Annotated in this window: 102 protein-coding genes and 1 riboswitch (2 of these 103 running past the window's edge); of the genes, 48 read left to right on the top strand and 54 right to left on the bottom strand. The window is 72.9% G+C overall.

The features are described 5' to 3' along the window. The 5 genes from OIU81_RS18880 to OIU81_RS18860 form a co-directional block, all read left to right on the top strand. On the top strand, positions 1-118 hold the end of the coding sequence (locus OIU81_RS18880; protein ID WP_189096586.1) for a WXG100 family type VII secretion target. The gene continues 182 nt to the left of window position 1, outside the view; 118 of the gene's 300 nt are visible here — the last part of the coding sequence; the start codon falls outside the window, past its left edge; the stop codon is at positions 116-118. 75 nt (positions 119-193) lie between these two features. Further along, the gene (locus OIU81_RS18875; protein WP_329149420.1) at positions 194-508 is read left to right on the top strand and encodes a hypothetical protein; all 315 of its coding nucleotides are present in this window, start codon (positions 194-196) and stop codon (positions 506-508) included. Between the two features lie 31 nt (positions 509-539). After that, positions 540-1,265, top strand: coding sequence for a hypothetical protein (locus OIU81_RS18870; RefSeq protein ID WP_329149418.1), 726 nt, complete (start codon positions 540-542; stop codon positions 1,263-1,265). Between the two features lie 10 nt (positions 1,266-1,275). Beyond that, positions 1,276-5,844 (top strand): DUF6531 domain-containing protein, encoded by a 4,569-nt coding sequence (locus OIU81_RS18865; protein WP_329149414.1) that lies wholly within the window; start codon positions 1,276-1,278, stop codon positions 5,842-5,844. A gap of 26 nt (positions 5,845-5,870) precedes the next feature. Beyond that, entirely contained in the window at positions 5,871-6,407 is a 537-nt protein-coding gene (locus OIU81_RS18860) for an SMI1/KNR4 family protein (RefSeq protein ID WP_329149413.1), read from the top strand. A gap of 114 nt (positions 6,408-6,521) precedes the next feature. Here OIU81_RS18860 and OIU81_RS18855 read toward each other — a convergent pair whose 3' ends face one another. Further along, the gene (locus tag OIU81_RS18855; protein WP_329155220.1) at positions 6,522-10,907 is read right to left on the bottom strand and encodes an FtsK/SpoIIIE domain-containing protein; all 4,386 of its coding nucleotides are present in this window, start codon (positions 10,905-10,907) and stop codon (positions 6,522-6,524) included. A gap of 282 nt (positions 10,908-11,189) precedes the next feature. Between OIU81_RS18855 and OIU81_RS18850 the strand changes: the two genes are divergently transcribed. Continuing rightward, positions 11,190-12,131, top strand: coding sequence for a hypothetical protein (locus OIU81_RS18850; RefSeq protein WP_329149411.1), 942 nt, complete (start codon positions 11,190-11,192; stop codon positions 12,129-12,131). Positions 12,132-12,134: 3 nt separating this feature from the next. On the opposite strand, the gene OIU81_RS18845 is transcribed toward OIU81_RS18850, so the two are convergent. Then, the gene (locus tag OIU81_RS18845) at positions 12,135-12,719 is read right to left on the bottom strand and encodes a sigma-70 family RNA polymerase sigma factor (protein WP_329149409.1); all 585 of its coding nucleotides are present in this window, start codon (positions 12,717-12,719) and stop codon (positions 12,135-12,137) included. A 148-nt stretch (positions 12,720-12,867) separates the two neighbouring features. Then, on the bottom strand, positions 12,868-13,647 hold the full coding sequence (locus OIU81_RS18840) for a LamG domain-containing protein (protein ID WP_329149407.1): 780 nt from the start codon (positions 13,645-13,647) through the stop codon (positions 12,868-12,870). 400 nt (positions 13,648-14,047) lie between these two features. Here OIU81_RS18840 and OIU81_RS18835 point away from each other — a divergent pair, with 400 nt between their 5' ends. From OIU81_RS18835 to OIU81_RS18815, 5 genes are all read left to right on the top strand, one after another. Next, positions 14,048-14,395, top strand: coding sequence for a PadR family transcriptional regulator (locus tag OIU81_RS18835; RefSeq protein ID WP_329149405.1), 348 nt, complete (start codon positions 14,048-14,050; stop codon positions 14,393-14,395). Then, a complete protein-coding gene (locus OIU81_RS18830) occupies positions 14,392-15,108 on the top strand; it encodes a hypothetical protein (protein ID WP_329149403.1) in 717 nt (238 codons plus the stop codon). Before OIU81_RS18835 ends, OIU81_RS18830 begins: the two co-directional genes overlap by 4 nt. 229 nt (positions 15,109-15,337) lie before the next feature. Beyond that, complete coding sequence (locus OIU81_RS18825; protein ID WP_329149401.1) at positions 15,338-15,976, top strand: hypothetical protein; 639 nt, start codon at positions 15,338-15,340, stop codon at positions 15,974-15,976. 149 nt (positions 15,977-16,125) lie between these two features. Next, positions 16,126-16,575 carry an SRPBCC family protein gene (locus tag OIU81_RS18820; RefSeq protein WP_329149399.1) on the top strand — a complete coding sequence of 150 codons (450 nt, stop codon included), beginning with the start codon at positions 16,126-16,128 and terminating at the stop codon, positions 16,573-16,575. A 1,002-nt stretch (positions 16,576-17,577) separates the two neighbouring features. Beyond that, entirely contained in the window at positions 17,578-18,063 is a 486-nt protein-coding gene (locus OIU81_RS18815) for a hypothetical protein (RefSeq protein ID WP_329149397.1), read from the top strand. Between the two features lie 113 nt (positions 18,064-18,176). Here the strand turns inward: OIU81_RS18815 and OIU81_RS18810 are convergent, their stop codons facing one another. Beyond that, the gene (locus OIU81_RS18810) at positions 18,177-19,145 is read right to left on the bottom strand and encodes a squalene/phytoene synthase family protein (RefSeq protein ID WP_329149395.1); all 969 of its coding nucleotides are present in this window, start codon (positions 19,143-19,145) and stop codon (positions 18,177-18,179) included. A gap of 279 nt (positions 19,146-19,424) precedes the next feature. Between OIU81_RS18810 and OIU81_RS18805 the strand changes: the two genes are divergently transcribed. Both OIU81_RS18805 and OIU81_RS18800 read left to right on the top strand, forming a co-directional pair. After that, positions 19,425-20,165 carry an aminoglycoside 3'-phosphotransferase gene (locus tag OIU81_RS18805; protein WP_329331147.1) on the top strand — a complete coding sequence of 247 codons (741 nt, stop codon included), beginning with the start codon at positions 19,425-19,427 and terminating at the stop codon, positions 20,163-20,165. A 631-nt stretch (positions 20,166-20,796) separates the two neighbouring features. Then, on the top strand, positions 20,797-21,027 hold the full coding sequence (locus OIU81_RS18800; protein WP_329149392.1) for a hypothetical protein: 231 nt from the start codon (positions 20,797-20,799) through the stop codon (positions 21,025-21,027). Between the two features lie 158 nt (positions 21,028-21,185). On the opposite strand, the gene OIU81_RS18795 is transcribed toward OIU81_RS18800, so the two are convergent. The 4 genes from OIU81_RS18795 to OIU81_RS18780 form a co-directional block, all read right to left on the bottom strand. Continuing rightward, entirely contained in the window at positions 21,186-21,839 is a 654-nt protein-coding gene (locus tag OIU81_RS18795; protein WP_329149390.1) for a DUF3558 family protein, read from the bottom strand. A gap of 5 nt (positions 21,840-21,844) precedes the next feature. Next, a complete protein-coding gene (locus tag OIU81_RS18790) occupies positions 21,845-22,327 on the bottom strand; it encodes a hypothetical protein (protein WP_329149389.1) in 483 nt (160 codons plus the stop codon). 98 nt (positions 22,328-22,425) lie between these two features. Beyond that, positions 22,426-24,084 (bottom strand): hypothetical protein, encoded by a 1,659-nt coding sequence (locus tag OIU81_RS18785; protein WP_329149387.1) that lies wholly within the window; start codon positions 24,082-24,084, stop codon positions 22,426-22,428. Positions 24,085-24,297: 213 nt separating this feature from the next. Then, positions 24,298-24,819 carry a DUF5994 family protein gene (locus OIU81_RS18780; protein ID WP_329149385.1) on the bottom strand — a complete coding sequence of 174 codons (522 nt, stop codon included), beginning with the start codon at positions 24,817-24,819 and terminating at the stop codon, positions 24,298-24,300. A gap of 432 nt (positions 24,820-25,251) precedes the next feature. Between OIU81_RS18780 and OIU81_RS18775 the strand changes: the two genes are divergently transcribed. From OIU81_RS18775 to OIU81_RS18765, 3 genes are all read left to right on the top strand, one after another. After that, positions 25,252-25,485 carry a hypothetical protein gene (locus OIU81_RS18775; RefSeq protein WP_329149383.1) on the top strand — a complete coding sequence of 78 codons (234 nt, stop codon included), beginning with the start codon at positions 25,252-25,254 and terminating at the stop codon, positions 25,483-25,485. Further along, a complete protein-coding gene (locus OIU81_RS18770) occupies positions 25,482-25,745 on the top strand; it encodes a hypothetical protein (protein WP_329149380.1) in 264 nt (87 codons plus the stop codon). Before OIU81_RS18775 ends, OIU81_RS18770 begins: the two co-directional genes overlap by 4 nt. 101 nt (positions 25,746-25,846) lie before the next feature. Next, positions 25,847-26,125: a hypothetical protein gene (locus OIU81_RS18765; protein WP_329149378.1), complete on the top strand. Its 279-nt coding sequence runs from the start codon at positions 25,847-25,849 to the stop codon at positions 26,123-26,125. Positions 26,126-26,200: 75 nt separating this feature from the next. Here the strand turns inward: OIU81_RS18765 and OIU81_RS18760 are convergent, their stop codons facing one another. The 3 genes from OIU81_RS18760 to OIU81_RS18750 all read right to left on the bottom strand — a co-directional run bounded on the left by OIU81_RS18760 (position 26,201) and on the right by OIU81_RS18750 (position 28,713). After that, a complete protein-coding gene (locus tag OIU81_RS18760; protein WP_329149376.1) occupies positions 26,201-26,482 on the bottom strand; it encodes an SCO5918 family protein in 282 nt (93 codons plus the stop codon). 94 nt (positions 26,483-26,576) lie between these two features. After that, positions 26,577-28,112 (bottom strand): DEAD/DEAH box helicase, encoded by a 1,536-nt coding sequence (locus OIU81_RS18755; protein WP_329149374.1) that lies wholly within the window; start codon positions 28,110-28,112, stop codon positions 26,577-26,579. 397 nt (positions 28,113-28,509) lie between these two features. Then, positions 28,510-28,713: a cold-shock protein gene (locus OIU81_RS18750; RefSeq protein ID WP_006604579.1), complete on the bottom strand. Its 204-nt coding sequence runs from the start codon at positions 28,711-28,713 to the stop codon at positions 28,510-28,512. A 580-nt stretch (positions 28,714-29,293) separates the two neighbouring features. On the opposite strand from OIU81_RS18750, the gene OIU81_RS18745 reads away from it, so the two are divergent. Together OIU81_RS18745 and OIU81_RS18740 are read left to right on the top strand one after the other, a co-directional pair. After that, entirely contained in the window at positions 29,294-29,641 is a 348-nt protein-coding gene (locus OIU81_RS18745) for a MerR family transcriptional regulator (protein ID WP_329149367.1), read from the top strand. Between the two features lie 826 nt (positions 29,642-30,467). After that, positions 30,468-31,367 (top strand): SCO2400 family protein, encoded by a 900-nt coding sequence (locus tag OIU81_RS18740; protein WP_443074008.1) that lies wholly within the window; start codon positions 30,468-30,470, stop codon positions 31,365-31,367. A gap of 177 nt (positions 31,368-31,544) precedes the next feature. Here OIU81_RS18740 and OIU81_RS18735 read toward each other — a convergent pair whose 3' ends face one another. From OIU81_RS18735 to OIU81_RS18710, 6 genes are all read right to left on the bottom strand, one after another. Continuing rightward, positions 31,545-33,086: a protein kinase domain-containing protein gene (locus OIU81_RS18735; protein ID WP_329149364.1), complete on the bottom strand. Its 1,542-nt coding sequence runs from the start codon at positions 33,084-33,086 to the stop codon at positions 31,545-31,547. A gap of 119 nt (positions 33,087-33,205) precedes the next feature. Then, complete coding sequence (locus OIU81_RS18730; protein WP_329149362.1) at positions 33,206-34,465, bottom strand: cytochrome P450; 1,260 nt, start codon at positions 34,463-34,465, stop codon at positions 33,206-33,208. Between the two features lie 64 nt (positions 34,466-34,529). Then, complete coding sequence (locus OIU81_RS18725) at positions 34,530-35,327, bottom strand: ABC transporter permease (RefSeq protein ID WP_329149360.1); 798 nt, start codon at positions 35,325-35,327, stop codon at positions 34,530-34,532. Beyond that, positions 35,324-36,313: an ATP-binding cassette domain-containing protein gene (locus tag OIU81_RS18720; protein ID WP_329149358.1), complete on the bottom strand. Its 990-nt coding sequence runs from the start codon at positions 36,311-36,313 to the stop codon at positions 35,324-35,326. Before OIU81_RS18720 ends, OIU81_RS18725 begins: the two co-directional genes overlap by 4 nt. 77 nt (positions 36,314-36,390) lie before the next feature. Beyond that, complete coding sequence (locus OIU81_RS18715; protein WP_329149357.1) at positions 36,391-37,227, bottom strand: DUF4097 family beta strand repeat-containing protein; 837 nt, start codon at positions 37,225-37,227, stop codon at positions 36,391-36,393. 123 nt (positions 37,228-37,350) lie between these two features. After that, positions 37,351-37,926, bottom strand: coding sequence for a hypothetical protein (locus OIU81_RS18710; protein WP_329149355.1), 576 nt, complete (start codon positions 37,924-37,926; stop codon positions 37,351-37,353). A 329-nt stretch (positions 37,927-38,255) separates the two neighbouring features. On the opposite strand from OIU81_RS18710, the gene OIU81_RS18705 reads away from it, so the two are divergent. Next, complete coding sequence (locus OIU81_RS18705) at positions 38,256-39,890, top strand: serine/threonine-protein kinase (RefSeq protein ID WP_329149353.1); 1,635 nt, start codon at positions 38,256-38,258, stop codon at positions 39,888-39,890. On the opposite strand, the gene OIU81_RS18700 is transcribed toward OIU81_RS18705, so the two are convergent. The 3 genes from OIU81_RS18700 to OIU81_RS18690 all read right to left on the bottom strand — a co-directional run bounded on the left by OIU81_RS18700 (position 39,806) and on the right by OIU81_RS18690 (position 43,021). After that, a complete protein-coding gene (locus tag OIU81_RS18700) occupies positions 39,806-41,134 on the bottom strand; it encodes a glycosyltransferase 87 family protein (protein WP_329149351.1) in 1,329 nt (442 codons plus the stop codon). The genes OIU81_RS18705 and OIU81_RS18700 overlap by 85 nt on opposite strands. After that, positions 41,131-41,835 carry a class I SAM-dependent methyltransferase gene (locus OIU81_RS18695; RefSeq protein ID WP_329149349.1) on the bottom strand — a complete coding sequence of 235 codons (705 nt, stop codon included), beginning with the start codon at positions 41,833-41,835 and terminating at the stop codon, positions 41,131-41,133. The genes OIU81_RS18700 and OIU81_RS18695 overlap by 4 nt, the downstream gene beginning before the upstream one ends. Positions 41,836-41,905: 70 nt before the next feature. After that, the gene (locus OIU81_RS18690) at positions 41,906-43,021 is read right to left on the bottom strand and encodes a glycosyltransferase family 4 protein (RefSeq protein ID WP_329149347.1); all 1,116 of its coding nucleotides are present in this window, start codon (positions 43,019-43,021) and stop codon (positions 41,906-41,908) included. 59 nt (positions 43,022-43,080) lie between these two features. Between OIU81_RS18690 and OIU81_RS18685 the strand changes: the two genes are divergently transcribed. Both OIU81_RS18685 and OIU81_RS18680 read left to right on the top strand, forming a co-directional pair. Then, positions 43,081-43,923: a PIG-L deacetylase family protein gene (locus OIU81_RS18685; protein ID WP_329149345.1), complete on the top strand. Its 843-nt coding sequence runs from the start codon at positions 43,081-43,083 to the stop codon at positions 43,921-43,923. Next, a complete protein-coding gene (locus OIU81_RS18680; protein ID WP_329149343.1) occupies positions 43,920-44,951 on the top strand; it encodes a lysylphosphatidylglycerol synthase domain-containing protein in 1,032 nt (343 codons plus the stop codon). Before OIU81_RS18685 ends, OIU81_RS18680 begins: the two co-directional genes overlap by 4 nt. A gap of 60 nt (positions 44,952-45,011) precedes the next feature. Here OIU81_RS18680 and mptB read toward each other — a convergent pair whose 3' ends face one another. The 3 genes from mptB to OIU81_RS18665 all read right to left on the bottom strand — a co-directional run bounded on the left by mptB (position 45,012) and on the right by OIU81_RS18665 (position 48,712). Next, positions 45,012-46,559 (bottom strand): polyprenol phosphomannose-dependent alpha 1,6 mannosyltransferase MptB, encoded by a 1,548-nt coding sequence (gene mptB / locus OIU81_RS18675; protein ID WP_329149341.1) that lies wholly within the window; start codon positions 46,557-46,559, stop codon positions 45,012-45,014. 172 nt (positions 46,560-46,731) lie between these two features. Next, positions 46,732-47,472 (bottom strand): PP2C family protein-serine/threonine phosphatase, encoded by a 741-nt coding sequence (locus OIU81_RS18670; protein ID WP_329149339.1) that lies wholly within the window; start codon positions 47,470-47,472, stop codon positions 46,732-46,734. 109 nt (positions 47,473-47,581) lie between these two features. Continuing rightward, a complete protein-coding gene (locus tag OIU81_RS18665) occupies positions 47,582-48,712 on the bottom strand; it encodes a site-2 protease family protein (protein ID WP_329149337.1) in 1,131 nt (376 codons plus the stop codon). A 190-nt stretch (positions 48,713-48,902) separates the two neighbouring features. Between OIU81_RS18665 and OIU81_RS18660 the strand changes: the two genes are divergently transcribed. Further along, positions 48,903-49,190 (top strand): hypothetical protein, encoded by a 288-nt coding sequence (locus tag OIU81_RS18660; RefSeq protein WP_329149335.1) that lies wholly within the window; start codon positions 48,903-48,905, stop codon positions 49,188-49,190. 349 nt (positions 49,191-49,539) lie between these two features. Then, positions 49,540-49,893, top strand: a complete 354-nt coding sequence (locus tag OIU81_RS18655) for a hypothetical protein (protein WP_329155218.1) — start codon at positions 49,540-49,542, stop codon at positions 49,891-49,893. Between the two features lie 183 nt (positions 49,894-50,076). Here the strand turns inward: OIU81_RS18655 and OIU81_RS18650 are convergent, their stop codons facing one another. The 6 genes from OIU81_RS18650 to OIU81_RS18625 form a co-directional block, all read right to left on the bottom strand. After that, positions 50,077-50,457 carry a hypothetical protein gene (locus OIU81_RS18650; RefSeq protein ID WP_329155216.1) on the bottom strand — a complete coding sequence of 127 codons (381 nt, stop codon included), beginning with the start codon at positions 50,455-50,457 and terminating at the stop codon, positions 50,077-50,079. 218 nt (positions 50,458-50,675) lie between these two features. Next, entirely contained in the window at positions 50,676-51,323 is a 648-nt protein-coding gene (locus OIU81_RS18645) for a LysM peptidoglycan-binding domain-containing protein (RefSeq protein ID WP_329149333.1), read from the bottom strand. A gap of 1,100 nt (positions 51,324-52,423) precedes the next feature. Then, positions 52,424-52,975, bottom strand: a complete 552-nt coding sequence (locus OIU81_RS18640; protein ID WP_329149331.1) for a DUF6344 domain-containing protein — start codon at positions 52,973-52,975, stop codon at positions 52,424-52,426. A gap of 379 nt (positions 52,976-53,354) precedes the next feature. After that, a complete protein-coding gene (locus tag OIU81_RS18635) occupies positions 53,355-53,789 on the bottom strand; it encodes a DUF5994 family protein (protein ID WP_329149329.1) in 435 nt (144 codons plus the stop codon). Beyond that, positions 53,786-54,772, bottom strand: coding sequence for an acyl-CoA desaturase (locus OIU81_RS18630; protein ID WP_329149328.1), 987 nt, complete (start codon positions 54,770-54,772; stop codon positions 53,786-53,788). Before OIU81_RS18630 ends, OIU81_RS18635 begins: the two co-directional genes overlap by 4 nt. Next, entirely contained in the window at positions 54,769-54,996 is a 228-nt protein-coding gene (locus tag OIU81_RS18625; RefSeq protein ID WP_329149326.1) for a hypothetical protein, read from the bottom strand. The genes OIU81_RS18630 and OIU81_RS18625 overlap by 4 nt, the downstream gene beginning before the upstream one ends. Positions 54,997-55,316: 320 nt before the next feature. Here OIU81_RS18625 and OIU81_RS18620 point away from each other — a divergent pair, with 320 nt between their 5' ends. From OIU81_RS18620 to OIU81_RS18605, 4 genes are all read left to right on the top strand, one after another. Continuing rightward, a complete protein-coding gene (locus OIU81_RS18620) occupies positions 55,317-55,805 on the top strand; it encodes a BlaI/MecI/CopY family transcriptional regulator (protein ID WP_329331146.1) in 489 nt (162 codons plus the stop codon). A gap of 3 nt (positions 55,806-55,808) precedes the next feature. Continuing rightward, positions 55,809-56,774, top strand: a complete 966-nt coding sequence (locus OIU81_RS18615; protein ID WP_329149322.1) for a M56 family metallopeptidase — start codon at positions 55,809-55,811, stop codon at positions 56,772-56,774. A 142-nt stretch (positions 56,775-56,916) separates the two neighbouring features. Further along, the gene (locus OIU81_RS18610; protein ID WP_229699745.1) at positions 56,917-57,165 is read left to right on the top strand and encodes a hypothetical protein; all 249 of its coding nucleotides are present in this window, start codon (positions 56,917-56,919) and stop codon (positions 57,163-57,165) included. 315 nt (positions 57,166-57,480) lie between these two features. Further along, the gene (locus OIU81_RS18605) at positions 57,481-58,806 is read left to right on the top strand and encodes an LCP family protein (protein WP_329155214.1); all 1,326 of its coding nucleotides are present in this window, start codon (positions 57,481-57,483) and stop codon (positions 58,804-58,806) included. A gap of 74 nt (positions 58,807-58,880) precedes the next feature. Here the strand turns inward: OIU81_RS18605 and OIU81_RS18600 are convergent, their stop codons facing one another. After that, positions 58,881-59,153: a DUF1876 domain-containing protein gene (locus OIU81_RS18600; RefSeq protein ID WP_329149316.1), complete on the bottom strand. Its 273-nt coding sequence runs from the start codon at positions 59,151-59,153 to the stop codon at positions 58,881-58,883. A gap of 218 nt (positions 59,154-59,371) precedes the next feature. Between OIU81_RS18600 and OIU81_RS18595 the strand changes: the two genes are divergently transcribed. Next, positions 59,372-60,103: a DUF4097 family beta strand repeat-containing protein gene (locus tag OIU81_RS18595; protein ID WP_329149315.1), complete on the top strand. Its 732-nt coding sequence runs from the start codon at positions 59,372-59,374 to the stop codon at positions 60,101-60,103. A 78-nt stretch (positions 60,104-60,181) separates the two neighbouring features. Here OIU81_RS18595 and cobN read toward each other — a convergent pair whose 3' ends face one another. Further along, positions 60,182-63,796 carry a cobaltochelatase subunit CobN gene (gene cobN / locus OIU81_RS18590; protein WP_329149312.1) on the bottom strand — a complete coding sequence of 1,205 codons (3,615 nt, stop codon included), beginning with the start codon at positions 63,794-63,796 and terminating at the stop codon, positions 60,182-60,184. A 54-nt stretch (positions 63,797-63,850) separates the two neighbouring features. Then, positions 63,851-63,944, bottom strand: a riboswitch (cobalamin riboswitch). A 162-nt stretch (positions 63,945-64,106) separates the two neighbouring features. On the opposite strand from cobN, the gene cobG reads away from it, so the two are divergent. From cobG to OIU81_RS18575, 3 genes are read left to right on the top strand one after another with little or no spacing between them, the layout of a single operon-like run. After that, positions 64,107-65,483: a precorrin-3B synthase gene (cobG, locus tag OIU81_RS18585; RefSeq protein WP_443074007.1), complete on the top strand. Its 1,377-nt coding sequence runs from the start codon at positions 64,107-64,109 to the stop codon at positions 65,481-65,483. Beyond that, complete coding sequence (locus tag OIU81_RS18580; protein WP_329149308.1) at positions 65,480-66,148, top strand: precorrin-8X methylmutase; 669 nt, start codon at positions 65,480-65,482, stop codon at positions 66,146-66,148. The genes cobG and OIU81_RS18580 overlap by 4 nt, the downstream gene beginning before the upstream one ends. After that, the gene (locus tag OIU81_RS18575) at positions 66,145-67,692 is read left to right on the top strand and encodes a precorrin-2 C(20)-methyltransferase (RefSeq protein WP_329149307.1); all 1,548 of its coding nucleotides are present in this window, start codon (positions 66,145-66,147) and stop codon (positions 67,690-67,692) included. The genes OIU81_RS18580 and OIU81_RS18575 overlap by 4 nt, the downstream gene beginning before the upstream one ends. A 10-nt stretch (positions 67,693-67,702) precedes the next feature. Here OIU81_RS18575 and OIU81_RS18570 read toward each other — a convergent pair whose 3' ends face one another. From OIU81_RS18570 to OIU81_RS18545, 6 genes are all read right to left on the bottom strand, one after another. Further along, the gene (locus OIU81_RS18570) at positions 67,703-68,200 is read right to left on the bottom strand and encodes a type II toxin-antitoxin system HicB family antitoxin (RefSeq protein WP_329149305.1); all 498 of its coding nucleotides are present in this window, start codon (positions 68,198-68,200) and stop codon (positions 67,703-67,705) included. Next, complete coding sequence (locus OIU81_RS18565) at positions 68,197-68,409, bottom strand: type II toxin-antitoxin system HicA family toxin (RefSeq protein ID WP_329149303.1); 213 nt, start codon at positions 68,407-68,409, stop codon at positions 68,197-68,199. The genes OIU81_RS18570 and OIU81_RS18565 overlap by 4 nt, the downstream gene beginning before the upstream one ends. Before the next feature lie 245 nt (positions 68,410-68,654). After that, the gene (locus OIU81_RS18560; protein ID WP_329149301.1) at positions 68,655-69,206 is read right to left on the bottom strand and encodes a CchlQ; all 552 of its coding nucleotides are present in this window, start codon (positions 69,204-69,206) and stop codon (positions 68,655-68,657) included. Beyond that, positions 69,176-69,406 carry a DUF397 domain-containing protein gene (locus OIU81_RS18555; RefSeq protein ID WP_329149300.1) on the bottom strand — a complete coding sequence of 77 codons (231 nt, stop codon included), beginning with the start codon at positions 69,404-69,406 and terminating at the stop codon, positions 69,176-69,178. The genes OIU81_RS18560 and OIU81_RS18555 overlap by 31 nt, the downstream gene beginning before the upstream one ends. Positions 69,407-69,428: 22 nt before the next feature. Continuing rightward, positions 69,429-69,638, bottom strand: coding sequence for a DUF397 domain-containing protein (locus OIU81_RS18550; RefSeq protein ID WP_329149297.1), 210 nt, complete (start codon positions 69,636-69,638; stop codon positions 69,429-69,431). Beyond that, a complete protein-coding gene (locus OIU81_RS18545) occupies positions 69,635-70,459 on the bottom strand; it encodes a helix-turn-helix domain-containing protein (protein WP_329149295.1) in 825 nt (274 codons plus the stop codon). The genes OIU81_RS18550 and OIU81_RS18545 overlap by 4 nt, the downstream gene beginning before the upstream one ends. 141 nt (positions 70,460-70,600) lie before the next feature. On the opposite strand from OIU81_RS18545, the gene OIU81_RS18540 reads away from it, so the two are divergent. After that, entirely contained in the window at positions 70,601-70,822 is a 222-nt protein-coding gene (locus OIU81_RS18540; RefSeq protein WP_329149293.1) for a hypothetical protein, read from the top strand. Positions 70,823-70,963: 141 nt separating this feature from the next. Here OIU81_RS18540 and OIU81_RS18535 read toward each other — a convergent pair whose 3' ends face one another. Then, positions 70,964-71,743, bottom strand: coding sequence for a cobalt-precorrin-6A reductase (locus OIU81_RS18535; protein WP_329149291.1), 780 nt, complete (start codon positions 71,741-71,743; stop codon positions 70,964-70,966). A gap of 17 nt (positions 71,744-71,760) precedes the next feature. Between OIU81_RS18535 and OIU81_RS18530 the strand changes: the two genes are divergently transcribed. Then, positions 71,761-72,972 carry a cobalt-precorrin-5B (C(1))-methyltransferase gene (locus OIU81_RS18530; protein WP_329149289.1) on the top strand — a complete coding sequence of 404 codons (1,212 nt, stop codon included), beginning with the start codon at positions 71,761-71,763 and terminating at the stop codon, positions 72,970-72,972. A 21-nt stretch (positions 72,973-72,993) separates the two neighbouring features. Here OIU81_RS18530 and OIU81_RS18525 read toward each other — a convergent pair whose 3' ends face one another. The 4 genes from OIU81_RS18525 to OIU81_RS18510 form a co-directional block, all read right to left on the bottom strand. Beyond that, the gene (locus OIU81_RS18525) at positions 72,994-73,353 is read right to left on the bottom strand and encodes a hypothetical protein (RefSeq protein WP_329149287.1); all 360 of its coding nucleotides are present in this window, start codon (positions 73,351-73,353) and stop codon (positions 72,994-72,996) included. A 130-nt stretch (positions 73,354-73,483) separates the two neighbouring features. Then, complete coding sequence (cobM, locus tag OIU81_RS18520; RefSeq protein WP_329149285.1) at positions 73,484-74,266, bottom strand: precorrin-4 C(11)-methyltransferase; 783 nt, start codon at positions 74,264-74,266, stop codon at positions 73,484-73,486. Next, the gene (gene cbiE / locus OIU81_RS18515) at positions 74,263-75,633 is read right to left on the bottom strand and encodes a precorrin-6y C5,15-methyltransferase (decarboxylating) subunit CbiE (protein ID WP_329149283.1); all 1,371 of its coding nucleotides are present in this window, start codon (positions 75,631-75,633) and stop codon (positions 74,263-74,265) included. The genes cobM and cbiE overlap by 4 nt, the downstream gene beginning before the upstream one ends. Before the next feature lie 135 nt (positions 75,634-75,768). Continuing rightward, positions 75,769-76,038, bottom strand: coding sequence for a hypothetical protein (locus tag OIU81_RS18510; RefSeq protein WP_329149281.1), 270 nt, complete (start codon positions 76,036-76,038; stop codon positions 75,769-75,771). Between the two features lie 240 nt (positions 76,039-76,278). Between OIU81_RS18510 and OIU81_RS18505 the strand changes: the two genes are divergently transcribed. From OIU81_RS18505 to OIU81_RS18495, 3 genes are all read left to right on the top strand, one after another. Next, positions 76,279-77,298, top strand: a complete 1,020-nt coding sequence (locus OIU81_RS18505; RefSeq protein WP_329149280.1) for a cation diffusion facilitator family transporter — start codon at positions 76,279-76,281, stop codon at positions 77,296-77,298. A gap of 93 nt (positions 77,299-77,391) precedes the next feature. Next, positions 77,392-77,997, top strand: coding sequence for a hypothetical protein (locus OIU81_RS18500; RefSeq protein ID WP_329149279.1), 606 nt, complete (start codon positions 77,392-77,394; stop codon positions 77,995-77,997). A 188-nt stretch (positions 77,998-78,185) separates the two neighbouring features. After that, positions 78,186-79,190 (top strand): hypothetical protein, encoded by a 1,005-nt coding sequence (locus OIU81_RS18495; protein WP_329149277.1) that lies wholly within the window; start codon positions 78,186-78,188, stop codon positions 79,188-79,190. A gap of 7 nt (positions 79,191-79,197) precedes the next feature. On the opposite strand, the gene OIU81_RS18490 is transcribed toward OIU81_RS18495, so the two are convergent. Further along, positions 79,198-80,139: an NADP-dependent oxidoreductase gene (locus tag OIU81_RS18490; protein ID WP_329149275.1), complete on the bottom strand. Its 942-nt coding sequence runs from the start codon at positions 80,137-80,139 to the stop codon at positions 79,198-79,200. Between the two features lie 231 nt (positions 80,140-80,370). On the opposite strand from OIU81_RS18490, the gene OIU81_RS18485 reads away from it, so the two are divergent. Then, a complete protein-coding gene (locus OIU81_RS18485) occupies positions 80,371-81,120 on the top strand; it encodes a response regulator transcription factor (protein WP_329149273.1) in 750 nt (249 codons plus the stop codon). A gap of 111 nt (positions 81,121-81,231) precedes the next feature. Then, on the top strand, positions 81,232-82,389 hold the full coding sequence (locus tag OIU81_RS18480; protein WP_329149271.1) for an ABC transporter ATP-binding protein: 1,158 nt from the start codon (positions 81,232-81,234) through the stop codon (positions 82,387-82,389). Between the two features lie 77 nt (positions 82,390-82,466). Here OIU81_RS18480 and OIU81_RS18475 read toward each other — a convergent pair whose 3' ends face one another. Genes OIU81_RS18475 through OIU81_RS18465 form a run of 3 tightly spaced genes read right to left on the bottom strand, consistent with a single transcriptional unit; the run spans position 82,467 to position 84,834 of the window. After that, positions 82,467-83,417 (bottom strand): ABC transporter substrate-binding protein, encoded by a 951-nt coding sequence (locus tag OIU81_RS18475; protein ID WP_329149269.1) that lies wholly within the window; start codon positions 83,415-83,417, stop codon positions 82,467-82,469. Beyond that, on the bottom strand, positions 83,414-84,088 hold the full coding sequence (locus OIU81_RS18470; RefSeq protein WP_329149267.1) for an ABC transporter permease: 675 nt from the start codon (positions 84,086-84,088) through the stop codon (positions 83,414-83,416). Before OIU81_RS18470 ends, OIU81_RS18475 begins: the two co-directional genes overlap by 4 nt. Continuing rightward, on the bottom strand, positions 84,085-84,834 hold the full coding sequence (locus tag OIU81_RS18465; RefSeq protein WP_329149265.1) for an ABC transporter permease: 750 nt from the start codon (positions 84,832-84,834) through the stop codon (positions 84,085-84,087). Before OIU81_RS18465 ends, OIU81_RS18470 begins: the two co-directional genes overlap by 4 nt. Before the next feature lie 329 nt (positions 84,835-85,163). Here OIU81_RS18465 and OIU81_RS18460 point away from each other — a divergent pair, with 329 nt between their 5' ends. Beyond that, entirely contained in the window at positions 85,164-86,051 is an 888-nt protein-coding gene (locus tag OIU81_RS18460) for a polysaccharide deacetylase family protein (protein WP_329149264.1), read from the top strand. Positions 86,052-86,169: 118 nt separating this feature from the next. Here OIU81_RS18460 and OIU81_RS18455 read toward each other — a convergent pair whose 3' ends face one another. Together OIU81_RS18455 and OIU81_RS18450 are read right to left on the bottom strand one after the other, a co-directional pair. After that, on the bottom strand, positions 86,170-86,739 hold the full coding sequence (locus OIU81_RS18455) for a VanZ family protein (protein WP_329149262.1): 570 nt from the start codon (positions 86,737-86,739) through the stop codon (positions 86,170-86,172). Positions 86,740-86,948: 209 nt separating this feature from the next. Further along, positions 86,949-88,250, bottom strand: a complete 1,302-nt coding sequence (locus OIU81_RS18450; RefSeq protein WP_329149260.1) for an alpha/beta hydrolase — start codon at positions 88,248-88,250, stop codon at positions 86,949-86,951. 912 nt (positions 88,251-89,162) lie between these two features. On the opposite strand from OIU81_RS18450, the gene OIU81_RS18445 reads away from it, so the two are divergent. The 3 genes from OIU81_RS18445 (at position 89,163) to metG (ending at position 94,314) form a co-directional block, all read left to right on the top strand. Further along, complete coding sequence (locus tag OIU81_RS18445; protein ID WP_329149258.1) at positions 89,163-90,581, top strand: vWA domain-containing protein; 1,419 nt, start codon at positions 89,163-89,165, stop codon at positions 90,579-90,581. Positions 90,582-90,931: 350 nt separating this feature from the next. After that, entirely contained in the window at positions 90,932-92,410 is a 1,479-nt protein-coding gene (locus tag OIU81_RS18440) for a DHA2 family efflux MFS transporter permease subunit (RefSeq protein ID WP_443074152.1), read from the top strand. 185 nt (positions 92,411-92,595) lie between these two features. Continuing rightward, positions 92,596-94,314, top strand: a complete 1,719-nt coding sequence (metG, locus tag OIU81_RS18435) for a methionine--tRNA ligase (RefSeq protein ID WP_329149255.1) — start codon at positions 92,596-92,598, stop codon at positions 94,312-94,314. A 93-nt stretch (positions 94,315-94,407) separates the two neighbouring features. Here metG and OIU81_RS18430 read toward each other — a convergent pair whose 3' ends face one another. After that, positions 94,408-96,147: a hypothetical protein gene (locus OIU81_RS18430; RefSeq protein ID WP_329149253.1), complete on the bottom strand. Its 1,740-nt coding sequence runs from the start codon at positions 96,145-96,147 to the stop codon at positions 94,408-94,410. A 198-nt stretch (positions 96,148-96,345) separates the two neighbouring features. Further along, on the bottom strand, positions 96,346-98,118 hold the full coding sequence (gene aspS / locus OIU81_RS18425; protein ID WP_329149252.1) for an aspartate--tRNA ligase: 1,773 nt from the start codon (positions 98,116-98,118) through the stop codon (positions 96,346-96,348). Positions 98,119-98,393: 275 nt separating this feature from the next. Between aspS and OIU81_RS18420 the strand changes: the two genes are divergently transcribed. Further along, the gene (locus tag OIU81_RS18420) at positions 98,394-100,562 is read left to right on the top strand and encodes an ATP-binding SpoIIE family protein phosphatase (protein ID WP_329149250.1); all 2,169 of its coding nucleotides are present in this window, start codon (positions 98,394-98,396) and stop codon (positions 100,560-100,562) included. Here OIU81_RS18420 and OIU81_RS18415 read toward each other — a convergent pair. The 3 genes from OIU81_RS18415 to OIU81_RS18405 all read right to left on the bottom strand — a co-directional run bounded on the left by OIU81_RS18415 (position 100,502) and on the right by OIU81_RS18405 (position 103,444). Next, positions 100,502-101,638, bottom strand: a complete 1,137-nt coding sequence (locus OIU81_RS18415; RefSeq protein ID WP_329149248.1) for an AI-2E family transporter — start codon at positions 101,636-101,638, stop codon at positions 100,502-100,504. The genes OIU81_RS18420 and OIU81_RS18415 overlap by 61 nt on opposite strands. Before the next feature lie 117 nt (positions 101,639-101,755). After that, entirely contained in the window at positions 101,756-102,709 is a 954-nt protein-coding gene (locus OIU81_RS18410) for a pirin family protein (protein ID WP_329149246.1), read from the bottom strand. 261 nt (positions 102,710-102,970) lie between these two features. Then, positions 102,971-103,444: an SseB family protein gene (locus tag OIU81_RS18405; protein WP_189096659.1), complete on the bottom strand. Its 474-nt coding sequence runs from the start codon at positions 103,442-103,444 to the stop codon at positions 102,971-102,973. Positions 103,445-103,611: 167 nt separating this feature from the next. Between OIU81_RS18405 and OIU81_RS18400 the strand changes: the two genes are divergently transcribed. The 5 genes from OIU81_RS18400 to OIU81_RS18380 all read left to right on the top strand — a co-directional run bounded on the left by OIU81_RS18400 (position 103,612) and on the right by OIU81_RS18380 (position 111,000). Next, positions 103,612-105,438 (top strand): acyl-CoA dehydrogenase, encoded by a 1,827-nt coding sequence (locus tag OIU81_RS18400; RefSeq protein WP_329149242.1) that lies wholly within the window; start codon positions 103,612-103,614, stop codon positions 105,436-105,438. A gap of 325 nt (positions 105,439-105,763) precedes the next feature. Continuing rightward, a complete protein-coding gene (locus OIU81_RS18395; RefSeq protein WP_329149240.1) occupies positions 105,764-107,059 on the top strand; it encodes a M18 family aminopeptidase in 1,296 nt (431 codons plus the stop codon). Between the two features lies 1 nt (position 107,060). Continuing rightward, positions 107,061-109,088, top strand: coding sequence for an AfsR/SARP family transcriptional regulator (locus OIU81_RS18390; RefSeq protein ID WP_329149238.1), 2,028 nt, complete (start codon positions 107,061-107,063; stop codon positions 109,086-109,088). Between the two features lie 146 nt (positions 109,089-109,234). Next, positions 109,235-110,038, top strand: a complete 804-nt coding sequence (locus tag OIU81_RS18385) for a DUF4232 domain-containing protein (RefSeq protein ID WP_329149236.1) — start codon at positions 109,235-109,237, stop codon at positions 110,036-110,038. 293 nt (positions 110,039-110,331) lie between these two features. Continuing rightward, positions 110,332-111,000, top strand: a complete 669-nt coding sequence (locus OIU81_RS18380) for a DUF4232 domain-containing protein (RefSeq protein WP_329149234.1) — start codon at positions 110,332-110,334, stop codon at positions 110,998-111,000. A gap of 80 nt (positions 111,001-111,080) precedes the next feature. On the opposite strand, the gene OIU81_RS18375 is transcribed toward OIU81_RS18380, so the two are convergent. Beyond that, on the bottom strand, positions 111,081-112,832 hold the 3' portion of the coding sequence (locus OIU81_RS18375; protein ID WP_329149232.1) for an NHL domain-containing thioredoxin family protein. Its footprint extends 57 nt past the window's final position; 1,752 of the gene's 1,809 nt are visible here — the last part of the coding sequence; its start codon lies beyond the right edge, outside the window — the gene reads right to left on this strand; its stop codon occupies positions 111,081-111,083.

The raw sequence follows: 112,832 nt of genomic DNA, 5'->3' as shown, positions 1-112,832 counted from the left end.
GTACAAGAACGGGACCGAGAAGGCGATCGAGGGCCTGCAGGGCGTCAGCGAGTTCATCAAGCAGGTCGCCGACGCGTTCGTCGACACCGACGACCAGACGTCCGGCTCCATCGGCTGACGTGCCCCGCCTCGTCCGGCCCCGTCCTCCCGGTGAGGGCGGGGCCGGACGGCCGGAGCAGGAGAGGGGACACCGATGGGTCGCATCAGCGTGCCCGTGCAGGACCTGAAGGACACGGCCAGGGAGCTCCAGAACATCGGGGATCTGATCGGCAATTCCGCGACGCTCTACCACGCCACGGGCGAGTCCGGCTCGTTCAAGAGCGTCGCCGGTGACTCCCGCCTCGCCGAGGCCCTCGACGGGTTCGACAAGGCGTGGGTGGCAGGTCACGAGCGGGTCCACGACAACGTGAAGACGTTCTCCGAGAACACGGACAAGATCTCCGAGAACTTCACGAAGACGGACGACGACACCGCCAACTCGCTGGAGAAATCGAAGAAGGACGCGTGACGGGAGACGTCGTGCGGAAGGGAAAGGCGTCATGACGCAGCCGGTCACGGAGCAGCACGCGGGCGCGCCCGCGGGCTACACACTGAGGTTCCCCGACTCCTGGTGGCATCTCGACCTCGACCCGAGCACCCGGGACGCGTCGATCCGCCGCCGTATCGAGTCCGAGGTGAAGCAGGCCCCGCAGCTGACCCGCGAGCAGGTGGACGCGCTGATCCGCAGTACCCGGCGCACCGCCCGTGAGGCGCACGCGCAGGGCGCGCTGCGGGCGTCGGGGATGCTCAGGATTCTGCGCGCGGGCAGCGGCCCCCTGGTGCTCAGCGCCACGACGGTCGTGCTGCGCATCTCCGTTCCCGAGGATCAGTCGGAGGATCTGGCGGACCTCGTCATGGCGGCCGGCATGCAGCTCGGCACCGCGGCGGAGGGCACCGGACTGCCGCCCGGCGAGGTGGAGTTGGTGGAACTGCCGGGAGTCGGAGCGGCCGGGCGGATCAGCAGGATCGAGGACGTGGACCACCGGGGGACGCCCGTGCCCACCGCGGTGCGGCACACCCTGATCCCGGTGCCGAACAGCCGGGACTATCTGGTGCTCGCCAGCTCCACCCCCAACGTGGATCTGGCCGACCAGTTCTACGACGTCTTCGACGCGATCGCGGAGTCGTTCCGCTTCGAGGACCCGGCCGGCACGTCCGGCGCAGCGGATCCGGCGGCAAAAGCGGCCGGATCAGGCCCCATGGGCGAAGCAGACAAGGGAAAGTGAGGTAGCGGCCATGGCGCGTCCAGCGGTGTCCGAATGGGAATCGGTCTTCGGGTTCTCGGACGACCCGACTCCGGGTGATGCGGAGGTGCTCGGACAGCTCGCACGCAGCTACCGTTCCGTGGCCGACAACGCGGGCGATGCCCTCCCCCTCGTCTCCGGGCTGGAGAACCAGCAGGTGGGCGAGGGCAAGACCATGGACAAGCTCCGGGACAAGCTCGGCGACCTGGCCAAGCAGGTGCGCAAGCTGCACAGTTCCTACGACCAGGCGGCCGGCGCCCTGGACACGTATGTGCACTCACTGCGTGATCAGCAGCGGAATGCCGACCACGCCCTGGAGAAGGGGCGGGAAGCCAAGGAGCGGCTGGCGTCGGCCACCGAGGCGGTGCGGGCGGCCGGTGCCGACATCGGCCGGCTGGACGCGGCCACCCACCCCCCGGACGACATGGACGCGCGGGCGAGCACCCGGCGCGCGCTGGACGAGGCGCACAGCAAGCAGTCCACGGCGCAGGGGCACGCCGATGACGCGCAGGCGGATCTCGACGCCGCCCGCATGCTGGCCGAGGACGCGCGGCAGGTGCGCGAGGAGGACGCCTCCACCGCGGCGCAGAAGCTGGACGACGCGAAGGACGAGTCGGTCGCGGGCTACAGCCTGTGGGACAAGATCAAGAAGGCGTTCAGTACGGCCCTGGGCATCATCAGCGCGGTGCTGGGCGTGCTGGCGATGCTGGTGCCCGGCCTGCAGGGCATCGGAATCGCCCTGACGATCGGCAGTATCGTGGCCGGCGCGGCGTCGTTGGGGATCAACATCTCCACGATGGCGGAGACGGGCGAGTGGAACGTCCTCGAGATCGTGCTCGGCGTCGTGGGACTGGTCGGGGGCGGGGCCGCGGCCCTCAAGGGCCTCGGGGGGATCGGCTCGGCCCTGAAGGGGGTCAAGCCCGCCTCGATCAAGGGCCCCCAGGGCGGCGTTCGCCTCAACAGCCGGGACATCAAGGGCCGTACCTGCAAGACCGACCCGGTCGACGTGGCCAGCGGGGAAATGCTGCTGCAGCAGACCGATCTGGCGCTGCCCGGCGTGCTGCCGCTGCTGGTCTCCCGTACACATCTGTCGACCTACCGCTACGGCCAGTTCTTCGGCCCCTCCTGGGCCTCCACCCTGGACGAGCGCCTGGAGGCCGACGACCGGGGGCGGGTGTCGTGGGCGCGTGACGACGGTTCGATCCTGGCCTACCCGCACCTTCCCACCGCCGGGTCCGACGAGCCGGTGTGGCCCGAGGAAGGCCCCCGCCTACCGCTGACCTGCGCGGAGACCGGCACCACGGGCGGGACCACCTACCGCGTCTCCGATCCCCACACGGGCCTCGTCTGCACCTTCGCGGGCGATCCCGCGGACGACAGCGGCCTGTACTGGCTGACCCGGTGGCACGACCGCAACGGCAACGACGTCACCGTCTCCCGGCTGGCGGACGGCACCCCGACGACGCTGACCCACTCCGGCGGCTACCACGCCACCCTCGAATGCCCCCTCGGCCGCGTCACCCGTCTGACGGTCACCACGCCCGAGGGTCCCGTCGAGGTCATGTCCTACGGCTATGACGACGCCGGGAACCTCACGCACGTCACCAACTCCTCGGGCAAGGCCCTGGAGTTCACCTACGACGACCGGTCGCGCATCACCGCCTGGACGGACCGGAACGACTCCACCTACCGCTACGTCTACGACGACGTCAACCGCGTCACCGAGACCGTCGGCCCCGAGGGCTACCTCTCCTCCCGCTGGAACTACGACCCCGACCGGCGCCGAACGCACTACACCGACGCCTGCGGCGCCACGACCGTCTACCAGCTCAACGACCTGCACCAGGTCACCGCCGAGACCGACCCGCTGGGCCACACCATCACCTCCGAGTGGGACCGCTACGACGCCCTCCTCGCCCGCACCGACCCCCTCGGCAACACCACCCGCTTCGAGTACGACCGGGCCCACAACCCCACCGTCATCGAACTCCCGGACGGCAGCCGGTCCACGGCGACGTACAACGAGCTGAACCTCCCGCTCTCCTCGACCGGCCACGACGGGACGACGTGGCACAGCGAGTACGACGAGCGGGGCAACCTGACGACCGTCACCGCCCCGGACGGCACCACGAACCGCTTCACCCACCACCGCAACGGCGCGATCGCCTCGGCCACCGACCCGGCCGGCGCGGAGGTCGCGTACGAGGTCGACGGCGCGGGTCTCCCCCTGGCGGTCGGCAACCCGGCCGGGCACCGGGCGACGATCGCACGCGACGCGTTCGGCCGCCCCACCACCATCACCGATCCCCTGGGCGCGATCACCCGCGCGGTGTGGACCGTCGAGGGCCACCTGTCGGAGCGCACCGCACCCGACGGCCGAACCGAGCGTCTGACCTGGGACGGCGAGGGCAACTGCCGGAGCCGGACCGACGCCACGGGTGCCACCACCACCTTCGAGTACACCCACTTCGACAAGGTGGCGGCGCAGACCACGCCGGACGGCGTCCGCCACACCTTCGCCTACGACGCCGAGCTCCGCCGTACCCGGATCACCAACCCGCAGGGTCTGACCTGGGACTACACCTATGACCGGGCAGGCAACGCCATAGCGGAGTCCGACTTCGACGACCGCGAAGTGGCCTACGAGCGGGACGGGTTGGGCCGGGTCGTCTCCCACACCACGCCGCTGGGCGAGGAGATCACCTTCCGGTACAACTCCGCCGGCGAACTGGTGGAGAAGAATGCGGCCGGGGCCGTCACCTCGTACGCCTACGACGCGGCCGGAGCTCTCGTCCGGGCCGCCTCCCCCACCTCGACGCTGGAGTTCGAGCGGGACCTCCTGGGCCGGATCGTGGCCGAGACCGTCGACGGACGCACCACCCGTTTCACCTACGACCTCCTCGGCCGCCGCACCTCCCGCACCACCCCCACCGACGCCGTCACCGAACTCACCTACGACGAGAACGGAAACCGCGACACCCTCACCGCCGGCGGGCACCGGCTGAACTTCGCCCACGACGTCCTCGGGCGCGAACTGGAACGCGTATGGGGCACAGCCACCTCGCCCGTGACGGCGACTACCGCGTGGGACCCGTCCGGGCGCTCGGTCGCCCACAGCCTCGCCACACCGGGGCGCACCCTGCGCGCACGGTCCTACACCTACCGGGCCGACGACCGTCTGATCGCCACCGCCGACTCCGCCACGGGCCTGCGCCGGGACATGGAACTCGACCCGGTCGGACGCCCGTTGACGGTCACGTCCGAGGGCTGGACCGAGTCCTACGCCTACGACGGGGCCGGCAACCAGACCGAGGCCGCCTGGCCCGACAGGGCACACCGGGCCGAGGCCCGGGGCGCGCGCACCTACACCGGCACCCGCATCCAGGCGGCGGGAGGGGTGCGCTACGAGCACGACGCCGCGGGCCGCATGGTGCTGCGCCAGAAGCGCCGTCTGTCGAAGAAGCCCGACACCTGGCGCTACGAATGGGACGCCGAGGACCGCCTCACCGCCTGCACGACCCCCGACGGCACCCGCTGGCACTACACGTACGACCCGATGGGGCGGCGCACCGCGAAGTACCGCATGGCCGAGGACGGCCGGTCCGCCGTCGAGGCCGTTCACTTCACCTGGGACGGCACCCGCCTCGCCGAGCAGACGGACACCACCACCGGCGTCACCCTCACCTGGGAGCACGACGGCCACCGCCCCCTCACCCAGCTCGAACGCAAGCCGAAGAGCCAGGGCGCATACGACTCCCGCTTCTTCGCCATCGTCACCGACCTCGTCGGCACCCCCACCGAACTCGTCGACGAACAGGGCGGCATCGCCTGGCGCTCGCGCACCACCATGTGGGGCACCACGGCCCACCATCGCGATGCCACCGCCGTGACGCCCTTCCGCTTCCCCGGGCAGTACGAGGACCCCGAAACCGGCCTCCACTACAACTACCTCCGCCACTACGACCCGGAGAGCGGCCGGTACACCAGCCCCGATCCCCTGGGCCTGGCACCCGCCCCCAACCCGGTGGCGTACGTCGACGATCCGCAGACCTGGTGCGACCCGCTGGGGCTGGCCCCCTGCGACGAGTCGAACATCACCTGGAAGGACGCGAACGGCAAGAACCCGCGGGTGAATTACCTCCCGCTCGATTCGCTCAACCGCCCGACGGGAATGACCGCGAAACTCGACGGGAGCATGATGGGCGGCAAGACCAAGCCCAGTGCCCCGTCCGAGCCGCCGGGGTGGAAGGGGGGCGGGGACTACCACCGCTCCCATCTGCTCGGCGCCCAGCTGGGCGGCTCCAACAAGAGCACGCAGAACTTCGTCACCCTGCACGGTTATGCGAACACGCCGGTCATGCGCGTCTATGAAGGTCAGATACGCAGGGCCGTCGACGCCGGGGAAACGGTGACCTACACCGTGACGCCCAAGTACAAGGGGAACAATCTCCTCCCGGACAGCATGGAACTCAACGTCACGGGGAGCAACGGCTTCCAGTTCACCCACCGCGACACCCAGGCGCTCACAAACAAGGTGTCCTTCTCCAACAAGCCCAAGTAATGCGTGACGGAAAGGGCCGAGCCCGCATGAGCAACCACGTGACCCGTCTCATCGAGACGCTCCATGCCTCGGAGTCCGGGGCTCCGAAGGCATGGGCATCCACCGAAGCCGCATTGGGGACGCCGCTTCCCAGCGACTACAAGGAATTGATCGACCGGCTGGGCGGTGGGCGCGTCGAGGAGTACCTGTACCTCCTCGAACCGGATTCCCCCAACGCCCACTACGACCTGGCACGTCACACCCGGGAACGGGCCGAAGCCTACGAAGAGATCTGGGAGTTCGAGGAGAAGCCTCCCGAGCTGCAGGTCGAGGGGAGCCGGATCCTGCCCTGGGGGACGACGGACAACGGCGAATGGCTGTTCTGGCGCTCCCTGCCGGGACAGCACCCCGACGCATGGACGGTCCTGCTGAACGAAGCCCGGGGCGAGACCTGGGAGCACTACGACATGAACTGCAGCGACTTCCTCCACGCAGCCCTCACCGGGGAGATTCGGTCCGAGGTGCTCTGGAGCCGGTTCCCGCTCCCCCGCCACGTCTTCACCAAGTTCTCCCCGGAGTCCTGACGGCTCCGCTCTGCGGGACCTGACACGTCCCCGCCGCGCATATACGCAGGGCTCCCGCCGACGAGGTCGGCGGGAGCCCTCAGTGCTGTGCGGACGCGCGTCCGCACAGCGGGGTCAGGCAGGTGCGCCCGGTTCCGCAAGCACCGTCTCCGGGACCTGCACGGTGCGCAGCACGCCGTCGCCCAGGTGCAGGATCGCCCGGCCCGGACGGGTGGCGCCCAGGCGGCTGCGGGGCACCTTGACGCCGATCAGCTCGCCGTCGCTCATGTTCTGCGGCTTCAGCAGCAGACCGCACCGGTTCCGGCGGGCCTCGGTGTGCCAGCCGGAGAAGCCGGACGAGAGCCGGTCGGTCTGACCGGCGATCACCAGGCCGCGGCCGGTCTCGGCACCGGACTTGGCGATCTGCGTGAGGACGGGCTCGGCCTTCGTCTTCAGCAGCAGGTCGGCGTCGTCCAGGAGCACCACGGCCCCGTCGGGCGAGGAGGCCAGCGCCGCCTCCAGGGCCGTGGGGTCGAGGTCGGACTCGTCGAACACCGCGCGCACGCCGGGCCGTCCGGCGAGGTGGCGCAGCGGCGAGCGGGCGGGGGCCCCGACCACGACCGGGATGCCGACCGCGAGCAGCGCCAGCGACATCGTCGACAGGACGGTGCTGCGTCCCGAGCGGGCGGGCCCGGCGACGAGGAACGTCGGGGTGACGGTGAAGTCCGGTCCGAGCGCGGTGAGTTCGTCGCCGCCGACGCCGGCCAGCGCCCAACGCGAGGAGCGCCTGCCCGGGACGTACCGGGCCGCCTCCTCGAAGGTGAGCCGGTCCGGCAGGGTGTCGACGCGGAACGGCCGGGTGGCGGCCGGCAGGTGGGCCGCCCGCTGCCGGCACTGCTCGGCGATCTGCTGGAGCGCCGCGGCCTGCGCCTGGCCTTCCGGGCTCTCCGTGAGCAGCGCGATCTGCACCTCGGCCTTGTCGGCGGCGCGGAACGCGCGGCCCGGCGGGATCTCGTCGGGCACGTTCCGCTGGGTGATGCCGATCATGCCGTACTCGGACTTCTCGTTCAGCTTCAGCACGAGCTTGTCCTCGGTGGAGCCGTTGACCCGGCTGGAGAACAGCGCCCGGTCACCGGTCATCACCAGGTGGATGCCGGCGCTCGCCCCGTCCCGCAGCAGGGTCAGCACGGAGTTCAGCAGGTTCCCGGAGTCGTACTCGCCGAGCTGCTTGTCGAAGACCTCCCACCGGTCGAGGAACAGCACGAGGTGCGGCGGCCGTTCGTCCTCGGGCAGGGCGCGGCGGAGCTCCGTCAGGTCGGCGCTGCCGCGGGCGGCGAGCATCTCCTGCCGTCGGGTGAGCTCCTGGGTCAGCCGGGCGAGCAGCCGGGCCACCCGGTCGGGCTGGGTGCGCTGGGTGACGGCGCCGCAGTGCGGCAGCCCCTCCATGGCCAGCAGCGCGCCGTTGCCGCAGTCGATGCCGTACATGTGCAGCTGCGCCGGGGAGTGGACGCGGGCCAGCGTGCCGGCGAGCGTGCGCAGCGTCTGCGAACGGCCCTGCCGGGGCGAGCCGACGATGTGCAGGTGCCCGAGCGTCGCCGGGTCGATCACCAGGGGGAGCCGGGCCTGCTGTGCGGGCAGGTCCACCACGCCGTACGCTACGGGCGCGAGGTCGTAGTCCGAGGCCGGGACCGGGGGCAGGTCGCCGAGGACCAGCTTCTCGGGCAGCGGCGGCAGCCAGGGGCTGTGCTGCGCGGGGATGCCCATCTCCCGGTCCGCTTCGCGGATCGCCTCGACGAGCCCGGTGAGGTCGGTCTCCACCTCGGCGGGCGCGGCCGCGGCGCGCGGCCGCGCCGGCAGCGGCTCGCCGAGCCGCTCCCAGCCCACCGCCACCGCCCAGGGTGCCGGCAGCGAGGCCGCCGCGGCCCCGGGCCGGCGGCCGCCGACCCGGCCGGACTGGAACGGCACGAGGGAGTTCTGGCCGAGGCGCACATAGGCGCGGCCGGGCGTGCTCTGCGAGATCCCGGCGGCCTCGGAGGAGTTGAGGACGTCCTGGCTCTCGCCGGAGTCCGTCACCCGCAGCGCGATGCGCAGGTTGGTGTTGGCGCGGATCTCCGAGGAGACGACGCCGCTGGGGCGCTGCGTCGCCAGGATCAGGTGAATGCCGAGGCTGCGGCCCCGCTGGGCGATGTTGACCAGGCCCTTCACGAAGTCCGGCAGATCGCGCACCATCGAGGCGAACTCGTCGATGACGATGAGCAGCCGCGGCATCGGGGGGCGGCCCGCCGCCGGCTCGCGCTCCAGCAGGTCGATGTAGTCCTCGATGTCCTTGGCGCCGGCCGCGGCGAGGAGGTGCTCGCGCCGGGTGAGTTCCGCCGTCAGCGACACCAGGGCCCGCTCGACGAGGTGGGCGTCGAGGTCGGTGACCATGCCGACGGTGTGCGGCAGGTCCACGCAGTCCTTGAACGCGGAGCCGCCCTTGTAGTCGACGAGGACGAACGTCATCGCGTCCGGACGGTTCGCCACCGCGAGCGAGGCGACCAGCGTCTGGAGGAGTTCGGACTTGCCGGAGCCGGTGGTACCGGCGATCAGCCCGTGCGGGCCGTCGCGCCGCAGGTCCAGGTGGAACGGGCCGTCCAGGGAGACGCCGACGGCCGCCCGGGTCGAGCGGCCCCCGGCCGTCCAGCGCGCCCGGATGCCGGCGGCCTGCGGCGGATCGAGGGCGAGTACGTCGAGCAGCCGCGCGGACTGGGGGAGCACCGCGGCCCCCTCGTCGTCCCCGCCCGGGTCCCGCAGCGGCCCCATCGCCCGGGCCAGCGAACGGCACCAGTCCTGGGACACCACATCGGGCCGGATGCCCCCGACGGTGCCCCGCCCGGAGCGTCCCACCCGCACGGTTCCGCCGGGCTCCTCGGCGACGACGGCGTGGCACTCCTCGGGCAGCAGCCGCTCCTCGGCGTCCACGCAGACCGCGCGGACGCCGACGGACGGTCCGTCGCGCAGGATCTGCGCCACGCCGGGCAGCGAACGCAGCCTGCGGGCTCCGTCGAGGACGACCAGCACGTCGGGCCCGGCGGTCCGGCTGTGCCGGTCCTCCCGTCCGGCGCGCTCGGCGATCAGCGCGGTCAGTTCGGCGACCCGCCGGGCGCAGGTCTCGGTGCCGTAGCCGATGCTGGCCGGGGTGTCGCCGGACTTCTTCCGCACGTGCGGCAGCCAGCGCAGCCAGGACCAGCCGTCCCGGCCCGGCCCGCCGGTCGTCAGCAGGTGGATCTGGAGGTCACGGGGGCTGTGCAGGACGGCGGCCTGGGCGATGGCCCACCGTGCCACGGCGCGCGCGGCCGGACCCTCGCCGGCGATGCCCAGGACATCGTGCTCCCGCAGCGGAACGGTCACCGGGACGTCGTACGCCGTCCACGGGTCCTGGCGGCGGTGTTCGTCCTTGGTCGGGTCCTGGAGCACCACGTCGGAGGGCAGGTCGGCGGTCCCGATGCGCAGTTCCAGGAAGTCGGCGTCCGAGGTACGCCGTTCCCACAGGCGGCGCCGGGGGCCGACGGCGGTCAGGACGACCTCGGCCGGGTCCGGGAAGCCACGGCGCCGGGCGGTGCGTTCGGCCGTCAGGGCCTGCTCCGCGTCGCCCTCGATGCGCCCCTTCTTCTCCTCGTAGGCGGCGACCTCGTCGGAGTGCGACTGGCGTCCGTTGCGCCGGCTCATCAGGTAGTTGCCGAGGATCACGACCGGGGAGAGCAGCCCGAAGAACAGCATCTGCATGCGGCCGAAGGCCAGCGCCCCGACCCCCGCCATGACCACCGGGGCGGCCGCGGTGATCCACGGGAGCGGCCGGGCGGCGGGCGGCGCGGGCGGGGAGGGCAGGGTGAAGCGGGTGGCGCTCTGGGCCGGCCGCAGCCGCGGCGGCCGGTTGTAGTCCCAGCCGGTGCCGTCCTCCGACGGCTGCACGGCCGCGTCCGGCCGTTCCGGGAGGGCGAGTTCGAGCAGGCAGCCGCCGACGAGGAGCTGTGCGCCGGCCGGCCAGGCGGTGGCCTCGACGAGGTCCTCGCGGTCCAGCTGCGGAGGGCCGTCCGGCGCGGACGCGTCGGGCGCCACCCGGCAGCGTCCTCCAGGGCCCACGGTCAGGACGGCGGAGGGACGGTGCGGTACGGCGCGCAGCACCTGAGCGGTTCCGTCGTGCGCCAGTCCGATCCGGTACGAGCCGATGTCGAGCCGGTGCACCGCGCCCGCCCCGGCCCCGCCGACCGCACGGACCTCCACCAGCCCGTCCGGTTCGGCCGACGAGGTGCCCGCCGGGCGCCCCAGGCCCACGACGGCCGCGTGCTGGAGCGGCGCATCCCGCAACCGCAGGTCCGCGGGCAACAGCCGGTCACCGGCGTACAGGCCGAGGCCCTCCGGGGGCCGGGGGACGCCGCCCGCCCCGGCCAGCGCCTCCGCGACGGCACCCACGGGCGTGTCGGGGTCGGCGTCGAGGTGGACGTCGAACGCGTCACCGCCCCCCTCGACCACGGTCAACATCAACGACACGAAAACGTCCTCCAGCCGGCGTGAATGGGGGCCGCGGGAGCCCTACTCGACGGCTCCCGTGCCACTGAGGGGACCTACGGCGCCGGTCCGCGGATGGTTCACGGGCACGTCCGTCATTCGTCCGTCATTCGACCGTCCTTCGTCCGTGAACCATCCGCGGGCGGGCGCCGTAGTGGCCTTCGGGTACCTGGCACCGCGACGCTGCCGCGGTGCCGCCCCCGCTTTCGACCGTCCCGGCTCCGCCGCCGGGGCGTCCCGACAAGGAGTCAGAAGATGATCTGGTACGTCCTGGCCGTGGTGCTGGGGCTGGCGCTGATCGGGGCGGTGGCCGCGCTGATCGTCACCGAGCGGCGGCCCCGCCCGCCGAAGCCCGCCGCCGCCTCGGCCGCCGTCGTGGGGCGGGAGGCGCTGGACGTGGTCAACGCGGGCCTGCGCCGGCTGACGGGCGAGTGCCTGCGCTCCGGCCGGTCGCTGCCCGACCTGTACGCCGTCGTCTACTCCGAGGAACGCTTCGGACTGCTGCTGGCCGGCCCGGAGGAGTCCGCCCCCGCCCCCTGGACCGCCGAGGCGGACGGCGAGCGCTGGACGATCTCGCCCGACGACCTGCACCGCCCCGGCCCGGAGGGCGAACCGGCCCTGCCCTACGCGCTGACGGTGACGGTGGGACTGGACGGCGCCGACCGGGTGCTGGTCGACCTCTCCCGGGCGGCGGGGCCCGTCTCCGTGACCGGCCCGGACGAGGAAGTGCGCAGCCTGGCACGGGCCGTCGTCGCCGAGGCGCTCGCCGGCCCGGTGGGCGCGCTCGCCGAGGTCACCCTGGTGGGCTCCCTGGCCGGCGACGGGTTCTTCGCGGGCCACGCGCCGCGGACCTCGCGGCTGCACACCGCGGCCAGCCTGGAGGAGGCGTTCGCCAGGGCGGCTTCGGCGAACCGGGGACAGCCGGAGCCCGGATCGTCCGACGTCACCCAGATCTTCCGGCTGATCGAGGGCAGCAGCCGGATCGCCGTCGAGGGCGAGGCGCCCCACCTGTTCGTCGTGGACGCCTCACAGCTCCCGCGCCGGGAGGGGGCGTTGGACGGCCTGCGGCGCGGGGACGCGCTGCTGGTGCTCGGCGACGCGCCCGCGGGGTGGCCCTGGCGGGCCGGTGCGGACGGCTCGCTCGACACCGGGCCACTCGGCCTGAAGATCACCCGGCACGCGGGGCGTTTCGCGTGAGTCTCATCCGGCGGCCCGGTCCTGGCCGCCCGCGTGCAGCCCGCGGCTGTGCAGCGCCTCGCGCAGGGCGCGGGCGGCGTAGTACGTCCGCGACTTGACCGTGCCCGGCGGCACGCCGAGGACCCTGGCCGTCTGGTTCACGCTGCGCCCCAGGTAGTGCACGTGCAGCAGGACCTCGCGCTGCGGCGGCCGCAGGTCCCGCAACGCCTCGATGAGCACCTGGGAGGTGAGGATGTGGTCCACGTCGTCGGACACCGGAAGGTGGGCGAGTTCCGGGTCGCCGGCCTCCGGCGGTCTGGCCTGACGGGCCCGGTGACCGTCGATGACGAGGTTGCGCAGCACGGTGAACAGCCACGGCCGCACCGAATCCGCGGTCGGGTCGAGCTCCCCGGCATGGCGCCAGGCGCGTATCGCGACTTCCTGGAGGACATCCTCGGCGCGGTGCCAGTCGCCCCCCAGCCGCCGCGCGGCGAACTGCAGCAACGCGCTGCCGTGACACTGGTAAAGGGCTCTGAGGAACTCGTCGGGACGGAGTTCCGCGGTGTGGGGGCGGGATATGCGGTCTTCGGTCGAAGCGCTGGCCGACAAGGGCCTTTTTTCCTCTCCGGTCGTCTGTGGGGGAAGACGGATTCCGCCGGCCGCGGGGAAGCCGGCGGGCGCCGCCGCGAGCGGTCGTGCGCTCCGTGCGGCGTGTCCGCCGGCCTGCGACGGCGGTGAACCCGCCCCGGTACCGCCGTCAGCCCGGTTCGCGGGAGGAAAGCGAGCTCACCTCATCGGGCGTCAGTTCCCGGTCGTAGAGGTGCACATCGGCGACATCGCCCTTCCAGTGGTCGACCGCCTTACCGTCGAACTTGCCGCGGCCGACCACCACGGCGCCGGTGGGCTGCACCTTGCCGGCGGCCTCTCGGCTTCCCGCGAGCCGGCCGTCCACGTAGATCCGCATCCGGTGGTCCTTCTGCCGGTACGTGCCGGTGAGGTGGTACCAGCGGCCGGCCTGCGGCTGCTCGGCCTTCTCCGCGACGGTACGGGCGCCGGTGAAACTGAACGCGAAGTTCTGGTCCTGGCCGGAGTACTGGAGGAAGAACGTGCTGAACCGGTCGCCGTCCTGGGACAGGACGGTGTGGAAGCCGTTCATGTCCTCGGGGGTGAGCCGCACCCGTGCGGCGACCGAGTAGTCCTTGCCGACGGTGTCGATCCGGGAACCGGTGTCCGCGTATCCGCTGGTGCCGTCCAGCCGCAGGGCGCCGCCCCCGGGGCCGTCGGTCCACTGCGCGCCGCCGCTGACGACGGCGTCGTGCTCACCCGCCTTCGCGGTGCCGGACCGGTGCAGGGGCCACCACCCGACGCCGCGCAGCGACCCGGCGTCCGAACTCGGGCCCGCCGAGGCCGATTTACCCCCGGCCTGCTCCTTCCCGGAGTCCCCGGCCCCCTGGCCGCACACCAGTTGGGCGACGACGAAGGCCAGCGCGACGGTCAGTACAGCGATCGTGGTGATGAGCGACCATCTGCGCGTCATGAATCTCCCCGGGACGTACGGCATACAGGTGTCACTGGTGACCACGTGTCCGTTCCGGAAGTGGTTCAACGTGCACCCGAAGTCTGACAGGCCGTTGGGTCCGCAGCGTGGCGCCCCTGAATATGCTGACCTGCACCGGAACATGCGGCGACACCACGGTATGGGCAGTTCAGCGCGGTTCGTTGGAATGCCGGGGCGACCGCGGATCCGCCGGCGCCGGCGTTCCGGGGTGTCCGGGAGCGGGGCCCTCAGGCCGGCTGAAAAGCCGTCCGCCACCGTCGGCCGGCTCGGCGCGGAACGGCCGTGTGCGCGCCTGTGCCGCAGGGAGATCCGGGGACCGCACCACCCACCCTGCGCACTAGCATGCACTGCATGACTCATGCTGTGTAAGGTACTGGCCATGGAAGAGACGCCCGCCCCCCGCGCCCAGTGGCTGCGAGGGGTGCTGGACATGTGCCTGCTGGCCCTGATGGCGCAGGGCCCGGTCTACGGCTACGAGATGACCGTCCGGCTCGCCGAGACCGGACTCGATGTCGCGGACGGCTCGATCTACCCGGCGCTGGCGCGCCTGCGCACACGCGAGCTGGTCGAGATCGAACGCCGCAGTGGGGACAGCGGCCCCGCCCGCACCTACTACAGGCCCAGCGAGGCGGGCATGCGGATGCTCCGGTCGTGGAGTCGCGACTGGAGCGAATTCGCCACGAGCATCGGCTCCCTCATCGACCCACCTGCGCGGGAGGAATCATGACACTGACGGTCGAGGACGCGATGGACAAGGCCACTCAGACGTGGCGCCGCCTCAGCGTGGAGCAGGACGCGGCCGAGGAGATGGCCGAGGAGCTGGCCGCGGACCTGACTGCCGCCTCCTCGGACGGCCGGTCGGTCGTCGATTACCTCGGTGGGGACGTCGAGGCGCTGGCCACCTCCTGGGCGGACGAACGCGGTCTGCTGCCGGCGCACCGGCACCTGAAGGAGACCGCCGTCGCGGCGGCCCAGGGCGCCGCTCTGCCCGCCCTCGCCGCCCTCGCCCTGTGGTGGGTGTGCTGGTCGCATCTCCTCGACCCCAGCGGCGAATCCATGACCACCACGCTCGACGGACATCTGCTGCGGGAGGTACGCGAGTTCGCCAACCCCGGCGTCCCCTTGCTGTGGGTGGGCCTGCCGGTGTGCGTGCTTGCCGCCTTCTTCCTGATCCGGCGCGCCGTGCGCGAAACGCTCCGGCACCACGGCGCCCCCGCCCGTGAAGCCACCCTGCAGGCCCTGACCAAGGCTCTTCCCGTCATTCTCGCGGCCGCGGCCGTACTGGGCGTCGCGATCGGCTGCTTCGGGGCCTACGTGATCGGGACCTACCAGCTCTTCTTCACCGTCCCCATGGCGCCGGCCGGAATGATCGGCGCCGTCGCAGCCGGCGCCGCCTGGGCCCGCCACCGCACGTGCCCGCCGGTGACCGCCCTCAGGTGAACCACAGGCCGCGGGCGGCCCGCACCCGGTCATCCAGCCCGCCCGCGACGCCCTGGTGCCGCTCAGGGTGCGGGGCCGGCCTGCTCACGGCGGCGCTGTCGTCGGCGGCAGGTGCGCTGCGGTGGGCCTCTGCACCGCATTAGCCGTCCGTTAGCAAAGCGCCAACTCGATCTTGGAAGCTGGTTGTCGTCCGGGAACAGGACGACAGCGCACAGCCACAGGAGATCCGATGAACACCGCCGCCACCACCCACCGCTTCCGCGGCCGCACCACCCGCCGCATCGCCACCGCCATCGTCGCCGCGGCAGCGCTGGGCCTGGGGGCCACGGCCTGCGGGGACGGCTCCGGGGCGGCCGGCGCCGCCGGCGCCGCCGGCTCCTCGGGCTCCTCGACCGCGTCCGACGCGCAGCACGCCTCGGCCTCGACCCGGCCCACGAGCGGATCCTCCTCGGACCACTCCGGCTCGCAGGGCCGGAACGGCGGCACGTCCGCCAAGGCGTCGTCCGCCGCCAAGACCGGCAGCGGGTCCGCCTCCACCGGGGGCGGCGTCGCCCAGGCAGGCAACCACCGCACCCTCGTCGGCACGCTGGAGTACCTTGCGCCCGGCAAGTTGCTGGTCAAGCCCCAGGGCGGCGGCATGGACCAGGCATTCTTCGTCGCCAACGCCACAAAGATCCTTGGCGCCGCCGCGATCTGCGCCGACAACACCGACGGCCGCGTGACCATCGGCAAGGACGGCTACGGCACCTCGAAGTGCACCGTGGACCAGTTGGAGAAAGCGGCGAAGACCGGCAGCGTGACCGTCCGCGTCACCATGAACCCCAAGTCCGGCGCCGGCGAGACGGTCGAGGAGAAGTACCACCCCTAAGCCCCCGCCCCCGCGCCGGACGGGGCTCACTCCCCCGATGAAGCGCGAACCGAGGATTGCTTGAGTTCCGGGGTGTGTGCACCGGCGGTGTTCCAGATCAGTGACGGCCCCGCCGCCTTGACCAGGTGCCGTTCACCTAGGGTGAGCCTGTGCCGAGTTTCGAGGTCGTGACAGCCATCGCCGCACCCCCGGACCAGGTGTTCGCGGTATGCCTGGATGTGCAGGCGCATACGCGATCAATGGCCGCTTCGTCGGAGCGAGTCGTTGACGGCATGCCCCGGGGCGAACTGTCACTCGGTGACACGGTGACTTTCCAGGCCCGCCACTTCGGCCTGACCTGGCGGCTCAAGGCCCGCATCACCGCATACGACCGGCCCCGATGCTTCGTGGACGAGCAGGAGTCCGGTCCCTTCAAGCGATGGCGTCACGCCCACCATTTCGCACCGGACGGTGCCGGTGGCACCGTGATGAGAGACGTCATCGACTTCGCCTCACCCTGGGGGCCCGTCGGATACCTCGTCGACCGAATCCTCCTGAGCCGGTACATGCCCCACCTCATCAAAGTCCGCAACGCCTACCTGGCCGGCACTTTCGACTGAGCGCCCGGGCCGGACACGACCGGGGCGACGCACTGCGCCTCGGCCGCCGGCATCCGGATCGTGGACGTCGAGCCGGTGCCGGCCCGCCAGGGGTACGCGTCGTGGCCGCGGGAGTGGCGTAGGCGCCGCGCGCGTAACACCCGTGCTTCCCAAGAGGGTTGACGCCTACCGGGCCGGGAGCTTTAGTGATCGCGACCGTCTTGAAACGATCACCGTGCAGTGATCGCGATCTCTTGGGGGAATCGATGCGCGCTCTCACCTCGGCCGGAGCCGCCCTCGCCGCCGTCGGCCTCAGCCTCGGCCTGAGTTCCGCCCCGGCATCCGCGGCGCCCACCGTTCCTGCCGTGTCCGGCGCTTCTTTGTCGTCCGCCTAGACCCCACTGGCAGCAAAGGCCCCGCCGAAGTCGGGGAAGGACAGCATCCAGTGCAACGGGTCGAACGGGCGGGTCAACTTCTCGTGGAAGACCGGCTGGTCGAGCACCACGGTCTACTACAACAACCACTGCCTCGGGGGCACGCGCACCACCGCCGCCTTCAAGTTCTACAACGACGGATCGACGCCGTTCTACAAGTGCGTCACCTTCCAGGGCGACGCCCAGGGCACGTACAAGTTCGCGCACATCAACGAGATCATGGACCTCAACAAGGACACCAAGAAGTGCAAGAACAACTAGTACCGCCGAGTGAGCCGCCCGGCTGACGCCGGTGGTTGAAGCTGGTGCCGAAGTCCTTGGGGACCGGTGTCGTCGGTGGACTCCAGCACGTGCGCGTCCGGGTGTACGTGGCCATGCGGGTCTCTCCCCTCGTCCTGCCCGGCGGGGGCCGCCGGGTTACGGCCGAGGGGCACCACCGGGCCACGCCGTCGTGGTCGCTCACCGCCGTCGCGGGTCCACGTCGCCGGGTGATCAAGCAACAGGGGTGTGGGTGCTTCACGGAATCGATGACCTACGTGAGGAACGACAGCGAGCGGAAACCCGGCCCTCAACCGAGGGTGCCCCGCCCGTGCTTACCGTGTTCGAGGTAGTTCTCTCGGTCGACGATCCACAAGAGTATCTCCGTCGCACGCGAGCGGTCCTCTCTGCTGCGCTCGATCTCGCCCTTACCGAGCCTTTCGATAACGACGACCTGCCGACCGGGGGAATTCCTGAATGGTTCACGGCGGTGAGCGGCGCTTTGGGTACCGAGATCACAGAGTTCTCCCGACGCGGCAAGGATCGCTACCACACGGCAGTCAACGGAAAATCGTGGGATCTACAGTGGTGGCTTTTCGAGTTCGATCCCGATAACGAGTTCAGAGGGTGGTCCTGGTGGGACGCAACGCAGGCAGGAGAGCAGCAGGTCCGCGTATGGACCGATAGCTGGGGGGAATCATTCTTCGCTTGTGACGAATTGCGCTGGCTCCTGTACACGGCAGGCGCGGAGGAGGTCTCAGGGCCTTTTCTGGCAGGCACCTCGGAATGGGAGCGCGAAATTACCGGGCGTGGGTGACACACGTCGGCTGTCCTGGAAACGCGCGTGAGCACTTGATGCGCCCGGAGCGACGCCGAAACGGCGGAGATACATCGGATTCGTCGCGGGGCTTCGGTTTTCTCTGGCCTGGTTCACTCGGCGCTATCGGCATGCGAGCGACGAAGGCTTCGTGCGTGGCGGTATTCGCGTATGAGGATCTTCAGCATGGTGGGGACAGCGGGGCGTGCCGAGGACTTCAGGAGTCCTGGGCCCTTGGTTGTGGCGGCGGCGGTGGTGGCTTCTTCGAGGGCGATCAGGGCACGGACGAAGGGGCGGTGGGCGGGAGGCAGGAACCCGGTCACGTGGTGGCTGGCGGCCAGGGTGGTGCGGGCCTGGCCGAGGAGGTGGCGCAGCAGGGCGCGGACTTCGGGGGTGTCCTGGGCCTGGAGGAGGTCGGTGCGGGTCACACCGTGGCTCAGCAAAACGTCCTGAGGGATGGTCAGTCGGTCGTCGGCGAGGTCTTCGGCCAGATCGTTGACGAAGTCGAGGCGTTGGCTGCCGTCGATGTAGGTGCGGCAGGCGGCGCGGTAGCCGGCGGGCTCGTCACCGGGCGCGAGCAGGCAGGCGACCAGCATGAAAGCCGGCAGTGAGTAGTGGTCGAGATAGCGCTGGTAGTCCGACTCCGTGGCGAAGCCCGTGAATTCGAGGTCGGTGGCCGCGGTGCGGAGGAAATCCTGGACATGTCCGAGGAGGCGGGGGTGACGGGCGCCGGTGTGCAGGAGTGGGCGGATCACGGGGTGATCGCTGACGCCGGTGGCCAGGGCCTGGTTCACCTCGTTCTCCCACGCCGTGCAGGCGGCGGCGCGCTGGGGCAGCGGGCCGTGGTCGAGGAGGTTGTCGGTGTGGTGCATGAACGCGGTGGCGGCGATCATGTGGGGGGCCAGGGGGCGCGGCAGGAGCAGCAGGACCGCCAGGTAGGCCGCGCGCTTGTAACGGGCTACCAGTGAACGCTGCTGGGTGAAGTCGTCGCGCAGCTGCGGGTCGTGAATCCCCGCGGCGTCCAGCCTGGTGGCCCACATGCTCATGCTCATGCTCGTGCTCGTGCCCAAGCTCGTGCTCATGCTCATCCGGCGTTCCTTTGTGGTGGGGGTGGGGGTGGGGGTGGGGGTGGGTGTGCGGTCTGTCTTCCGGGTCCGTATCCGAATCCGAGCGCCGTGCAGGCTCATTCTCCGGTCCCGGGTGGGGGCCGCGCCGCCCGGATCGGATGCGCGGCGTGAGCCATCCGCCGATGTCGGCGTGGATCACGAAGCCGGTGCCGGAGCAGCCCCGGCCGGCCGGTGAATGCCCGCACCCCCGAAAACCTCTCGCCTCAGCAACCACCGGGAGAGCAGCATGAGGGGATGGGCCTTTCCGGACCGCCGACCCGCGAGGTGCGCGTGCCTGCGCCGATCGCCGCTCTGGCCGGAGAGCGGCCGCTGTTGCCCGTCTGGCAGAACGAGCTGGGTGGTCTGACCTTCCAGCTCGGCACCGGGGACGGCCGGCTGTTCGCCAAGTGGGCGCCGGCCGGCTCCGGGCTGGACCTCGCCGCTGAGCTCACGCGCCTGAACTGGGCCGGGCGGTGCACACCGGTGCCCCGCGTCCTGGACCACGGGGCCGACGAGGACGGGACCTGGCTCGTCACCCATGGGCTGCCCGGTGAGAGCGCCGTCAGCCCGCGCTGGACGGCTGATCCCGGCACCGCGGTACGTGCGCTGGGGGTGGGGCTGCGTGCCCTTCACGAGCGCCTGCCGGTGGCCGACTGCCCCTTCAGTTGGTCGGTCGCCGATCGCCTGGAACGGGCCCGGTACGCAGGAATCGATGTCCCCGCAGAGATGACGGAGCCGGTGACCGACCGTCTCGTTGTATGTCACGGAGACCCATGCGCGCCGAACACGCTGCTGCGCGAGGACGGTTCCTGGTCCGGTCATGTGGACCTGGGCGCGCTGGGCGTCGCGGACCGCTGGGCCGACCTCGCCGTCGCCACCTGGAGCACCGAGTGGAACTACGGTCCAGGATGGGACAACACCCTCCTCGACGCATACGGCATCGCCCCCGACCCGGAACGCACCGGCTTCTACCGCCGCCTGTGGGACCTCACCTGACTCACGTGACTCACCCGACTCACCCAACTCACTCGACTCCTCGTCTCGGCGTCATGGGCTGCGACGGCGCGCCCGCCAGTTCCGCTCGTCACGCACCGTCCCCGCGCCGGCCACGCAGGCATCGCTGTCCTGCCGAAGTGCGACACGTCAGGTGAACCCGACATCCCCTGACACGAGCCGCTACTTCCGAGGTCCGGTAATCCTGCGCATTCTCTGTGCAGAAACGTCACGCGCGCGCTGCGAATGCCGGCTCCACGAGGCGGGCGTCCCTCTTCACGCGGCCATACGGGGGCTTCGCGCGGATTCGCGGGGTCCGCACGGGTTGATTTGTCCTTCGGGTGGCACGGCCGGCGCCGCTTGACAATCCTGGGCTGCCCAAAGGCAGGTGAAGGAGTTGTCACCATCCGGTTGAACGTGTTGCTTGCCGACATCACGCGATACCGGACCGTCTGGGGACATGACCGATGGGTCCGGGTGGCCGGTCCGCCGTGGACGTGGTGTGATCTCGCATCAATCGGAAGGTTCACATCCACTTCCGGTTGTCACGGCCGTCGAACCGGCAGAGTCAGCTTTCGCCGGGGCCGGCCGATACCGCTCAGGCTCACCGTGAACAACGAAGGAAAGGGCAGTCATGCGCAAGGACTCCACGCCCCGTAACGAGACCCGCGAGATCGCCGACAACGAGCTGGACCAGGTCTCCGGCGGAATGCTCGGGGCCGGAAACGTGTTGGGCGACGGAGCGTCGTCCCTTCCCGCCCTGCCCGCGCTGCCCGCGCTGGGCGGCTCGGTTTCGGGTGGCGTGAGCGGGCAGATAGGCCCCGTCTCCGGCCAGGCAGGCTTCTCCGGCGGCTTGGGCGTCTGACACACCGCTGCACTGCTGCACTGCCCGTCCCATCGGTTCGCCGAGCCGTCCGCATTCCCGTGGGGTGGTCCTGGGCCCCGGCGCTCTCGCGTCGGGGCCCACGGCAGGTGTCAGCGGCCGCCGGTGTCAGGGGATCGCGAACCCCCCGGCCCCCACCCTCACTTCGGCACCCGCGGCGCCACCGCCCCGGCGAAATCCGAGGCCAGGCTGCACAGGTCCCGTTGTGGGCCCTCGTTGACCCGGGCGACGTGTACGAGCACCTCCCCGAACGACGCGGGCCACAGGACCGCACAGGCATTGTCGTTCCCCGTGGCCACGGCGGACGGTACGCCGGCGACCGGGATCGGTGTCGGCGACGGCGAGACGGGGACTTCCCGGGTGTAGATGAGATGGAACGTGGCGGTTTCGCGGCCGTCGGGGCCGGAGTAGCTCCACTTGCAGGACTTCAGCTGCACGCTGGAGTTGGTGGGGTCGTCGGGCAGACCCGTGCCCAGCCCCAGCTGCTGGGCCGTGGTGGCGTCGACCGCCGTGCACGGGTCGATCGAGGCGCCGGGGGAAGCCGGCGTCGTCGAGACGGACCCGTCCCCGGTCGGTGAGCTCGACGGCAGGACGCCGGGCAGGACGCCTCCCTGGTCCGTGATGTGGCTGCTGCCGTCACGCGCCAGCAGCCAGATCCCTGTGCCGGCCGCCGCCGCCAGCAGGACCGCGGCGATCGCCACGACCAGCATGCGCCGGGGCCGGCTCCCTGATGGCGGCCCGTCCGGATGCGGCGCCGCCGCCCAGTCCTGCCGCTCCTCATCCCATTGGTCCACGCCGACTACCCCTGCCTGCCCAAGAGTTGCGTGATCTGCTGCACCACGGCCGCCGCCGAGGCGAGCGTGGCCGCAGCCGTCGCACCGAGGTCCAGCCGCTCGCGCAGCCACTGCAGACGGCTGCGCCGCACCTGCCCCGTGGCCCCGACCTCCTCCTCGGCCTCGGCGAGCCGGGCGTCGACGTCGGATGTCTCGTCACTGGGGCTGAGCAGGCGCAACTGCGCACGCAGGGTCCCCATGGCCGCGAGGAGTTCGGCGGGTGCGTCGATCACCTGGGTGGTGGCGTCAAGGGCCTTGGCGTGCGGACCCGCGGCCGCGGCGCCCCCGCTCATGACGCCGATGCTGATGCCGCCGGGGGCGGCCGGGGGCACCACCGACGGCCCCCCGCTGTCGGGTGAGGACGGCGGGGGCGCGGGCCGGCCGACGCGCTGCGCGCGGTCCTCGGCGCTCGCCCCGTCCCCGGCTGCCACCGCGCCACCGGTCAGCACGCCGACACTGATTCCTCCTGAAGCGCTCGGCGGAGACGGCGGGCCGGCGGCCGCGCCGGCCGTTCCCCCGTCTTCCTCCGGCTCCCGCATCCCCGTTGTCATGACCTGCCGCCCCCCGATTTCACCGTGATGTCCTGCTGCTTCGCCGAGGCCCGCTCGCCCGTCGCGACCGCGCCGCCGCTCATCTCGCCGATGAAGACCCCGCCCCCGTTCACATTGACGACGTACTGCTCGAACTCGCCGGACTCGTAGCCCTTCGTGCGCAGCGCCGTCCGCACCCCGCTGGCGATCCGGTCCTGCAGCGTCTTCACGTAGCGGCTGATGTCCATCTCCTGGAGCAGCGACACCTCGTTCACGCTGCCCAGCTCCCGCACCGACGTGACCGGCCCGTCCGGTAGGGCGTACTGCGGGAGCGTCAGCCAGGTACGGAAGAGGGAGACGGCCGTGCGGAGCAGGGAGACCGCGGCGGCGAAGCCCGCCGCGGGGCCGGTGAGCAGGCCGCGCACGGCATCGCGCAGCAGACCGTCCGCACCCTGCGCGGCGATCACGTCCACCGACCGGAACTCCGGACGCACCGGGGTGAGGATGTGCGGCACGACCTCCAGGACCAGCATTCCGCCCTGGGTGTGGACGCGGACCAGGAGGGAGACCCCGACCTGTTCGTCCCACGCCCCGACGCGGACGCGCAGGAAGTGCCGGCGCGCCTCGCCGCCCTCGCCGACCGCGCCGTCGAGGTGCCGCCGCACATTGGCGGGGTCGTACTTGACCTCGCCGCGCGCGACCCCGACCGGCAGATAGACCATCTCGTCGACCTCGAGGGAGCGGAGGCGGTCGCGGCTGCTGACCGCGGCCGAGGTGCGCAGGGCCTCCAGCCGCGGCTTGATGAGGTCGATGACCTCGCGGCCCGTGAGCCCCCCGGCGTCCGCACCCGCGTCCGGTCGCGGCACCCCGTCCAGCTGCTTCTGCGGCGCCCGCCGCTTCAGCTCCATGACGAACGACCACGGTTTGTACGGTTCGCCGGACCCGACGAACGGCCGGAAGGGGTCGTAGATCGCCAGGTTCGCATGCTGTTCGCGGTCGATGGCCGCGCCGATGCGCCGGTACTGGTCGCTGACCGGCAGCTCCTCACGGGGCGCCCGCGCATGGGCGCCGCGGCTCAGCTTGTGGCGCATCACGGAGGAGACGTGCGCGCGGTACGCCCACACGGGCGGGACCAGCAGGACCGGGAACACCACAGCGGCCCAGGCGTCGCCGCCGCTGAACAGGGTGAAGAGCACCAGCGCCCAGTACGCGAACGTCACGGCGAACGGCAGGACCGGCAGCACCGCCTTGAGCCGGCCGCGGGTGGCCTCCTTGAGCACCGCGCGGCCGAGGGCGAAGACCGCACCTCGGCCCCCTCGTACGCCCCAGCACACGAAGCAGACCAGCCCGTACGCCAGGAACCAGGGAACCGGAAGCAGCGTCTGCGACCCGATGCCGGCCAGCCAGAACGCGAGGAACCCCGCCCAGACGAGCAACAGCACCAGCCCGGTCTCCGCCTCCCGCCGGCGGGCACGCAGGGCGTGTGCGAGGACCGGCAGGGCGTCGATGCCGAGCGAGGGGGCGACCGGGCGCTCCTCGTGCTCGACCAGCTGCTCGATGACGCGGCCGCGGAATTGACTGTCGAAGTAGACACCCGCGCACAGCAGCCGGGTGGCCTCGCTGCGGATGTTCTGCGGAGCGCCGTCCGGCGGCGACGCGGCGGACTCTTCGGGCACGAGCACCCACCCCCCGATGGCCGAACTCACTCTCGAACTATGGAAGTTGAGTGAGTTTCAGTAGGGACAGTATGGCGGTCGCCCGCTGCCCCCGGAAGGGATTCGGATGCAGTGCCGCGTGCGGATCCGAACTGTGATATCGGCATCGGGCCCGGGGGGGGGAGCGGCCCGGGCGACCGTGCAGGGGAACGGCCCGCCCGCCGGCGCCGGGCGTCAGTCCGGGGCGGGGACGTCCTGGTCCGTGCCGGCGGGCCCGATGAGCGGGCGGGCCCGTCCGGTGCCGGTGTCGAGGAGAATCTGCCGGGCCTGGTCGGCGTTGTCGGCGTGGACGGCCCGGGCCATCGCGGTGTGCGCGGCGGCGGGCGTCGCATGCGGCGGGATCACCAGCAGCGAGAAGTAGTCCCGCTCGCCGCGGGTGATGAGGACGGTGTCATCGCCCACCGGGAACGCGTCGATGTGCACCACCCGCTCGTCGACCACCAGCCGGGTGGGGAGGGGCTCCCATGCGTCGGTGTCCAGGCCGACGCGGGTCACCGGGCCGAGCAGCTCGACCAACGCGCTGATCAGGCCGGGCAGTTCGGCGGCGATGTCGTATGAGCGCGGCCACCACGCTCCGTCGAGAATGCCCTCGCGGGCAGAGGTGGTTTCCAGCCTGACGAGCGCCGTCCCGGCCTTCACGGACGCCGGGAACGCGTCCGGTGGCCCGGCGCCGCGGGTGATGTCGGACTCGGCCATGAGGGCGCGCCTCTCTGCGGGAGAGCCGGACGTCCGCCGTCGCCTGGGCGGCGTGCGCGTGCCGGCGGCCTCGTCTTCACGGTACTCCGTGCGCGGACTCTGCCGATGTGCCACGGCGGGCTGCTTCTGCCCTGCTCAGAGGCGGACGCGGGGTCCGCGGACGGCGTCGGCAACGGTGCGCGAGTAGGGTGAAAGCACCGGGAGTACTAGGCACACCGGCTCTCCCGCGGGTGTGTTTCCCCGCGAGCAGCAACACCGGGACGCGGTGGACGCGAGCCCGGGGACAGGTCGCCGTATGACCGAGAAGACCAGCAGCGATACCACTCTCCGCACGCACCGGCGCGTCCCGTCGGCCCGACCGTTCCTCCCACCCGGCGCCACTCCCGGCAGGATGCCGGGCGGGGTGCCGTCGGCGCGAAGGGCGTGATCGGCATGGAGACCGTTGTCACCGTGGCCGCGATCCTGGCCCTGATCATCGTGGTCGCCTACCTGATCGGCCTGCGCAGCGGGCCACAGGCCGGCCCGGACACGGCACGGCACGGCGGACGGGGCGCGGCGGCCCCCCGCGGCGGGACCCTGCCGGGGCGCGGGGACCGGCGCGCAGCGCGCCGACGGGCGGCCGGGCTCCCCGATCCGCCCGCCTTCCCGCCGGGAGGCCCACGATGAAACACACCCAGCCGCTGCCCCCGCCCGGGCAGGCCGAGGTCCGGATCGTGGCGGCGACACCGGAGGTCGCCCGCCTGATCGCGGAGGCGCTGCGGGGCCGTTTCGCCGCCACCGAGCAGCGCAGCTACCCCGCCGGCGGCGAGGGCGCGACCCGCCTGCACCTCACGGTGGACACCACCCACACCGCGGAGCCGCCCCGGTCCTGGCTGGTGACCAGCAAGTCGTCCGGGGACCGCCGCCTCCAGGCGGACGAGATCTGAGGAGCCGGTGCCGGTCGCGGGCCCCGCGAGGCCCCTGCCGTGCCGCATGGAGGGCCGTACCGAACCCAGGGGCATACCGAAGCGAGGAGCGAGCGGCAGCCATGGCAACACTGCACGAGCGGAAGAACTACCGCACAGCGGTCCTGAAGGCGCTGTACCGGGCCACCGGGGAGAACCGTCCGGGTGCCACGGGGGCCAGGCTGCGCGACGACCTCCGGCTGCCCGAGCAGGATCTGGCCGCCGCCTGTACGTATCTGGTGGGCGAAGGACTGGTCGAGGTCGACTGGACGACACATCACACGCCCGCGATGGTCACGCTGACGCACGAGGGCATCCGGCAGATGGAAGCCGAGGAGCAGGAGCGCGAGGAGCGCGGCTGACCGGGCGGCCGGGCGCGCGGGCGGCGGTGCCGCGCGCGGCTCCCCCTCACCGCCGCGGCCCGTCACCCGCGACGGTCAGAACTGCAGACCGGGCAGTTCGGTGGACTCCGGCGGGGCAGGAGGGGCGGGGGTGACACAGGTGAATCCCAGACGGGTCAGCGCCCTGGTCACCTCACCCGCCGTGAAGTCCCGGCGGTCCTGCCGCGTGATCACCGCACCGACCTGCTTGACGGGGTAGGTGCGGCGGCCGATGACCACACAGGGGCCGAGGGCGGGCTCCGGCGTGATCCCCGCCATGAGCTGTTCCACCTCACTCTTGACGAAGTCGAAGGGGAAGTGGGCGATAACACATCGCATGGTGCCTCAACAGGGTTGAAGGGAGGGACCGGCGCTTCCTGCCGGGTCCGGATCGATGCGGCCGCTCATGGCGTGAGCGGTCCGGACGGACGGATCATGCGGTCGCGCCGCCACGGGAACGGTCCCGGGACACGGCCGCCCGCCCGCCGTGCGCCGACGTGGAGGAGCGACGCCCCCGGCCGGCACCTCCCCGTCGGCGGCGCGAGGCCGCGGTGCGCGGCGCGTTTTGCTGCGCGGCCGGGGCGGCGAGGGTGACGGGGATGCCCGAGGGGGCCTGGGCACCGGTGATACGGCTCAGTTCGGCTTCGCCGGAGCGCACCTTGGCCGAGCGCGGGGTGATCCCGGCGTCGGCCATCAGACGGTCCATCTCGCGGCGCTGGTGGGGCAGGACGAGGGTGACGACGCTGCCGGACTCACCGGCGCGGGCGGTGCGCCCACCGCGGTGCAGATAGTCCTTGTGATCGGTGGGCGGGTCCACGTTGACGACGAGATCGAGGTCGTCGACGTGGATCCCGCGGGCCGCCACGTTGGTGGCGACCAGGGCCGTGACATGGCCCTCCTTGAACTGGGCCAGGGTGCGGGTGCGCTGCGGCTGGGACTTCCCGCCGTGCAGCGCGGCGGCCCGCACACCGCTCTTCAGCAGGTGCCGGGTGAGGCGGTCCACGGCGTGCTTGGTGTCGAGGAACATGATGACGCGGCCGTCACGGGCGGCGATCTCGGTCGTCGTGGCGTGCTTGTCGGCGTCGTGGACGTGCAGGAGGTGATGCTCCATCGTGGTCACCGCACCCGCGGAGGGGTCGACCGAGTGCACGACCGGGTCGTGCAGGTAGCGGCGGACCAGGGCGTCGACATTGCGGTCCAGGGTGGCCGAGAAGAGCAGCCGCTGACCGTCGGCGGGCATGAGATCGATCAGCGCGGTGATCTGCGGCATGAAGCCCATGTCGGTCATCTGGTCGGCCTCGTCCAGCACGGTGACGGCGACGCGGTCCAGCCGGCAGTCACCCCGCGCGATGAGGTCCCGCAGCCGTCCGGGGGTGGCCACCACGACCTCGGCCCCGTCCCGCAGGGCGCCGGACTGACGGCCGATCGACATGCCGCCGACCACCGTGGCCAGCCGCAGCGACAGGGCGCGGGCATAGGGGGTCAGCGCGTCCGTCACCTGCTGGGCGAGTTCCCGGGTGGGCACGAGGACGACGGCCAGCGGCCGACGGGACTCCGCGCGCTGTCCGGCGAGGCGGGCGAGCAGGGCGAGGCCGAAGGCCAGGGTCTTGCCGGAGCCGGTGCGGCCACGGCCCAGGACGTCCCGGCCGGCCAGCGAATTCGGCAGCGTCGCCGCCTGGATCGGGAACGGCACGGTCACGCCCTCGGCGGCGAGCGCCGCGAGGAGCGGCTGGGGCATGTCCAGCTCGTCGAAGGCGGCGACGGCCGGCAGCGACGGGGTCAGGGACGCCGGGACGCTGTACTCCCCCTGCGGCCCACCGGAGCGGCCCTTCCGGCCGCCCGAGGGGCGGGAATTCTTCGCGCGGGTCGGAGCCTTTGCGCGGTTGGGTGTCTTCGAACGGTCCCGGGCGGTGGGGCTGCCCTGGCCCGTTCGGGCGGTGCGGCCGTTCGTACGTGCTGCGCGGTTCATGGTGAACCTTCCTCGGTCGAGAGCGACACGTACGAGGAATCCTCGGCCCTGCGGACCACACGGAGAATCGCCAGAACGAGTCGAACAAGATATGAAACAGGTCCGGCTGCGAACGAGGTTTTCGAGGTACGCGCGCCGGAAATTCTCGGCATTCTGCGCAGCGGGCCATCCGTGGACATCGGGACGGCAGGCTTCGAAAACGGGACTCGAACGGCAGGACTCGAAAGCCGCGGCGACGGCCGGTGATGACCGGCTGCGCCTGCCTGCGGCGGCAGCCCTCGCCACCCGTCCCCCGGACGGCGGAAGCCACCCGGGCGGTACGGCTGCGTGGGCCGCGAAAAGACAAGCGCTGGGGCCCGCACCCAAGGCGCGGGCCCCAGCGTTGCACGCTTCAGCGTCAGGCGGGAACGATGTTCTCCGCCTGCGGGCCCTTCTGACCCTGGGTGACGTCGAAGCTCACCTTCTGGCCCTCCTGCAGCTCACGGAAACCCTGGGCGGCGATGTTCGAGTAGTGGGCGAACACGTCAGCGCCGCCACCGTCCTGCTCGATGAAGCCGAAGCCCTTTTCCGAGTTGAACCACTTCACGGTGCCAGTAGCCATATCTTATTTCTCCATTCGGGGAATTCTTTGGACCCGCACTGCGCGAGCCTCGCGTCGCCGCGATGATTCTCCCATCCGGAAAAATTCCGGCTACACAAAACGCTCCCACCGGCTCAGAGCCGGCCGAAGCGTTGAAGATTTCGGGAACCACAACTGCAACTGATATCGACAGTAGCACGGCTCCTACAACACCGCACAGAGGTTTCCCGGCCGACCGGCCCCGAGCCCGGAAGCGGTGGCCACGCGTCCGCAATTTCTCTGTCCGCGACATGAGATATTCATCGCCATTCAACGCCGAATCCATGTACGCCACCCCGCCGGGCCGGGCCCCGACCGGCCGAAATCTATAGCGGCCGCAATAGACATTCTTCACCGCCAGCCAATAGGCTCGGTCGTGCAGCGCGCAGCCGTCCGGCAGGGCGGCCACGGGTTGCCGAGAAGCACTGCCTGGCAGCAGGGCCACGGAGTGCGCCCCCGACCCCGGACGCGGTTCCCCGGGCGGACAGGCGGAGACCGACCCCGGCGGGGCCTTGGGTGCACACGGACCCGGGCCCCTGGATGCCCAGGACGAAGGGTGCGCATGGCTCCGGAACCCCGGCCGAACACCTCCGGCCATCTCGACGACGACGACTACCCCGCCTACACCATGGGACGCGCCGCTGAGTTGATCGGCACCACACCCGCCTTCCTGCGGTCCCTGGGCGAAGCCCGCCTCATCACCCCGCTGCGGTCCGGCGGCGGCCACCGCCGCTACTCGCGCTATCAGCTGCGCATCGCCGCCCGCGCGCGCGAACTGGTCGACCAGGGCACGCCGATCGATGCCGCCTGCCGCATCATCATTCTCGAAGACCAGCTCGAAGAGGCCCTGCGGCTCAACGACGAGCTGCGCCGACACGAGAGCCGACCGGACCGGCCCACGGGCTCCTGACGGCCGGATGCTGACGGCGGCGCATCCGGGGGGGGTACCCCGGTGGCCGAGTTGACGGGGTGCGCGAGGGCAGCGGCGGTCCGGGAGCGTTTCCTGCGGCCTTGATTCCCGAGGGTTCCCGAAGATTCCCGACGCATGCGATTCCCGAAGGGCGCGATTCCCGAGGGACACGGTTCCCGGCTGACGTGGTTTCCGATGGACGTGGTTTCCGACGGTGCGCGGCGTCCGGTCTCCGGGTGGGCGGCTTCTTCACCCCGGTGTCACTTCGCTCTCCCCGGCGGTGAATTCCTTTCCACGCACCCCTCGGCTCCTGCTTCATGTGACGATTCCTCAAAACCCGCACGCCGTAAGCGTTTCCGGCGGCTGCGTCAGGTTTTGGCGCGGTGGGAACGGGAAGATCGAGAAGCGTTCCGCGAGGCTGCGGCGAGCCCCTCCCCGGTGCGGCGGGCGGGCCACGGCCCGGGGCGCGGGCGGGCCACGGCCCGGGGCGCGGGCGGCCCGTCGTGGCCGCTCTGCGGGCACGGACCCCCTTGTGCCCACCGAGCGAATTCTCCCCTATAGGGGCGGGTATCCGGGAAGTGAATTGCCGCCCCGTATAAGGGGGATCGACGGGCGTCGCCAATTTCCTTGGTTCATCCCGGTATTCGTGCGGACATGTCCGGAGCGGAAATACCGGCGGGTAAGGAATCTGCACGGAAGCGTTACAAGCTCTACGCGTTGCCTTCCGTATGTGCCGTTAGCGTTGCTGGCCGCTCGATCCCGCGTGCGAACGTGAAAAATCGTCGCCGGCGTCCCTGGCGGCGCAGCCAGCACAGAAAGATCGCAGATGGATTACTGCTCGTCGTGCCGTCGGAATCTCAATGGGGCGCTGGTGTGCCCGGGATGCGGTGATTACGCCCCCGACATCGCCCCGCCGTCCTACCGCCGCCGCACCCCCCAGGTGAGTCACACCTCCCAGGTGAGTGCGGACGCCGCCGCTCCCTCATGGGAGGCCTGGCCCTCGATGGAGGATCCCGCCGCGGGGGCCTTCCCCGGTGCTCCGCACCCCGGCTCCGGGTCCGTCGAGAGCGACGTGGCCGACGAACCGCAGGCCGACGGAGGCGCTACGGCCGACGGTACGGCCGCTGGCTACGAGGGTGCCGCGCCCGACGGACTCGGCCGGGCGGCCCGGCGCCGGCAGCTGGCACGGTGGAAGAAGTACCGCCGGCGGGCCGCGGCGGCCACGGCCCTCGCCCTGGTGGGCGGCGGTCTGACCGCAAGCCTCCTGCAGAACAAGCCGGCCGCCGGGCACACCCAGGCGGCCGGGTCGCCCCGTCCGGAGAGCGTGGGCACGCCCCGGACGGTGAGCACCGGCGCGTCTTCGAAGGAGCCGGACGGACATGCTTCGCGGCAGCACGACCGCCGCCCCTCCAGGGCGGCCGGCCGGCAGCAGCCCACCGTGGCGAGCACGCCGCCCGCGACCCCGGCGAGCCCGCGGCCGACCGCCACCCACGCCGCGCCCCGCCACTCCGCGGCCCCGCACGCGGCCCCGCACGTCACCTCCGCGCCGGCCACGGCGCACGACGATCAAGGCGCCGCGGCAGCCCCGCGGGTCACGCCGCACCCGTCCACCACCCGGCCCGCCACGAACAACCCGCCCGCCACGAGCACCTCGCCGTCGAATCCGGCCCCGACGGCCGACCCGACCTCACCGGTGTGCCTGCTGGGCGTGGTGTGCGTGGGCTGACGGCGGTCGCGTGGGAGCCGGCCCTCAGAGGGGGCGCCACGCGCTACGACCGGATCGGCGGCCGCTTCTTCTGGCTCCGGAACCCTCCCCAAAGATGCCTGGAAGTACGGGAGTCGGCCGGTGTCCGGGGTGTGGCGCCGGCCGGTCGGCGGGCCGGGGGACGGCCCCGGCCCCCGTTCAGCGGGCCGTGCCGCCCGCGGTCTCGCGGGCGCGGCGGCGGCCGGCGGGTGCGGTTGCCGGCAGCCGTGGATCGCCGTGCGGGCCCGGGGACGGCGGGCGGGTGCGGGACTTGAGCACCTGGGCGCCGATGGCGAGGGGAACGCTCAGCAGCAGGACGTAGAAGACGCCGATCTTGCGCAGGTCGTCGAGGAAGAACCAGATGGCGGTCAGCGCGGTGAACCAGAAGGCCACCAGCGCGAATCCGCCCGCTCGCTCGTCCCGGTAGCCGGCGACCAGGCACAGCGCGGCCACCACACCCAGCATCAGCGCGAGGATGACGTAGTGGGTGTCCCAGCCGATGTAGCCGCGGGCGAGTCCGGAGAGCACCGCCACGGCCTCCGCCACCGGGCCCCAGGCCACCGCGCAGGCGAGCCGCGCCGACCACAGCAGCAGCACGGCCCCCGCCGCCGCGGCGAGCAGGGCGACCCGGGAGAACGCGCTGCCCTCGATCACCTGGGTCCGGGAGATCACCAGCGACAGCAGACAGCCCAGCAGCGCGACCGCCCCCTCGGCCGTCGGGCGGAACACCACCCGGGCCGGCCGCCGGCGCGCGGGCTGCGGCGCCGGCCCGCCGTCCTGGGGCGCGGGCGAGGCGGCCGCCCCGTACACCGGCGCGGCGGCGGCCCGGGGGTCGTATGCGGTGGGTGTCGGGACGGGCGGCGGCGGGGTGGCCCGGGCCGCCGCGGTCAGCGCCGTACGCATCGCGGCGGCATCGGCGAAACGGTTCTCCCGGTCCTTGTGCAGCGCTTGGGCGATCACCGCGTCGAGGGCGGGCGGCAGTTCCGGGCGGAGCCGCGAGGGCGGCACCGGGTCCGCGGTCAGATGCTGGTGCATGACGGAGAACGGGGAATCGCCGGTGTACGGGGGCCGCCCGGTCAGCAGCTCGTACAGCAGACAGCCCACGGCGTAGAGGTCCGTGCGGTGGTCCGTGTCACCGCCCTTGATCTGCTCGGGGGCCAGATAGGCGGGGGTGCCGACCGCCACGCCCGTGCCGGTCAGCCGGGTGGCCACCTCACTGAGGGCCTTGGCGATACCGAAGTCGACGACCTTGATCCGGCCCGTGCCCGCGAGCATGACGTTCGCGGGTTTGATGTCGCGGTGCACGATGGCGTGCCGGTGGCTGTGCTCCAGCGCCTCCAGCACCTGCCCCACGACGTCGACGGCCTGCGCCGGCGGCAGCGCCCCGCCCTTGAGGACGTGGCTGAGGGTCGTGCCCTCCACGTACTCCATGACGAGATAGGGCTCGGCGACGCCGCCGGAGGCGTCCTCGCCGGCATCGTGCACGGTGGCGACGCCGGGGTGGTTGAGCGCGGCGGCGGCATGCGCCTCGCGCTGGAAGCGGGAGAGGAACTCGGGCTGCAGCGCCAGTTCGGCGGAGAGGGTCTTGACGGCGACGGTACGGCGCAACCGGTGGTCGAGGGCCCGGTAGACCGTTCCCATCCCGCCGTGCCCGAGCTGCTCCACCAGCTCGTAGCGCTGCCCCAATATCCTGTTCTCCACCGGGTTTCCTCCACGGACCGTCGACGTCGACACGCCGGAAGACGCCCCTGAGTGCGGGCGGGTTCCGCCACGGGCACGCGCGCCCGGTCCGGTCCCCGCCCGCTCAGGTGCCCGCCGGACTATGTCTCGTCCCAGGTGACGGGGAGTCGCTGGACGCCGTGGATGCCCATGTGGGGACGGAGCGGCACCTCCTCGGGCGGGACCGCGAGCCGCAGCGTCGGGAAGCGGCGGAACAGTGCCGGCAAGGCGATCCGCATCTCGACCCGGGCGAGTTGCTGGCCCAGGCACTGGTGGATGCCATGGCCGAAGGCGAGATGGCCGGTGGCCTTGCGGTGCAGATCGAGGGTGTCGGGATCGGGAAACCGAGCCGGGTCGCGATTGGCGGCCCCCACCGCGAGGGTGACGGTCTCCCCGGCCCGGATCAGCTGCCCGTCCACCTCGACATCCTCCAGCGCCGCCCGCGCCCCGGTGTGGGCGATGCTCAGATAGCGCAGCAGCTCCTCGACCGCCCGGTCGGCCAGGCCGGGGTCGGCGCGCAGCGCGGCGGCCTGCGCGGGGTGTCGCAGCAGGGCGAAGGTGCCGAGCCCGAGCATGTTCGCGGTGGTGTCGAGGCCGGCGGCGAGCAGAAAGCTGCCGAGGCCGCCGAGTTCGGCATCGCTGAGGTCGGTGCTGGTCAGATCGCTGAGCAGGTCGTCGGTGGGGCGGGCGCGCTTGGCCGGGACCAGTGCGCGGACGAGGTCGCCGAGGGCCTCGAAGGCGGCGAACTGGTCCGCCACCGTCGCGTCCGCCTCGCTCATCGCCGCGGCGTGCCGCTGAAAGGTCTCCCGGTCGGCCTCCGCCACCCCCAGCAGTTCACAGATCATCAGCGCCGGGACGGGGTGGGCGTACGCCGTCACCAGGTCCGCGGTCGGTCCCCGGCGGGCCATGGCGTCGAGGTGCTCGGTGGTGATCTGCTCGACGCGGGCGGTGAGGGCGCGCATCCGGCGGACGGTGAACTTGCCGGCGAGCAGCCGCCGGTAGCGGGTGTGCTCGGGCGGGTCGATCCCGGTGAGGTCGCCGAGCGTTGCCGGGGGCAGGGTCTCGCCGGGCCCGCCCGTGAGGAGCGGGTGGCGGATGAGTTCGTAGCGGGAGCTGAAGCGGGTGTCGGCCGCTATCGCCCGCACCGCGGAGTGGCTGGTGGCCAGCCAGCCCACATGTCCGTCGGCGTGCTGCAGCCGGCTGAGCGGCCGTTGCGCGCGCAGCTGCGCCAGCTCGGCGGGCGGATCGAAGGGGCAGCCCGCGGGGCGGGTCAGCGGCAGCGCGACGGGCTCGGGGAGCGGGGCCGCGTCCCCGGGCCGGGCGGCCCCTTCGGGGTTCGTGGCCGGCGGTTCGTACTGCATGGGGTCCTCCGGTGCGAAGTGCGGTGGGTGGATGGTGCGTGGCGCACGAGCTCTGCGGGGCGGGTCACGTCCGCACGGTGCGGCGGAAGGCCGTGCGGGCCCACAGGTAGCCGGCCAGGCCCAGGCCGGTGCACCAGGCGAGGGCGAGCACCCCGTTGTTGCCGATCGGGGTGCCCGTCAGCAGGCCCCGCAGCGTCTCGTTGACCGGGGTGAAGGGCTGGTACTCGGCGAACCAGCGCAGCGCGTCCGGCATGGAGGCGGGGGTGACGACGGCGCTGCCGAGGAAGGGCAGGAACGTCAGCGGCATGGGGGCGTTGCTGGCGGACTCGACGGTCTTGGCGACCAGGCCCATCGCGGCCGTGACCCAGGTCAGCGCGAGGGCGAGCAGGGCCAGCAGGCCGAGGGCGGCGAGCCATTCGACGAAGGTGGCGTCGGGCCGGAAGCCCACCGCCAGCGCCACGCCGATGACCAGGACGACACTGACCATGGTCTGGAGGACGCCGCCGGCCACATGGCCGGTCAGCACGGAGGAACGGGAGATCGCCATGGTGCGGAAGCGGTTGATGATGCCCTCGGTCATATCGGTGGACACCGACACGGCCGTCGAGAGGGCACCGGAGGTCACGGCCATCAGGATGATGCCCGGCGCGACGTAGTCGACGTAGCTGCCGCGGCCGTGCCCGCCCCCCGACAGCCCGATGCCGTTGCCGAGGGCGCCGCCGAAGACATGGACGAACAGCAGCAGCATCAGGATCGGCATGGCGACGACCGAGAGCGTCAGCGAGGGGTAGCGCAGCGCGTGCTTGAGGTTGCGCCGCAGCATGGTCGCCGAGTCGCGCGCGGCGTAGGACAGGGTGCTCATCGGGCGTACTCCTTGGGGGAGTCGGGCCCGCCGCCGGGACGGTCGTGGCCGGTGAGGGTGAGGAAGACGTCGTCGAGGTCGGGGGTGTGCACGGTGAGGTGTTCGGCGCGGACCGAGGCGTGGTCCAGGGCGTCGAGCACGGCGCGCACGGCGGGGACGCTGCCGTCGCCGGGCACGCGCAGGGTGAGTGCCTCGGGGTCGCACACCGCGGCGTCGAAGAGGGCGGCGGCCGCGGCGAGTTCGCGGGTGTCGGCGAAGCGGAGGCGGAGATGGCCGCCGGGGATGCGCCGCTTCAGCTCTTCCGCGGTGCCTTCCGCCACGAGCGTGCCGTGGTCCAGGACGCCGATGCGGTCGGCGAGTTGGTCGGCCTCCTCCAGATACTGCGTCGTCAGGAAGACCGTGACGCCGTCGTCGGCGACCAGCCCGCGGATGATCTCCCACATGGTGCGGCGGCTGCGCGGATCGAGTCCGGTGGTCGGCTCGTCGAGGAAGATCAGGCGCGGGTCGCCGATCAGGGTCATCGCGAGGTCGAGCTTGCGCCGCATGCCGCCGGAAAGGGTGGCGGCGGACGCGGCGGACGCCTCGGTGAGCTCGAAGCGGCGCAGCAGTTCGGCGGCGCGCCGCCGGCCTTCGCGGCGGCTGTGGTGGTGCAGGTCCGCCATGAGGAGGAGGTTCTCCTCGGCGGTGAGCAGATTGTCCACGGCCGAGAACTGGCCGGTGACGCCGATCGCGGCGCGTACCGCATCGGCCTCGTGGACCGGATCGTGTCCCACGACGCGCACCTGGCCGGCGTCCGCGGGAAGGAGGGTGGAGAGGATCTGCACGGTGGTGGTCTTGCCGGCGCCGTTGGGTCCGAGCAGGGCGAAGACCGTGCGTTCGGCGACGGTCAGATCGAGGCCGTCGAGCACCGTCTTGTCGCCGTAGGACTTGGTCAGCCCGGTGGCGGTGAGGGCCGGCGGGCGGGCCGTCGTGGTCGATGGGGGCATGGCAGGCATCCCTCGTGTGCGGTGTGGAGTTGTGGCGGGTTGGCGGGTTGGCGGTATGGCGGTGTGGCGGTGTGCGGTCAGGCGCGGTGGATCACGATGTCGCCGACGGCGGTGTGGGCGCGTACCTCGACGCGCTCGGCGGCGTCACCGGGGCCGTCGGACGGCCCGAGGGGCGTGCGCACGCTGCCGACGTCGGTGTGGACGTCGAGCCAGGCGGCGGTGGACTGACGGATACCGATCTCCAGGTCGCCGGCGGCGGCCTGGAGATCGACCCGGCCGCGGGCGACCTCGCCGATCCGGATGGCGCCGTTGGCGGACGTGGCGTCCACGCTGTCGTGTGCGACGCCGACGGAGAGGGCGCCGTTGGCGGATTTCGCCCGCAGCGGGCCGGTGACCTCGCCGAGGATGGTCGCGCCGTTGACGTTCTTGACCAGCGCGGCGCCGGCGATCTCACCGACGTCGATCCGGCCGGAGCCGAGGAGTTCGGCGTCCCCCGTCACCCGGTCGAGCCGGATGTCGCCGTGGTCGGTCCGCAGGTGCACCGCCGTCGCCTCGTCGACCTGGATGTCACCGAGCGAGGTCGTGAGCCGGCACTCGCCGAGCGGGCCGGTGCAGTGGAAGTCCGCCATCGGCGAGCTGCCCACGAGGTCCGAGCCGGCGGGCAGTTCGATGCGCACCGCGAGCGAGCCGCTCCGTCCGAAGGGGGAGTGCTTCCGGGGGCCCTTGATCAGCAGCTTGCCGTCGGAGCAGGTGACCTCGGTCTGCTCCGCGGCCTGGATGTCGGCCGCGGCGTCGGGGTTGCTCGGCAGCACCTCGACGACCGTGTCGGTGCGCTTGCCCGCGGTGATCCGGACCGACCCGAGGTCGAATGCGAGGGTGACGGAGAGCGGTCCGGGAGTGGCGAATTCAGGCATGACTGTGCCGTCCTCATGACAGTGGAGTGCGTTCCCGCCGGTCGGGCGGGTGCGTGAGTGGTGCGGTGGCGCCGTGCGTTGGGGTGGCGCGTGGTGGTGGTGGTGCGGTGCGGTGGTGCCGGGCTAGCGGACCCAGCCCGTGTAGCCCTGCCGGCCGCGGTGGTGGCTGCGGGCGTCGGGGCGGCCGCGCCCGCCGGGCTCCAGGGCCGCGGCGACGGCCCGTACCAGCCAGGCGTTGGCCGAGAGGCCCTCCTGGCCGGCGGCGTCCTCGACCCGGGTCTTGAGGTGGGCGGGAAGCCGGAAGTTGATCCGCGCGGTGCCGCCCTCTTCGCCGTCGGAAGCAGCCGGTGGGGCGGGGGCTGGTGGCGCGGGGGCCCGTGACACCGGGGCCGGTCCGCCGCCCGGTGCCTCCTCCCCGGGCGCCCCGGCTCGGTCGGCGTACGGCTCCGGGACCGTCCGGGGCGGTATCACCACGAACTCGGGGTCGATTCCGCGCAGCCGTACGTCGACCGAGCCGGGCGCCAGATCGCGGGTGATCTCGGCCATGGCGCTGGACAGCGCGCTCAGCAGGGTGAGCCGGGCGGCCGCCTCCAGGGGGGTGGTGAGCCGCTCGGCGAGGGCGCGGGAGTCGTCACCGCCCGCGTCCGCGGCGACCGCGAGCTCGTGCCGGAGATTTTCGACGTACGGCGTGAGGTCCATAACGCCATAGTGACACCATCATGGCGTCACTTCAAGTGCCAGTGGCGCATGAATGGCGTCACGAGGCCGAAGCGGCGACGCACACCATGGGCAGTCATCGCGACCCACACCACCGTCGCCGCAGGTGAGGGAGGGTGCGGGCGGCCGCCGACCGGGCCGGAACGACGGCACCACATCGGGCGCGGACCGGCCGCCACGGTGGCACCACATCAGGCGCCAGCCGCCCTCGACAGTGGCACCACCCGCAGTCGTCCACCGCCCGGCGGCTCGTTCAGGCGTACGGGCTAGGGTGTCCGGCAACTGTTCCGGTGCGGTGAAGGAGACCCGAGGTGTCCGATCTGGGGCGACTCGTGGCCGACCGGTACCGGCTGGTGCAGCGCGTGGGCCGCGGCGGCATGGGCACCGTGTGGCGGGCCGAGGACGAGGTGCTCGGCCGGGCCGTCGCCGTGAAGAAGCTGCATGTGCCGCCCCACCTGGACGACGACGAGGTACGCACGCTCCACGAGCGCACCCGCCGCGAGGCCCGCAGCGCCGCCCGGATCACCCACCCCAATGTGATCGTGGTGCACGACGTCGTCGACGACGAGGGCCTGCCGTGCATCGTCATGGAGTACCTCCCCTCCGTCACGCTGGGGGATCTGCTCAAGCGCGAGGGTGCGCTGCCGCCCGGCGAAGCGGCCCGGATCGGCTGCGGGATGGCCGCCGCACTGCGCGCCGCGCACGACGCCGGGGTGCTGCACCGGGACGTCAAACCCGCCAATGTGCTGCTCGGGGACGCGGGCCGGATCGTCCTCACCGACTTCGGGATCGCCGTGCAGTCCGGCACACCCTCCCTGACCAGGACCGGTGAGCTGGTGGGGTCGATCCCCTACCTCGCGCCGGAGCGCCTGCGCGGCCAGAACACCGGACCCGGCCCGGCCTGTGACCTGTGGTCTCTCGGCGCCACGCTGTACGAAGCCGTCGAGGGCCGCCCCCCGTTCCAGCGGGACACCGCGATCGAGATGGCCTACGCCACGGTCGTCGACGCCCACGACCCACCGCGCAACGCCGGCGCCCTGGCCCCGGTGATCGAGGGCCTGCTGGTGAAGGACCCCGGGCAGCGCATGGCCGCCCAGGAGGCCGAGCACCTCCTCGGCCGCGCGGCCGGCACCCCGCCGGGCACCGGCGCCCCGCCCGCCCCGGCCGACCACACCCAGCCGTCCTCCCCCTCCGGCCTACCCGCCGTGTCCGCCGCGTCCGCCGCGTCCGCCCCGGCCCCCCGGACCTCCCCCGAACCCGAACCCGAACCCGAACCCGAACCCGAACCGTCCACCCGGCCCTACCGCGCCCAGGACCCCGCCCCGGCCCGGAAGCGCAACCGCGGCCGGCGCACGGTGCTGTGGTGCCTCGCCGCGGTGGCGGCCGCCGCCTGTGCGGCGGGCGGGGCGCTGCTGTGGCCCCGGGGCGGTTCCGGCGCCACGGCCGACCGGCCGTCCGGGACCACCACCGGCCCGGCGAGCCCCAGCCCCTCCCCGCCGCCGTTGCCCGCGGGATACCACCTCGCCAAGGAGGGCGCGGGCTTCTCCCTCCCCGTACGGGACGGCTGGACCCGCAAGGACATGCCCGGCGGTGAGGCCGCCTACGTGGACCCCTCCAAGCTGGTGGGCCTGCGGGTCAACATCGCGCCGTTCGCCGGGTCCGATCCGCTCCGGCACTGGCGGGAGACCGAGGAGGCCCAGACCCGCCGGGACAACCCGGGCTATGAGCGGGTACGGATGGATCTCACGACCTTCCGCGGACGGCCCGCCGGGTACTGGGAGTTCACCTTCCGGGGCCGGACCCGCGCCTACCGGGCGGCGGAGCTGGCCTTCAGCGGCGCCGACCACACCCGGTACGTCATCTACCTCTCCGCGCCGGACGCCCAGTGGAACCGGTACCGGCCGGTCCTCGACCACGCCGTCAACGGCATCCGCCTGCCCTCATAGCCGCCGGTCCGCGCGCACAGCGCGACGAGGGTGAGCACCGCGCAGACGGGATAGCACCAGCCGAGCGCCGCGAGGTACCAGGGCCGGCCGAACTGCGCGATGTCCGGCTGGGCCAGCTCCAGCCAGTGGATGGGATACCCGGCGAGGGCGGTGCACCAGGCGAGCAGCGCCGCGGTCTGCGGAGGTGTCCGGCGCGGGGTGTGCACCAGCCACAGCACGGCCGCGACGGCCCAGACCCAGTGATGGCACCAGGAGACGGGGCACAGCAGCAGGCCGGCGAACTGGACGGCGAGCAGCGCGCCGAGCCGGTCGTCGCGGCGGACCGTGCGCACCACCGCCGCCAGCGCCGCCAGCGCCGCCGGGACGGCCACCGCCCACCAGGCCGCGGACCAGCCCACGTCATGGCCGAGGGTGCGTGACAGGGCCCCGCGCAGCGACTGGTTCAGCACCGAGCCGACCGGCCCGACGCGTGCGGCCTCGCCGACCGCGTGGAGCCAGAACTCGGCGGCCGGCCGCGGGGCCACCCACCAGCCGGCCGCGACCGTGGCGAGGAACACCGCGGCCGCCCAGCCCGCCGCCGACCAGCGCCGGTACGCCAGGAAATAGAGGCCGGTGACCGCGGGGACCAGCTTGACGCCCGCGGCGAGGCCGACGCCGAGCCCCGCCGTCGCCGCGGCCCGCCGCCGGACCGCGTAGCCGACCAGCGCCGCCAGCAGCAGGTTGACCTGCCCGAACGCGCAGGTGACGGCCACCGGTTCGGTCCACAGCAGGGCGGCGCTCCACAGCAGCACCCGGCGCCGGTGCCGGACGGCCGGCGCGGCCGGGTCGGCCAGCCGCAGACAGCAGTGGACCAGCGCGCACAGCGCACCCACCGAGGCCGCGGTCCACACGCCGCTCACCACCGGCCAGGCGACCCGGCCGAGCGGGAGGAAGAGCAGGGCGGCGAAGGGCGGATAGGTGAACGGCAGCGGGAACATGTGGGGGCCGGGCAGCCGCAGACGGAAGGCGTAGAGATCGCCGGTGGCCAGATGCGGGGCCGCGGCCCGGTAGACCCGCAGATCCACCATGCCCGTCCGCAGGCACGCCGGGAGCCACACCAGCAACAGCAGCGCCGTGGCGGACAGCACCAGCACCAGACCGGGACGGCGGGCGAACAGCCCCCGCAGCGCCTCGGTGCGGCGCCGGCCCGGTGTCGTGCGCCACCCGCCCGCCCCGCCCGGAGGGAGGCGGACCGCGCGGCTCACGCTCCGCGGCCCGTCCGCCGGCCCGTCCGCCGGCCGGGATCCGCGGGACGGCACGGGACGCCGTGGTCCGCCGCCGCGGCCGCCTCGTAGACGCTGACGGCGAAGGGCCGGCAGGTGCCCCGTTCCACGTGCTCGGCGACGCGGCGCAAGCCCGTGTCGGCCTCGATGTACGCACGGAATCTGCGGGCCTCCGGCCAGGGGTGCACCAGGACCAGCAGCCCGCCGGGCGCCACGGCCGCGGTCAGATGGGCGCAGGCCCGCCGTAGTTGCCGGGCCCGCCCGAGGTAATACAGCAGCTCGGCGCAGAAGACGAGGTCGAAGCGGCCGTCCGGCGGGGTGGTGACGATGTTCAGCCGCACGAACCGGGGAGCGGGGCCGGCGACGCGGGCCCGGGCGAGGGCCCGCTCCGAGATGTCCGCGCCGGTGATGTCGGCGTGCGGGTAGGCCGTCGCGAGGCGATGGGTGAAGGTGCCCTCGCTGCACCCCACGTCCAGGATCCGCCGGTAGCGGCGCGCCGGCAGCTGGCGCAGGGTCGTCGCGTACTTGAACTGCTCGTAGTCGTCCACGGCCAGCCCCCACGGGTCCGGCCGCCGGTGCCACCAGTCGAAGTACCGGTGCAGCAGCCGCTCCTGGCCGCGGACGCCGAGGAGGGACAGCACGGCGAAGAGCGTGCGGTGACCGCGGTCGAGGACCGTGTGCATGAATACCTTCCGGCGGTTGCGGTGGCCGCTGTCCCCGGCTGCCGCCGTGCGGAGGGGGCGGCGCGGTGCGTCAGCGGGTGACGTCGTCGTAGGCGTGCGCGAAAGCGTCGGTGACCACCGGCCAGGTGCAGTGCACCGGCTCGGTCTCCCAGTTGTGTGCCGCCAGGCTGCGCCGTGCCCCCGGGGTACGGGCCAGCCACAGCACCTCATCGGCGAGGGCGAAGGCCGAGTGACCGCACAGGGCGCCCTCCCGGTTGTGCCGGACGAAGTCGGCGACACCGGTGTGCACCCGGGCCAGCACCGGGAGCCCGCTGGTGCGCGCCTCCAGGGCCGCGATCCCGAAGGACTCCCGGCAGGACGCGTTGACGAACAGGTCCGCCTCGGACAGCAGCTCCCGCACCTCCCGGGGCTGCAGACGGCCCACCAGGCGGATCCAGCTGTCCATCCCGTTGCGGCGCAGATAGCGCTGTATCGGCCGGAGGCTCGGGCCGGCGCCGGCGAAGGTGGCGCGCAGCGCCGTGCCCTGACGGGACATCCGGGTGTGTGCGGAGTGCAGCGCCGCCAGCAGTTCCATGGGCTCCTTGCGCGGGACGAGCCGGCCGACGGCGACCACGTGCACCCGGCCGTCCTGCCGCTCCACCTCGGCGCGGGTGCGCCACCACGCGGCGTCGATCCCGTTGGGGATGACCCGCGGGGCCAGGTCCGGAAGCGCCTGCCGGACCAGGCGGGCGGCCGATCTGCTCACCGTCGTCACCGCCACCGGAGCGGCCGGTCCGTGCCCGGTGCGGCTCAGCAGGCGGTACATGACCCGCACCACCGGATCCCACATGCTGTGGATGGTGGCCACGGCCGGGATGCCCCGCCGCCGCGCGCAGGCCAGCGCCGCCCAGGCGAACGGGGAGGCCGCGCCCAGGTGCACATGCACCACCCGTGGGTGACGCGTCGTCAACAGCCGGTCGATCGCCTGTCCCGCTCTGGGGTGAACGGGCAGCTGCCCGGGCAGCCGCGCGGTGACCCGGTGCACGGGAAACGGCCAGGGCGTCTCCGGTGCCCCCGGAGCGGCGGGCGTGGCGGTGGCGACCTCGGTGGCCTGACCCGCCCGGTGCTGCGCGGCGGCCAGGGCGGCGACCTGGATTTCGATACCTCCTGTCCGCGGCGCAAAGCAGTCTGAAATGTGAAGGATCATGGCTGCACTTCCGAAATCTGGCGTGAAGTCCATCAGTATGGGGTGGTACATCATGCTTCGTGCGACATACGTGTTTGTTCTTCCACGCCCACCCGGACGACGAGGCGCTGCTGACCGCCGGCACGATGGCGGGCCTGGCCCACCGGGGACACCGCGTGGTGCTGGTCCTGGCCACGGCGGGCGAACGCGGGCTGACCTCCGACGCCCTGCGCGGCGGCGGCCTCGGCGGGGTGCGCCGCGAGGAGGCCCATGCCTCCGCCCGGATCCTGGGGTGCGCGCGGGTCGCCTTCCTCGGCTACGCCGATTCCGGGCACTCGGGCACCCCGGCCGCCCCCGCCCCCGGCGGCGCGCAGCCGTTCGCCTCGGCGGACGTCGCGGAAGCGGCCGGCCGGCTGGCCGCCCTCCTGGACGAGGAGCGCGCCGACCTGCTGACCGTCTACGACCCGGCCGGCGGCTACGGCCATCCCGACCACGTCCAGGTGCACCGCGTCGGCTACCGCGCCGCACAACTGGCGGGCACCCCGGTGGTGCTGGAGGCCACCGTCGACCGGACGCTGCTGCTGCGCGGGCTGCGGGCGGCCTCCTGGGTGCACCGCTTCCCGCCGCAGTTCGACCGGGACTCCTTCCGCGAGGCCTACGGCGCCCGCTCCGAGATCACCCACCGGGTGCCGGTCAAACGGCACTGGCGGGCCAAGCGCGCCAGCCTCGCCGCGCACCTCAGCCAGGCGCAGGGCGGTGACTCCGAACGCACCCTGGCCGCCCTGGGCCGGCTGCCCGGACCGGCCTTCCGCCAGGTGCTGGGGACCGAGTGGTACATCCAGCGCGGGCTGCCCACCGGGCCCGTCCTGCGCGATCCGCTGGCCACCCTGGCGGGCACCGTGGCGACGGCAGCGCGCCGATGACGCACCGCACCCGGCGGCTGCCGGCGTGCGCCGTGCGGCTGCTGGGCTTGCTCTCCTCCGTCACCGGCCTGGTACTGCTGGCGCTGGCCGTGCCGAAAGCGGCGGGCACCGACTGGGCCGCCGTCCGGGCCCAGCTCGCCCACCTCGGCGGCGCGCAGCTGGCGCTGATGTGCGCCTCGGCGGCGGCCGCGCTGTGGGCCTACACCTACGTCCTGACCGCCGCCCTGCCGGGACTGACGCAGCGTCAGGCGCTGCTGGTGCACTGCACCGGCAGCGCCGTGAGCAATCTGCTGCCGCTCGGCGGCGGTGCGGGGGTCGCGGTCACCTACGCCATGACGCGCCGCTGGGGGCACCCGCCGCGCGCGGTGGCGGTGTGCGTGGCGCTCACCGGGGTGTGCAACGTGACCGCCCGGCTGTTCCTGTCGGCGGTGGGCGCCCTGCTGCTGGCCCGGACCGCGGTGCCCGGCATCGGCTGGGCGGCGGCCGCCGGCGCGGTGGTCCTGGTCCTGCCCGCGGCGTGCGCCGCCGTCCGGCCGGCCGTCCGCGCACACCGCGCGCCCCGGGCCCGCCGGCCGGGCGTGCCCACCGGAGCGCTGCGGCGCCGGATCACCGCGGGCGCCCGGCGGCTGGCGGCGGGGGTGCGGGCCGGCCGGGACGTGCTGCGCCGCTCCTGGCCGCAGCTGGTGTGTGCGATGGCCGCCACGCTGGTGGCCCAGGGCGCGCTGTTCGTGGTCTGTCTGCAGGCGGCGGGGGCCCGTACGGGCACAGGGGACGCGCTCGCGGTGTTCGCCGCCAGCCGGCTGCTCACCCAGATCGCGGTGACCCCCGGCGGGATCGGCGTCACCGAGAGCGCCGCCGCCGTCGCCCTCGTCGCCCTCGGCGGGACCCCCGCCGCCGTGGCCGCGGCGATGCTGCTCTTCGCCGCGTTCACGCATCTGCTGGAGATCCCCCTGGGCGCGCTCACCGGCGCGCTCTGGCTGCTGCGCCCGGGAGGACGGCGCCCGGCACCCGCACCGGCCGCGCCCTAGGCTCGCCGGCCCCGCCGGGCCTTCGGGAGCGACCGGGCCTTCGGGAGCGACCGGGGCGCGTCAGCCCGGGCCGGGCCGCGGCTCCGTCGTCCCGTACGGCGGCGACCCGTGAGGCGGCTCCTCGCCCGTGGGCGGGACGGGCCCGGAGGAGGCGGCGACGCGGCCGGGCGCCGGGCCCGTCGCCGCGGGTCCGGGGCGGTCCGCCACACCCGCCCTGCGCCGCCACGGCGCCACCGCGGCCAGCGCCGCTGCCGCCCCGGCCGCCGCCGCGCAGCCGCTCGCCCAGGTCGGCCCCTGCCCCGAGGGCATCACCACCAGCGTCAGCGCCACCACCGCCGCCTTCGCGCCGGGCCGCGCCAGCGGCCGCCAGTCGGCCGCCGCCAGCGGCACCACCGCCCACAGCGCGTACCAGGGCTGCGCCACCGGTGCGGCGGCCACCAGCGCCAGCAGCCCCGTCCCCGTGGCCCGTTCGGCACCGGTCCGCGGGGCGCGCCACACGCAGTGGCCCACCGCGGCCAGGCCCGCCGCGAGCCCGGCCAGCCGCGCGGCCGTCATCGCCCCGTCCGCCGTGCCCCACCCCAGCCCCTCGGCGAGCCACCCCAGCAGATGGCCGGCGTCGGTGCTCAGGGACAGCAGCGTGTGCACCTCGGCGGGCGTCCGCAGGGTCCACAGCCAGCCCCACCCCTGGCCGCACGCCGCCACCCCCGCCACCAGCGCGGCGGCGGCCACCCCGGCGAGCCGCGCCGCCTGCCGCCGGCGCTGCCGCCGGCCCTGCCGCCCGGCCACGCTCACCGCGGCCGCACACAGCAGCGCCACCACGGCGGGGGCCTTCACGAGCACCGCCGCGGTCAGCACGACGGTCCCCAGACACCAGCGCCCGCGGCGGAACGCCACCAGCCCGGCCGGCACCAGCCCGAGCAGCAGCGCGTCGTTGTGCGCCCCGCCCACCAGGTGCAGCAGCACCAGCGGGCTGAGCGCCCCGGCCCACAGCGCGCCGGCCGCCCCCGGGCCCGAGGTGCCCGCCAGCCGCCCCAGCGACCACACCAGCAGGCCCACCCCGGCCAGCGCCACCAGCCGCAGCCCCAGCGCCGCGGCCACCACGTGCTGTTCGCCGGTGACCGTCACCACGGCGCGGGCCACGGCGACGGACAGCGGTCCGTACGGGGCCGGCGCGTCGTGCCACATCCCCGGGACGTTGGCCGCGAGCGGGCCGCCCAGCGCCGCCGGCCCCAGCGCGTACACATCCAGGCCCCGGCCCGCCAACGCCCCCTGGGCGAGATAGCTGTAGGCGTCGCTGCTGCCCAGCAGCGGACCCGGCACCAGCGGCAGCGCCCAGCACCACAGCGCCGTCCGCACCTGCCGCCGCCCGACGGCCGCCCCGGACGCGAGGTGGCTGCCCAGCCGCCACCAGGCGGTGAGCAGCAGCACCAGCCCGGCGTAGGAGACGGCCACACACAGCGAGGTGAGCGGTTCCCCGCGCCGGCCCCACACCCCGTCCGGAACTCCCGGCGGCAGCGCCCCGGATGCCCAGGCGCCGGCCCCCAGCAGCACGGATCCCAGCGTGCCCAGGAGCACAGCTCCCCGGACGGTGCTCCCTGCCGCGCTCATCCGGCCAACCTAGACGCGGAGCGGGCCGCCGCGGCGCACACGGCCGGGCAAGTCGCCCGTCCGTGCGAGGCCGTCCACCCGGCGGCCGCGTGCGCGGCTGCCCCTCCGGCAACCCTCCGCTCCCGCGGTGGGGTTGCCCCGGGGGTGCGGGCCGGACGGTGGCCGCCCCGTGCTAGTCGCCGATGCCGATCAGTGCCAGCGTGATGTTGTCGGGTCCGCCCGCCTCGATGGCGGACTTCCACAGTTCGAAGGCGGCCCGGCCGCCGTTGTGGTGCCGCAGCAGCTCCTCGACGTCGTCCTGGGGGACATGGTCGGTCAGGCCGTCGGTGCACACCAGATAGCGGGCGCCCGCGGCGAGCGGCGCGGTCGTGAGGTGCGCGACGACGGGCGTGAACTCCCGTGCCCCGCCGAGCGCCTGGGTCACGAGCGAGGTGGTCGTCCGGCCCGGCGCGGGCGCCGGGCTGTCGTCCACGCTCACCTGCCGCAGAGCGTCCGCGCTCGCGTCCAGCACCCGGCTGTCGCCGACGTTGAACACCAGCACCGACCCGTCCCGGACGACGGCGCCGGCGACCGTGGTGCCCATGGTGCACAGCTCCGGGTCCCGCTCGGCGGCCGCGTACACCGCGTGGTTGCAGAGGTTCAGGGCGTCACGGACGGCCTCCTCGCCGTCCAGTGACGGGCCGAACGCCGCCAGTTGCCGCACGGTCAGGGCGCTGGCCACCTCGCCGGCCGGCTGCCCGCCGATGCCGTCGGCGACCGCGACGACCAGCGGGCCGCCGAGCGGGAACACCAGGGTCTGCGGGTTCTCGGTCACCGTGCCGCAGAGCGTCCAGGGGCCGGCCACCAGGCTGTCCTCGTTGTGCTCGCGGACCAGTCCGGTGTGGCTCAGTGCGGTCACGGTGACGTATTGCATGGACGCGTCCCCACTCCGGTGCTCCGCCACGGCGGGCCCGCGGCGTGCCCACCCCCCATTGTCGCGCCGGGGCCCCGCCCCGCGCGCCCGCTGCGCCGTCACCGGCCGGTCAGCGGGACTCCTTGCCGCTCAGGGAGCTGCGCTGCATCAGCCGGGAGATGTCCTTGCCGGTGGCGATCCCCACCAGCCGCCCGCCGTCCACGACGAGGATGCGTGCCCCGCTGCGCAGGCTGATCCGGTCGAGCGCCGTGCTCAGCGACTCGTCCGGAGCGGCGACCGCGCACTGGGACAACGGGATCGCCAGCTCGCGCACCCGCACGCTCTCCCGGCTCGCCACCGGCAGGGACGCCAGCCGGCGCAGCTGCACGACGCCGCTGGGGCGGCCGTCGAAGTCGACCAGCGGCAGCGTGGAATGGCGGGAGTGCACGGCGACCTCGTCGATGAAGCGCTGGACGGTCAGCCAGTCGGCGCCGGTCGTCACCGGGCTGGACATCGCCTCGGCCACGCGGACCCCGCGCAGCGCGGTGTGCAGCACGGCACGGCGTCGTTCCGCCCCGGCGACGACCATGATGAACAGGCCGACGAAGACGATCCACAGCCCGCCCGGCGCTCCCCGCAGCACGGCGATCCAGCCGGCGGCCACCAGCAGCAGCCCCATGATCTGGCCGCCCCGGGAGGCCACCACATCCGCGCGGTCCCGGTCCCCGGTGCGCCACCACAGCACGGCCTGCACCACCCGGCCACCGTCCAGCGGCACGGCCGGCAGCAGATTGAAGACGCCCAGGAACAGATTCGCCCAGCCCAGCCACGCCAGGACGACGGCGGGCACCGCCCAGCCGGACAGCCGGTCCAGCCCGAACCCGGCGCCGAGCGCGACGCCGCCGATGACCAGGCTGGTGAGCGGCCCGCTGACCGCCACCGCGAAGGCCGCCGCCGCGGTCTTGGGCCGCCCCATCCGGGTGGTGCCGCCCAGCGCCCACAGCGTGACGTCCTCGACGGAGATCTTCTTGCGCAGGGCGATCGCGGCATGCGCCGTCTCGTGCAGCAGCAGGCTGCCCATGAGCAGCGCGGCCCCGACGACCCCGGCCAGGGCGTAGACGGCGCCCGGGCGCCCCGGCGTCCAGACGGGCAGGCCCTGCCGGCCGAGTGCGTACGCGAACAGGCCCACCAGCAGCGGCACGCTCCAGTGCATGCGCAGCGGCACCCCGACCACATGTCCCACACGGACCGAGCCGTTCATAGTCGTCTCCTGCCCGCCCGGCGCCCGGCCGCCCCTTGGGGCAGGCCTCGTCGGCCTGCGCTCCGGGAAGCGACCGCCCGGTCCTCACGTCACCATTGTCGCGCGCGGACCCTACGCTGGAGAGACGGAAGCATGGCCGGCCGTGCGGACGGCGGCCCCGTCCGCCGGTACATCACGCGGGAGGTGCGACATGGGTCAGAGCCACCACTTCCACCTGGACCAGGGTGACCACTCGATCACCGTGAACGTCGGGCCCGGCCGGGCCGGGGAGGTCGAGCTCCTGGTGGACGGCAAGGTGGTCGCCTACCAGAAGGAGCACAGCGCCGGGATGAACGTGCTGACCGGCGAACTCCCCGAGGAGCCCGTCCACCCCTTCCGGGTCCTGCTGCGCCAGCCGCATCTCGTGCCCTCCATGCCCCGGTGCACGCTGGAGCTGGACGGTGTCGAGCAGCCCATGCCGGAGCGGCTCGTCCTCTGAGCCCGCCGCCGGGCCGGCCGCCGGGTGACCGGCCCGGGGCGCGACCGCCGTGGCACGCCCGCCGTGGCACGCCCGTCCCCGCTGACACGGCGTGGCCGCCGAAGGCCGTCGCCTGCCTCCCTCCGCGCGCCGCCCTGCCCGCACCCGCTCCGCGCGCAAAAGGGTGCATGACGTGTTGGGCCACCCGGCTGATTGTGGCCGCCGAGCGTTTCGCTCCTGGCGGGTTGAACGACGGTGCGGGAGCGCAACGGCAGGACGATACGTCTGGCATCGGACGGACGCGGAGGCGAGGAGCGACGTGAGAAGAATTGCGCAGGCAGGGAGCATCGTCGGGGCATGCGGACTGGTGATGCTCGGTGGCGGGGTCGCCCAGGCCGTGACCGTTCCGGGTGAGTCGCTGCTGTCGGCGGTGGCGGGTGCCGACGTCGGCACCGTGGCCGGCATGGTCTCCGGAGTGATCTGCAACAACCGCCTCGCCGACTTCAACTACAAGTCCCCGGTGTTCAGATCGCCGCACCCCTGCATCAACGGGCCGGTACACAGCGGCAACAGCTTGAACAGCGGCAACTTCATCAACCACGGGAACCCCAACAACAGCGGCAATCTCCACAACACCAACGGCTCCACCAACAGCGGCGACAGCGTCACCGGCGCGTCGAAGGGCAGCGGCAACAACCTGCAGCGCATCCTCCGACTCCACTGACCCGGACCGGGCCCCGGCCCGGCCAGGGCCCGTTCTCTCCGCGAGCCCTTCCCCGATCGCCCGGCGGCCTCCGCCGGGCGATCGCCCTTTGCGGCCCCGCCTCCCGCGAGGCGCCCCGGCCCCGGGAACGACTCCGGCCCCGGAGCGATCCGGGGCCGGAGGGTGTGGCGGGTCAGCGTCGGATCACAGGTGCTGCCTGCCGCCGTGGCCGATGTGCTGCTGATTGTTGCTGGTCTTGTTCTCGGCTCCGGTCGTGCCGCCCGCGTCATCGTTGGTGTTGCCGTTGACGTTGGTCGGGCTACCGCTGTTGCTGTTGTTGCCCGACAGATGGACGTTCTGCGAGTTCTGGACGTTTCCGCTGTTCAGCGGCCCGTTGATGCAGATCCGGGCGCGGTGGGAGCAGTTGAATCCGGCGTGGAAGCTGGCCACGGTGTCGCTGTTCCACACGCCGCCCCCGTCGTCGAACGGCCCGTCCCAGGCCTGGGCGGGTGAGGCCCCGCCGACGGCCAGAAGCAGACCGCACGCTCCCGCAATCACCACATTGACCCGTGCCATGTTCTTCACTGTGTGCTCCTGCACCTCGCGGTTGGTACCCCGCGGTCTTGCTACCGGCCATGCCCCCATCCACCAAGCCTGAGCAACGGCCCGTCCCGCGCATTCACCCTGACCGATCACCGGATTCACCGTGACGGCCCTCTGCGACGGCACACCAACGGACGCCGGGATACGCCGTCCGGGGCGTGCCGGGCGCCGCGAGCCGGGCGCGACCTCGCGGACCCGCCCTAGGGTCGCAGCAGCAGCCGCTGGCCCGGATGAATGTGGTCCGGGCCCTGCTCCAGGGTGTCCTTGTTCAGGTCGTACAGCGCCTTGGTGCCGCCCGGGACATGGGCGCGCGCGGCGACGACGGAAAGGCAGTCACCGGGGCGCACCACATAGGTGCGGGCGGCGGGTCCGGCGACGGACCGGAGGCTGCGGGTGGTGGGCCCCTGGTGCGGGGCCGGGGTGGCCTGCCGGCGATCCGGGGCGGCCGCGGGGGCCTCCTGGTCGGCGGGGGCGGTACGGTCGCTCGCCGAGGTCACCCGGGCGCAGTTCGGCCAGGCCGACAGGCCGCGGTCGCGGACGATGCGCTCACCGACGGCGATCTGCTGGGCGCGGCTGGCGAGGTCGGCACGCGGGGCGAAGCGGTCGCCTCCGTACGCGCGCCAGGTGGCGAGGTCGATCTGCAGACCGCCGTGGTAGCCGTTTCCGGTGTTGATGTGCCAGCGGCCGCTGCTCTCGCAGGCGGCGATGCGCTCCCAGTCGGGGTCCGGTGGACCGGCGGGCGCGCCGGACACGGCGGCGCCCCGGCCGGCGAGGCCGAGGACGCCCAGCATGACCAGCAGCACGGACAGCAGCGTTTCGACGGACCGTTTGGCTAGGTGCGACGGCATGACGGTTTCCTCCGCTGTGCTCCGGCAACGCCGTGACGGAGTGACTCGCCACGACCGGTGGGCACGCACCAACTAACCCGGCAATATGGTTTTTGGCATGCTTGAGGAGCGCGACATGCGGGTGTTTCACCCGGGTGGGCGCGCGGCAGCCACGGGCGGACCGGAACGGCGGACGGCGGCCGCCGCGGGGGCAGCCAGGCTGGGGCAGGTGGCGTCCCGCGGGTGCGGGCAGCGCCTCGTACGGGGTGTGCGGCGGCGCAGCATGCGGCGGGGAGCTGAGTGCCGCGACGGCGTCGTCGGGGCCCTCGGACGGGATCGCGGCGGGGTACGCCGAGCTCCTCGGAGTCCGGCGCGTGTGCCGACAGCCGCGCACCGACCCTGGTGTCCCGCACCGCACGTCGCGGTCGCGTCGGGAGCGCGCGCCGTCTCTGACGGCTGCGGCGCACCGCGCGCCTGGCGGGAGTCCGCACAGCCCTGCGCGGTCATGCCGTCGACCACTTCCCGCTCGTCACCCACGGAAATCCCGCTACGCAAGCGCTGCGTGCGGTTCTCGGGCTGGAGCTGGGGAGGGTCCGGGACCGGCGCCCCGTGGGGGCTGGGCCGTCGAACTCCGGGCGTGATACGGGTCGTTCAGGTCTGTCCGTGGACCGGCTGTTCCGGGTGGTTCAGCGTCTGCGGATGTTTCACGTGGAACACGTCTGCGTCGGTTCCTGCGTCAGTTCCTGCGTCGGTTCCTGCGTCGGTGTCAGGTCTGCCTCTACGTCAGTTCCGCCTCTGTGTCTGCGTCTGCGTCTGCGTCAGTTTCTACGTCTGCTTTTGCGTTGCTTGGGCTGCTGGTCCGTCGTCCGGCTCCGCTACGGGAGCCCGCCTCGGGATCCGCTGCCGGACCGGCCGGTGGATCTCCCCTCCGGAGCTGCTCCAGAGGTCCACGCCGGTGTGCTTCCGGTGGATCGTGCCGGTGACCGGTAACCACTCTCCTCGGCGCGGAGCTGTCACACGCCTTGTGCGTCCCTTGACCGTCCTTGTCAGAACCGTCAGAGCCATCAGAGCCGTCAGAGCCATCGAGCCATCGAGCCATCGAGCCATCGAAAAATCTGAGGTCAGATGACGCCAGCGGTGTGCGCACGATTGCGGGCCGCCGGGATGACCGCACCGCGTGCGTGGGCGTCGGCGGAGGCGTGGGCCTCGGCGTGGGCGTCGGCAGGCGTGGCGGTGGCCGGCGCGGTCGCGTCCTGGTCGGCGCAGTCGTCGGTCGTCAGCGGATCGGCCGTGTAGGTGCGACGGCTGCGCATGCCGGGTGAGGTGCCGTGCGCCTCGGCGAGGATGCGCTGCTTGATCGTCGGCGGCAGCTCGGGCCGCGGGAACCTGCGCCGCCCTGATGAGCCGGCCTGGCCGTACAGCGGTACGCCGCGCGGAGCGGGCACGGACGGGGACCCTGCTCCCGGCCGGTCCGATGCGCCGCAGCCCACCGCCTCGGGGACTCCGGCGCCCGGGGCCTCGCTGCCCGCGCTCTCCTTGCCCGGTGTCCGCTCGTACAGTGCGGCGTCCCGGCGCGCCGCCGAGGCGGTCGCGGAGACACCCAGTGATGCCAGCAGCCTGCCGAGCACGGCAAGGCACACCGCCCAGAACTTCATGACCTTGGTCGCAGCCATGGCCCCTCACTTTCGGTGAGGACCTCTCCCCGAGAGATCCGTTGCGTCTACTTCGTTCGTGCCGGTGATGCATCGCTCCAGTGGCGCCGCTTCCGGGTGCACCGCTCAGATGGCGTCGCTTCTGTTGCGTTTTCTTATGATGAGTACGCAATGGGAGGATTCACGGACCGACGCCCCCGGATCGGCGTTCTTCTGATGAACACCACCCGTACGCAGTAGCCGCGGCCGTCGAGGGGCGAGGGATTGCAGGTCGCGCGCCCGGCCGGCCGGGGTTATCCACCGCGCCGCGGCGCCGGTCAGGGGGCCGGCGGGTGCGCCGGACGGAATCCTGGGATATGGCCGGGCCCGGGAAGGAGCCGGGCTCAGGGCGGGGCCGGGCTCAGGCCGGTGTCAGCTCGCCCGTGCGCGCCATCTGCGCCATCATGCGCACGCCCGTCGGCTCGGGGATGCCGGGCGGAATGATCAGCAGGTCCCAGCGGCCCTGGCCCATCGAGACCAGGCAGACGGTGTCCGGCCCGGGACGGCCGGCGGTTCTGCGCAGGCGCACCACATGGCCCTCGACGAGGATGTGGGCCGGGAGCGCGGGCCAGGCCTTGCCGTTCACCGTGGCGTGGGTGATCCGCGGCCAGTCGAAGGGCAACGCGGTCAGCAACTCGGGGAGTTCGGCCAGCAGGTCGGCCGAGTGGGGCCACCAGACACCGTCGATGCGCCGCGCCGTATCGGTGTGCGGGGCGAAGGTCAGGCGGGCGACGGGCGGTGCCGCGTGGTGCCGGTGCGGGGCCGCTTGGGGGTGGTCTCTGGCGACGGCGGTCATACGGTGCTCCCGATACGGCGGGCCGCCACCCGCGCGGGGTCGGGCCAGTGCACGTCCCGCACCCAGCCGAGGCGTTCGAAGAGCCGGATGACGGCGGCGGACACATCGAGCTGCCCGCGGTCGACGCCGTGCCGGGCGCAGGTCGGATCGGCGTGGTGCAGGTTGTGCCAGCTCTCGCCGAACGACAGCAGGGCCAGCGGCCACAGATTGGTCGCCCGGTCGTGGCGGCGGGTGCGGAACGGCCGCTCACCGATGACATGGCAGAGCGAATTGACGCTCCAGGTCACATGGTGCAGCAGCGCGATCCGGATGAACCCCGCCCACAGCAGGGCGGTCAGCGCGGTGACCCAGGAGCCGCCGAGCGCCCAGCCGAGCGCGAAGGGCAGGCCGAGGGTGAGCAGGCACAGCACGGGGAACGCCCGGTCCACCGCCCGGATACCGGGGTCGGCCAGCAGATCGGGCGCGTAGCGGCGGTGCGAGGTGGGGTCGTCGCCGAACAGCCAGCCGATGTGCGAGTGCACCAGTCCGCGCAGCTGACCGCGCAGGCTGGTGCCGTAGCGGTAGGGGGAGTGCGGATCGCCGGGACGGTCGGTGAAGGCGTGATGGCGGCGGTGGGTGGCGACCCAGTCGATGACGTCACCCTGGAAGCTGAGCGAGCCGGCCACGGCCAGGGCGACCCGCAGCACGGGGGTCGCGGTGTAGCTGCCGTGGGTGAGGCCGCGGTGGAAGCCGATGGTGACGCCCAGACCGCTGATGACGTAGAAGACCACCAGCAGCACGAGGTCGGTGAGGTGCACGACGCTGCCCCACAGCAGGGGGATCGCGACGGCCAGCCCGACGAAGGGGGCGACGACGATGATGCCGGTCACCGTGACGTACATCCTGCGGCCACTGGTCGGCGGGGACGGGGCGCCGCTGTCGGGGAACGGCGAGATCCCGTCGTAGTCCCGAGCCGGCGGGACACCGCGGGCCGCGGACGTCACAGGTCGCTTCCCGCCTTTCCGGAAGGTGGCGGTGGGCCGGCCATGCGCGGTCCGCCCCGGGCGGCCTCGGCCTGCTGCTGTCTGCGCAGCCGCCTCGACGCTTTCCAGTCCGCGTACCGGTGGTGGGGCATCCGCCCGGTGTTCTGTGCGTTGAGCCGGGCCAGGAACAGTACGCCCAGTCCGACCAGCGCCAGCAGCACGACCACGGTCCACAGCGTCTGCATGTGCTCACCTCACCGCATACCTCGGTCACCCTCGGCATTCCTCGGTGTTCCGGTGCTTTCACGGTACCCCGAGTGGGCCCGGTGAATCCCTGTACGGGGGCCTATAGGATGCTCTGGGCAGTTATCGCAAGATATGGCCCGCCTTCCCATCGGTCCGGAAGATCCCGCCGGAGGGGAGGCGGGAGGGGAGAAGTGCGCCGGCGGGGAGCGGCCGCGGCGGGCTCCGGGGCGGCCGAGCGCCCCCGGCCGGAGGCGCTCGCTCAGTAGGATGCTGCGGCGTCCCGGCCCGCGGGACGCCCGGCGTGACGGGAGGCGACGGCATGGGCGGGAAGTCCTTCGGAAGGCCGCCGGGCGGTGCGGGGAAGCCCGGCCGGGCCGCGCCGGGACCGCAGGAGTGCGGCGGTGGCGGACCGGAGCGCGCCCGCCGTCGCGGGCAGGGCCAGCTGGAGGCCCAGGTGCTGGCCGCGCTGCACCGCGCGCCGGGCCCGGCCGGCGCCGCCTGGGTCCAGGAACGGCTCGGCGGCGACCTCGCGTACACGACCGTGATGACGATCCTGTCCCGGCTGCACGCCAAGCAGGCCGTCACCCGCGAGCGGTCCGGCCGCGCCTACCTCTGGAGTCCGGCCGCCGACGAGGCCGGGCTCGCCGCCCTGCGGATGCGCCGCGTCCTGGACGGCGAACCAGACCGGGACGCCGTCCTGACCAGCTTCGTCTCCACCCTCTCCGCACAGGACGAGCAGCTGCTGCGCGCCCTCCTGGACCGCGCCGCGGACGAGGCCCCCGGCACGGACGAAGCACGCGGAGGCTGACCGGTGGGCGTCTTCGTGTTCCTGCCGCTCGTCCTGCCGCTCACCGCCCTGCCGATCGCCCGGCTCGCGGAGCAGCACCTCCATCCGCGGGCCACCACCCGGCTGCTGACCCTGCTCGCCGCGGTCCTCGGGCTGTGCAGCACGCTCTGCCTGGGACTGCTGGTGGTGGTCGGCACCGCCCAGCTGCCCGGCAACCCGCTGCCCGACCGCTGGTCGGACCCGGAAGTGCGGGCCGCGGTCCCGTTCGCCGAGGTCGCCGGCGCCGCCGCGATCCCGCTGCTGGCCGCGGCGCTCACCGTGTGCGGCGCCACGCTGCGCCGGCACCACCGCGTCCGGGCCCGCACCCACCGCGCACTGGACGTGCTGCCGGCCGGCGCCGACCCCACGGTGCTGCCGGACGACGCTCCGTACGCCTACGCCGTGCCCGGCATCGGCGCCCGGCCCGGGCGCCCCGCCCGGCCCGGCCGGATCGCGGTCTCCCGCGGGATGCTGCACAGCCTGGACGAGGACGAGGTCCGCGCGCTGTTCGCCCATGAGCGCGCCCACCTTTCCTGCCGTCACCACCGGGCACTGCTCGCCGTACGCCTGGCCGGCTGCGTCAACCCGCTGCTGCTGCCGCTGCGTTCGGCCGTCGCCTTCGCCACCGAGCGCTGGGCGGACGAGGAGGCGGCGCGGGTGGTGGGCGACCGGCGGCTGACCGCCCGTGCGGTGGGCCGGGCGGCGCTGATCGCGCGGTCCGCGGCGCCGGTGGAGCTGGCGCACTTCGCCGGGCCCGAACCGGGGCCGGTGCCACGGCGGGTGGCGGCGCTGCTCGGGCCCGTGCCGCCGGCCCGCCACTGGCCGCCGGCGCTGACCCCGGCGGGCCTGGCGGCCCTGGTAGCCGCGGCGGGCACCGCCGCCTCCGCGCTCTGCGCGCTCAACGCAGCGGTCGCGCTGTTCGTCGTTCTGAAGGCGGCCACGCCGCTCTGAGTGCACACTGACCCATGACCCGTACCGGGCGGCTACCACGCAGTGCGCCGTGCGCCACCCCATGACCGGCACCTTCTACACGACTGTAGAACTTCCCGGTACAGTTGCGCGCACTGCGCAACAGGCGCGTCCGGAGGGGGAGATGGCGACGAGGTGCGGACTCCTGACCTGGGACTGCCCGCCTCCAGAGGCGGAGGTGCGATGGGTCTATCAGCCGGTGGAGGTCCAATACCCGGACGGCGGATGGACGTTGGGCCGGATCAATGCCTGGTGGACGGACGGGGCGGGCGAGTTGTGGTGCCGGCTGCGGACGCTGCCCGGCGGTGCGTGCCCGCAGTGGCTGCGTTACGACCCCGAGTCGATCCTGCTCCTGCCCAGCACCGGCCTCTGACCCGCTCCCCCTCGCCGGCCCGGCCGGCCGCCGCGAGCGTCTCCTCCCCCGTACGGCATCACCCGCATCAGCAGCATCAGAAGGACCAGAAGGGCCACCGGCGTGCATGACAGGCAGAGGCACCAGCAGACGGCCCGGCGGGGCACCGGTGGCGCCACCGGCTCGCCCCCGGCCGCCGGTGACGGCTCCCGCGGCCCCGGCGGCTCCCGCGCGTCCGGCGCCTCCTCGCGCCGCAGGCCCGCCGACCCGGCCGGCAGGTCCGGCGGCCGGTCCGCCGGCGGCTCCCGGAAGGCGGGCCGGCCGGAGAAGGTGCGGATGACCCGCCGCGGCCGCATCGTCGCCTGGACCGCCGGCACGCTCGGCGTGCTGCTGCTCTGCACGGCCGGCGTCGGGGCGTGGGTCTACCAGCACCTGGACGGCAACATCCACGGCGCGGACATCGGCGTCGACGGTGCCCGGCCGGTCAACCTCAGCCCCGGCTCCAAGAACATCCTGGTCGTCGGCTCCGACAGCCGGGCCGGCGCCAATGCCAAATACGGCAAGGGCCTGACCACCATGCAGTCGGACACGCTGATGGTGGTGCACATCGCCGCCAACCGGAAATGGGCCACCGCGGTGTCCTTCCCGCGGGACTCGTGGGTGCAGATCCCCGCCTGCACCCGCGGCAACGGCTCACAGTCCGCCCCGCACCACTTCAAGATCAACGAAGCGTTCTCGATCGGCGGGGACTCCGGCAACATCGGCAAGGCCGCGGCCTGCACCATCAAGACCGTCGAGAAGAACACCGGGCTGCGCATCGACCACTTCACCTCGGTCGACTTCCAGGGCTTCAAGGGCATGGTCAACGCCCTGGGCGGCATAGAGGTCTGCCCCAAGCACGCCATCCACGACAAGAAGGCCCATGTGGACCTGGACGCGGGCTGCCAGACCGTCCGGGACGAGAAGGCCCTCGGCTACGTCCGCACCCGCTACAGCGTCGGCGACGGCTCCGACCTCGGCCGGATCGGCCGCCAGCAGGAGTTCATGAAGGCCCTGGGCGCCAAGGCACAGGCCAAGCTCACCAGCCCCGGCGAGCTCTACGACTTCCTGGACTCGGCCACCAAGTCCCTCACCACCGACAAGGAACTGGCCGGTCTCAAGCCGCTCTACGACCTGGCCTCGACCGTCAAGGACATCCCCTCCGACCGGCTCACCTTCGTGACCGTCCCCAACTACTACCGCGAGGCCGACGTCCCCACCGACAAGGCCAATGTGGTCTGGCAATACCCGCAGGCCGCCCAGCTGTTCAGCGACATCGCCCACGACCGGGAGCTCGGCGCCGCCGGGAAGAAGAAGCTCGCCGAGGCCGCCAAGAACCCGGTGACCGCGCACGCCGTGCAGGTCCGCGTGCTCAACGGCACGGGCACCCCCGGCCGGGCCGCCTCCGCCGCCGAGCAGCTGCGCAAGCTGGGCTTCACCGTCGTCGGCACCGGCAACGGCCCGGCGACGGACAAGACCACCGTCAGCTACCCCGCCGCGCTCAAGACCCAGAGCGAGGTGCTCGCCGCGCGCCTCCCGGGGACCAGGGCCACGGAGTCGGCCAGTGCGGCGGCGGGCGCGGTGACGCTGACGATCGGACCGGATTTCCGGGCACAGGAATAGCGGGCATCCGGCGGACCCCGGCCGCGGGCACGGTCAGGGTCCGGCGGGCACCGCGCCGGATGCGTCGCCGTCCGTCAGACGCGCAGCCGCTCCACCGGCCGGGCCGTGCGCATCTCGATGTCGTGGGCGGCCCGTTGGATCAGTTGATGGCTGAGATCGGACATCGCCCGTGCCACGGCCAGCTCGTCCCCGATGTCCGGGACGTTCTCGTCGGCGGGATTGCAGCGGGCCGTTCCCTGGCCGACCAGCTGTCCGCCGTCCTTGCCCCGCAGTCTGGCCTCGGCCCTGACCTCGCTGTCGATCTCGGTGATGCTGATCTCGGCGTTCCATGTCTTCGTGCCGGTCACCGGAAGCCTCCTCGTACGCCCCCCAAGCAGCACATCTACCGCCCCCACACAAATCCTCGCACCGGCCCGGACCGGCCGCACCTGGGGCGATCCGCACCACGATCAGGGGGTTTTCCCCATGGTGCGGCCGTGCCCCGCCGCCCTAGCCTCACGTCGGCGGGCGCTCGGCGAGCACACCGGCCCGCCGGACCGCCTATCGATCATTTCCGGGGGAATTCATGCGCAAGCGGGCTCGCTTCATCGCCGTCGTCGCGACGGCCGGCATCGGGATGTGCGGCGTCAGCGCCTGCGGCCTGGTGTCCGGCAAGACCTTCCGGGACGACGCCGAGGTCTCGAAGAAGATCACGGCCGTCCGGCTGGACAACACCTCGGGGGGCCTCACGGTCCACGGCGGCAAGAGCGGCGGCACGGTGTCGGTCCACCGCTCGGTGACGTACCGCGGCGACCGGCCCGGCCACGCCACCCACCGGGTCGAGGACGGGGTGCTGGTGCTCGGCGGCTGCGGCGAGCAGTGCACGGTGGACTACACCGTCGAGGTACCGGCGGGCCTCCCGGTGAGCGGCGAGACCTCGGACGGGTCACTGGAGCTGTCCAGGGTGGGCGCGGTGCGGGTGACCACCAGCTCCGGGAGCATCGACCTGGACGGCGTCACCGGCCCCGTCGACGCCATGACGATCGACGGCGCGATCACCGGACGCGGGCTGTCGGGCCGGCAGATCGCGGCCGAGACCTCCAACGGGGAGATCGAGCTCACCCCGGCCACCGCCCAGAGCATCCGGGCGAAGACGTCCAACGGCAGCATCACGGTGACGGTGCCCAAGGCCCGCTACCGCGTGTCCGCGGAGACCAGCAACGGCGACAAGCACCTGGGCGTCCTCCAGGACCCGGCGGGGCGCTACCGCCTGGACCTGTCCACCAGCAACGGGGACGTCACCGCGAAGTCCGCCTGAGACCACGGAGGGTGGGGCAGGGCTGCCCCGGGCAGGGAGTCGCCCCGGCCCCCCGACCGGGGCGGCCCCGCGCCCGGGTCAGTCCTCGCCCTCCAGCTCCCCTTCGGTCTCAAGGAAGGCCTCCCGCAGCGCGGCCAGCGTCTCGGCGTCCGGCTTCTCCCACATGCCGCGGGACTCGGCCTCCAGAAGACGTTCGGCGATGCCGTGCAGGGCCCAGGGGTTGGCCTCCTGGAGGAAGGCGCGGTTCTCCGGGTCCAGGACGTAAGCCTGGGCGAGCTTGTCGTACATCCAGTCGGCGACCACGCCCGTGGTGGCGTCGTAGCCGAACAAGTAGTCCACGGTGGCGGCGAGTTCGAAGGCGCCCTTGTAGCCGTGGCGGCGCATCGCCTCGATCCAGCGGGGGTTGACCACCCGGGCGCGGAAGACCCGGGAGGTCTCCTCGACCAGGGTGCGGGTGCGGACCGTCTCGGGCCGGGTCGAGTCCCCGATGTACGCCTCGGGGGCCTTGCCCTTGAGCGCCTTGACGGTCGCGACCATGCCGCCGTGGTACTGGAAGTAGTCGTCGGAGTCCGCGATGTCGTGCTCGCGGGTGTCGGTGTTCTTGGCGGCGACCGCGATGCGCTTGTAGGCGGTCTCCATCTCCTCCCGGGCCGGGCGGCCTTCGAGGCCCCGGCCGTAGGCGTAGCCGCCCCAGACGGTGTAGACCTCGGCGAGGTCGGCGTCGGTGCGCCAGTCGCGGGAGTCGATCAGCTGGAGCAGCCCCGCGCCGTACGTCCCCGGGCGGGAGCCGAAGATGCGGGTGGTGGCGCGCCGCTCGTCGCCGTGCGCGGCCAGGTCGGCCTGGGCGTGGGCGCGCACGAAGTTGGACTCCGCGGGCTCGTCCAGCCCGGCGACCAGCCGGACGGCGTCGTCGAGGAGGCCGATGACGTGCGGGAAGGCGTCGCGGAAGAAGCCCGAGATGCGCAGCGTGACATCCACGCGGGGACGGTCCAGCTCGGCGAGCGGGATCGGCTCCAGGCCGTTGACCCGACGCGAGGCGTCGTCCCAGACGGGGCGCACGCCCAGCAGCGCGAGGGCCTCGGCCACATCGTCGCCGCTGGTGCGCATCGCGCTGGTGCCCCACAGCGACAGCCCGACCGACTGCGGCCAGTCGCCGTTGTCGTCGCGGTAGCGCGTCAGCAGGGAGTCGGCGAGGGCCTGGCCGGTCTCCCAGGCGAGGCGGGAGGGGACGGCCTTGGGGTCGACGGAGTAGAAGTTGCGGCCCGTCGGCAGGACGTTGACCAGGCCGCGCAGCGGGGAGCCGGAGGGGCCGGCCGGCACGAAGCCGCCGTTGAGCGCGTGCACCGCGTGGTCGATCTCGTCGGTGGTGGCGGCCAGCCGCGGCACGACCTGGCGGGCGGCGAAGTCGAGGATGTCGGCGACCGCGGACGAGTGGCCCGCGGCGATGCCGGCCACCGCCGCCGGGTCCCACTGTGCATCCTCCATCGCCTGGACCAGCGCGCGGGCCGTGGCCTCGGCCTCGTCGGCACTCGTCCGGGTCGCGGCGGACTCGTCGAGCCCGAGCGCCTCGCGCAGGCCGGGCAGCGCGGACTTACCGCCCCAGATCTGGCGGGCGCGCAGGATGGACAGCACGAGGTTCACCCGCGCCTCGCCGGTCGGCGCCCCGCCCAGGACGTGCAGCCCGTCGCGGATCTGGGCGTCCTTGACCTCGCACAGCCAGCCGTCGACATGCAGCAGGAAGTCGTCGAAGCCCGCGTCGTCGGGGCGTTCGTCCAGGCCCAGGTCGTGGTCGAGCCTGGCGGCCTGGATCAGCGTCCAGATCTGGGCGCGGATCGCGGGCAGCTTGGCCGGGTCCATGGCGGAGATGGCCGCGTACTCGTCGAGCAGCTGCTCCAGGCGCGCGATGTCGCCGTAGGACTCGGCGCGGGCCATCGGCGGGACGAGGTGGTCGACGAGGGTGGCGTGGACCCGGCGCTTGGCCTGGGTGCCCTCGCCGGGGTCGTTGACCAGGAAGGGGTAGACGAGCGGGAGGTCGCCGAGCGCGGCGTCCGGGCCGCAGGCCGCGGACAGGCCGGCGTTCTTGCCGGGCAGCCACTCCAGATTGCCGTGCTTGCCCAGGTGGACCATGGCGTCCGCGCCGAATCCGCCGTCGTCCGCGGAGGCGGCGATCCAGCGGTAGGCCGCCAAGTAGTGGTGCGAGGGCGGCAGATCGGGGTCGTGGTAGATCGCGATCGGGTTCTCGCCGAAGCCGCGCGGCGGCTGGATGAGGATGAGCAGATTGCCGCGGCGCAGGGCGGCCAGCACGATGTCGCCCTCGGGGTTGCGGCTGCGGTCGACGAACATCTCGCCGGGCGGCGGGCCCCAGTGCTGCTCGACGGAGTCGCGCAGCACCTGCGGGAGGGTGGCGTACCAGCGCTTGTAGTCGGCGGCCGGGATCCGGACCGGGTTGCGGGCGAGCTGCTCCTCGGTGAGCCACTCCTGGTCGTGGCCGCCGGCCTCGATCAGGGCGTAGATCAGCTCGTCGCCGTCGCCGGACACCAGGCCGGGGACCTCTTCGCTGCCGAATTCGCTGCCGAAGTCATAGCCGTCGGCCTGCAGCCGGCGCAGCAGCGCGACGGCGCTGGCCGGGGTGTCCAGGCCGACCGCGTTGCCGATCCGGGAGTGCTTGGTCGGGTAGGCGGACAGCACCAGCGCGAGGCGCTTCTCGGCGGCCGGGATGTGGCGCAGCCGGGCGTGCCGGACGGCGATCCCGGCGACCCGGGCCGCGCGCTCGGGGTCGGCGGCGTACACCGGCAGACCGTCCTCGTCGACCTCCTTGAAGGAGAACGGGACGGTGATCAGCCGGCCGTCGAACTCGGGGACGGCGATCTGCGAGGCGGCGTCCAGCGGGGAGAGTCCCTCGTCGTTCTCCTCCCAGGCGCTGCGCGGCCCGGTCAGGCACAGGGCCTGGAGGATCGGCACGTCGAGCGCGGCCAGCGCCCCGGCGTCCCAGGCCTCGTCGTCGCCGCCGGCCGAGGCCTCGGCGGGCTTGCTGCCGCCCGCCGCGAGGACCGTGGTGACCAGCGCGTCGGCGGCCCCCAGGGCCTCGATCAGCTCCGGCTCGGGGGCGCGCAGGGAGGCGACGAAGAGCGGGCGGGCCCGGCCGCCGGCCGCCTCGATCTGCTCGCACAGCGTGCGGACGAAGCCGGTGTTGCCGCTCATGTGGTGGGCGCGGTAGTAGAGCACCGCGATCAGCGGGCCGCTGTCGTTGCGCCCGGCCCACTCCAGCGGGCCCCAGGACGGGGCGGGCGCCGGCGGCTCGAAGCCGTGGCCGGTCAGCAGCACCGTGTCGGAGAGGAAGCGGGCGAGCTGGTCGAGGTTGGCGGGGCCGCCGTGCGCGAGGTAGGCGTGCGCCTCGGCCGCGATGCCGACCGGGACCGTGGACTGCTCCATGAGCTGGGCGTCGGGGGCCTGTTCACCGGTGAGCACGACGACGGGGCGGTGCTGGTCCTCGGCGAGCAGCAGGTCCAGGCCCTCCTGCCAGGCGCGGATGCCGCCCAGGAGGCGCACGACGACCAGGTCCACGCCCTCCAGCAGGGCCGGCAGCCCGTCGACGTCGAGGCGGGCGGGGTTGGCGAGCCGGTAAGGCACCGGGCCCGTGGCCGCGCGGGCGCTGAGCAGATCGGTGTCGGAGGTCGACAGCAGCAGAAGCATGCGAGCGCAGGCCTTCCTCGGGGTATCCGCGCCCCGGGTGGTCGTAGGGACGGCGGGAGTTCCTGACTCACCCGGCGCCTGCCGGGTTCACAGTGGCGGGACCGCGCCGGATTTGCACCGGGCTTCCTCCCTGGGGTCGTCCGACCCCGCGCCGTCGCTGGCGTCCGGCGGATCAGCCGACCCACCGACCTGCATAGTAAGGGCTGTGCCCGGGCGAGGTAAGCGGGCCTTCGCGGCGGCCGGCCCGGGGTGGCCGCGAGGGGGTCCGGGGCCGGTTCCGGCGTGCCCCGTCGTAGGTATGCTCGCCGCCATGCCGCCCTCCCCCTCGCTCCGCCCCCCAGGGGCAGAACCGCCCCTGCGGGACCGCGGTGACGCCTGCCCGGGGGCGCTGCGGCTGCACTCCGCCGCCGACGGGTACCTCGCCCGAGTGCGGCTGCCCGCCGGGGACTTGACGGCACGTCAGGCAGCGGCGCTGGCCGACATCGCGGACCGGCTCGGCGACGGCCACCTCTCCTTGACCTCGCGCGGCAACGCCGAGCTGCGCGGCCTGCCCGAGGGCTGCGGCGCCGAGCTGGCCGCCCTGCTGCGCGACGCCGGACTGCTGCCCTCCGCTCGCCATGAGCGCGTCCGCAACATCCTCGCCTCCCCGCTGGCCGGGCTGACGGTCAACACCCCTGCCGAGGTGCGGCGGTGGGCCCGTGAGCTGGACGAACTGCTCTGCGCGAGCGAGCCGGCGACCGCGCTGTCGGGCCGTTTCCTCTTCGTCCTGGACGACGGGCGGGGCGAGCTGGCGGGTCTCGGCGGGGATGTGAGCTTGGTCGCAGAAGCGGCCCGGGCGGGGGAGTCCGCCGAGGCCGGGGGCACCGCGCTGCTGCGGGTCGGCGACGATCCGGCGGCGCTGCGGATCGCCGGCCCGGACGCCCCGCGGGCCGCGCTCGCCGCCGCCGAGTCCTTTCTGTCGGCCGCCGAGGCGAGCGGCAGCGGCGCCTGGCGGGTCCGCGAACTGCCCGACGGGCAGCGGCTGACGGCCCGCGACGTGGCAACACACCTGCACGAAACCGGCATCACCGCCACATATCTGGCGCAGGCACCGGCACCCCTCGCCCCGTCCGCGCCCCGCTCCGCGGCCCCCGGGATCATCGAAGGCCCCGACGTCACGGCGGCGCTCTGTGTCCTGGCGCCGCTGGGCCGGCTGACGGTCGCCCAGTGGCGGCTGCTGACCGCCGTCGCCGCCGACGACGGCTGCGGCGCACTGCGGCTGACCCCCTGGCGCGGCATCGTCCTCCCCGGGCTTCCGGCCGGCGCCGCCGCCGCCCGGCTGTCCGCGCTGGCCGCGGCCGGCCTGATCACCGACCCGGACTCCCCCTGGCGCCGCCTCGGCGCCTGCACCGGCCGCCCCGGCTGCGCCAAGTCCCTCACCGACGTCCGCACCGACGCGGCGGCCGCCGTCACCGCGGGCGCCCCCGTCCCCGGCACTCCCCCCGCCGCCGTACCGGACGGCCTGCCCGTCCACTGGTCCGGCTGCGCACGCCGCTGCGGCCACCCCCACGGCGCATGGGTGGACGTGCTGGCAACGGGGGAGGGCTACCGGGTGTCGGTCGTCCGGCCGGCCGGCGCACCGGCCCCCGGCGACGCCCCGCCACCCGCGCAACACCCCGCCCCACCAGCCCGAAGCGACACCCCATGAGCCAGCCCGCACCCGACAACCCCGAGGCCACAGTGACCGCGTTCGACTACGAGAAGGACGGTGCGGCGATCTACCGCCAGTCCTTCGCCACCATCCGCGCCGAGGCGGACCTCGGCGGGCTGCCCGCCGACGTCAGCCAGGTCACGGTCCGCATGATCCACGCCTGCGGCATGGTCGACCTGGTACGCGATCTGGCCTTCACCCCCGGCGTCGTGGCGAGCGCCCGCGCCGCGCTGCGCGCCGGCGCCCCGATCCTGTGCGACGCCAACATGGTCGCCAGCGGCGTCACCCGCAAGCGGCTGCCGGCGGACAACGAGGTGCTGTGCACCCTCGCCGACCCGTCGGTCGCGGACCTCGCCGCCCGGATGGGCACGACCCGCAGCGCCGCCGCCCTGGAGCTGTGGCGGGACCGGATGGACGGCGCCGTGGTGGCGTTCGGCAACGCCCCCACCGCCCTCTTCCGGTTCCTGGAGATGATCGGGGAAGGGGCGCCCCGCCCGGCCGCCGTCATCGGCATACCCGTCGGCTTCATCGGCGCCGCGGAGTCCAAGGACGCGCTGATCGCCCATCCGTCGAAGCTGGACCACCTGGTGGTGCGCGGGCGCCGCGGCGGCAGCGCCATGGCCGCGGCCGCGATCAACGCCCTGGCGAGCGAGGAAGAATGAGCGTGAGCGAGCAGCAGGCACCCGGCAACGACGGCACCCCGCCCGCCCCCGGCCGTCTCTACGGCGTCGGGCTCGGCCCCGGCGACCCGTCCCTGATGACCGTGCGGGCCGTCCAGGTCATCGGCGCGGCCGACGTCATCGCGTACCACAGCGCCCGGCACGGACGCTCCATCGCGCGCGCCATCGCCGCCGAGCACCTGCGCGCCGACCACATCGAGGAGGCGCTGGTCTACCCGGTCACCACCGAGTCGACCGACCACCCCGGCGGCTACCGGGGCGCGCTGGACGAGTTCTACGAGTCCGCGGCGGCCCGCCTCGCCGCCCACCTCGACGCCGGCCGCACCGTCGCCGTCATCTCCGAGGGCGACCCGCTCTTCTACGGCTCCTACCAGCACATGCACAAGCGGCTGGCCGACCGCTACCCCACCGAGGTCATCCCCGGCGTCACCTCCATCAGCGCCGCCGCGGCCCGCCTGGGCCGGCCGCTCGCCGAGGCCGACGAGGTCCTGACGATCCTCCCCGGCACCCTGCCGGAGGAAGAGCTGACCGCCCGTCTGGCCTCGACCGACACCGCCGTCGTCATGAAGCTCGGCCGCACCTTCCCCACCGTGCGCCGCGCCATGGAACGCGCCGGGCGCCTGCCGGAGGCCCACTACGTCGAACGCGCCACCATGTCCGGCGAACGCACGGAAAAACTGGCCGACATCGACGCGGAAACGGTCCCGTACTTCGCCGTCACCGTCGTCCCCAGCCGCATCGCGAGCCCGCCGACCGAGACCGCCCCGGCGCCCGGCACCGGTGAGGTGGTCGTCGTCGGCACCGGCCCGGCCGGCCCGCTCTGGCTGACCCCCGAGTCCCGCGGCGCCCTGGCCGCCGCCGAGGACCTCGTCGGCTACACCACCTACCTCGACCGCGTCCCGCAGCGCCCCGGCCAGCGCCGCCACGGCTCCGACAACAAGGTCGAGTCCGAACGCGCCGAACTCGCCCTGGACCTGGCCCGGCGCGGCCGCCGGGTGGCCGTGGTCTCCGGCGGCGACCCCGGCGTCTTCGCCATGGCCACCGCCGTCCTGGAGGTCGCCGCCCAGGACCCGTACCGCGCCATTCCCGTACGCGTCCTGCCGGGCGTCACCGCCGCCAACGCCGCCGCCGCCCGGGCCGGCGCCCCCCTCGGCCACGACTACGCGGTCATCTCCCTCTCCGACCGCCTCAAGCCCTGGGAGGTCATCGCCGAACGCCTCCACGCGGCCGCCGGCGCCGACCTGGCCCTGGCCCTCTACAACCCCGGCTCCCGCAGCCGCACCTGGCAGGTCGGCAAGGCCCGCGAACTCCTCCTGGAACACCGCGCCCCCGACACCCCGGTCATCCTCGCCCGCGACATCGGCGGCCCCGAGGAATCCCTCCGCACCGTCCGCCTGGCCGACCTCGACCCCCACCAGGTCGACATGCGCACGATCCTGCTGATCGGCTCCTCCCAGACCGAGGTCGCCCGACGGGCCGACGGCACGGAGATCGTGTGGACGCCGCGGAGGTATCCGGAGAACTGACCTCGCAGGGTTACCCGGACAGTTCCCTGCCCCGCTGCGAACGCTTCTGCCTGCCGGAACGCTCGTCGTGGCCGGGGCGGGGCCATCCGGCCTTCGTCGCCTTGACCGCGGCCTTCGGCGACGACGCGGTCGGCCGGGCCCGAAGGAGCTGCGATACGCGTTGGAAGGAAACCCCGAGGACACGACCGGCGTCCCGCTGGCTCAGCGACTCGGTCAGGGTGGCCGCGGCATCCTGCATTGCCTTCTGAGCGGCTTTCCTCGCGTCCTCGGCAGCCTTCTCGGCCTTCTCCGCTGCCTTGATGGCCCGTACAGCGTCCCGCGGCAGCACCGGCTCGATCGTCACCTCGACGTCCTCGGTTTCGACATCGAGCATGACGGCAATGGCTTCACGGGCCGCCTCATCGGCCTTGTCGAGGCGCTTGGCCTGGCTGAACACCCCCGGGAGGTCCGGGACCTCCAGGGCCCACCATTCACCCGCGCGGCGCGCTGTGACACGGTACGAAGTCATCGCCACCACCCTTCTCCGAGTTCCGGCTCAAGCGTCCTGCAGATGCCCTGGCCAGTGAGTTCGTTGACTTCGGTGTGCTTGGGGATCACGACGCGGGTGCTGCCGCACACCCAGGTTTGGTGGCTGCCCTTCTGGCGGACCAGGTCGAAGGCAACGCCCTGGGCTTTGGCCGCGTCACTGATCTTTTTGATCAGTTCCCGGTACTTCATCAGTGTAAGTCCAATGACGCTAGACAGATCAAGTCAAGCCCAGGTAGACACCTCCCCGTCAACACAGGACACGCCCCCTGAGGTGAGCCCATCGTCATCTTGGGTGTGATGAGAAGTGACAGGGACGCAACGAAGGCGTCCGAAAGGGTGAAGGCAGGTGGCGCGGCACCAGCCGCACCGCGGAACGACGCGTCGGTCATCCCACACGCGGAATGGGAGACCGGCGGCCTCCAAAGTCCCGGCGTTCAGCCTCCGGTGGCCGTTGCCTCCCGGCGGCAGCTCACACACCGGTCCTTGCCGTCCCATTCCTCCCACCCGAAGGCCGCGGGTTCGAAGGACCTGCCCTCGAGCTCTTCGCGCACCGCCACGCGATAGGCCCACACGGCGTCGAGGTACGGGTGGTAGGCGTCGTGGAACGCGGGCGAGGTCTGCCGGGCACCCTCACCGACGACGCGCTGAAGAACACGCAGCCGCTCGAACATCGCCTGCCCGGCGCCGGCGATGTCCGTCGTCGCGTCGATGAACAGCCGCTCGCGCACTTCACTGATCCCGGCCTCGCTCAGCGCCGCGCGGGCGGCAGCGGCGAGGTCGGCCTCGGCCTCCGGGCTCTGGGCGATCTGCCGCAGCCGCGCGTGGCCCACCCCGGCGGCGGTGATGAACTCGATGTACACCGCCCGCCGCCGGGCCTCGCTGTTGCGTTCGCTCTCGTGACGATGGCGCAGATGATCGGCGAGGACGGTCCCGGAGATCGCGATGACCCCGCCGCTCAACGTCGCGAGGAGCGTTCCCCAGTCCATGCGTCCCCCTTCACGGTGGTTATGAAGGCCGACCAGGCCGCGGCCGGGAAGAGCAGCGCACCACCGGTGGGGTTCTTGCTGTCACGGACGGGGACGGCGCCAGGGAAGCTGTCGGCGATCTCGACGCAGTTGTTGGCTCCACCGTCGCTGTAGCTGCTCTTGCGCCACACGGGCTCGACCAGATCGGGGATGGTGTTCATCGCCTGCTGCCCTCCAGTCACCTCAGCGGAGCCGGTCAGCTCGCACGCCACCTATGAACGCCGACCAAGCAGCGGTAGGGAAGAGCAGCACCGGGCCCTCGGGATTCTTGCTGTCACGGACGGGAACGGCACCGGGGAAGCCGTCGGCGATCTCGATGCAGTTGGCATCTCCGCCGTTGCTGTAGCTGCTCTTTCGCCACGCGATGACAGCCTGGTCAGGAGTCGTCTTCACGGTCTGCTGTCCTCCAGAAACTGCTTGATTAGTGCGACGGAGTCCGGCGGAGAGAGCGCCATGTCCCGCAAGTGATCGTAAGACAGCCGGAGTTGGACGACCTCGGCCGGATCTTCGATCAAGTCACCGGACTTGTTGCCTTCAAGGTAGGCAACAGCCGCACCGTCCGGCACCCACAGTAGCGAGAGAGAACCGCCCATCAAGTCGTGCGGTCCGGCGGCAAACGGCAGAACCTGGATCGTGATGTTCGACAGCTCGGACGCCCCGGTCAGGTGAGACAGCTGATCACGCCAGATGCGGACATCAGCCGGAGGCCGCATGAAGGCAGCCTCATCAAGAATCACGCGGAGGCCCGGCGATGGAGAGGCGCTCAGCAGGTCTTGCCTGCCGATGCGTGCAGCGACAAGCTCCTCCAGCTCATCAGGGCACATCGGTGAAGGCGCCGAGGAGAGCACGAGCCGGGCGTAGTCCTCGGTCTGCAACAGACCAGGGATTCCCAGCATGTACTTGTGCATGATGACGGCCTTCGCTTCGTACTGCATGAACAGCTTGTAGCGGTCGGCAAAGGCATCCAGCCGCGCCAGCTTCCACAGTCGTACGAGCAGCCCACCCGTCCCGTAGAGCCGGTCCAGCGCCTCCATCACCGGCAGCTTCGAGAGCCGTTCGCCCGTTTCCAAGCGATGCAAGTACGTGCGGTCGTAGTTGATCTCGTCGGCCAGTTGGGCGAGCGACTTGCCGGACGCCTCCCGTAACCGGCGGAGTTCACAAGCGAGGACCCAGCGCGCCGAGCCCTCATCCCCCTCGGAATTCTTTTCGACCATTCCCCGTTCCTCCATCCCCTGTTGTCCCGTGCCGACGACAACGCCAACTCCCTATCGGAGGCGGCTCGTTGTGACGACTCTAGGGCTGCGAAAGGGAATGGGCGGCCCAGTCAGGACGCGAACGGAGAAGAGGAAATGGGAATGACGGAGCGCAGTCCGGTGGCCGGGAAGATCAGGGACGCGGAGCAGGCGTGCGGCGAGCTGCGGACGGCGCTGAAGGGGGCGGGCATCACCCTGCCGTCGCTGGCCGTGGACGTCGTCTCGCTGGCCGAGCACTTTCCGCTGCCCCTCGTGGAGCTGGGGCGATGCACCCCGGACGTCGCACGGCGGCTCGCGGACGCGGTGCGGAAGTCCGCCCCGTGAGTGAGGTGAGTGGGGTGAGCGACGTGAGTGAGGAGGGCGGGGATTCCACGGGCGTCGGTGATCCGGGCGAGGACGACGAACCCGGGGAGTCCGTAAAACGCCGCGAAGAGTTAGCCAAAAGGGTCCGCGAGGCCAATCACTTCAGCACGAATTGGCCTCGCTGAAATGACGGCGGACCCATTCCACGGCCTCCTCCGGTCCCGCCGCCACCGGCACCCCCTCCGGCACGGGCGGACGCTGGACGACCACCACCGGCACCCCCGCCTCGCGGGCCGCCGTCAGCTTGGCGGCGGTGGCGGCCGCCCCGCTGTCCTTCGTGACGACGACGTCGATGCGGTGGTCCCGCAGCAGGGCCCGCTCGCCCTCCAGCGTGAAGGGGCCGCGGTCCAGGAGGGTCGTCATCCGGGGCGGGCAGGGGGGCTCGGGGGCGTCGACGGAGCGGACGAGGAACCAGAGGTCGGTGAGGTGGGCGAAGTGGGCGAGGCCCATGCGGCCCGTGGTGAGGAAGATGCGGTTGCCGAGGGCCGGGAGGGCGGCGGCGGCCTCGTCCAGGGAGGTGACCTGGTGCCAGCTGTCGCCGGGTCCCGGTACCCAGCCGGGCCTGCGGAGGGCGAGCAGGGGAACATGGGCGGTGCCGGCGGCCAGGGCCGCGTGGCGACTGATCGTGTCGGCGAAAGGATGGGTGGCGTCGATGAGCGCGTCCACCGCGTGCTCGCGCAGCCAGCGGGCTTGGCCCTCGGGGCCGCCGAACCCGCCGATGCGTACCTCCCCGGCGGGCAGCCGGGGCGCGGCGACCCGGCCGGCGAGCGAGCTCGTCACCCGCAGGGACGGGTCGGGCGCCAGGAGGCCGGCCAGCCGGCGGGCCTCGGTCGTACCGCCGAGAATCAGGACGTGGCGCACCGGGCGGGCTGCGTCGTTCATGGGATGTGGGTTCCTCCGTGGCTGAAGCGCAACCGCAGGGTACGGGGCCGCAGGAAGCGGGCAAGGCCGCGGGCGGCCGCAGCGCGCAGCTCGCGCACACCGGGCTGCGGCACGGCTGGACGACCGGTGCCTGTGCGACGGCGGCGAGCAAGGCCGCATACACGGCGCTGCTGAGCGGTGAGTTCCCGGACCCGGTGACGATCACGCTGCCGAAGGGGCAGACGCCGTCCTTCGCGCTGGCGGTGGAGGAGCTGGCGGCGGGCCGGTCCTCCGCGATGGCGGGCGTGGTCAAGGACGCGGGCGACGATCCGGACGTCACGCACGGGGCGCTCGTGCGCGCCACGGTACGGGCGCTGCCCGCCGGGTCGGGCCTCGTCTTCCGGGCCGGGCCGGGCGTCGGGACGGTGACCCGGCCGGGGCTGCCGCTGGACGTCGGCGAACCGGCGATCAACCCCGTGCCGCGGCAGCTGATCCGGGAGCACCTGACGGAGGTCGCCGGACGGTACGGCGGCGTGCGGGCGGGCACGGTGCCGGACGTCGAGGTGGAGATCTCGGTCGACCACGGGGAGGAGATCGCCCGCAGCACCTGGAATCCGCGGCTGGGCATCCTGGGCGGGCTGTCGATCCTGGGCACCACCGGGATCGTGGTGCCGTATTCCTGCTCGGCGTGGATCGACTCCATCCGGCGCGGGGTGGACGTGGCGCGGGCCGCGGGGCGCCGGCATGTGGCCGGGTGCACGGGATCGACCTCGGAGAAGGTCGCCGTCGCCCTGCACCACCTGCCCGAGGACGCGCTGCTGGACATGGGCGACTTCGCGGGCGCGGTGCTGAAGTACCTGCGGCGTCACCCGGTGGACCGGCTGACCGTCTGCGGCGGGTTCGCCAAGCTGTCCAAGCTGGCGGCCGGACATCTGGACCTGCACTCCGCGCGCTCCCAGGTGGACAAGGGATTCCTGGCGGAGCTGGCCCGGCAGGGCGGGGCCGACGAGGCGCTGGCGGCGGCGGTCGCGGAGGCCAACACGGGCCTGGCGGCACTCCAGTTGTGTGCCGCGGCGGGCGTGCCGCTGGGGGATCTGGTGGCGGCGCGGGCGCGCGAGGAGTCGCTGGCCGTGCTGCGGGGGGCGCCCGTCGCGGTCGATGTCATCTGCATCGACCGCGCGGGGATGGTGGTGGGGCGGGTGGAACCCCGGGGCCCCGGGGAGACCGGACGTGGAGCGCCCCTCGGGTGAGGGGCGTCCCCGGTCCGGCGGTCAGGTGCGGTAGCCGCGGCTGAGCCGCTCCGCGCAGGCGTTGTCGTTGCCGGTGAGCGCGCCCAGGGCCGTCTTCAGGGCACAGGCCGTCAGCTGCAGCGGGTTGTTGCGGTACCGCCCCCGGCCCTCGGTGCGCCCGTCCCGGCGGTCGCTCCGGCGGTCCCGGCGGTCGCGGAACCGGCCCGTGGTGTCGTCGGTCCGGCTCGGGGTGTCGTGCATCCACGGCGAGGCGTCGTGCGTCCCGGGGGTGTCCGACGACAGCGTGGGGTGGTCCTTGCCGTCCGCGACGGCGACGGGGCCGCCGACGAGCGTCAGCACGGTTGCGGCGCCGACCAGGCCGGCGGCGAGTCTGGTACGCATCGTGGCGTACTCCTTTGGCTCGGCCCCCCTATGGATGTCGCAGCTTCCTTACCGGTCCCCGGGAGCCAGGAAACGACCATTCACCCCGATGCGGTCAGATCACCCCCGGACGGTCCCGGTGGCACCGGCCCTACGGGGTGTCGGTGGGCTCCGGCGCCGCGCACGGCGCGTGCGGGCGCTCGCGGTCGGCCGAGTAGAGGTGGCTGTCGCGGAACTGCTCGGCGCCCAGGGTGCGGCCGACGAGGATGACGGCCGTGCGGACCACGCCCGCGTCCTTCACCTGCCCGGCGATGTCGTCGAGGGTGCCGCGCAGCACGAGTTCGTCGGGGCGCGAGGCCATGGCGACGACGGCGGCCGGGCAGTCGGCGCCGTAGTGCGGCACAAGCTCGGCGACGACCCGGTCGACGTACATCGCCGCCAGATGGAGGACCAGGAGCGCGCCGCTGCGGCCGAGGGTGGCGAGGTCCTCGCCCTCGGGCATGGGCGTGGCGCGCTGGGCGACGCGGGTGAGGATGACGGTCTGGCCGACGGTGGGGACGGTCAGCTCGCGCTTGAGGGCGGCGGCCGCCGCGGCGAACGCGGGGACGCCCGGCACCACGTCGTAGGGCACCCCGGCCGCGTCCAGCCGGCGCATCTGCTCGGCGACCGCGCTGAAGACGGACGGATCGCCGGAGTGCAGCCGGGCGACGTCGTGGCCCTCCTGGTGGGCGCGGACCATCTCGGCGGTGATCGTGTCGAGGTCCAGCTGCGCGGTGTCGATGAGCCGGGCGCCGGGCGGGCACGCGTCGAGCAGCTCCCGCGGCACCAGGCTGCCGGCGTACAGACACACCCCGCACGATTCCAGCGTCCGGGCGCCGCGCACGGTGATCAGGTCGGCGGCGCCGGGACCCGCGCCGATGAAGTGGACGGTCATGACGGTCGGTTCTCCTGCGGGGACGGGGCCGTGTCCGGGAAGGCGGAAGGGGCGGCGGAGGGGGTGGCGGACGAGTCGTCGGACGGGGGCTTGACCACCGACCACTGGGTGACCGGCATCGCCTGCCGCCAGCCCGTGAAGCCGCCGACCGGCACCGCGTGGGAGACCGCGAGCCGGACCAGTTCGCCGCCGTGGCGGCGGTAGCGGTCGGCGAGCAGCGCCTCGGATTCCAGGGTGACCGTGTTGGCGACGAGGCGGCCGCCCGCGGGCAGCGCCGCCCAGCAGGCGTCGAGCAGGCCGGGGGCGGTCAGCCCGCCGCCGATGAACACCGCGTCCGGCACCGGCAGCCCCGCCAGCGCGCCGGGCGCCGAGCCGGTGACCACCCGCAGCCCGGGGACGCCGAGCGCCCCCGCGTTCCGGCCGATGCGCTCGGCGCGCACCGGGTCCCGCTCGACGCTGACGGCGCGGCAGCTGCGGTGCGCGCGCAGCCATTCGACGGCGATGGAGCCGGAGCCGCCGCCGATGTCCCACAGGAGTTCACCGGGGGCGGGTGCCAGCGCGGCCAGGGTGGCGGCGCGGACATGACGCTTGGTCAGCTGGCCGTCGTGCGCGTAGGCGTCGTCGGGCAGACCGGGGACGGTGGACAGGTGCGGGGTGCCGGGCGCGCGGACGCAGTCGAGCGCGAGGACGTTGAGGGCGTCGCCGGGCGGCAGGTCCCAGCCGTCGGCCACCCCCTCGGCCATCCGCTCACGGGCGCCGCCGAGCTGCTCCAGCACCCGCATCCGGGTCGGGCCGAAGCCGTGGGTGCGCAGCAGCGCGGCGACCTCGGCGGGGGTGCCGGCGCCCGCGGACAGCACCAGTACCCGGCGGCCGTCGTACAGCGCCCGGACCAGGTTCTCGGCGGGCCGCCCGACGAGTGTGACGACCTCGGTGTCCTCCAGCGGCCAGTCGAGGCGGGCACAGGCGTAGGAGACCGAGGAGGGGTGCGGCAGGATCCGCAGCCGGGGTCCGGCGCCGGGGTCCGGCCCGTCCGCGGGGGCCCGGCCCGCCTGCTCCGCCAGCACCTCGGTCAGGGTCCGCCCGATCCCGTGGAACATCGGATCGCCGCTGGCCAGCACGCACACCCGGCGCCCGGCGTACGCGGCGAGCAGCCCGGGGACGGCAGGACGCAGCGGCGACGGCCACGGCACGCGCACACCGGCGCACTCCCCGGGCAGCAGCGCCAGCTGGCGGGCCCCGCCGATCAGCACCTCCGCCGCACACAGGGCGTCACGGGAGACGGCGGGCAGCCCGTCCCAGCCGTCGGCCCCGATACCGACGACACACAGCGGTTCGGGAACGGCCGGGTCGGTCGGTGCGGGGCTCACTGCCGGGTACCTCGGGGTCGGGAGAGGACGGGATCCGTCCGGAAGGACGGGAGCCGAACTCTACTGACCGGTCGGACCGCACCGGCCCGCGGGGAGCCTTGGCCGGCTTCGGGCACCCGCCCGCCGCCGACGGGCTCAGCTCAGCAGCGCCCGCAGGAACTGCCCCGTGAACAGGAACGCCGCACAGAAGCCGAGGATCGCCGGCAGCCACTGCCAGATGCCGCGCGGCGCGTCGAAGCAGGCCAGGTGGCCGAGGACGGCGAGGACGCCGGTCAGGGCGCCCAGCCAGAAGGGCAGGCCGTCTTGGTGGGTGTACAGGATGGCGACGGCGGCCAGCAGGCCGAGCACCGCCATGATCTGGCCCCTGCCGGGCGCGGGCCGCCGGGTCTCCCCCGTAGCGCTCATGCCGCCGGATGCTACCCGCGCCGGACGGGCTCCGGCCGTTGCCCACGCCGGAACGGTGCCGGGCGGTCGGCTTCCGTTTCCCGCTCTCCCCTCCCTCGGCCCCACACCGCTCTGACCAGGCACGATCAGCCGTTCGACGGTAATGACAACGGTCACCGGTGCAGCCTTTGGATCTTTCGCCGAAGTGCGGTTTGCTTCCCAGCAGGAGCCAGATCGGCAGGAGCCGGAAAGGAGGCGTCCATGACCGAGCACGCCCACAGCCAGGGGCACGACCACAGCCATGCGCACGGTGTCTCGGCGGACACCGACCGGCGCTGGCTGCGCGGCGCACTCTTCCTGCTGACCGGATATCTGGCGATCGAGGTCGTGATCGGTGTCCTGGCGCACTCCCTGGCGCTGATCGCGGACGCCGCCCACATGCTCACCGACGCGGTCTCGATCGTGCTCGCCCTGGTCGCGATGCGGCTGGCCGCGCGCCCGGCCCGCGGCGGGTACACCTACGGGCTCAAGCGCGCCGAGATCCTCTCCGCGCAGGCCAACGGCATCACCCTGCTGCTGCTGTCGGCCTGGCTGGGGTACGAGGCGATCCAGCGGCTGATCACGCCGCCCGCGGTGACCGGCGGACTGGTGCTGGTCACCGCGCTGGCCGGGGTCGTGATCAATCTGATCTGCACCTGGATGCTGTCCCGGGCCAACCGCTCCAGCCTGAACGTCGAGGGCGCCTACCAGCACATCCTCAACGACCTGTTCGGGTTCATCGCCACCGCCGTCTCCGGTCTGATCGTGCTGACGACGGGCTTCCGGCAGGCGGACGCGATCGCCTCGCTGGTGGTCGTGGTGCTGATGCTGCGGGCCGGTACGAGCCTGGTGCGCGAGTCCGGCCGGATCTTCCTGGAGGCCGCACCGGCCGGGGTCGACCCGGACGCGCTGGGCGATCATCTGTGCGCCGCGGACCAGGTCGTCGAGGTGCACGATCTGCACATCTGGCAGATCACCTCCGGGCAGCCGGCGCTGTCCGCGCACATCCTGGTGGAGCCGGGCGGCGACTGCCACAAGGTCCGCCGCAGTCTGCAGGAGCTGCTGAGCGGCGAATACGGCATCGCCCATGCCACCCTCCAGGTCGATCACGTCGGCGAACAGGGCGCCCCCGACGACGTCCTCACGCTCGGTCCGCGGCCCGGTCCCGAGCCGGAACAGCAGGCCGGGCACTGCGCGGACGCCCACGGTCCGGTGCACCGGCCGGGGCCGCACGAGCACTGACAAAGCCGCCGGGGGGCCTCACTCGGGTGAACCCGTGCCCGGGAGGGAGCCGCCTGCCACGGGTGGCGGCGGCCGCGATGCTCCGATGGCGGCATGAGAACCGCCGTTGTCCGCACGCTGCTGTGCGCCGCCACGTTCCTCGGACCGTCCGCCGCCGCAGCCGCCCCGCAGGCACCACCGCCCGCCGTCTCGGTGTCGGTCGCGGTGACCGACGGGATCGACGACACCGAGGCCGGCAAACGGCTCGACTACCGCATCACGGTGCACAACCTGGGGCCCACCGTGGTCCACCGGGCCCGCATCGAGCAGGAGATGCCGGCCACCACGACCTCCGCCACCGCTCCCGGCGCCACCGTCGAGGGGCGGGGCACGGGCGGGCAGAAGGTGATCTGGCGCTCCGATCTGCCCGCGCACGACATCCAGGTGTTCACCGCCACCGCCGTGCTCGGCGACCGCCCCGACCTCACCGCCACCGCGGCCCCCGGCAGCCTGCGCGCCGCCGCCACGGTCTGCGTCTACGTCGGCGGATCCTTCGCGCCCACGGCCTGTTCGGGCGACCTCGACGACATGCCGGAGACGCACCCGGAGGGCGGCGACGGCGACGGCTGGGTGTGGTGGGCGGTGGGCGCCACGGCCGCCGCACTGCTCGGGCCGGGCGTGGTGCGGGCGGTACGTCGGCGGGCCGCGGCACGGCGCTGAGACAGTCCGCGGCACGGCGCCGAGCGCGGGCCGCGCGCCCGGTCACCCGTTGGCACCGGCCCCGCTCGCGGACGGCGGGGGTTCGCACTTGCCTGGGAGCAGGCCGCGGGGCGCGCCGGGTGGCGCTCCCCCGGACCCGGCCGAGCCAGGGGACGCAGACCGGATTGCCGCCAGGAAGGACAGCCGCGATGTCAGCGAGCGCACCCGTACGCCCGGGCGGGCGGGTGCCGGCGGGGGAGCCGACCCCGCCGACCGGGCCCCGCCCGCACCGGCGCCCGCGGGGCCTGGTCGGCGGGGTGCTGCTGGTGGTGGGCGTGGTGCTGCTGCCGCTGGGGCTGGCCGCCGTCCGGGCGCGCACCGAGCTGACCGAGACCGACGGCTACGTGGCGGCGGTGGCGCCGCTGGCCGGGAACGCCGCCGTCCAGGAGGCGGTCGTCGACGATGTGACCGACGGGGTGATGGCCCATGTCCGGCTCGACGGGCTGCTGAAGGCCGTCCCCCGCGCCGAACGCCCCGCGGTGCGGCGCCACTTCACCCGCGGCATCCGCGAGTACGTGACCCGGCAGGTGCGGCAGGTCGTCACCGGCCGCGGCTTCCCGGCGATGTGGAACGGGGTGCACCGCACCGCCCACCGGACCCTGGACGGCAGTCTGACCGCGCCCGGCCGCTCCGCGGTCACCCTCGATCTCACGCCCGTCGTGGAGCGGGTGCGACGTCAGCTGTCCCACAACGGCATGGGGCTCGACGTCGTGCGCCAGGTGCCGCGGGCCGGGGTGCAGATCGTGCTGCTGAAGGCGCCGGACGTGCCGCGGGTGCGGGCGCTCTACGACCGCGTCCACACGGGGGCACGGCTGCTGCCGCCGGCCGCGGCGCTGTGTCTGGCCGGCGGGCTGCTGCTGGTGCGGCGCCGGCGGCGGGCGCTGATCGGTGCCGGGGCGGGCTGTGCGGCGGCCGCCGCGCTGCTGGCCGTGGCGCTGGCGCTGCTGCGCCGCCGCACCCTGGACGCGCTGCCCGACATGGTCTCCCGGCCCGCCGCGGGCGCCTACGCCGACGCGCTCGCCGATCCGCTGCTCACCGGGGTCTGGCTGCTCATCGGCGCGGGCACGCTGACCGCCGCGCTGGCCGCGGGCGGCCCGCAGGCGGCCCGGGCACTGCGCGCACGGCTCGCGGCCCGCGGTGCCGACGGCTCCTGACCCGCCCTCAGAGCGCCAGCACCGTCTTGCCCTGGGCCCGGCCGGTGCGGCTGGTGGCCAGGGCTTCCGGCGCCTCCTCCAGGGGGACCTCGCGGCCCACCAGGACCGTCAGCCGGCCCGCGTCGACGTGTCCGGCGAGGATCTCCAGCAGCTGCGGGGAGGGGCGGTTGACGAAGTTGAAGCCGCGGAGGTTGTGGTCGGTCAGCTCGTCCGCGTCGGCCGAGCCGATGAGCGAGACGGCGATGCCCCCGTCGCGTACGGTCCGGGTCAGCTTGGCGAACTCCTCGGGGCCGCCGGTCATGTCGATCAGCACATCGACACCGTCCGGGTGGGCCGCCAGCACCTGGTCGGCGACCGACCCCGCGGTGTGGTCGACGGTCTCCGCGGCGCCCAGGGTGCGCATCAGCTCCGCCTTGGCGGGGCGTGCGGTGGCGATCACCTCGGCGCCGCGGCCGGCCGCGAGCTGGGTGGCGAAGGTGCCGACGCCGCCGGTCGCGCCGACGATCAGCACCCGCCGGCCCTCGCCCACCCGGGTCTCCTCCACCAGGTTGTACGCGGTCATGCCGGCCGTCGGCAGCGCCGCGGAGGTGGCGTAGGTGACGCTGCGGGCGGCGTGCGCGATGCGGTCCTCGTCGGCGAGGGCGAGTTCGCAGTACGAACCGCCGCCCTGCGCCGGCCGCTGGAACTGCCCGAACACCGCGTCGCCGATGGTGAACCGCCGTACCCCCGACCCGATCGCGAGCACCTCACCCGCCCCGTCCGTCCCCAGGACCAGCGGGAACGAGACCGGCACGGCATCCCCGAACATCCCGTCGGCGATCTTCCAGTCGATGGGGTTGAGTCCGGCGGCGGCCAGCCGCACCAGGACCTCACCGGGCCCTGGTTCGGGCTGTGGCAGATCCATGAGCTGCGGCTGTTCACCGAATGCGCTGACTGCTACGGCTCTCATGTGGCGTTCCCTTCCACCCTTCCGACCGGTGGCCGAAGTGGATCGTAAGCACGGGGGTGGGGCCGGATGCGGCAGGAGGGGAGGCGGTGCGGCGGAAGCAACTCTTACGGCCCCCCGGGCAGGGGCCGCCTGGCCGCCGGGCGGACCCAGCGTGGTGAATTCCCCGGCCCGCGGGTCACGGCGCAGGAGCGTCCGGCGGCCGGGCGCGGCCGCTCGGGTACACATGACGCCATGCGCGTTCTGGTGGTGGAGGACGAGGAGTTCCTCGCGGACATGATCGTCTCGGGGCTGCGCCGCGCGGCGCTCACGGTGGACATCGCCCACAGCAGCCGCGGGGCACTGGACCGGCTGCGGCGCGACGCCTACGACGTGCTCGTCCTGGATCAGGATCTGCCGGGGCTGCACGGTGACGAGGTCTTCCGGTACGTGGTGGAACAGGCGCTGTCGACCCGGGTGTTGCTGCTCACCACGTCCGGCCCGGCCCCTGGCACGGCACCCGGCACCGGCGGCCATCAGGAGCCCGACGCCGACGACCGGCTGACCAAGCCGTTCGCCTTCGACGTGTTGCGCGACCGGGTGCTGGCACTGGGCCACCGTGCCCGCTCCGGCCGGCCGCCGGTGATCGAGCGGGCCGGTGTCCTCCTCGACACCGGGCGCCGGCTGGCCGTCCGCGACGGCCGGCCGCTGGCGCTGTCCCGCAAGGAATTCGGCGTGCTGGAGGTGCTGCTGCGCGCCCAGGGCGAGGTGGTCAGCGACGACGAGCTGATCGAGGAGGTGTGGGAGGAGCAGCCCCGCCACCGCACCAACGCCGTCCGCGTCACGCTCGGCACCCTGCGCGCCAAGCTCGGCGACCCACCCGTGATCGAGGCCGTGCCGGGCGCCGGATACCGGATGGGCACCGGGACGCGGCCGGGCGACGAGCCGGCGGCGGGTGACGAGCCCTCGGCGAGCGGCGAACCGACGGCGGGCGCCCGCGGCTGAGCCGGTGCTCCCGGCCCCGGTCCGGCCCCCGCTGACGGTCGGTCCGAACCCCGCCCCACCCGATTGCGCGTAAGACGGGTCGGGTCGCGGACCACGGGATTCAATGGCGCAATGATCCGGTTCGACTCCGTCACCAAGCGCTACCCCGACGGGACCACCGCCGTTGACGACCTCTCCTTCGAGGTCCGTGAGGGTGAGCTGGTGACACTGGTCGGGCCGTCCGGCTGCGGCAAGACGACGACCATGATGATGGTCAACCGGCTGATCGACCCCACCCACGGCCGGATCAGCGTCGACGGTGCCGACATCGCCGGCGTCGACCCCGTCCGGCTGCGCCGCCGGATCGGCTACGTCATCCAGCAGACCGGCCTCTTCCCGCACCGCACCGTCCTCGACAACACCGCCACCGTGCCCTTTCTGACCGGCTGGAAGAAGGCCAGGGCGCGCGAGCGGGCCGCCGAACTCCTGGACCTGGTCGGCCTGGACCCCGGCGTCTACGGCTCCCGCTACCCCGATCAGCTCTCCGGCGGTCAGCGCCAGCGGGTCGGGGTGGCCCGTGCGCTCGCCGCCGACCCGCCGGTGCTGCTGATGGACGAGCCGTTCGGCGCGGTCGACCCGGTCGTCCGCGACCGGCTGCAGAAGGAGTTCCTGCGGCTCCAGGCCACCATGCACAAGACCGTGCTGCTGGTCACCCATGACATCGAGGAGGCCATCCGGCTCGGCGACCGGATCGCGGTCTACGGAGCGGGCCGGATCGAGCAGTACGACACCCCCGCGAGCGTCCTCGGCGCCCCCGCGACCTCCTATGTCGCCGAATTCGTCGGCACCGACCGCGCGTTGAAGCAGCTCTCGGTCACCGCCATCGACCGCGCCGACCTCGAACGCCCTCCGTTCGCCCGGCTCGGCGAGCCCGCCGCGGATGCCATGACCCGGCTGCGGGCCGAAGGCGCCCGCTGGGCCGTGGTGCTCGACGGGGAGGGCGAACTGCACGGTTGGGTGGGCACGGAGGAGCTGGTGGGGGCGGCCGGCACGGTCGCCGGGCACGCCCGCCGGATGGAGGCCTGGGTCCCGGTGACCGGCACCCTCAAGGAGGCCTTCAGCGAGATGCTCAAGCACGACGCCGGCTGGATCGCGGTCCTGGACGGCCACCGCTTCCTGGGCGTCCTCACCCCGACCGCGCTCCACGAGGCGCTGCGCCGCACCATCGGCCAGGGCGAGAGAGGCGTACCGCGGGAGCGGGACGAGGTGGACTCCGTTCCGACGCAGTGAGCGCGGCGGGGGGCAGGGGAAGGGCCGGTCGTTTCACGTGAAACGCCCGCCGCGCCGACTGTCCGTGCCGCCCCCGGTCACTTCTTCGGCAACAGCCCCTTCGACGTCAGGTAGGTGCGGGCCACGTCCTCGGGCAGCCGTCGCCAGCTGTCCACCTGCTCGTTGAGGTAGGCCAGATCGGCGGTGGTGAGGACCTTGCCGAGGCGGTTGAGCGCGGCGGCCACCCGTGCGCTGCCCGCGCGGGAGCGGTTGACGACCGGGAGGACGGAGTCGGCGTTCTGCAGCTTCTTGTCGTCGGCGAGCAGCACCAGACCGAACTGGTCGAGGGTGGCATCGGTGCTGGTGGTCAGCACCAACTGGTCCTGCCCGTTCTGGACGGCCTGCTTGGCGGGCGTGGTGCCGACGCCCTTCGGATCGATGGCGGTGATGTGGATCCCGTACTTCTTCCGCAGCCCCGGCGCACAGAACGGCCGCTGGACACACTCGTCACCCGCCGCGAGACGCACCGGCAGCTTGGACCGGCCCAGGTCGCTGAGGGTTTTGAGATGGTGCTTGCGGGCGTAGGCGGCGCTCACCGCGAAGGCGTTCTGGTCGACGGCCCGGCCGGCCGGGAGCACGGTCAGTCCGCGGGGGCCGGCGAGCCGGCGCAGCGCGGCCATGGTGACGCCGAGGTCGGGCGAGGCGACCGGGGCGGCCTTGGAGCCCTTGTTCTTGGCGTTGAGCCAGTCCGCGAAGGTCGCGGCGTACTCGGGGACGACATCGATCTGCCCGGCCTCCAGGGCGGGTTCGTACAGCTCACGGTTGCCGACGGTCACCACATGGGTGCGGTAGCCGGCGTGGTCGAGCAACGCCGCGTACATCTGGGCGAGCAGCTCGCTCTCGGTGAAGCCGGCCGAGCCGATGGCCAGCTCGTGGCTGTCACCGGGGGAGCTGGTGATCGCGGAACGGGTCTCCAGGGACGGCCCGCCGGCGCAGGCCCCGAGGCCGAAGACGGTGAGGACCACCAGGGCCGACCCGACGGCCCTCACCGGGCCTGCCCCCGCACCCACCCCGGCGCGCGCCGCTGCACCAGCTCGAAGGCCGCCTCCATCAGCAGGGCGAACACCGCGACCAGCACCGCACCGGCGACCACCTGCGGAGTGCTGGCCAGGTTGAACCCCGCGGTGATGATCCGGCCCAGCCCGCCGCCACCCACCAGCGCGGCCAGCGTCGCGGTGGCCACCAGCTGGACCGCGGCGATCCGGATGCCGGTCAGCACGAGCGGGAAGGCGAGCGGCACCTCCACCCGCCGTACCAGCTGCAGCCCCGTCATCCCCATGCCTCGCGCGGCCCGCACCACGTTCTGGTCCACCTCCCGCATCCCGACGTATGCGTTGGTCAGCAGCGGCGGAATGGCGAACAGCACCAGCGCAATGATCGTCGGCCATTGACCGTACCGTCCGAGGGGGGTGAGCAGCAGCAGGACCAGGACGGCGAAGGTGGGCACCGCCCGGCCGACGTTGGCGAGGTTGACGGCCAGCGCACCGCCGCGCCCGAGGTGACCGAGGGTCAGCGCGACCGGCAGCGCGAGCAGGGCGCTCAGGACCAGACAGGCGAAGGTGAGCAGGACGTGCTGTTCGAGGCGGTGCCAGACGCCGTTCTCGCCGGACCAGTTGGCGGCGGTGGTCAGCCAGGACCAGACCGCCGAGAGGGTGCTCATGTCCGCCGCCCGAGGGCCGCGGCCGGCTGTTCCGTTCCCGCCGTGGCCCGGGTCCGCACCCGCGTCCGCCGGTGCGCCCGGCGCCAGGGGGTGAGCAGCCGCTCCGCACCGAGCAGCAGCAGATCGAGGACGACCGCGATGAGCACGCAGAGCACCGACGCGGTGAGCACCTGCGCCTTGAAGAAGGAATTCATGCCGGCGTAGATGAGGTTGCCCAGCCCCCCGTATCCGACGATCGCGCCGACGGTGGTGAGCGCGACCGCGGAGACCGTGGCGATCCGCAGCCCGGCCATCGCGGCCGGCACGGCCAGCGGCAGCTCCACGGTCAGCAGTTGGCGCATCGGCCCGTACCCCATGCCGCGGGCGGCCTCCATGGCCTCGGCGGGGACCCCGTCCAGCCCCGCCAGGATGTTCCGTACGAGCAGGGTGAGGGAGTACAGGGCCAGGCCGACCACGACGAGAGTGGCGGACAGCCCGTAGACCGGCAGCAGCAGGGAGAACATCGCCAGCGACGGGATCGTGTAGATCACCGTGGTGATGCCGAGCACCGGCCCGACCGTCCAGCGCCGGCGGCGGGCCAGCAGCGCCAGCGGGACCGCGATCACCAGCCCGAGCGCCACCGAGAACAGCGTCAGCTGCAGATGCTGGGCGACCGCGTCGAGCAGGATCTGCTGACGGGTACGCAGATAGTCGCCGCAGATCCAGTCGTTTCGGGCCAGGCAGTCGTCCGGCGGCGGTGCGGTCACGGTACGAGTCCACCCCGGCGGGGGCGGAGTGTCGCGGCGGCCGCGTCCGATCGGGGTGGTCGCGGACCACCCCCGCCGCGGCAGGCGCCCGGCCCGCCCCGTCCCCTCGCCCCACCGCACGGGCATCTCCCATGTACACACCTCACGTACACACTCCACGTATACACCGCGTGTGTACTGCCTATGTATAGTCCCTTCCGAGTCTCTGTCCGACCGCCGTGAGCGCGGGTCGGCGCGGCGCCGCCCTGCCCGTCCGCGCCGGCTTCGCCCTGCCCGGAACGCAGGTCACGGGCCTGCCGCCCGCCGTCCGTACCCGAGGAGAGAACCCCATGCCGAAGCAGATGTCCGCGGCCCGCCGCACGTCCATAGCCGGGCCGCTGACGGCCACGTCCCTGGTCCTGGCCCTCAGCGGCTGCGCCTCCTACGACGTCCTCGCCCCGGCCGACGCCCGCGCCGAGGCACCTGCGGCCGCCGTCAAGGCGATGGACGCCCGGCTCGCCGCGGCCGCGGAGGCGAAGAACGGGGAGAACACAGGCGGGACGAACGGGACGAACGGTAGGGAGGCGGACGGCCCGGCCGGGAAAAAGGGGACGGGCGGCGACGAGGTCGACTGCCGCAAGGCCAAGTGCGTCGCCCTGACCTTCGACGCGGGCCCCAGCGAGAACACCAACCGCCTGCTGGACATCCTCAAGCGGGAGAAGGTGCACGCGACGTTCTTCATGCTCGGCGAGAACCACGTCGAAAAGCGCCCCGCCGAGGTGAAGCGGATCGACGCCGAGGGCCATGAGCTGGCCAACCACACCTGGTCGCACCAGATCCTCACCGACATCAAGCCCGCGGAGGCCCGGCGCGAGATGTCCCGCGTCCAGGACGCGGTCCGCAAGATCACCGGCAAGACGCCGAAGCTGATGCGCCCGCCGCAGGGCAGGACCGACGAGAGCGTCTCCGCGATCAGCAAGGAACTCGGCCTGGCACAGGTCCTGTGGAGCGTGACCGCCAAGGACTACGAGACCAACGACTCGGCCCTGATCACCAAGCGGGTCCTCGAACAGACCGAGCGCGACGGCATCATCCTGCTCCACGACATCTACCGCGGGACCGTGCCGGCCGTCCCCGGCATCCTCAAGGAGCTGAAGAAGCGCGGCTACACGGTGGTCACGGTCTCCCAGCTGCTCGCCCCGGCGAAGCCGCAGCCGGGGATGGTCTACCGGCCGTAGCGCACGACGGGGACAGGTATCGCGGGGCCCGGTACCGCGGGGGCAGGTATCGCGGGGCCCGGCCCGCCGCGCGCGGCCCCGCCGGCCGGCCGCCGCCGGTCACTCGTCCCGCCGCCGGTCACTCCGTCCCGGTCCCGGCGGCCTCGGTCGGCCCCACCGTGCCCCGGCCGCGCAGCCGGTGCCACCAGTGCCGGCGCCGCGGGTGCACGGCGCGGCCCAGCCGGCGGCCCAGCAGCAGATAACCGAGCAGCGCGCCGGTGCAGTTGAGGAGCACATCGTCGATGTCGAAGGCCCGGCCGGTGATCAGCGCCCCCTGCACCAGTTCCACCAGCAGCATCACCAGCGCTGTCGCCACCCCCACCCGCACCAGCCCGCGGGCCCGCGGCAGCAGCACCGGGAGCAGCACCCCGAACGGCACCCCCAGGACGACATTGCCGCCCAGCTGCTTGGCCGCGTCGGCCGCCTGCGACGTGGCCAGATAGCTCCGGATCGAGTCGCCCGGGCGGAGGTTGGGGTGGGTGAGCGGTACCGACGCCGCCGACGGGGTCAGCGTGATCCGTGCCAGCGCCACCGCGAAGGCCACCATCGCGGCGAACGCCAGCACCAGCAGCAGAATCCGGACGGCCAGCGGAGCCCGTGCGGCCACCGGTGACCACCCGGCCCCGTCGCCCTGTTGCGTACGCGCCATGAGGATCTCCCCGGTGTCCGAGAAGGGCACTGCGCCCCGATGGCAAGTGCGGGTACCCCCGAGCGCGGCGATCATGCGGGGCGGCGGGCCGCCCCGCACCGGACGCCGGCCACCACACACAGCAGGGGCGCCGGATCACTCCGGCGCCCCTGCTCGGGTCCCTGCGGTGCGCGGCTGCTCAGCCCGCCCGCGGACGTCTCACCCGCGGCTCACCCCCGCGGGCGCTCCGCCTCCACCCGCCGGTGTCCCTTGTCGTCGGACGCGGCCGGTGACTTGGACGGCCCGGCCTGCGGCGCCGCGGCACCGCCCTTGCCCGCTCCGGGCTTCCGCGGCGGGGCGACGGCCTGGGTGTCCTGCGGGAACGTCAGCTGCTGGCTCTGCCACTCCAGGGCCGGGACGACCTCGCGCCGCCAGGTCGTGAACTGGTGGCTGCCCCGCGGCAGGATGATCGAGTCGACCGTCATCGGCGGCTTGACGGCGTGCACGAAGTCCATCGTGGCGCCGTAATCCGCCTCGCCCTTGCGGCTGCTGGCCACCAGCGCGGAGATCTGCGGGGTGGGCAGGTGCTTCAGCCGCCACAGCAGGTCGTGCTCGTGCTCGCGCTTGGCGCCCTCCGGACCCGGGCCGAACAGGCTGCCGGTGGTCAGGTCGTCCTTGATCGCGTAGTCACCCGAGAGCGAGACCGCCGAGGTGTAGGCCTTCGGGTTGCGCATCGCCAGCTGCAGCGAGCAGGAACCGCCGGACGAGTATCCGAACGCGCCCCAGGCACTGGGGTCGTGACCCACCCGGTAGGTCGCCTTCATGGCGTCCGGCAGGTCCTTGGTGAAGAAGGTCTCGGCCTGCGGCCCGCCCGGCACATCCACACACTCGGTGTCCCGCGGCGGCGCGATGGTCGGCCGGACCATGACGATCACGGTCGGCTGCATCTTGCCCTGCGCGATCAGCCGGCCCGCGTTCTGCGGCACCTGGAGGTGCTGGGCGAGGTTCATGATGCCGCCGGGGTAGCCGCTGATGACGACCATGACGGGGAACCGCTGACGGCGGAACTGCTGCTGGAAGTACTGCGGCGGCAGATAGACGAAGCCGGGGTTGATGGCCCGCGTGCGGCGGCCGATGATCCGTACGGACTCGACCTTGCCCACCTTGTTCGCGGGTCCCTTGGGCAGCCCGGTCACCCGGTCGAGGCCCTGCGGCCCCGCGGGCTGGATCAGCCCGCCCTTCATGTTGCCCACCGAGGCGTACTGGCCGCCGCCCTGGCTCACGGACACCGGGGCCTTGTCGTTGTTGCCCAGCAGCTCGTCCCAGTTGCCGTAGAACTCGAAGTTCGTGTTCACGGCGAGGGCGAGCGCGCACACGATCGACAGCTGGGTGACCCCGATGGCTCCCAGTCTGCCCAGGACCGGGCCCACCCCGCGTCGTGACAACCGGGGCCAGAGCCACACCGTGGCGGCCACACTCGCCACCGCCAGCACGATCACCGTGTACTCGAGCGACTGACTGGTCAGCCCCATGCGCCCACATCTCCCGTCACCCGCGAAAGGGTTCTTGCCGTCTTCGGCCGCCTAAGGCACAACGTGCGGCTCAGGACAATGGTCACCGGAGAAGATGGGCACACCTGCGCATCGGATACGTGAACGACCTAGTTCTTACCTCGCTCTTGCCACATCGTTTCCGCGGCGTGATGTGGGACGGGGGGCGACGGAGCCCGCCAAGGCGGGGCGAGCGCGGCGCGGGCAGCGTGCGCACCAGATGAAAAGCCCAGGTCAGAAGGGGGTTCAGGGTCACGGCACGGGCTCGGCGGCCCGGACACCCGCGGCGCGGGCGACCGCACCCGCCCCACAACTTCCGCCATTTCACACATGGCCGAATCAACTCCCCTTCCCCGTCCGGCCCTTGCGAACACCTGCCCCTCACCCGCCGACGCGTCCGCCGGGCCCGTTCCACAGTTCCTGACGCACGAGGCGCGGTGCGCATTTCGCTGATGCATTGCTGCCTGTTTTCCCGGTGTGCGGTGTGCTGCATATGGACGAGTAATGCGTTGTTCAGGCGCACTGTCGCGATGCATGGCGTCCTGCTTCCTTTGCACCGCTTTCTGCGTGATGTGCCCTTCGTGAGGCGATTACTGAGGTGCAGTTCGTGAAATGCCGTGGGTGGATTCGGCGAAGACAGGGACGGTCCGTCAGAGCCGACGGAAGGCCTGTCCGTCCGGCCCGGCAACCTCGTACGCAGGGCGAATGCGGTGACGAGGCACTGGCCGAAACCCCTCACCCCCGTAACACCCCCGGATGGCCCACCACACAAGGCGCGGGGTCCCACGATGAGGCCGGTCCTGGCCGCTACGCTTACGTATCCGTCCTGGTCAGGGACATGTCTGTGCTTCACGGACAAACGCCGCACCCACCACACGCAAGAGAGGTTCGCCGATGGGCATTCGGAGTCTGCTGCGCAACGCTTTCGGTCGCTCCAAGGCGACCCGTGAAGAAACCGGCGCGGCCCCGAGCGGCGCCGGCGCCCCGGAGTCCGCGACCATTCCCGAGGCCCGCGAGGAGTCCACCCCGACTCCCTCCACTCCGGCCCCGGAAGCCGAGGTCCCGGCCGCACGGACGGCACCCACTGCACCCACGGAGGCGCCGGCCACCGACCCGGCTCCGGCAGCTCCCACGCTGCCGGCCCAGGGCAGCCGGCCCGATGTGGCGGAGCGCGCGGCGGAGACCGCTGCGGCACGGGAGAAGCCCGCCGCACGGGACGAGGCCGAGGTGCGGGACGAGTCTGCGGCGGAGGACACCGCCCCGGCCGAGGACCCTGCTGAGGACGCCGAGAAGACCGGGCCCACGGCGGACGCCACGGCGACCGACGGCCCGGACGCGGCCTCCGCCGACACCACCGACACCGCCACCGAACGCTCCTCCGACACCGTCGCCGACCTCGTGAGCCAGGCCTTCGACAACCCGACGCCGCCGGCCACGGAGCCGGAGGCAGCGGCGGAAGCCGAGCCCGAGCCGGAGGCAGCGGCCACCGAGCCCGGGCCCAAGGCACAGGCCGTCGCAGAGCCGGAGCCCGAGCCGGAGGCAGCCGCCGCCCCCGAGCCGACCCCGGCGCCGGAACCCGTGGCACCCGCGGCCGCGGCCGCGGACACCACCGCCGCCGCCACCCCGCCCGCCCTGGTCAGCCTCGTCAAGTCCGCGGCCGCCACCCTGGACAAGCACGGCCTCGCCACCCAGCGCGCCGCGGTCTACCTGGTCCTCGACCGCTCCGGCTCGATGCGCAACTACTACAAGGACGGCACCGTCCAGAACCTCGCCGAGCAGGCCCTGGGCCTGTCCGCCCGGTTCGATGACGACGCCACCGTCCCGGTCATCTTCTTCTCCACCGACATCGACGGCACCGCCGACCTCGACCTCACCAACTACGAGGGGCGCATCGCGGAACTGCACGCCGGCCTCGGTCACATGGGCCGTACGAACTACCACTGGGCCATCAACGCCGTCATCGAGCACTACAAGAAGTCCGGTTCCACCGCGCCGGCCTTCGTCATCTTCCAGACCGACGGCGCCCCGACCTCCAAGCCGGCCGCCGAGAAGGCGCTCTGCGAGGCGGCCGGACTGCCCCTCTTCTGGCAGTTCGTCGGCTTCGGTGACCCGGACGCCAAGGGCTTCGACTTCCTCCGCAAGCTCGACGACCTGACGGTCCCGGAGAAGCGGGTCATCGACAACGCCGGCTTCTTCCACGCCGGCCGCGATCCCCGCAGCCTCTCCCACGACGAGCTCTACCAGCAGCTCATGGTCGAGTTCCCCGAGTGGCTCGCCGAGGCCCGCAGCGCCGGCATCCTCAAGGACAGCTGACCTCCCCGCTCCGCTCACGACACCTCACCGGCCGCGGCCGGGCCCCCACCGGCCCGGCCGCGGCCGCTGTCATGAGCCACCGCGGGCGTCTCCCCCACCCCGCCCGGCTCCCTGACCACACGAGAGGCGGGCGCCCGCCCCGCTACCTACGCTGAATGGGTGACATGCCCCGTGTGATCCGGTTGCTCCGGTGTGGGCGGCGAGGTGGGCGGGGTGGCCCTACCAGCCGAGCGAGGCCGGTCGTGATGAGTGACGCGAGCCAAGAGGGAGCCGCCGCCGGTGCTCCCGGCGCCGGCACTCCCCGCTGGGCCGTGGCGGCGCCGCCCGATCCACGGCGCTGGTGGGGGCTGGTGGTGATCGCGATCGCGCAGCTCATGGTGGTGCTGGACGCGACGATCGTGAACATCGCGCTGCCGTCTGCCCAGCGGGACCTGGGGATATCGGACGCGAACCGGCAGTGGGTGATCACGGCGTACACGCTCGCCTTCGGCGGGCTGCTGCTGCTCGGCGGGCGGATCGCCGACCTCGTCGGGCGGAAGAAGACGTTCATGATCGGCCTGGTCGGGTTCGCGGTCGCGTCGGCCCTGGGCGGCGCGGCCACCGGCTCCGGGCTGCTGTTCGGGGCGCGGGCGCTGCAGGGCGCCTTCGGGGCGCTGCTGGCACCGTCCGCACTGTCGCTGCTGACCACGACGTTCACCATCGGCAAGGAACGCAGCAAGGCGTTCGGCATCTACGGGGCCATCGCGGGCGGCGGCGCGGCCATCGGCCTGATCGCCGGCGGCCTGCTGACCCAGTACCTGACCTGGCGCTGGTGTCTGTATGTGAACGTGCCGGTCGCGGTGATCGCCTTTACCGGCGCCGCCGTGTTCCTGCGCGACAAGCCCGAGCGGGACCGCGTCCACCTGGACGTTCCCGGCGTGCTGCTGGGCTGCAGCGGCCTGGTCGCGATCGTCTACGCGTGCAGCGAGGCGGAGCCGCGGGGCTGGGGTGACGGGCTGGTCGTCGGGCTGCTGGCCGGGGGTGTGGTGCTGCTGGCCGCCTTCGCCTGGTGGCAGACGCGGGCGCGCCATCCCCTGCTGCCCTTGCACATCGTGCGGAACCGGAACCGCGGCGGCGCCTTCCTGACCATGGCGCTGGCGGTCATCGCGCTGTTCGGGATGTTCCTGTTCATGACGTACTACCTGCAGACCGTGCTCGGGTACTCCCCGGTGAAGACCGGAATGGCGTTCCTGCCGATGGTGGGGGCGATCGTGGTCGGGTCGACGCAGATATCGGCGCGGCTGCTGCACCGCGTCCCGCCGCGGTTCCTGATGGTCCCGGGGGCGCTGCTCGCCGCCACGGGGCTCTTCACACTGCGGTATCTGACGGCCGCGCCCGCCTATGTCTCGCACGTCCTTCCGGCCATGCTGCTCGTCGGTCTCGGCATGGGCCTGATCTTCATGCCGGTGATGGCGACGGCCACGTCCGGGGTGGCACCGCACGACTCCGGGGTCACCTCCGCGACGGTCAACACCGCGCAGCAGGTGGGCGGTTCGATCGGGACGGCGCTGCTGAACACGATCGCGACCTCGGCGAGCGCGACCTTTATCGTGAGCCGGCTGGCGGACGCGGCCCGGCGGGCCGGCGGCGCCGGGGGGCTCACCCCGGCGGTGCGCGACGGGATCGTCAAGAGCGGGGTCGTCCACGGGTTCACCATCGCCATCGGGGTGGGGTCGGCCATCATGCTGCTGGCCGCCCTGGTCGCCGGGCTGATGGTCAACGGCCGGCCCGCGCAGCAGGGTCCGATGCCGTCGACGGACAGCGCGGAGTCGGCGGACGCCGCGGTCTGAGGGCGGCCCGGCGGGCGAAGGCCCCGGGGACCCTGCGGAGCCGCCGGACACCGGTTGCGGCGCGGCGGCCGGGCCTCGTCCACCCCTCGAAAAGCCCGAGCGGGCACCCCCACCCCGTCCAGTACGATATTGACGTTCCGTAAAGCAAATCCTCACTCACCGTAGCGACTTGGGAGCAGCCGGCAATGGCTCGACACCTCATCACCAGCGCCCTTCCGTACATCAACGGGATCAAGCACCTGGGCAACATGGTGGGGTCCATGCTCCCGGCGGATGTGTACTCCCGCTATCTGCGGCAGCGCGGGCACGAGGTGCTCTACATCTGCGCGACGGACGAGCACGGGACCCCCGCCGAGCTGGCGGCGAAGGACGCGGGGCAGTCGGTCGACGCCTTCTGTGCCGAGCAGCACGACAAGCAGAAGGCGATCTACGACGGCTTCGGCCTCGAATTCGACTACTTCGGCCGGAGCTCCTCGCGGGAGAACGTCGAGCTGACCCAGCACTTCGCGCGCAAGCTGCACGAGAACGGCTTCATCGAGGAGCGGGCGATCCGCCAGGTCTTCTCGGTCACCGACGACCGCTTCCTGCCGGACCGCTACATCGTCGGCACCTGCCCGCACTGCGGCTACGACAAGGCCCGCGGCGACCAGTGCGAGAACTGCACCCGGGTGCTCGACCCGACCGATCTGATCGATGCCCGCTCGGCGATCAGCGGCAGCGGCGATCTGGAGGTGCGGGAGACCAAGCACCTCTTCCTGCTCCAGTCGAAGCTGCAGCACGAGGTCGAGGGCTGGCTGGAGGGCAACGGCAGCAAGGAGTGGCCGACGCTGGCCTCGTCCATCGCGCACAAGTGGCTGACCGAGGGCCTCCAGGACCGGGCGATCACCCGCGACCTGGACTGGGGCGTTCCGGTGCCGGCCGATGTGTGGCCCGAGCTGGCCGCCGAGGGCAAGGTCTTCTACGTGTGGTTCGACGCGCCGATCGAGTACATCGGGGCGACGAAGGAGTGGGCGGACGCCGCTTCCGACGAGAGCCGCGACTGGAAGTCGTGGTGGTACGAGGCCGAGGACGTCCGGTACACGCAGTTCATGGCCAAGGACAACGTCCCGTTCCACTCCGTGATGTTCCCCGCGACGCAGCTGGGGACCCGCGAGCCGTGGCAGAGGGTCGACTTCCTCAAGGCCTTCAACTGGCTGAACTACTACGGCGGGAAGTTCTCCACCTCCCAGCGGCGCGGCATCTTCACCGACGCGGCACTGGAGCTGCTGCCGGCCGACTACTGGCGCTACTTCCTGATCGCCAACGCCCCGGAGTCGGACGACACCTCCTTCACCTGGGAGCTGTTCTCGTCGTCGGTCAACAAGGACCTGGCGGACACCCTCGGCAACTTCGTCAACCGTGTGCTCTCGTTCTCCCGGAAGCGCTTCGGGGACGAGGTGCCCGCGGGCGCCGAGGCCGGGGCCGCCGAGCAGAAGCTGGGCGCGGAGATCGCCGGGCTGCTGGCCGAGTACGAGGGCCACATGGACGCCCTCCAGTTCCGCAAGGCCGCCGCCTCGCTGCGCGCCCTGTGGAGCGCGGGCAACTCCTACCTGGAGGAGAAGGCCCCGTGGCTGGAGATCAAGACGGACAAGGACGCGGCGGCGCTGACGCTGCGGACGGCGATGAACCTGATCCATCTCTACGCGGTGGTCTCCGAGCCGTTCATTCCGGCCTCGGCCAAGGCGATGCGGGGCGCCTTCGCCCTGGAGAACGACACCGCGGTGTGGGTCTCCCCGGAGGAGGCCGAGGCGCTGGCCTCGGTGCCGGCCGGGACGCCCTTCACCGTGCCGCCGGTGCTCTTCGCGAAGATCACCGAGGAGGACCTGGAGTCCTACCGCGCCCGCTTCGGCGGCGCCGAGCAGTAGGCCTCCCCGCACCCGAGCGCACGCGCCCGTCCGGCCCCCGCGGCCGGGCGGGCGCCCGCTTGTGCGGCCCCGGACGCGCCGCGGCGCCCCGGCTCATGGCCGGGCCGGCGGCGACACATAGGCGCTCAGCCGCTCCAGCCCCGGCACCCGCCGCAGCGGGACCGGCCGCCAGCCCCGGGCGTAGGCGGGCGGCTTGCCGCCGGTGAGCAGCAGGACGGCGGCCGGGCGGTGCGCGCCCAGCCGGGCCAGCGCGGCGGGGCTGATGCCGGCGTCATGGCCGTACGGCTGACGGGACGCACAGCCCGCCCGGTACGCCACCCGGACCGCCTCCTCGCCGCTGACCACACACGGCGGCCGGACCCCCGCCTCGCGCAGCATCCCGGCGACCTGCGCGATACCGGTCTGCGCCCGCGCGGTGCTCTGCACCATCCTGTGCACGATCGTCAGCTGGACCACCTCATGGCTGAGCAGCACCAGGACCAGGGCGGCCACCGCCCAGCCGTGCCGGCGGCGCGGCAGCCGGGTCAGCCAGTACAGGAACCAGGCGGCCGGCATCAGCAGCAGGGCGTAGGCGGGCAGCAGAAAACGGGGAGCGGCGTAGTCCACGCTCAGGAGGTAGGGAGCGGCGAGGCAGACGCCGACCAGGGCCGCCATGACGAGCGGGGCCGGTCCGAACCGGTGCACGGCGCCGGCGGAGTCGCGCAGGCGCACCCCTGACCAGGCCGGGCGGCAGCGGTGCAGCACCTCGGCCGATCCGGCGCCGTCGGCCGGGGCGGTGGCCCGCCGCAGTCCCTCCGGCGGGACGGGGGCCAGCCCGAGCGGATGCCGGTCGTCGCGGCGCCCGGACGGCCACACCGGCCCGTACCCGTGCAGCGCGCCGCCGGACTCGCGGGCGCGCAGCGCCGCCCAGAGCGCCCCGATGACCACCAGGGGCAGCAGGAACCACCACACCGCCGCCACCGGGTGGTCCCACGCCAGATGGCAGGGGCGGCAGAGCGTCTTCCCCTGGAGGGCGCGGGCGTGGTCGTCGAACGACAGATGCCAGCCGAGGCCGCCCTGGATCCGCCCGGCCTGTCGCAGGCGGGCGAGGAGCCCGCCGTAGGACAGATACGCCTCCGCGACCCACTCGGCGCACCCCAGGGCCAGCCCCGCCGGCAGCCCCAACAGCACGGCGGGGCGCCGCCATGCCGGTACGCACAGCGCCGCCGCGAAGAGCGGCACGGCCAGCCACACGGCGTCGGTGGGGCGCATCAGTGCGGCACAGGCCACCGCGGCGGCCAGCCCCGCCGCCGCGCCCCGCCCGGCCCGGGGCGCCAGTTGGCGCGGCGGCTGCCGTACGGCCCGCAGGAAGCAGCCGGTGGCGGCGAGCGCGGCGTAGGCGACCCACAGGTTGGGCATCGCCTGCGGACCGTAGAAGAGCGTGACCCACAGGCCGGCGAAGAGCGCGCCGCCCAGGGCCGGGACGGGCGCGGGCAGCAGGCGCCGCCAGACACACAGACAGAGCAGCAGCCCGGCGCCGGAGAGCACCGCCAGATAGCAGTGCAGCACGGGCGCCGAGGTCGTCAGGGCGGCGGCCGGGGCGAGCAGGAAGGAGACGCCGCGGGCCCGCGGGGCGCTGAAGAACGCGGCCGGCCGGTGGGGATCGACCTGGCTGACGTACACCGCCTCGTCCCACCCCAGCCCGGGCGTGACCAGGGCCGAGTAGAGCAGACAGGCGGTGAAGACGGCGGCGACGGCGGCGAGCCACCACAGGTCACGGGCCGGGGCGGAGCGCGCCGGCCGGGCCCTCGGCCCCAGGGCGGACGTGGCGGAGAGGAGGCTGGCTTGCTGCATGGGCACCAGAGTGCGGGCGGCGCCCGGGCCCGGCCACACGGGTGGAGCGGTCGGGGCACCCGGCCCGCCGTCACAGGCCCGCGGCCCCGTCCCCGTGCCGACCGCCCGGCCGCGTCCCGGGCTCCGAAACGGGCAGGGGCGGCGTTTCACGTGAAACGCCGCCCCTGAGCCTGCCGGGGGTCCGCCCCCGGGCCGTGCCTACTTCACCTGCGGCTTGCGGATCGAGAGGTGCAGCTCCTTCAGGCGCGCTTCCTCGACCTCGCTCGGGGCGCCCATGAGCAGGTCCTGGGCGTTGCCGTTGAGCGGGAAGGCGATGGTCTCGCGGATGTTGGGCTCGTCGGCCAGCAGCATGACGATGCGGTCGACGCCGGGGGCGATGCCACCGTGCGGCGGGGCGCCGAACTTGAAGGCGCGGAGCATGCCGCCGAACTCGGCCTCGACGGTCTCCTTGTCGTAACCGGCGATCGCGAAGGCCTTGTACATGACCTCGGGCTCGTGGTTACGGATCGCGCCGGAGGACAGCTCGGTGCCGTTGCAGACGATGTCGTACTGCCAGGCCAGGATGTCCAGCGGGTCCTGCGTCTCCAGCGCCTTCAGGCCGCCCTGCGGCATGGAGAAGGGGTTGTGCGAGAACTCGATCTTGCCGGTGTCCTCGTCCTTCTCGAACATCGGGAAGTCGACGATCCAGCAGAAGCGGAACTCGCCCCCGACGAAGTGGCCGGCGCGCTTGGCGGCCTCGACCCGGACCGCACCCATGATCTTGGAGACCTCGTCGAACTCACCGGCGCCGAAGAAGACGGCGTGGCCGGGCTTGAGGTCCAGCGCGGACACCAGCGCCTTGATGTCGTCCTCGGTGAGGAACTTGGCGATCGGGCCGGTCAGCTCGATCTTCTCCGCGTCGCCGCCGACGCGGACCCAGGCCAGGCCCTTGGCGCCCTGCTGGACGGCGAAGTCGCCCATCTGGTCGAAGAACTTGCGCGGCTGGTCGCCGGTGTCCGGCACGGCCAGGGCGCGGACGTGCTTGCCGGCGAAGGCCTTGAAGCCGGAGCCCGCGAAGACGTCGGAGACGTCCACCAGCTCCAGCTCGGCGCGCAGATCCGGCTTGTCGGAGCCGTACTTGAGCATGGCCTCGCGGAACGGGATGCGCGCGAAGGGGGAGGTGACCGTGCGGCCGTTGCCGAACTCGGTGAACAGCTCGGTCATCAGCTTCTCGACGGGCCCGAAGACGTCCTCCTGCTCGACGAAGCTCATCTCGATGTCGAGCTGGTAGAACTCGCCCGGCGAGCGGTCCGCGCGGGCGTCCTCGTCGCGGAAGCAGGGCGCGATCTGGAAGTAGCGGTCGAAGCCGGCGATCATCAGCAGCTGCTTGAACTGCTGAGGGGCCTGCGGCAGCGCATAGAACTTGCCGGCGTGCAGGCGGGAGGGGACCAGGAAGTCGCGGGCGCCCTCGGGGGAGGTCGCGGAGAGGATCGGGGTCGCCATCTCGTTGAAGCCGAGGGCCACCATCTTGTGACGGATGGCGGAGATGACGGCGGTGCGCAGCATGATGTTGCGGTGCATCCGCTCGCGGCGCAGGTCGAGGAAGCGGTACTCGAGGCGGCGCTCCTCGTTGACGCCGTCGTCCGCGTTGATCGTGAAGGGGATCTGGTCGGCGGCGCCGAGCACCTCGACCTCGGAGACCTCGATCTCGACCTCACCGGTCGGCAGATCCGGGTTGACGTTGTCGGCGCCGCGCGCGCTGACCTTGCCGTCGATCCGGACGACGGTCTCCTTGGTCAGGGAACCGAGGGCCTCGTTGGCCGGGGTGCCGGGGCGGGCGACGAGCTGGACCAGGCCGTAGTGGTCGCGCAGATCGATGAAGAGGATGCCGCCCAGGTCACGTCGATTGTGCAGCCAGCCGCTGAGGCGGACGTCGGTGTCGACGTCCGCGGCTCGGAGCTCGCCGCAGTTGTGGGACCGGTACCGATGCATCGCTCATCCAAGTCGTCGCGAGGTCGAGGTGAGGAGTTGGGAGAGGGAGAGGAAAAGGGAGCACGGGCGCGGATGCCCGGTCGCTCTCCCCGTGGATCACCCGAAAGGCCACCCCAGGATTGACATAACCGCTCCAGGTTACCGTCCCGGTCCGCACGCCTTGGTTGACATATACGCATCAGCGCCGGCCCGCACCGGAGCGGGCGCCCCGACTGGGACGATGGTCACGTCCAGCGCGCTGGCCCGGCCCCGCCAAACGCCCATAAAGTGAGGCAATGCGCACCGAGGACCTCCTGGCCGCCATCGCGACCGGCCTGTGGCGCTGGGACAACGCGTCGGGGCGGGTGACCCTCGATGCCGAAGCTGCCCGGCTGCTCGGGCTGCCCGCCGCCCCCGCCGAGCTGACCGAAGCCGCGGTGCGTTCCCGGTTTCATCCCGTCGACTTCACCGAGATCAACGGGATCGTGCAGCTCGCCCTCGCCGAGGAGACGCTGGCCGAGGCACGGCTGCGCGTCGTCGACGAGCGCGGGCGGGTGCAGCGCATCGTGCGCACCCGCTCCCGCCCCCGGGTCGTCGACGGCGGCTTCGAACTCGTCGGCACCCTCCAGGAGGTGCCCGAGCCGCAGCCCGGGACCTCCGCCGCGCACACCCCGATCACCGGCGACTGGCGGCGCTCACGCGAGGCGTTCCTGCTGGACGCGGGCCGGGCGCTGGCCGAGGCACGGTCCACCGCCGAGGTGCTGCGGGTGGCGGCGGGACTGTCCATGCCCGGCTTCATGCCGGACGGGCTGGCGGTCTTCGGCATCGAGGGCGACCGGCTATCGGTCATCGGCCACCACGGTCCCCACGGCTCCCACGGCTCCCACGAGAACGAAGCACGGCTGTTCGCCGGCGCGGCGCTGGCGGACCACCATCCCGCCGCCGAGGTCGTCCGCACCGGCCGGGCCCTTTACCTGCCCACCCCCGACGAGTACCGCCGCCGTTACCCCACCGCCTGGCCCGTGGACGCGCCCTACCGGCGCACCTCCTGGGCGTTCGTGCCCCTGGTGAACGCGGGCCGGACCATCGGCGCCTGGATGGCGGCGTTCACCCAGCCCGTGGCCTTCACCCCCGATGAGCGCTCGGTGCTGACCACCGTCGCCCGGATGCTGGCACAGGCGCTGGCCAGGGCCGGGATGCAGGAGGAACAGCAGGAGCTGGCGCTGGGGCTGCAGCGCAGCATGATGCCGACGGTGCAGCCGGACATCCCCGGGATGACGGTCGCGGCACGCTATGTGCCGACCGGCGGCGGGCTGGAGGTCGGCGGCGACTGGTACGACATGATCCCGCTGCCGTCCGGCCGTCTCGCCCTGGTGATCGGGGACGTCCAGGGGCACGACGTGCGGGCCGCGGGCCTGATGGGACAACTGCGGATCGCCCTGCGCGCCTACGCCTCCGAGGGGCACCACCCCGACGCGGTGCTCTCCCGTGCCTCCCGGTTCCTGGCCGGGATCAATACGACCGAGCTCCATGGCCACGGCGAGGACCAGCGCTTCGCGACCTGCCTCTACATCGAGGTGGATCCGGCGACGGGCCTGCTGGACATCGCACGGGCCGGGCACCCCGACCCGGCGATCCTGCTGAGCGACGGCACGGTGCTGGTCCGGCCCACCGCGGGCGGGCTGCCGCTGGGCATCGTCCCGGACACCGACTACCCCACCACCCGGCTCGTCCTGGAGCCCGGCGAGACGATGCTGGTGTGCACCGACGGGCTGATCGAGACCGGCGGCCACGACCTGGACACCGGCTGGGCGCGGCTGCGCGACACCATCGAGGCGCATGAGGTCGGTGAGTTCGACGAGAGCCTGGAGCGGCTCGCCGACGCCCTGGTCCAGGCCGTGCACGGACCGCCCTCCCACCACACCACCGGACCGCTGGTGGACCGCCGTGAGGACGACATCGCCGTCCTCCTGCTGCGCCGCGACGGCGCCGGCTGCGGGATCGGCACCGGCGGACCGGCGGCCCGGCCCGTACGGCGCACCGTGCTCACCGTCGCCCAGGCCGAGCCGGAGCGGCTAGCCGAGGCGCGCCGGCAGGTCCGTGAGCTGCTGCACGACTGGGCCGACCCGGACCAGGTGGACTCGGCGGTGCTGATGGTCTCCGAGATGGTCACCAACGTGCTGCTGCACACCGACGGGGACGCCCTGCTGGTCGCCGAGGTCACCGGCGAGCGCGGGGCCCGGCGCATCCGGATCGATGTCGCCGACAGCAGCGACGAGTTGCCGCACCGCCGCTGCCCCGGCGAGCTGGCCTCGTCGGGGCGCGGTCTGGTGCTGCTGGAGCTGCTCGCCGGCGCATGGGGCGTGGACCCGCGCGGGGACGGCAAGTCGACGTGGTGCGAGCTCTACGAGGACGCCGGCGAGGCGGCGGGCCCGCCGTCGTCGGTGTCCGGGCCCGCGGTGTAGTGCAGCCGTAGCTCGTGGAGCACGCCGGAGAAGGCGGCGACCAGCGGCACGGACAGCAGCATGCCGAGGATTCCGGCGACACTGGCACCCGCGGTGATCGCCAGCAGCACGGTCGCCGGATGCATCTGGACGGTACGGCTCTGGATCATCGGCTGCAGCACATGCCCCTCCAGGACCTGCACGGCCACCACGACGCCCAGCGCCCACAGCGCGATCACGAAACCGCGGTCGGCCAGCGCCACCAGGACCGCCACGGCGCCCGAGATGAAGGCACCGAGGTAGGGGATGTAGGCGCCGACGAAGACCAGGGCGCCCAGGCCGACGGCGCCCGGCACCCGGAGGACCAGCAGTCCGATGGTGATGCAGAGGGCATCGATCAGTGCGATGAAGGTGGTGCCGCGCATGAAGCCCTCGATGCCCTGGAACCCTCGGCGTGCCATCCGCTCCAGCTGCGGCCCGGAGCTGCCCGGCGCCCAGTCGTTCAGCGCGCGGACGGCCTTGTCGGAGTCGCGCAGGAAGAAGAAGGTCAGCAGCAGAGCCAGGATCGACGCCGCGATGAACTGTCCGACGACGCTGACGCCGGCCAGCAGCCCGGAGGCCGCGCTGCCGCCGAACTTGGTGATCAGCTGCTTGGACCGGGAGGCGAGGTCGTCGAGCGAGGTACCGGCCGTGCCGAAGTGCTCCGTGAGGCTCTTGGCGGCGCTCCGGAGCGAGGCGATGATCTGGTCGCCGGTCTCGACCAGCGCGCTGACCACGATGTATCCGGCGCCGCCGACCACCACCACGAGGACGGCGCAGGTCAGTCCGGCCGCCAGGGAACGGTTGAGCCGCATCGACACCAGCCGCCGGTAGAGCGGCCCGAGCAGCCCGCTGCCCAGCAGTGCCAGCAGGACCGGGGTGACCGCCGCGCTCAGTTCGACGCACAGCCACACCCCCAGGGCCACCACGGTCGCGATCAGCAGCACCACCAGGCACCAGGCCGCGGCGCGGCGGGCCTCGACAGGGAGCAGCGGCTCCGGGGACCGCGGCCGTCCACGCTCGGCGCCGGGCCGGTTTTCGTCCGAGTCGTTTCGCACCCGGACAGTGCACCACGGCCGAAGGCCCGGGTACGGGCCCCGAAACGGGCCGGGCGGCGTTTCACGTGAAACGCCGCCCCTGGTCCTTGCGGTGTCCGCCGTGCCGCCGACTCGGCGTCAGTGCTCGCCGGCGGGGATGGTGCCGAGCCGGCCGGCCTGGAAGTCCTCGAAGGCCTGGGCGAGTTCGGCGTGGGTGTTCATCACGAACGGGCCGTAATGCATCATCGGCTCGCGGATCGGCAGCCCGCCCAGCAGCACCACCTCGAAGTTCGGGCTGCGCGACTCCTGGGACTCGTCCGCCCGGATCGTGACCGAGTCCCCGTCACCGAACACGACCGCCTGCCCCATACGGAACGGGCGCCCCTCCGCACCGGCCGCGCCGCGTCCGGCCAGGGCGTAGGCGAGGGCGTTGAAGTCCTTGCGCCACGGCAGGGTCAGCTCGGCTCCCGGGTTCACCGTCACATGCATCATCGTGATCGGTGTGTGGGTGATGCCCGGGCCCTGGTGGCCGTCGAGCTCACCGGCGATCAGCCGCAGCAGCGCGCCGCCGTCGGCGGAGGTCAGCAGCTTGACGTTGCCCCCGCCGATGTCCTGGTAGCGCGGGGCCATCATCTTGTCGCTCTTCGGGAGGTTCACCCACAGCTGGAGGCCGTGGAAGAGACCGCCGGACAGAACGAGCGACTCCGGCGGCGCCTCGATGTGCAGCAGGCCCGAACCGGCCGTCATCCACTGGGTGTCACCGTCGTTGATGACGCCGCCGCCCCCGTGCGAGTCACGGTGCACGAAGGTGCCGTCGATCAGGTACGTCACGGTTTCGAAGCCGCGGTGCGGGTGCCAGGGCGTGCCCTTGGGCTCTCCCGGCGCGTACTCCACCTCGCCCATCTGATCCATCATGATGAACGGGTCGAGGTGCTTGTAGTCGATGCCGGCGAATGCCCGGCGCACCGGAAAGCCCTCGCCCTCGAATCCACTCGGAGCGGTGGCAACGGCCAGCGCGGGACGGGTGTGCGCCGCAACGGGCGCCGCCACACGCGGCAGGGTCAGCGGGTTCTCTACGGTCACAGCGGGCATCAGGGCCTCCTCGGTCGCATCCAACTTAGTTGAATGGTGAACAACCCGCAAGGGGCACGGCATTCCCGTCCGCATATCCGCAGGTCAAGCAGGCGATCGGAAGCACGTCGACACGAGGACCGGCACCCGCACCGGCACACGGCCGACGGGCCGGCACCCGCACCGGCGCACAACCGAGGGGCCGGCCCCCTCCCGGGACCGGCCCCTCGCACAGCAAAGACGGCCGGGACCCCTCAGGCCCGGCCGCCGCACAGGCAGGCGCTAGCCGTACATCCGCCGCATCGCGAAGTCGACCATCTGCTCCACGGCCTTCGCGTCGAAGACCATCCGGTGGTCGCCCTCCATGTCGAGGACGAAGCCGTAGCCGGTCGGCAGCAGATCGAGGACCTCGGCGCCGGTGATCACGAAGTACTTGGACTCCTTGCCCGCGTACCGCCGCAGCTCCTTGAGCGAGGTGAACATCGGGATCACCGGCTGCTGGGTGTTGTGCAGCGCCAGGAAGCCGGGATTGTCACCGCGGGGGCAGTAGATCTTGGATGTGGAGAAGATGCCCTGGAAGTCCTCCGCCGACATCGAGCCGGTGGTGAAGGCGCGCACCGCGTCGGCCAGGGAAGGCGGGGACGGCTCGGGGTACAGCGGCTGCTCGCCGTAGCCCCCGGGGGCCGGTTGCTGCGGCGGGGGCGGCGCACCGTACTGCTGCTGCCCGGCACCCGCGTTCTGGTCGTAGCCGTACATGCGGCCCAGCGTACTGAGTCGGCGGGCGGTGGGGGACTCTCGTCACAGATGCGCGGTAGGGGTTGATTCTTATTACCGGTGGGTAGCATCATTTAGCTACTAGCTGGTATTGCGTCTGAGGTCCCTCCCTAGGGGCCCTCTCCCGAACCCTTAACGGAGCCGTACCCATGGGCCACTACAAGTCGAATCTCCGCGACATCGAGTTCAACCTCTTCGAGGTCCTCGGCCGCGACAGCGTGTACGGCACCGGACCGTTCGCGGAGATGGATGTCGACACCGCCAAGAGCGTGCTGTCCGAGATCGCCCGGCTGTCCGAGAACGAGCTGGCCGAGTCGTTCGCCGACACCGACCGCAACCCGCCGGTCTTCGACCCGGACACCAACACCGCGCCGGTTCCGGACAGCTTCAAGAAGAGCTACCAGGCCTTCATGGACGCCGAGTGGTGGCGGCTGGGCATCCCGGAGGAGCTCGGCGGCACCACCGCGCCGCGCTCCCTCCTCTGGGGCTTCGCCGAGACGATCCTGGGCGCCAACCCGGCCGTGTGGATGTACGCGTCCGGCCCCGCCTTCGCCGGCGTCCTCCACGAGGAGGGCACCGAGGAGCAGCACCGCATAGCCCAGCTGATGGTGGACAAGCAGTGGGGCTCCACCATGGTGCTCACCGAGCCGGACGCCGGTTCGGACGTCGGCGCCGGCCGCACCAAGGCCGTGCAGCAGGCGGACGGCTCCTGGCACATCGAGGGCGTCAAGCGCTTCATCACCTCCGGTGAGCACGACATGTCCGAGAACATCGTGCACTTCGTCCTCGCCCGCCCCGAGGGTGCCGGTCCGGGCACCAAGGGCCTGTCGCTGTTCATCGTGCCGAAGTACGACTTCGACTGGGAGAGCGGCGAGCTGGGCGAGCGCAACGGCGCCTACGCCACCAACGTCGAGCACAAGATGGGCCTGAAGGCCTCCAACACCTGCGAGATGACCTTCGGCGCCAACCACCCGGCCAAGGGCTGGCTGCTGGGCGAGAAGCACGACGGCATCCGCCAGATGTTCAAGATCATCGAGTTCGCCCGGATGATGGTCGGCACGAAGGCCATCGCCACCCTCTCCACCGGCTACCTCAACGCGCTGGAGTACGCCAAGGAGCGTGTGCAGGGCCCGGACCTGGCGGCCTTCACCGACAAGACCGCGCCGCGCGTCTCCATCACCCACCACCCCGACGTGCGCCGCTCGCTGATGACGCAGAAGGCGTACGCCGAGGGCATGCGCGCCCTGGTGCTCTACACCGCCACGGTCCAGGACGAGATCCTCGTCAAGGAGGCCGCGGGCGAGGACGCGAGCGCCGCGATCCGCCTCAACGACCTGCTCCTGCCGATCGTCAAGGGCTACGGCTCGGAGAAGTCCTACGAGCAGCTGGCGCAGTCGCTGCAGACCTTCGGCGGCTCCGGGTACCTGCAGGAGTACCCGATCGAGCAGTACATCCGGGACGCCAAGATCGACACCCTCTACGAGGGCACCACCGCGATCCAGGGCCAGGACTTCTTCTTCCGGAAGATCGTCCGCGACCAGGGCCAGGCGCTCACCGCCCTCTCCGACGAGATCAAGAAGTTCCTCGCCGACAACATCGGCGGCGAGGAGCTGGAGCAGGCCCGCGGCGAGCTGGCCAAGGCGGCCGCCGACCTGGAGGCGATCGTCGGCGCCATGCTGACCGACCTCGCGGCGACCGAGAAGGACGTCAAGTCCATCTACAAGGTCGGGCTGAACACCACCCGCGTGCTCATGGCCTCCGGCGATGTCGTCATCGGCTACCTGCTGCTCAAGGGCGCGGCCGTGGCCGCCGGGAAGCTGGACGGCGCCTCGGCGAAGGACAAGCCCTTCTACACCGGCAAGATCGCCGCCGCGAAGTTCTTCGCGCACAACGTCCTGCCGGGCGTCGGCGTCCAGCGCGGTCTGGCCGAGAGCGTCGACCAGTCGCTGATGGAGCTCGACGAGGCCGCGTTCTGAGCACGCCGTCCGCAGCCCGCTGCGGCGTTCTCACCGGTCTCCCGGACTGACCGCACAGACTGACGTGGCCCGTCTCTCTTCCCCCGGAGAGGCGGGCTTCGTCATCTGCGGCCGCCGGCCCGCCCGCGGCCCGGCGCCGTCCGGCCGGTGAGCCACCCGTCCGCCCGACGAGCGGGACGGACACCCCGACGAACGGGACGGAAACACAGAATTGCCCCTTCCCTTACGGATACCGCTCCGGCGCGCGGAAATCGTGGCCGGAAGGGAACGGAGTCACGAGGCATGCGCACGAGGAATGCCGGGTCCGGCTCCTTATGCTGAATCCATGACCAACTCCGCCCGCTTCGATCGCGGCCACACCGACGACCTCATGTCCTTCCTCGCCGCCAGTCCGTCCCCCTACCACGCGGTGGCGAATGCGGCGGAGCGGCTGGAGAAGGCCGGTTTCCACCAGGTCGCCGAGGTCGACGAGTGGGACGGCACGAGCGGCGGGAAGTATGTGCTGCGCGGCGGAGCGATCATCGCCTGGTACGTGCCCGAGGGCGCAAGCGCGTCGACTCCGTACCGAATTGTCGGGGCTCACACCGACTCTCCCAATTTGCGGGTCAAGCCGATTCCGGACACCGGTTCCCGCGGCTGGCGGCAGATCGCCGTCGAGATCTACGGCGGCACCCTGCTCAACACCTGGCTCGACCGCGATCTGGGGCTCAGCGGGCGGGTGACGCTGGCGGACGGCAGCCACCGGCTCGTCCAGGTCGACCGGGCGCTGCTGCGGGTTCCACAGCTGGCCGTGCACCTCGACCGCTCGGTGAATTCCGACGGCCTCAAGCTCGACAAGCAGCGCCACATGACGCCGATCTGGGGCCTGGGCGCGGTGGCCGAGGGCGATCTGATCTCCTTCGTCGCCGAGGAGACCGGCGTCCCGGCCGACGACATCAAGGGGTGGGACCTGATGGTGCACAGCATCGAGGCGCCCGCCTATCTGGGCCGCGACCAGGAGCTGCTGGCCGGTCCACGGATGGACAACCTGCTGTCCGTGCACGCCGGTACGGCCGCGCTGGCCGCCGCCGCGGCCGGCGGCGGCGAGCTGCCCGGCATTCCGGTGCTGGCCGCCTTCGACCACGAGGAGAACGGCAGCCAGTCCGACACCGGCGCCGACGGCCCGCTGCTCGGCACGGTGCTGGAGCGCTCGGTCTTCGCCCGCGGCGGCTCGTACGAGGACCGTGCCCGGGCCTTCGCCGGGACCCTCTGTCTGTCCTCCGACACCGGGCACGCCGTCCACCCCAACTACAGCGAGCGGCACGAGCCAGGGCACCACCCGATGCCCAACGGCGGGCCGATCCTCAAGGTCAACGTCAATCAGCGCTATGCGACGGACGGCAGCGGACGGGCCGTCTTCGCGGCGGCCTGCGAGCGGGCCGGGGTGCCGTGGCAGAGCTTCGTGTCCAACAACTCGATGCCGTGCGGGACCACCATCGGGCCGATCACCGCGGCCCGGCACGGCATCGCAACGGTCGACATCGGAGTGGCGATCCTTTCCATGCATTCGGCGCGTGAGCTGTGCGGTGCTGAGGACCCGTACCTGCTGGCGAACGCCCTGACGGCCTTCCTGGAGGGCTGAGTTGGACTTCTCCCTGCTCGGCCCGATCGCCGTGACGACCGGCTCCGCGGAGCTGTCGCTCGGGCCCGCCAAACGGCGCAGTGTGCTCGCGCTGCTGTTGCTGCAGCCCAACACCACCGTTCCCCTGGAGCAGTTGATCGACTCCTTGTGGGAGGACGAGCCGCCGGAGCATGCCCGTACGGTCGTCCAGGGGCACGTCTCACGGCTGCGCGCCACGCTCGCCGAGGGCGGTGCGGAGGCCTACGGCGTCGAGCTGACCACGCACGGCTCCGCCTATCTGCTGCGGCTGCCGGAGGAGCTGATCGACTCCCACCGGTTCGGTGAGCTGGTGACCCTGGCCCGGCCCGAGGCCGCGCCGGCCGATGCCGTACCCCTGCTGCGCGAGGCGCTGGGACTGTGGCGGGGCCCCGCACTGACCGGCACGGTCACCAGCCCGCCGTTCGCGGCCGCCGCGCACGCGCTGGAGGAGCGCCGGCTGACGGCCGTGGAGGCGCTCGGGCGGGCGTACGGCGCGCTCGGCGAGCACGAGCAGGCGGCCGCGATCCTCTACTCCGCCGCCGTCAACCACCCGTTGCGGGAAGGCCTGATCGCCGGGCTGATGCGGGCGCTGTTCCGTACGGGGCGGCAGTCCGATGCGCTGGAGTGGTTCCATCGCACCCGGCGGCTGCTCAGCGAGGAACTGGGCGTCGACCCCGGCGAGCGGCTGCGCGGCGCCTACGAGGAGATCCTGCGGGCGGAGGCGGCCGGCCAGGTGCGCAAGGCCGCGGCCAAGCCCTCGGGCGGGGCGGGCGCTTCCGGTGGCGAGTCCGCCGGAGGGCCTCGTTCCGCGACGGGCGGCGGGGCGCGTCCCGCCGCGGAGGAGCCGCGGCCGGCGGCCCCCGGGGACACCGGCACGCAGGCGCACGCCGGTGCGCGGGCGGGTGCCACGAACGGGCCGGGCCCGCGGGCCGGTGCCGCACCCCGGCTGCTGCCCCGTCCACCGGCCCGCTTCCTGGGCCGGGATGACCAACTCACCGCGCTGACCGAGGCGTTGACCGACCGCACGACCGGTGAGAGCCCGCTCGCGGTGGTGGCGGGGCCGGCCGGTGTCGGCAAGACGGCCTGCGCAGTGCAGTGGGCGCATCTGCACGCCGGGGCCTTCCCCGACGGCCAGCTCTTCGCCGATCTGCGCGGCTTCGGCGAGGGCGACGAGGCGCCGCCCGCCGAGATCCTGCGCGACTTCCTGCTGGCGCTGGGCACCCCGCCGGAGCGGGTGCCCGGCTCCGCCCAGGCCGCCTCGGCGCTGTTCCGCTCGCTGGTCGCCGAGCGCCGGCTGCTGGTCGTCCTCGACAACGCGCGCAGTTCGGCGCAGGTACGGCCGCTGCTGCCCGGTGGCCCGCACTGCGCCACGGTCGTCACCAGCCGCAGCCGCCTCGACGGTCTGGTCGCCACCGACTGCGCCCGGCCGGTCGGCCTCCAGGCGCTCGGCCACGAGGAGGGCGCGGCGCTGCTCGGCGCGATGCTCGGCCCGGACCGGGTCGCCGAGGACCCGGCCGCCGCGCGCGAACTGGTCGACCTGTGCGACGGACTGCCGCTGGCGCTGCGGGCCGCGGCCGCCCAGCTGACCGCCCGGCCGCGCTGGCGGCTGGCCCGGCTGGCCGCGGCGCTGCACGACGAACGGCGGCGGCTGGCGCTGCTGTCGGCGGAGGACACCGGGGTCGCGGCGGCGCTGCGGATGTCCGTGGCCCGGCTGTCGGCGGATGACGCCCGGCTGCTCAGCGCGCTCGCGACGACCTCGGACGGACACCTCAACGCCTCGGCGGCGGCGGCGCTCGCCGGGTACGACCAGGAGCGCACCCAGGACGGCCTGGACCGGCTCGCGGAGATGCATCTGGTGGACGAAGAGGCCACCGACGTCTACACCATCAGCACCCTGACGCAGTTGTTCGCACGGGACACCCATGGGGAGAGCGGCGGGAGCGGCGGGCGCGGCGAGAGAGGGGAAGCGGACGGGAGCGGTACGGGTGACGGGAGCGGCGGGCGCGGCTGAGCCGTGCCCGGGCCCGTCCCCGCGGGGACGTTAGGCGCACGTTAGTGGCACGCCAGCGGCCGACGGCACTCTGGTGACCAGGCCGCGGGGGAGACCCCGGCCGGACCGCAGAGATGGTGCGGGCCACCGAACCGGGGGAGACCGACATGGACAGCCACACCCGATCCGAGACCGTCCCCGGGACTGCTACCGGTGGCCCTGCCCGGGCACGGACCGTCCGCCGCCGTACGCTGCGGATCGCCGCGGCCGGGCTGACCGGCGTCGCCGCGCTCACCCTCACCGCCTGCGGCGGCCAGGACAACCCGCTCCAGACCAGCGCCGCCAAGCCGTTCCACCCGCGGCCCCAGGAGGCCGTCCCGGTGGCCCGGGAGGGCGGTGCCGCCACGCCGGGCGGCCTGCAGACCAACAGCGGACGGGAAGAGCGGACGGCATCAGGGCACGTCGGCAACGGAGCGGAAGCGGGCGTGGCCGGCCGCACGCTCGGCACCCGCGGTGCGGGCCGCGGCGGCAACGCCACCGTCGGGCACACCGCCTGCGACGCCGCGAAGGTCCGCATCGCGGCCACCGTGCTGACCCGGCCGGTCAACCATCTGCTGCTGACGGCCACCAACACCTCCGGCGCCCCCTGCGACCTCCACTTCTCCCCCGACCTCCGTTTCGACGACGCACCGTCGCCGCTCCCCGCGCTGCCGGCCAGCAAGCCGCAGGCCGTGGTCACCCTCGCCCCCGGCGCGTCCGGTTATGCGGGCGTGCTGACCTCGTCCGCCGACGGTTCCGGCCGCCACGGCCGCATGATGACCTCACTGTCCGTCAGCCTCCCCGGCCGAGACGGCAAGGGCAGCATCGGCGGCCCGACGGCCGTGGAGCTCCCCGGCGGCGCGGCATACGTCGACGACAGCGCCTGGGTGACGTACTGGCGCGCGGACCTGAGCGAGGCGACGGCCTGGTGAGCCACCGTTGAGGAGCCACCTCCGGTGAGCCACCCCTGACTCAGGGCGCCCGCAACCCCCAGCGGGCGCCCTGTGCCGCGTCCGGGGCCCTCCCGTCCCCTCCGCGCACTGATCTTCACCCTCTCTCCGGGGCCTCTTCACGCCCACGACGCCCCATCTGACCTGCTATGGCGCCAGATCGCCCGGGCGGGCGGCGCACCTGCCCTGGCGCATCCACCGGCTATGGATATCGTGGCCGTGCCATGACAGACGCGCCTCGCTGACACCGCAGCACTCCACGGGGGGACCCACCCATGACCGCACGCCGTTCCCGCCCTCGCTCCGCCGCGTATGCCGCGCTGGCACTCGGACTGGCCGGCTCGCTCGCGCTGACCGGCTGCAACAGTCACTCGTCGAAGCGGACGAAGAAGTCGAAGAAGTCGTCCTCGTCGTCCTGGTCGTCCTCCAAGAGCAAGAAGCGCAAGGTCATCGGCGGCGGCGCGGCAGGAGTGGGCGCGGGGACGGCGGCCTCGCGGCGGGTGCCCGACTGCTACCCGAGCACCTACAAGGTCACGTTCTCCCAGCAGAGCGGCCCCGCCGGCCACGTCACGGTGAAGTTCAAGAACACCACCGCCCGCGACTGCAAGCTGTACAATGCCCCGCTGCTGCGCTTCAACAACGCCAAGGCCGCGCTGCCGCTGCTGCAGGGCACGCCCGGTCACCTCGACGGCACCCGCCTCACCGTGCCGGCCCACGGCTACGCCTACGCGGTCCTCCCCACCAACACCGCGGCCGCCAAGGGCACCGGGCAGAAGTCGGTGACCATCGACTTCATGGGTGTCTCGGCGAGCTCCGTCACCCACGGCCCGGTCACCGTCAACTTCGCGGAGAAGCGGCTGCACGTCTCCGTCGGCAAGACCAAGGTCACCAACTGGACGTCGAGCGTCCACGGTGCCGAGCTGGCGGCGGGCGTCGGCAAGTAGCGGCCGGCGACGGGTAGCGATCGGCGGCACAGCGACCGGACGGCCGCCCGGCCCGGTGACCGGCCCGGGCGGCCCCGCGGCTACTCCGCGTCCAGCCCCGCGAGGACCAGCCCCAGCCGGGCCGCCCCGCCGTCGGAGATCTCCACCGGAACGCCCCAGTCCTGCTGGTGCACATGGCAGGCGGGGTACTCGATGTCCGGGGCGTCATCGCAGGACGCGGCCATCGCCGAGACATGCAGCACCCCCTCGGTCACGCCGTCCGCGAGCACCAGGTCGCGGGCGAGGTCGGTACCCGCGCCCGCGCCCTCGGCGAGCAGCTCCGGCGGGGTCGCGCTGACCAGCAGCCGCGTCGACGGGCCGTAGCGGGTGTCGAGCTTCTGGCCCGCGGGAGCCTGGAAGACCACCTCCAGCCGCAGCGCCCCCGGGGCGACCCGGGTGGCCGCGCGCCGGGTGTGGTGCGCCACCGCCTCGACCCGCACCGCCTCCTCGGGCAGCCGCAGCCGGGTCAGCCGGTGCCGGGCCGACTCCACGACCACGATGTCGTCGCCGGCCAGCACCGCGGCGGACGGCTCCCGCAGATCCGTCGCCAGCGTCGTCACCTCACCGCTCGCGGGATCGAAGCGGCGCAGCGCGTGGTTGTAGGTGTCCGCGACGGCCACCGAGCCGTCGGGCAGCGCGGTCACGCCCAGCGGATGCTGCAACAGCGCCTGGCCGGCGGGGCCGTCGCGGTGCCCGAAGTCGAAGAGGCCGGTGCCGGCGGCGGTGCGGACGACATAGCCGTCGCCCGTTTCGTCGGGCTCCACCCAGCGCACCGCGCTGGTCTCGGAGTCGGCGACCCACAGCCGCTCGCCGGACGCCGCGAGCCCGGACGGCTGGGCGAACCAGGCCTCGGCGGCCGGGCCGTCCACCAGGCCCTCGTTGGTCGTGCCGGCCGCGACCTCGACCGTGCCGGTGGCCGGGTCGTAGGTCCACAGCTGGTGCACCCCGGCCATCGCAATCCACAGCCGGTCCCGCCACCAGGCGAGGTCCCACGGCGAGGAGAGCGCCACCTCACGGGCCGGACCCGAGGTCGGCGAGCCCTGCCACCACTGCGTGCCGGTGCCGGCCACCGTCTCCAGCGTGCCGCTCTCGGGGTCGAAGACGCGCAGGGCGTGGTTGACCGTGTCCGCCACGGCCACCGTGCCGTCGGGCAGCAGCGCCAGGCCCTGCGGCTCGTTGAAGGAGTCCGGGGTCAGCCCGCGCTCACCGGAGCCGATCCGGCGCAGCACCTGCTCGCCGTCCGCCGCCAGCTCCACCAGCTGATGGCGGGTGGTGTCCGACACCAGGAAGCCGCCGTGCGGCAGCCGGACCGCCTTGCCGGGGAAGCGCAGATCGGTGGCGACCGGCTCCGGCGGTACGTAGGGGCCGTCGCCGCGGCGCAGCGTGCCCTTCGCCGTGTGCGCGGCCTCCAGCTCCTCGACCAGCTTCTCGATGGCGTGCGCATGTCCCTCGCCGGCGTGCTGGGCGACGACATAACCCTCGGGGTCGATCACCACGAGCGTCGGCCAGGCCCGGACCGCGTACTGCTTCCAGGTGGCGAGCTCGGGGTCGTCGAGGACCGGGTGCTCCACCTCATAGCGCTCGACGGCGTCCACGACCGCCTGGTGCTCGGCCTCGTGCACGAACTTCGGGGAGTGCACACCGATGATCACGACCGTGTCGCGGTGCCGCTCCTCCAGCGCGCGCAGCTCGTCCAGGACATGCAGACAGTTCACACAGCAAAAGGTCCAGAAATCCAGGACGACAATGCGTCCACGCAGGTCGGAGAGGGTCAGATCCTTGTTGCCGGTGTT

Origin of the sequence: Streptomyces sp. NBC_01454 (genome assembly GCF_036227565.1) — a bacterium.
Classification (GTDB): domain Bacteria; phylum Actinomycetota; class Actinomycetes; order Streptomycetales; family Streptomycetaceae; genus Streptomyces.
The sequence above is the reverse complement of the archived record's forward strand: the minus strand, read 5'-3'. Positions and strand labels throughout refer to the sequence as shown.

Bases quoted from the DNA above. Each gene is read 5' to 3' on its own strand.
- OIU81_RS18725 (WP_329149360.1), bottom strand. From the start codon at position 35,327: ATGAGCACCCTGTCCTACGCCGCGCGCGACTCGGCGACCATGCTGCGG.
- OIU81_RS18460 (WP_329149264.1), top strand. From the start codon at position 85,164: ATGCCGAAGCAGATGTCCGCGGCCCGCCGCACGTCCATAGCCGGGCCG.
- OIU81_RS18385 (WP_329149236.1), top strand. From the start codon at position 109,235: ATGGACAGCCACACCCGATCCGAGACCGTCCCCGGGACTGCTACCGGT.
- OIU81_RS18740 (WP_443074008.1), top strand. From the start codon at position 30,468: ATGGATTACTGCTCGTCGTGCCGTCGGAATCTCAATGGGGCGCTGGTG.
- OIU81_RS18780 (WP_329149385.1), bottom strand. From the start codon at position 24,819: ATGGCCGAGTCCGACATCACCCGCGGCGCCGGGCCACCGGACGCGTTC.
- OIU81_RS18445 (WP_329149258.1), top strand. From the start codon at position 89,163: ATGGGCATTCGGAGTCTGCTGCGCAACGCTTTCGGTCGCTCCAAGGCG.
- aspS (WP_329149252.1), bottom strand. From the start codon at position 98,118: ATGCATCGGTACCGGTCCCACAACTGCGGCGAGCTCCGAGCCGCGGAC.
- OIU81_RS18715 (WP_329149357.1), bottom strand. From the start codon at position 37,227: ATGCCTGAATTCGCCACTCCCGGACCGCTCTCCGTCACCCTCGCATTC.
- OIU81_RS18570 (WP_329149305.1), bottom strand. From the start codon at position 68,200: ATGACTTCGTACCGTGTCACAGCGCGCCGCGCGGGTGAATGGTGGGCC.
- OIU81_RS18730 (WP_329149362.1), bottom strand. From the start codon at position 34,465: ATGCAGTACGAACCGCCGGCCACGAACCCCGAAGGGGCCGCCCGGCCC.
- OIU81_RS18405 (WP_189096659.1), bottom strand. From the start codon at position 103,444: ATGTACGGCTACGACCAGAACGCGGGTGCCGGGCAGCAGCAGTACGGT.
- OIU81_RS18620 (WP_329331146.1), top strand. From the start codon at position 55,317: ATGGGCGGGAAGTCCTTCGGAAGGCCGCCGGGCGGTGCGGGGAAGCCC.
- OIU81_RS18525 (WP_329149287.1), bottom strand. From the start codon at position 73,353: ATGCGTACCAGACTCGCCGCCGGCCTGGTCGGCGCCGCAACCGTGCTG.
- OIU81_RS18595 (WP_329149315.1), top strand. From the start codon at position 59,372: ATGCGCAAGCGGGCTCGCTTCATCGCCGTCGTCGCGACGGCCGGCATC.
- OIU81_RS18765 (WP_329149378.1), top strand. From the start codon at position 25,847: ATGGCAACACTGCACGAGCGGAAGAACTACCGCACAGCGGTCCTGAAG.
- OIU81_RS18750 (WP_006604579.1), bottom strand. From the start codon at position 28,713: ATGGCTACTGGCACCGTGAAGTGGTTCAACTCGGAAAAGGGCTTCGGC.
- OIU81_RS18810 (WP_329149395.1), bottom strand. From the start codon at position 19,145: ATGAGCACGAGCTTGGGCACGAGCACGAGCATGAGCATGAGCATGTGG.
- OIU81_RS18450 (WP_329149260.1), bottom strand. From the start codon at position 88,250: ATGGGGCTGACCAGTCAGTCGCTCGAGTACACGGTGATCGTGCTGGCG.
- OIU81_RS18775 (WP_329149383.1), top strand. From the start codon at position 25,252: ATGGAGACCGTTGTCACCGTGGCCGCGATCCTGGCCCTGATCATCGTG.
- OIU81_RS18670 (WP_329149339.1), bottom strand. From the start codon at position 47,472: ATGCAATACGTCACCGTGACCGCACTGAGCCACACCGGACTGGTCCGC.
- OIU81_RS18865 (WP_329149414.1), top strand. From the start codon at position 1,276: ATGGCGCGTCCAGCGGTGTCCGAATGGGAATCGGTCTTCGGGTTCTCG.
- OIU81_RS18665 (WP_329149337.1), bottom strand. From the start codon at position 48,712: ATGAACGGCTCGGTCCGTGTGGGACATGTGGTCGGGGTGCCGCTGCGC.
- OIU81_RS18470 (WP_329149267.1), bottom strand. From the start codon at position 84,088: ATGAGCACCCTCTCGGCGGTCTGGTCCTGGCTGACCACCGCCGCCAAC.
- OIU81_RS18485 (WP_329149273.1), top strand. From the start codon at position 80,371: ATGCGCGTTCTGGTGGTGGAGGACGAGGAGTTCCTCGCGGACATGATC.
- OIU81_RS18400 (WP_329149242.1), top strand. From the start codon at position 103,612: ATGGGCCACTACAAGTCGAATCTCCGCGACATCGAGTTCAACCTCTTC.
- OIU81_RS18575 (WP_329149307.1), top strand. From the start codon at position 66,145: ATGAGCGTGAGCGAGCAGCAGGCACCCGGCAACGACGGCACCCCGCCC.
- cobG (WP_443074007.1), top strand. From the start codon at position 64,107: ATGCCGCCCTCCCCCTCGCTCCGCCCCCCAGGGGCAGAACCGCCCCTG.
- cobN (WP_329149312.1), bottom strand. From the start codon at position 63,796: ATGCTTCTGCTGCTGTCGACCTCCGACACCGATCTGCTCAGCGCCCGC.
- OIU81_RS18635 (WP_329149329.1), bottom strand. From the start codon at position 53,789: ATGACCGCCGTCGCCAGAGACCACCCCCAAGCGGCCCCGCACCGGCAC.
- OIU81_RS18660 (WP_329149335.1), top strand. From the start codon at position 48,903: ATGGGTCAGAGCCACCACTTCCACCTGGACCAGGGTGACCACTCGATC.
- OIU81_RS18680 (WP_329149343.1), top strand. From the start codon at position 43,920: ATGACGCACCGCACCCGGCGGCTGCCGGCGTGCGCCGTGCGGCTGCTG.
- OIU81_RS18770 (WP_329149380.1), top strand. From the start codon at position 25,482: ATGAAACACACCCAGCCGCTGCCCCCGCCCGGGCAGGCCGAGGTCCGG.
- OIU81_RS18835 (WP_329149405.1), top strand. From the start codon at position 14,048: ATGGAAGAGACGCCCGCCCCCCGCGCCCAGTGGCTGCGAGGGGTGCTG.
- OIU81_RS18755 (WP_329149374.1), bottom strand. From the start codon at position 28,112: ATGAACCGCGCAGCACGTACGAACGGCCGCACCGCCCGAACGGGCCAG.
- OIU81_RS18760 (WP_329149376.1), bottom strand. From the start codon at position 26,482: ATGCGATGTGTTATCGCCCACTTCCCCTTCGACTTCGTCAAGAGTGAG.
- OIU81_RS18870 (WP_329149418.1), top strand. From the start codon at position 540: ATGACGCAGCCGGTCACGGAGCAGCACGCGGGCGCGCCCGCGGGCTAC.
- OIU81_RS18610 (WP_229699745.1), top strand. From the start codon at position 56,917: ATGGCGACGAGGTGCGGACTCCTGACCTGGGACTGCCCGCCTCCAGAG.
- OIU81_RS18555 (WP_329149300.1), bottom strand. From the start codon at position 69,406: ATGAACACCATCCCCGATCTGGTCGAGCCCGTGTGGCGCAAGAGCAGC.
- OIU81_RS18875 (WP_329149420.1), top strand. From the start codon at position 194: ATGGGTCGCATCAGCGTGCCCGTGCAGGACCTGAAGGACACGGCCAGG.
- OIU81_RS18840 (WP_329149407.1), bottom strand. From the start codon at position 13,647: ATGACGCGCAGATGGTCGCTCATCACCACGATCGCTGTACTGACCGTC.
- OIU81_RS18380 (WP_329149234.1), top strand. From the start codon at position 110,332: ATGACCGCACGCCGTTCCCGCCCTCGCTCCGCCGCGTATGCCGCGCTG.
- OIU81_RS18500 (WP_329149279.1), top strand. From the start codon at position 77,392: ATGAGAACCGCCGTTGTCCGCACGCTGCTGTGCGCCGCCACGTTCCTC.
- OIU81_RS18480 (WP_329149271.1), top strand. From the start codon at position 81,232: ATGATCCGGTTCGACTCCGTCACCAAGCGCTACCCCGACGGGACCACC.
- OIU81_RS18625 (WP_329149326.1), bottom strand. From the start codon at position 54,996: ATGCAGACGCTGTGGACCGTGGTCGTGCTGCTGGCGCTGGTCGGACTG.
- OIU81_RS18655 (WP_329155218.1), top strand. From the start codon at position 49,540: ATGCTCGGTGGCGGGGTCGCCCAGGCCGTGACCGTTCCGGGTGAGTCG.
- OIU81_RS18565 (WP_329149303.1), bottom strand. From the start codon at position 68,409: ATGAAGTACCGGGAACTGATCAAAAAGATCAGTGACGCGGCCAAAGCC.
- OIU81_RS18580 (WP_329149308.1), top strand. From the start codon at position 65,480: ATGAGCCAGCCCGCACCCGACAACCCCGAGGCCACAGTGACCGCGTTC.
- OIU81_RS18825 (WP_329149401.1), top strand. From the start codon at position 15,338: ATGAACACCGCCGCCACCACCCACCGCTTCCGCGGCCGCACCACCCGC.
- OIU81_RS18490 (WP_329149275.1), bottom strand. From the start codon at position 80,139: ATGAGAGCCGTAGCAGTCAGCGCATTCGGTGAACAGCCGCAGCTCATG.
- OIU81_RS18855 (WP_329155220.1), bottom strand. From the start codon at position 10,907: ATGTTGACCGTGGTCGAGGGGGGCGGTGACGCGTTCGACGTCCACCTC.
- OIU81_RS18420 (WP_329149250.1), top strand. From the start codon at position 98,394: ATGCGCACCGAGGACCTCCTGGCCGCCATCGCGACCGGCCTGTGGCGC.
- OIU81_RS18540 (WP_329149293.1), top strand. From the start codon at position 70,601: ATGACGGAGCGCAGTCCGGTGGCCGGGAAGATCAGGGACGCGGAGCAG.
- mptB (WP_329149341.1), bottom strand. From the start codon at position 46,559: ATGAGCGCGGCAGGGAGCACCGTCCGGGGAGCTGTGCTCCTGGGCACG.
- OIU81_RS18830 (WP_329149403.1), top strand. From the start codon at position 14,392: ATGACACTGACGGTCGAGGACGCGATGGACAAGGCCACTCAGACGTGG.
- OIU81_RS18605 (WP_329155214.1), top strand. From the start codon at position 57,481: ATGACCCGCCGCGGCCGCATCGTCGCCTGGACCGCCGGCACGCTCGGC.
- OIU81_RS18395 (WP_329149240.1), top strand. From the start codon at position 105,764: ATGACCAACTCCGCCCGCTTCGATCGCGGCCACACCGACGACCTCATG.
- OIU81_RS18850 (WP_329149411.1), top strand. From the start codon at position 11,190: ATGATCTGGTACGTCCTGGCCGTGGTGCTGGGGCTGGCGCTGATCGGG.
- OIU81_RS18710 (WP_329149355.1), bottom strand. From the start codon at position 37,926: ATGGACCTCACGCCGTACGTCGAAAATCTCCGGCACGAGCTCGCGGTC.
- cobM (WP_329149285.1), bottom strand. From the start codon at position 74,266: ATGACCGTCCACTTCATCGGCGCGGGTCCCGGCGCCGCCGACCTGATC.
- OIU81_RS18510 (WP_329149281.1), bottom strand. From the start codon at position 76,038: ATGAGCGCTACGGGGGAGACCCGGCGGCCCGCGCCCGGCAGGGGCCAG.
- OIU81_RS18640 (WP_329149331.1), bottom strand. From the start codon at position 52,975: ATGGCTGCGACCAAGGTCATGAAGTTCTGGGCGGTGTGCCTTGCCGTG.
- OIU81_RS18505 (WP_329149280.1), top strand. From the start codon at position 76,279: ATGACCGAGCACGCCCACAGCCAGGGGCACGACCACAGCCATGCGCAC.
- OIU81_RS18695 (WP_329149349.1), bottom strand. From the start codon at position 41,835: ATGCACACGGTCCTCGACCGCGGTCACCGCACGCTCTTCGCCGTGCTG.
- OIU81_RS18745 (WP_329149367.1), top strand. From the start codon at position 29,294: ATGGCTCCGGAACCCCGGCCGAACACCTCCGGCCATCTCGACGACGAC.
- metG (WP_329149255.1), top strand. From the start codon at position 92,596: ATGGCTCGACACCTCATCACCAGCGCCCTTCCGTACATCAACGGGATC.
- OIU81_RS18860 (WP_329149413.1), top strand. From the start codon at position 5,871: ATGAGCAACCACGTGACCCGTCTCATCGAGACGCTCCATGCCTCGGAG.
- OIU81_RS18455 (WP_329149262.1), bottom strand. From the start codon at position 86,739: ATGGCGCGTACGCAACAGGGCGACGGGGCCGGGTGGTCACCGGTGGCC.
- OIU81_RS18800 (WP_329149392.1), top strand. From the start codon at position 20,797: ATGCGCAAGGACTCCACGCCCCGTAACGAGACCCGCGAGATCGCCGAC.
- OIU81_RS18535 (WP_329149291.1), bottom strand. From the start codon at position 71,743: ATGAACGACGCAGCCCGCCCGGTGCGCCACGTCCTGATTCTCGGCGGT.
- OIU81_RS18690 (WP_329149347.1), bottom strand. From the start codon at position 43,021: ATGATCCTTCACATTTCAGACTGCTTTGCGCCGCGGACAGGAGGTATC.
- OIU81_RS18805 (WP_329331147.1), top strand. From the start codon at position 19,425: ATGGGCCTTTCCGGACCGCCGACCCGCGAGGTGCGCGTGCCTGCGCCG.
- OIU81_RS18560 (WP_329149301.1), bottom strand. From the start codon at position 69,206: ATGGACTGGGGAACGCTCCTCGCGACGTTGAGCGGCGGGGTCATCGCG.
- OIU81_RS18495 (WP_329149277.1), top strand. From the start codon at position 78,186: ATGTCAGCGAGCGCACCCGTACGCCCGGGCGGGCGGGTGCCGGCGGGG.
- OIU81_RS18410 (WP_329149246.1), bottom strand. From the start codon at position 102,709: ATGCCCGCTGTGACCGTAGAGAACCCGCTGACCCTGCCGCGTGTGGCG.
- OIU81_RS18545 (WP_329149295.1), bottom strand. From the start codon at position 70,459: ATGGTCGAAAAGAATTCCGAGGGGGATGAGGGCTCGGCGCGCTGGGTC.
- OIU81_RS18645 (WP_329149333.1), bottom strand. From the start codon at position 51,323: ATGCCGTCGCACCTAGCCAAACGGTCCGTCGAAACGCTGCTGTCCGTG.
- OIU81_RS18430 (WP_329149253.1), bottom strand. From the start codon at position 96,147: ATGCAGCAAGCCAGCCTCCTCTCCGCCACGTCCGCCCTGGGGCCGAGG.
- OIU81_RS18720 (WP_329149358.1), bottom strand. From the start codon at position 36,313: ATGCCCCCATCGACCACGACGGCCCGCCCGCCGGCCCTCACCGCCACC.